This window comes from Pseudomonas monteilii NBRC 103158 = DSM 14164 (assembly GCF_000730605.1).
GTDB classification, from domain to species: domain Bacteria; phylum Pseudomonadota; class Gammaproteobacteria; order Pseudomonadales; family Pseudomonadaceae; genus Aquipseudomonas; species Aquipseudomonas monteilii.
Genome location: NZ_BBIS01000026.1, coordinates 1 through 113,728, shown reverse-complemented (window position 1 = coordinate 113,728; position 113,728 = coordinate 1). Strand labels below are relative to the sequence as shown.

General features: G+C 62.3%; 107 protein-coding genes and 2 pseudogenes (1 of these 109 cut by a window edge). 57 read left to right on the top strand and 52 right to left on the bottom strand.

Features of this window, described 5'->3' with window-relative positions; all coding sequences use genetic code 11:
* Positions 1-127, top strand: the final stretch of a protein-coding gene (locus PM2_RS15500) for a mechanosensitive ion channel family protein (RefSeq protein ID WP_028699244.1). It extends 1,301 nt beyond the left edge of the window; 127 of the gene's 1,428 nt are visible here — the last part of the coding sequence; its start codon lies off the left edge, out of view; its stop codon occupies positions 125-127.
* A 45-nt stretch (positions 128-172) separates the two neighbouring features.
* On the opposite strand, the gene amaA is transcribed toward PM2_RS15500, so the two are convergent.
* Together amaA and amaB are read right to left on the bottom strand one after the other, a co-directional pair.
* The gene (gene amaA, locus PM2_RS15495) at positions 173-1,459 is read right to left on the bottom strand and encodes an L-pipecolate oxidase (protein WP_028699245.1); all 1,287 of its coding nucleotides are present in this window, start codon (positions 1,457-1,459) and stop codon (positions 173-175) included.
* Positions 1,460-1,640: 181 nt separating this feature from the next.
* Positions 1,641-3,131: an L-piperidine-6-carboxylate dehydrogenase gene (gene amaB, locus PM2_RS15490; protein WP_028699246.1), complete on the bottom strand. Its 1,491-nt coding sequence runs from the start codon at positions 3,129-3,131 to the stop codon at positions 1,641-1,643.
* A gap of 136 nt (positions 3,132-3,267) precedes the next feature.
* Here amaB and PM2_RS15485 point away from each other — a divergent pair, with 136 nt between their 5' ends.
* Both PM2_RS15485 and hglS read left to right on the top strand, forming a co-directional pair.
* Entirely contained in the window at positions 3,268-4,158 is an 891-nt protein-coding gene (locus PM2_RS15485; protein WP_016712673.1) for a LysR family transcriptional regulator, read from the top strand.
* A gap of 140 nt (positions 4,159-4,298) precedes the next feature.
* Positions 4,299-5,693: a 2-oxoadipate dioxygenase/decarboxylase HglS gene (gene hglS / locus PM2_RS15480; protein ID WP_016712674.1), complete on the top strand. Its 1,395-nt coding sequence runs from the start codon at positions 4,299-4,301 to the stop codon at positions 5,691-5,693.
* A 51-nt stretch (positions 5,694-5,744) separates the two neighbouring features.
* Here hglS and PM2_RS15475 read toward each other — a convergent pair whose 3' ends face one another.
* Positions 5,745-6,671 carry a LysR substrate-binding domain-containing protein gene (locus PM2_RS15475; RefSeq protein ID WP_028699247.1) on the bottom strand — a complete coding sequence of 309 codons (927 nt, stop codon included), beginning with the start codon at positions 6,669-6,671 and terminating at the stop codon, positions 5,745-5,747.
* Between the two features lie 157 nt (positions 6,672-6,828).
* Here PM2_RS15475 and PM2_RS15470 point away from each other — a divergent pair, with 157 nt between their 5' ends.
* The gene (locus PM2_RS15470; RefSeq protein WP_028699248.1) at positions 6,829-8,217 is read left to right on the top strand and encodes a NorM family multidrug efflux MATE transporter; all 1,389 of its coding nucleotides are present in this window, start codon (positions 6,829-6,831) and stop codon (positions 8,215-8,217) included.
* A 42-nt stretch (positions 8,218-8,259) separates the two neighbouring features.
* Here the strand turns inward: PM2_RS15470 and PM2_RS15465 are convergent, their stop codons facing one another.
* Positions 8,260-9,924: a putative bifunctional diguanylate cyclase/phosphodiesterase gene (locus tag PM2_RS15465; protein WP_016712677.1), complete on the bottom strand. Its 1,665-nt coding sequence runs from the start codon at positions 9,922-9,924 to the stop codon at positions 8,260-8,262.
* A 296-nt stretch (positions 9,925-10,220) separates the two neighbouring features.
* Between PM2_RS15465 and rep the strand changes: the two genes are divergently transcribed.
* Positions 10,221-12,230, top strand: a complete 2,010-nt coding sequence (gene rep, locus PM2_RS15460; RefSeq protein WP_016712678.1) for a DNA helicase Rep — start codon at positions 10,221-10,223, stop codon at positions 12,228-12,230.
* A 64-nt stretch (positions 12,231-12,294) separates the two neighbouring features.
* Positions 12,295-12,867 carry a xanthine phosphoribosyltransferase gene (locus PM2_RS15455; RefSeq protein WP_003253535.1) on the top strand — a complete coding sequence of 191 codons (573 nt, stop codon included), beginning with the start codon at positions 12,295-12,297 and terminating at the stop codon, positions 12,865-12,867.
* 111 nt (positions 12,868-12,978) lie between these two features.
* On the opposite strand, the gene PM2_RS15450 is transcribed toward PM2_RS15455, so the two are convergent.
* From PM2_RS15450 to dadA, 5 genes are all read right to left on the bottom strand, one after another.
* On the bottom strand, positions 12,979-14,838 hold the full coding sequence (locus tag PM2_RS15450; RefSeq protein WP_028699249.1) for an acetyl-CoA hydrolase/transferase C-terminal domain-containing protein: 1,860 nt from the start codon (positions 14,836-14,838) through the stop codon (positions 12,979-12,981).
* 122 nt (positions 14,839-14,960) lie between these two features.
* Complete coding sequence (locus PM2_RS15445; protein ID WP_033693936.1) at positions 14,961-15,365, bottom strand: c-type cytochrome; 405 nt, start codon at positions 15,363-15,365, stop codon at positions 14,961-14,963.
* Positions 15,366-15,519: 154 nt separating this feature from the next.
* Complete coding sequence (locus tag PM2_RS15440) at positions 15,520-16,068, bottom strand: cupin domain-containing protein (protein ID WP_012274808.1); 549 nt, start codon at positions 16,066-16,068, stop codon at positions 15,520-15,522.
* Between the two features lie 109 nt (positions 16,069-16,177).
* The gene (alr, locus tag PM2_RS15435; protein WP_028699250.1) at positions 16,178-17,251 is read right to left on the bottom strand and encodes an alanine racemase; all 1,074 of its coding nucleotides are present in this window, start codon (positions 17,249-17,251) and stop codon (positions 16,178-16,180) included.
* Positions 17,252-17,398: 147 nt separating this feature from the next.
* Positions 17,399-18,703 (bottom strand): D-amino acid dehydrogenase, encoded by a 1,305-nt coding sequence (dadA, locus tag PM2_RS15430; protein ID WP_016712682.1) that lies wholly within the window; start codon positions 18,701-18,703, stop codon positions 17,399-17,401.
* Positions 18,704-18,859: 156 nt separating this feature from the next.
* On the opposite strand from dadA, the gene dadR reads away from it, so the two are divergent.
* Positions 18,860-19,348, top strand: coding sequence for a transcriptional regulator DadR (gene dadR, locus PM2_RS15425; protein ID WP_003258963.1), 489 nt, complete (start codon positions 18,860-18,862; stop codon positions 19,346-19,348).
* Between the two features lie 2 nt (positions 19,349-19,350).
* On the opposite strand, the gene PM2_RS15420 is transcribed toward dadR, so the two are convergent.
* The gene (locus tag PM2_RS15420) at positions 19,351-19,704 is read right to left on the bottom strand and encodes a YkgJ family cysteine cluster protein (RefSeq protein ID WP_003253518.1); all 354 of its coding nucleotides are present in this window, start codon (positions 19,702-19,704) and stop codon (positions 19,351-19,353) included.
* 195 nt (positions 19,705-19,899) lie between these two features.
* Between PM2_RS15420 and PM2_RS15415 the strand changes: the two genes are divergently transcribed.
* Complete coding sequence (locus PM2_RS15415) at positions 19,900-21,192, top strand: NAD(P)/FAD-dependent oxidoreductase (protein WP_028699251.1); 1,293 nt, start codon at positions 19,900-19,902, stop codon at positions 21,190-21,192.
* Positions 21,193-21,196: 4 nt separating this feature from the next.
* Here PM2_RS15415 and PM2_RS15410 read toward each other — a convergent pair whose 3' ends face one another.
* Complete coding sequence (locus PM2_RS15410; protein WP_028699252.1) at positions 21,197-21,427, bottom strand: DUF1127 domain-containing protein; 231 nt, start codon at positions 21,425-21,427, stop codon at positions 21,197-21,199.
* 178 nt (positions 21,428-21,605) lie between these two features.
* Here PM2_RS15410 and PM2_RS15405 point away from each other — a divergent pair, with 178 nt between their 5' ends.
* The gene (locus PM2_RS15405) at positions 21,606-23,036 is read left to right on the top strand and encodes an aminotransferase-like domain-containing protein (protein WP_161775521.1); all 1,431 of its coding nucleotides are present in this window, start codon (positions 21,606-21,608) and stop codon (positions 23,034-23,036) included.
* 61 nt (positions 23,037-23,097) lie between these two features.
* Entirely contained in the window at positions 23,098-24,651 is a 1,554-nt protein-coding gene (locus PM2_RS15400; RefSeq protein WP_016712687.1) for a phospholipase D family protein, read from the top strand.
* Positions 24,652-24,690: 39 nt separating this feature from the next.
* Here PM2_RS15400 and PM2_RS15395 read toward each other — a convergent pair whose 3' ends face one another.
* Positions 24,691-25,830, bottom strand: a complete 1,140-nt coding sequence (locus tag PM2_RS15395) for an MFS transporter (RefSeq protein WP_016712688.1) — start codon at positions 25,828-25,830, stop codon at positions 24,691-24,693.
* Between the two features lie 100 nt (positions 25,831-25,930).
* Positions 25,931-27,424, bottom strand: a complete 1,494-nt coding sequence (locus tag PM2_RS15390) for an aldehyde dehydrogenase (RefSeq protein WP_016712689.1) — start codon at positions 27,422-27,424, stop codon at positions 25,931-25,933.
* A 196-nt stretch (positions 27,425-27,620) separates the two neighbouring features.
* On the opposite strand from PM2_RS15390, the gene PM2_RS15385 reads away from it, so the two are divergent.
* Positions 27,621-27,980 (top strand): cupin domain-containing protein, encoded by a 360-nt coding sequence (locus PM2_RS15385; protein ID WP_012274818.1) that lies wholly within the window; start codon positions 27,621-27,623, stop codon positions 27,978-27,980.
* Between the two features lie 83 nt (positions 27,981-28,063).
* On the top strand, positions 28,064-28,267 hold the full coding sequence (locus tag PM2_RS15380; protein WP_016712690.1) for a hypothetical protein: 204 nt from the start codon (positions 28,064-28,066) through the stop codon (positions 28,265-28,267).
* 66 nt (positions 28,268-28,333) lie between these two features.
* Here PM2_RS15380 and rpmG read toward each other — a convergent pair whose 3' ends face one another.
* Positions 28,334-28,489, bottom strand: coding sequence for a 50S ribosomal protein L33 (rpmG, locus tag PM2_RS15375; RefSeq protein WP_003253507.1), 156 nt, complete (start codon positions 28,487-28,489; stop codon positions 28,334-28,336).
* Positions 28,490-28,500: 11 nt separating this feature from the next.
* Positions 28,501-28,737 (bottom strand): 50S ribosomal protein L28, encoded by a 237-nt coding sequence (rpmB, locus tag PM2_RS15370; RefSeq protein WP_003253504.1) that lies wholly within the window; start codon positions 28,735-28,737, stop codon positions 28,501-28,503.
* Positions 28,738-29,098: 361 nt separating this feature from the next.
* Here rpmB and PM2_RS15365 point away from each other — a divergent pair, with 361 nt between their 5' ends.
* The gene (locus PM2_RS15365) at positions 29,099-30,706 is read left to right on the top strand and encodes an ABC transporter substrate-binding protein (protein WP_028699254.1); all 1,608 of its coding nucleotides are present in this window, start codon (positions 29,099-29,101) and stop codon (positions 30,704-30,706) included.
* Between the two features lie 120 nt (positions 30,707-30,826).
* On the opposite strand, the gene radC is transcribed toward PM2_RS15365, so the two are convergent.
* Positions 30,827-31,507 (bottom strand): RadC family protein, encoded by a 681-nt coding sequence (gene radC / locus PM2_RS15360; RefSeq protein ID WP_028699255.1) that lies wholly within the window; start codon positions 31,505-31,507, stop codon positions 30,827-30,829.
* Positions 31,508-31,634: 127 nt separating this feature from the next.
* Here radC and coaBC point away from each other — a divergent pair, with 127 nt between their 5' ends.
* The 4 genes and pseudogenes from coaBC (at position 31,635) to argB (ending at position 35,755) form a co-directional block, all read left to right on the top strand.
* Complete coding sequence (gene coaBC, locus PM2_RS15355) at positions 31,635-32,846, top strand: bifunctional phosphopantothenoylcysteine decarboxylase/phosphopantothenate--cysteine ligase CoaBC (RefSeq protein ID WP_016712699.1); 1,212 nt, start codon at positions 31,635-31,637, stop codon at positions 32,844-32,846.
* A 5-nt stretch (positions 32,847-32,851) separates the two neighbouring features.
* The gene (gene dut / locus PM2_RS15350) at positions 32,852-33,307 is read left to right on the top strand and encodes a dUTP diphosphatase (RefSeq protein WP_016712700.1); all 456 of its coding nucleotides are present in this window, start codon (positions 32,852-32,854) and stop codon (positions 33,305-33,307) included.
* Positions 33,308-33,451: 144 nt separating this feature from the next.
* Positions 33,452-34,819, top strand: a pseudogene (locus tag PM2_RS15345) (phosphomannomutase/phosphoglucomutase); the annotation flags it as partial.
* Between the two features lie 30 nt (positions 34,820-34,849).
* The gene (argB, locus tag PM2_RS15340) at positions 34,850-35,755 is read left to right on the top strand and encodes an acetylglutamate kinase (RefSeq protein WP_004575216.1); all 906 of its coding nucleotides are present in this window, start codon (positions 34,850-34,852) and stop codon (positions 35,753-35,755) included.
* A gap of 70 nt (positions 35,756-35,825) precedes the next feature.
* Here the strand turns inward: argB and pyrE are convergent, their stop codons facing one another.
* Positions 35,826-36,467 carry an orotate phosphoribosyltransferase gene (gene pyrE / locus PM2_RS15335; RefSeq protein WP_016712702.1) on the bottom strand — a complete coding sequence of 214 codons (642 nt, stop codon included), beginning with the start codon at positions 36,465-36,467 and terminating at the stop codon, positions 35,826-35,828.
* An 80-nt stretch (positions 36,468-36,547) separates the two neighbouring features.
* On the opposite strand from pyrE, the gene crc reads away from it, so the two are divergent.
* Complete coding sequence (gene crc, locus PM2_RS15330) at positions 36,548-37,327, top strand: catabolite repression control protein Crc (RefSeq protein WP_003253401.1); 780 nt, start codon at positions 36,548-36,550, stop codon at positions 37,325-37,327.
* Positions 37,328-37,390: 63 nt separating this feature from the next.
* Here crc and rph read toward each other — a convergent pair whose 3' ends face one another.
* Positions 37,391-38,113 (bottom strand): ribonuclease PH, encoded by a 723-nt coding sequence (gene rph, locus PM2_RS15325; RefSeq protein WP_016712703.1) that lies wholly within the window; start codon positions 38,111-38,113, stop codon positions 37,391-37,393.
* 228 nt (positions 38,114-38,341) lie between these two features.
* On the opposite strand from rph, the gene PM2_RS15320 reads away from it, so the two are divergent.
* Positions 38,342-39,205: a YicC/YloC family endoribonuclease gene (locus PM2_RS15320; protein WP_028699257.1), complete on the top strand. Its 864-nt coding sequence runs from the start codon at positions 38,342-38,344 to the stop codon at positions 39,203-39,205.
* Positions 39,206-39,218: 13 nt separating this feature from the next.
* Entirely contained in the window at positions 39,219-39,839 is a 621-nt protein-coding gene (gene gmk / locus PM2_RS15315) for a guanylate kinase (protein ID WP_016712705.1), read from the top strand.
* A gap of 35 nt (positions 39,840-39,874) precedes the next feature.
* On the opposite strand, the gene PM2_RS15310 is transcribed toward gmk, so the two are convergent.
* The 3 genes from PM2_RS15310 to PM2_RS15300 all read right to left on the bottom strand — a co-directional run bounded on the left by PM2_RS15310 (position 39,875) and on the right by PM2_RS15300 (position 43,690).
* A complete protein-coding gene (locus tag PM2_RS15310; protein WP_016712706.1) occupies positions 39,875-41,416 on the bottom strand; it encodes an APC family permease in 1,542 nt (513 codons plus the stop codon).
* A gap of 119 nt (positions 41,417-41,535) precedes the next feature.
* Positions 41,536-42,303 (bottom strand): gamma-glutamyl-gamma-aminobutyrate hydrolase family protein, encoded by a 768-nt coding sequence (locus PM2_RS15305; RefSeq protein WP_028699258.1) that lies wholly within the window; start codon positions 42,301-42,303, stop codon positions 41,536-41,538.
* 4 nt (positions 42,304-42,307) lie between these two features.
* Positions 42,308-43,690, bottom strand: a complete 1,383-nt coding sequence (locus PM2_RS15300) for a glutamine synthetase family protein (RefSeq protein WP_016712708.1) — start codon at positions 43,688-43,690, stop codon at positions 42,308-42,310.
* Between the two features lie 204 nt (positions 43,691-43,894).
* Here PM2_RS15300 and PM2_RS15295 point away from each other — a divergent pair, with 204 nt between their 5' ends.
* The 5 genes from PM2_RS15295 to PM2_RS15275 all read left to right on the top strand — a co-directional run bounded on the left by PM2_RS15295 (position 43,895) and on the right by PM2_RS15275 (position 48,635).
* On the top strand, positions 43,895-44,767 hold the full coding sequence (locus PM2_RS15295) for a LysR family transcriptional regulator (protein WP_016712709.1): 873 nt from the start codon (positions 43,895-43,897) through the stop codon (positions 44,765-44,767).
* Between the two features lie 240 nt (positions 44,768-45,007).
* Positions 45,008-45,271 (top strand): DNA-directed RNA polymerase subunit omega, encoded by a 264-nt coding sequence (gene rpoZ, locus PM2_RS15290; RefSeq protein WP_003253383.1) that lies wholly within the window; start codon positions 45,008-45,010, stop codon positions 45,269-45,271.
* Positions 45,272-45,330: 59 nt separating this feature from the next.
* Positions 45,331-47,439, top strand: a complete 2,109-nt coding sequence (spoT, locus tag PM2_RS15285; RefSeq protein ID WP_016712710.1) for a bifunctional GTP diphosphokinase/guanosine-3',5'-bis pyrophosphate 3'-pyrophosphohydrolase — start codon at positions 45,331-45,333, stop codon at positions 47,437-47,439.
* Positions 47,440-47,462: 23 nt separating this feature from the next.
* Positions 47,463-47,843, top strand: a complete 381-nt coding sequence (locus PM2_RS15280) for a RidA family protein (RefSeq protein ID WP_003253379.1) — start codon at positions 47,463-47,465, stop codon at positions 47,841-47,843.
* A gap of 60 nt (positions 47,844-47,903) precedes the next feature.
* The gene (locus PM2_RS15275) at positions 47,904-48,635 is read left to right on the top strand and encodes a hypothetical protein (protein WP_016712711.1); all 732 of its coding nucleotides are present in this window, start codon (positions 47,904-47,906) and stop codon (positions 48,633-48,635) included.
* Between the two features lie 67 nt (positions 48,636-48,702).
* Here the strand turns inward: PM2_RS15275 and PM2_RS15270 are convergent, their stop codons facing one another.
* The gene (locus PM2_RS15270) at positions 48,703-49,560 is read right to left on the bottom strand and encodes an SDR family oxidoreductase (protein ID WP_028699259.1); all 858 of its coding nucleotides are present in this window, start codon (positions 49,558-49,560) and stop codon (positions 48,703-48,705) included.
* Between the two features lie 189 nt (positions 49,561-49,749).
* On the opposite strand from PM2_RS15270, the gene exbB reads away from it, so the two are divergent.
* The 6 genes from exbB to PM2_RS15240 all read left to right on the top strand — a co-directional run bounded on the left by exbB (position 49,750) and on the right by PM2_RS15240 (position 56,484).
* Complete coding sequence (gene exbB / locus PM2_RS15265) at positions 49,750-50,739, top strand: tonB-system energizer ExbB (RefSeq protein WP_016712713.1); 990 nt, start codon at positions 49,750-49,752, stop codon at positions 50,737-50,739.
* Positions 50,740-50,742: 3 nt separating this feature from the next.
* Positions 50,743-51,171 (top strand): TonB system transport protein ExbD, encoded by a 429-nt coding sequence (exbD, locus tag PM2_RS15260; RefSeq protein WP_028699260.1) that lies wholly within the window; start codon positions 50,743-50,745, stop codon positions 51,169-51,171.
* The gene (locus PM2_RS15255; protein ID WP_016489831.1) at positions 51,168-51,899 is read left to right on the top strand and encodes an energy transducer TonB; all 732 of its coding nucleotides are present in this window, start codon (positions 51,168-51,170) and stop codon (positions 51,897-51,899) included. Before exbD ends, PM2_RS15255 begins: the two co-directional genes overlap by 4 nt.
* Before the next feature lie 94 nt (positions 51,900-51,993).
* On the top strand, positions 51,994-52,920 hold the full coding sequence (locus tag PM2_RS15250; RefSeq protein WP_016712714.1) for a hydrogen peroxide-inducible genes activator: 927 nt from the start codon (positions 51,994-51,996) through the stop codon (positions 52,918-52,920).
* Between the two features lie 3 nt (positions 52,921-52,923).
* Positions 52,924-55,002 (top strand): ATP-dependent DNA helicase RecG, encoded by a 2,079-nt coding sequence (gene recG / locus PM2_RS15245; RefSeq protein WP_016712715.1) that lies wholly within the window; start codon positions 52,924-52,926, stop codon positions 55,000-55,002.
* A gap of 78 nt (positions 55,003-55,080) precedes the next feature.
* Positions 55,081-56,484, top strand: coding sequence for an aminoacyl-tRNA deacylase and HDOD domain-containing protein (locus tag PM2_RS15240; protein ID WP_016712716.1), 1,404 nt, complete (start codon positions 55,081-55,083; stop codon positions 56,482-56,484).
* A gap of 33 nt (positions 56,485-56,517) precedes the next feature.
* Here PM2_RS15240 and PM2_RS15235 read toward each other — a convergent pair whose 3' ends face one another.
* The 4 genes from PM2_RS15235 to PM2_RS15220 form a co-directional block, all read right to left on the bottom strand.
* Positions 56,518-56,892 carry an SCP2 sterol-binding domain-containing protein gene (locus tag PM2_RS15235; protein ID WP_010955807.1) on the bottom strand — a complete coding sequence of 125 codons (375 nt, stop codon included), beginning with the start codon at positions 56,890-56,892 and terminating at the stop codon, positions 56,518-56,520.
* 148 nt (positions 56,893-57,040) lie between these two features.
* Positions 57,041-57,340 (bottom strand): HU family DNA-binding protein, encoded by a 300-nt coding sequence (locus PM2_RS15230; RefSeq protein ID WP_016712717.1) that lies wholly within the window; start codon positions 57,338-57,340, stop codon positions 57,041-57,043.
* Between the two features lie 187 nt (positions 57,341-57,527).
* Positions 57,528-58,676 (bottom strand): NAD(P)/FAD-dependent oxidoreductase, encoded by a 1,149-nt coding sequence (locus tag PM2_RS15225; protein ID WP_028699261.1) that lies wholly within the window; start codon positions 58,674-58,676, stop codon positions 57,528-57,530.
* Between the two features lie 16 nt (positions 58,677-58,692).
* Positions 58,693-58,860, bottom strand: a complete 168-nt coding sequence (locus PM2_RS15220; RefSeq protein ID WP_003253349.1) for a rubredoxin — start codon at positions 58,858-58,860, stop codon at positions 58,693-58,695.
* 129 nt (positions 58,861-58,989) lie between these two features.
* Between PM2_RS15220 and PM2_RS15215 the strand changes: the two genes are divergently transcribed.
* A complete protein-coding gene (locus PM2_RS15215; protein WP_028699262.1) occupies positions 58,990-59,547 on the top strand; it encodes a chorismate--pyruvate lyase family protein in 558 nt (185 codons plus the stop codon).
* Complete coding sequence (ubiA, locus tag PM2_RS15210; RefSeq protein ID WP_016712720.1) at positions 59,547-60,437, top strand: 4-hydroxybenzoate octaprenyltransferase; 891 nt, start codon at positions 59,547-59,549, stop codon at positions 60,435-60,437. The genes PM2_RS15215 and ubiA overlap by 1 nt, the downstream gene beginning before the upstream one ends.
* A 33-nt stretch (positions 60,438-60,470) precedes the next feature.
* On the opposite strand, the gene PM2_RS15205 is transcribed toward ubiA, so the two are convergent.
* On the bottom strand, positions 60,471-60,839 hold the full coding sequence (locus PM2_RS15205) for a COG4315 family predicted lipoprotein (RefSeq protein ID WP_016712721.1): 369 nt from the start codon (positions 60,837-60,839) through the stop codon (positions 60,471-60,473).
* Between the two features lie 171 nt (positions 60,840-61,010).
* Between PM2_RS15205 and phoB the strand changes: the two genes are divergently transcribed.
* The 3 genes from phoB to PM2_RS15190 all read left to right on the top strand — a co-directional run bounded on the left by phoB (position 61,011) and on the right by PM2_RS15190 (position 64,570).
* On the top strand, positions 61,011-61,700 hold the full coding sequence (phoB, locus tag PM2_RS15200) for a phosphate regulon transcriptional regulator PhoB (RefSeq protein ID WP_003253341.1): 690 nt from the start codon (positions 61,011-61,013) through the stop codon (positions 61,698-61,700).
* A 48-nt stretch (positions 61,701-61,748) separates the two neighbouring features.
* Positions 61,749-63,056 carry a phosphate regulon sensor histidine kinase PhoR gene (gene phoR / locus PM2_RS15195; RefSeq protein WP_016712722.1) on the top strand — a complete coding sequence of 436 codons (1,308 nt, stop codon included), beginning with the start codon at positions 61,749-61,751 and terminating at the stop codon, positions 63,054-63,056.
* Between the two features lie 173 nt (positions 63,057-63,229).
* Positions 63,230-64,570, top strand: a complete 1,341-nt coding sequence (locus tag PM2_RS15190; RefSeq protein WP_016712723.1) for a hemolysin family protein — start codon at positions 63,230-63,232, stop codon at positions 64,568-64,570.
* Positions 64,571-64,582: 12 nt separating this feature from the next.
* Here PM2_RS15190 and PM2_RS15185 read toward each other — a convergent pair whose 3' ends face one another.
* From PM2_RS15185 to PM2_RS15150, 8 genes are all read right to left on the bottom strand, one after another.
* Positions 64,583-65,479: a peptidoglycan DD-metalloendopeptidase family protein gene (locus PM2_RS15185; RefSeq protein WP_016712724.1), complete on the bottom strand. Its 897-nt coding sequence runs from the start codon at positions 65,477-65,479 to the stop codon at positions 64,583-64,585.
* Positions 65,480-65,593: 114 nt separating this feature from the next.
* On the bottom strand, positions 65,594-66,490 hold the full coding sequence (locus tag PM2_RS15180) for a response regulator (protein WP_016712725.1): 897 nt from the start codon (positions 66,488-66,490) through the stop codon (positions 65,594-65,596).
* 164 nt (positions 66,491-66,654) lie between these two features.
* Entirely contained in the window at positions 66,655-67,425 is a 771-nt protein-coding gene (gene phoU / locus PM2_RS15175; protein WP_016712726.1) for a phosphate signaling complex protein PhoU, read from the bottom strand.
* A 59-nt stretch (positions 67,426-67,484) separates the two neighbouring features.
* Positions 67,485-68,318 (bottom strand): phosphate ABC transporter ATP-binding protein PstB, encoded by an 834-nt coding sequence (pstB, locus tag PM2_RS15170; protein ID WP_012274853.1) that lies wholly within the window; start codon positions 68,316-68,318, stop codon positions 67,485-67,487.
* Between the two features lie 72 nt (positions 68,319-68,390).
* Positions 68,391-70,007 (bottom strand): phosphate ABC transporter permease PstA, encoded by a 1,617-nt coding sequence (gene pstA / locus PM2_RS15165; protein WP_174442280.1) that lies wholly within the window; start codon positions 70,005-70,007, stop codon positions 68,391-68,393.
* Between the two features lie 71 nt (positions 70,008-70,078).
* Positions 70,079-72,367, bottom strand: coding sequence for an ABC transporter permease family protein (locus tag PM2_RS15160; RefSeq protein ID WP_016712728.1), 2,289 nt, complete (start codon positions 72,365-72,367; stop codon positions 70,079-70,081).
* Between the two features lie 139 nt (positions 72,368-72,506).
* A complete protein-coding gene (locus PM2_RS15155) occupies positions 72,507-73,505 on the bottom strand; it encodes a phosphate ABC transporter substrate-binding protein PstS (RefSeq protein ID WP_016712729.1) in 999 nt (332 codons plus the stop codon).
* Between the two features lie 153 nt (positions 73,506-73,658).
* Positions 73,659-74,948, bottom strand: a complete 1,290-nt coding sequence (locus PM2_RS15150; protein WP_016712730.1) for an MFS transporter — start codon at positions 74,946-74,948, stop codon at positions 73,659-73,661.
* Between the two features lie 362 nt (positions 74,949-75,310).
* On the opposite strand from PM2_RS15150, the gene PM2_RS15145 reads away from it, so the two are divergent.
* Both PM2_RS15145 and PM2_RS15140 read left to right on the top strand, forming a co-directional pair.
* Positions 75,311-75,709 (top strand): acyl-CoA thioesterase, encoded by a 399-nt coding sequence (locus tag PM2_RS15145; protein WP_016712731.1) that lies wholly within the window; start codon positions 75,311-75,313, stop codon positions 75,707-75,709.
* Between the two features lie 71 nt (positions 75,710-75,780).
* A complete protein-coding gene (locus PM2_RS15140; protein ID WP_016712732.1) occupies positions 75,781-76,677 on the top strand; it encodes a D-hexose-6-phosphate mutarotase in 897 nt (298 codons plus the stop codon).
* Between the two features lie 62 nt (positions 76,678-76,739).
* On the opposite strand, the gene PM2_RS15135 is transcribed toward PM2_RS15140, so the two are convergent.
* The 5 genes from PM2_RS15135 to PM2_RS15115 all read right to left on the bottom strand — a co-directional run bounded on the left by PM2_RS15135 (position 76,740) and on the right by PM2_RS15115 (position 80,355).
* The gene (locus tag PM2_RS15135) at positions 76,740-77,273 is read right to left on the bottom strand and encodes a DUF3299 domain-containing protein (RefSeq protein ID WP_161751323.1); all 534 of its coding nucleotides are present in this window, start codon (positions 77,271-77,273) and stop codon (positions 76,740-76,742) included.
* 48 nt (positions 77,274-77,321) lie between these two features.
* Positions 77,322-77,567: a GlsB/YeaQ/YmgE family stress response membrane protein gene (locus PM2_RS15130; protein WP_010955824.1), complete on the bottom strand. Its 246-nt coding sequence runs from the start codon at positions 77,565-77,567 to the stop codon at positions 77,322-77,324.
* A gap of 99 nt (positions 77,568-77,666) precedes the next feature.
* Positions 77,667-78,749 carry a 5-(carboxyamino)imidazole ribonucleotide synthase gene (locus PM2_RS15125; protein WP_016502259.1) on the bottom strand — a complete coding sequence of 361 codons (1,083 nt, stop codon included), beginning with the start codon at positions 78,747-78,749 and terminating at the stop codon, positions 77,667-77,669.
* Between the two features lie 10 nt (positions 78,750-78,759).
* Positions 78,760-79,251, bottom strand: a complete 492-nt coding sequence (purE, locus tag PM2_RS15120) for a 5-(carboxyamino)imidazole ribonucleotide mutase (RefSeq protein ID WP_009684500.1) — start codon at positions 79,249-79,251, stop codon at positions 78,760-78,762.
* Between the two features lie 171 nt (positions 79,252-79,422).
* Positions 79,423-80,355, bottom strand: a complete 933-nt coding sequence (locus PM2_RS15115) for a LysR substrate-binding domain-containing protein (protein ID WP_161751324.1) — start codon at positions 80,353-80,355, stop codon at positions 79,423-79,425.
* A 182-nt stretch (positions 80,356-80,537) separates the two neighbouring features.
* Between PM2_RS15115 and aspA the strand changes: the two genes are divergently transcribed.
* The 4 genes from aspA (at position 80,538) to PM2_RS15095 (ending at position 85,398) form a co-directional block, all read left to right on the top strand.
* Complete coding sequence (aspA, locus tag PM2_RS15110; protein ID WP_025754235.1) at positions 80,538-81,962, top strand: aspartate ammonia-lyase; 1,425 nt, start codon at positions 80,538-80,540, stop codon at positions 81,960-81,962.
* A gap of 180 nt (positions 81,963-82,142) precedes the next feature.
* Entirely contained in the window at positions 82,143-83,135 is a 993-nt protein-coding gene (locus PM2_RS15105) for an AraC family transcriptional regulator (RefSeq protein ID WP_016712738.1), read from the top strand.
* A gap of 116 nt (positions 83,136-83,251) precedes the next feature.
* Complete coding sequence (locus PM2_RS15100) at positions 83,252-84,295, top strand: histone deacetylase family protein (protein WP_016712739.1); 1,044 nt, start codon at positions 83,252-83,254, stop codon at positions 84,293-84,295.
* A complete protein-coding gene (locus tag PM2_RS15095; protein WP_016712740.1) occupies positions 84,295-85,398 on the top strand; it encodes a polyamine ABC transporter substrate-binding protein in 1,104 nt (367 codons plus the stop codon). Before PM2_RS15100 ends, PM2_RS15095 begins: the two co-directional genes overlap by 1 nt.
* Before the next feature lie 30 nt (positions 85,399-85,428).
* Here the strand turns inward: PM2_RS15095 and pdxR are convergent, their stop codons facing one another.
* Entirely contained in the window at positions 85,429-86,958 is a 1,530-nt protein-coding gene (gene pdxR / locus PM2_RS15090) for a MocR-like pyridoxine biosynthesis transcription factor PdxR (protein ID WP_016712741.1), read from the bottom strand.
* Positions 86,959-87,049: 91 nt separating this feature from the next.
* Between pdxR and PM2_RS15085 the strand changes: the two genes are divergently transcribed.
* From PM2_RS15085 to PM2_RS15075, 3 genes are read left to right on the top strand one after another with little or no spacing between them, the layout of a single operon-like run.
* Positions 87,050-87,679: an FMN-binding negative transcriptional regulator gene (locus tag PM2_RS15085; protein WP_016712742.1), complete on the top strand. Its 630-nt coding sequence runs from the start codon at positions 87,050-87,052 to the stop codon at positions 87,677-87,679.
* A gap of 11 nt (positions 87,680-87,690) precedes the next feature.
* On the top strand, positions 87,691-88,137 hold the full coding sequence (locus PM2_RS15080; RefSeq protein WP_016712743.1) for a GNAT family N-acetyltransferase: 447 nt from the start codon (positions 87,691-87,693) through the stop codon (positions 88,135-88,137).
* A gap of 7 nt (positions 88,138-88,144) precedes the next feature.
* A complete protein-coding gene (locus PM2_RS15075; RefSeq protein WP_016712744.1) occupies positions 88,145-88,816 on the top strand; it encodes a GNAT family N-acetyltransferase in 672 nt (223 codons plus the stop codon).
* 85 nt (positions 88,817-88,901) lie between these two features.
* Here the strand turns inward: PM2_RS15075 and oadA are convergent, their stop codons facing one another.
* Together oadA and PM2_RS15065 are read right to left on the bottom strand one after the other, a co-directional pair.
* Positions 88,902-90,710, bottom strand: coding sequence for a sodium-extruding oxaloacetate decarboxylase subunit alpha (gene oadA / locus PM2_RS15070; protein ID WP_016712745.1), 1,809 nt, complete (start codon positions 90,708-90,710; stop codon positions 88,902-88,904).
* Between the two features lie 11 nt (positions 90,711-90,721).
* Positions 90,722-92,137, bottom strand: coding sequence for an acetyl-CoA carboxylase biotin carboxylase subunit (locus tag PM2_RS15065; RefSeq protein ID WP_016712746.1), 1,416 nt, complete (start codon positions 92,135-92,137; stop codon positions 90,722-90,724).
* 204 nt (positions 92,138-92,341) lie between these two features.
* Here PM2_RS15065 and PM2_RS15060 point away from each other — a divergent pair, with 204 nt between their 5' ends.
* Positions 92,342-93,289, top strand: coding sequence for a LysR family transcriptional regulator (locus tag PM2_RS15060; protein WP_161751335.1), 948 nt, complete (start codon positions 92,342-92,344; stop codon positions 93,287-93,289).
* Here the strand turns inward: PM2_RS15060 and PM2_RS30105 are convergent.
* Positions 93,231-93,449 (bottom strand): PA3496 family putative envelope integrity protein, encoded by a 219-nt coding sequence (locus tag PM2_RS30105; protein ID WP_080578095.1) that lies wholly within the window; start codon positions 93,447-93,449, stop codon positions 93,231-93,233. The genes PM2_RS15060 and PM2_RS30105 overlap by 59 nt on opposite strands.
* 132 nt (positions 93,450-93,581) lie before the next feature.
* Positions 93,582-94,448 carry a transcriptional regulator HexR gene (gene hexR / locus PM2_RS15055; RefSeq protein ID WP_003253273.1) on the bottom strand — a complete coding sequence of 289 codons (867 nt, stop codon included), beginning with the start codon at positions 94,446-94,448 and terminating at the stop codon, positions 93,582-93,584.
* 103 nt (positions 94,449-94,551) lie between these two features.
* Here hexR and zwf point away from each other — a divergent pair, with 103 nt between their 5' ends.
* The 4 genes from zwf to PM2_RS15035 all read left to right on the top strand — a co-directional run bounded on the left by zwf (position 94,552) and on the right by PM2_RS15035 (position 99,768).
* The gene (gene zwf / locus PM2_RS15050; RefSeq protein ID WP_016712748.1) at positions 94,552-95,994 is read left to right on the top strand and encodes a glucose-6-phosphate dehydrogenase; all 1,443 of its coding nucleotides are present in this window, start codon (positions 94,552-94,554) and stop codon (positions 95,992-95,994) included.
* 96 nt (positions 95,995-96,090) lie between these two features.
* The gene (gene uvrD, locus PM2_RS15045; RefSeq protein ID WP_016712749.1) at positions 96,091-98,277 is read left to right on the top strand and encodes a DNA helicase II; all 2,187 of its coding nucleotides are present in this window, start codon (positions 96,091-96,093) and stop codon (positions 98,275-98,277) included.
* 110 nt (positions 98,278-98,387) lie between these two features.
* Positions 98,388-99,245: a Tim44 domain-containing protein gene (locus PM2_RS15040; protein ID WP_016712750.1), complete on the top strand. Its 858-nt coding sequence runs from the start codon at positions 98,388-98,390 to the stop codon at positions 99,243-99,245.
* Between the two features lie 115 nt (positions 99,246-99,360).
* Positions 99,361-99,768: an SMI1/KNR4 family protein gene (locus PM2_RS15035; protein ID WP_016712751.1), complete on the top strand. Its 408-nt coding sequence runs from the start codon at positions 99,361-99,363 to the stop codon at positions 99,766-99,768.
* A gap of 155 nt (positions 99,769-99,923) precedes the next feature.
* Here PM2_RS15035 and PM2_RS15030 read toward each other — a convergent pair whose 3' ends face one another.
* Complete coding sequence (locus PM2_RS15030) at positions 99,924-101,684, bottom strand: cation:proton antiporter (protein ID WP_028699263.1); 1,761 nt, start codon at positions 101,682-101,684, stop codon at positions 99,924-99,926.
* 342 nt (positions 101,685-102,026) lie between these two features.
* On the opposite strand from PM2_RS15030, the gene PM2_RS15025 reads away from it, so the two are divergent.
* Positions 102,027-102,512: an acyl-CoA thioesterase gene (locus PM2_RS15025; RefSeq protein ID WP_016712753.1), complete on the top strand. Its 486-nt coding sequence runs from the start codon at positions 102,027-102,029 to the stop codon at positions 102,510-102,512.
* Here PM2_RS15025 and pdxY read toward each other — a convergent pair.
* Positions 102,509-103,381, bottom strand: coding sequence for a pyridoxal kinase PdxY (pdxY, locus tag PM2_RS15020; protein WP_016712754.1), 873 nt, complete (start codon positions 103,379-103,381; stop codon positions 102,509-102,511). The two genes, PM2_RS15025 and pdxY, sit on opposite strands and share 4 nt — an antisense overlap.
* Before the next feature lie 120 nt (positions 103,382-103,501).
* Here pdxY and PM2_RS15015 point away from each other — a divergent pair, with 120 nt between their 5' ends.
* Positions 103,502-103,894 carry a DUF3301 domain-containing protein gene (locus PM2_RS15015; RefSeq protein ID WP_016712755.1) on the top strand — a complete coding sequence of 131 codons (393 nt, stop codon included), beginning with the start codon at positions 103,502-103,504 and terminating at the stop codon, positions 103,892-103,894.
* Here PM2_RS15015 and PM2_RS15010 read toward each other — a convergent pair whose 3' ends face one another.
* The 3 genes from PM2_RS15010 to zigA are packed head-to-tail and all read right to left on the bottom strand — an operon-like array spanning position 103,895 to position 106,738.
* Complete coding sequence (locus PM2_RS15010) at positions 103,895-104,866, bottom strand: CobW family GTP-binding protein (protein WP_028699264.1); 972 nt, start codon at positions 104,864-104,866, stop codon at positions 103,895-103,897.
* Between the two features lie 40 nt (positions 104,867-104,906).
* The gene (locus PM2_RS15005; RefSeq protein ID WP_028699265.1) at positions 104,907-105,533 is read right to left on the bottom strand and encodes a DUF1826 domain-containing protein; all 627 of its coding nucleotides are present in this window, start codon (positions 105,531-105,533) and stop codon (positions 104,907-104,909) included.
* Positions 105,530-106,738 (bottom strand): zinc metallochaperone GTPase ZigA, encoded by a 1,209-nt coding sequence (gene zigA, locus PM2_RS15000; protein ID WP_028699266.1) that lies wholly within the window; start codon positions 106,736-106,738, stop codon positions 105,530-105,532. The genes PM2_RS15005 and zigA overlap by 4 nt, the downstream gene beginning before the upstream one ends.
* A gap of 114 nt (positions 106,739-106,852) precedes the next feature.
* Here zigA and PM2_RS14995 point away from each other — a divergent pair, with 114 nt between their 5' ends.
* Entirely contained in the window at positions 106,853-107,233 is a 381-nt protein-coding gene (locus PM2_RS14995; protein WP_016712759.1) for a hypothetical protein, read from the top strand.
* 25 nt (positions 107,234-107,258) lie between these two features.
* Entirely contained in the window at positions 107,259-108,164 is a 906-nt protein-coding gene (gene folE2 / locus PM2_RS14990; protein WP_016712760.1) for a GTP cyclohydrolase FolE2, read from the top strand.
* On the opposite strand, the gene PM2_RS14985 is transcribed toward folE2, so the two are convergent.
* Positions 108,148-108,675 carry a DUF3617 domain-containing protein gene (locus PM2_RS14985; RefSeq protein ID WP_016712761.1) on the bottom strand — a complete coding sequence of 176 codons (528 nt, stop codon included), beginning with the start codon at positions 108,673-108,675 and terminating at the stop codon, positions 108,148-108,150. The two genes, folE2 and PM2_RS14985, sit on opposite strands and share 17 nt — an antisense overlap.
* Positions 108,676-108,807: 132 nt before the next feature.
* Here PM2_RS14985 and cls point away from each other — a divergent pair, with 132 nt between their 5' ends.
* On the top strand, positions 108,808-110,247 hold the full coding sequence (gene cls / locus PM2_RS14980; RefSeq protein ID WP_028699267.1) for a cardiolipin synthase: 1,440 nt from the start codon (positions 108,808-108,810) through the stop codon (positions 110,245-110,247).
* Positions 110,248-110,283: 36 nt separating this feature from the next.
* Here cls and cfaB read toward each other — a convergent pair whose 3' ends face one another.
* On the bottom strand, positions 110,284-111,468 hold the full coding sequence (cfaB, locus tag PM2_RS14975) for a C17 cyclopropane fatty acid synthase CfaB (RefSeq protein ID WP_016712763.1): 1,185 nt from the start codon (positions 111,466-111,468) through the stop codon (positions 110,284-110,286).
* Positions 111,469-111,675: 207 nt separating this feature from the next.
* Between cfaB and lpdA the strand changes: the two genes are divergently transcribed.
* Together lpdA and PM2_RS14965 are read left to right on the top strand one after the other, a co-directional pair.
* Positions 111,676-113,076, top strand: a complete 1,401-nt coding sequence (lpdA, locus tag PM2_RS14970) for a dihydrolipoyl dehydrogenase (RefSeq protein WP_016712764.1) — start codon at positions 111,676-111,678, stop codon at positions 113,074-113,076.
* Positions 113,077-113,262: 186 nt separating this feature from the next.
* A pseudogene (locus PM2_RS14965) lies at positions 113,263-113,545 on the top strand (IS66 family transposase); the annotation flags it as partial.
* Positions 113,546-113,728 lie beyond the last annotated feature (183 nt).

The following is a 113,728-nucleotide window of genomic DNA, read 5'->3' as shown; positions in this document are numbered from 1 at the left end:
GCGTGGCGAGGTGCAGACGGCGCTGAGCAAGTTGCAGCGGTTCCGGCGCCAGAGCCGGGAGTCGTTGTTGCTGCAGAAGCCGGCCCTGATCAAGAAAGGCGGCTTCCTTAGCTGGTTGCACAAGTAAGCCTGACCGGCCTCTTCGCGGGCTCGCCCGCGAAGAGGCCAGAACTTACAACACAACTCTCAAGCACTGCCCCGCGTGGTACAGCGAGAAGCCAGACTCATAGAACGCGGTGCGCAGCGATGGCGCGCTCACACCGGTCATCGGCGAGAACGGAATCGGCAGGCTATCCGCCTCCCCCTTCAGCAGGAACTCGGCAAACGCCCGGCCAATCACGGTGCCGGTGGTGTTACCCCGCCCGTTATAACCGGTCACCGCCACCAGCCCCGGCGCCGGCTCAAACAGGCGCATCAGGTGATCGGGGGTGAAGTCGATGCAGCCCGTCCAGTGCATTTCCCACTCGACCTTGCCCAGCTCCGGGTAGTAGTGGCTCTGGATCCGGTCTGCCCAACTGCGCACAAACCACGCCGGCTTGTTGTCGACCCGGCCCAGGCTGCCGAGCAACAGGCGGCCTTGGTCGTCACGGCGGATGCTGCTAAGCACGGTGCGGGTGTCCCACGAGCCTTGGCCGTGCGGCAGCACCTTGTCGGCTGCTGCGCCCTGCAACGGCTTGGACGCCACTTGGTAGTAGTATCCACGGAAGAACTGCTTCTGCAGGTTGCTCCAGTCGCCTTCGGTATAGGCACCGGTGGAAATCACCACCTTGTCGGCGCGCACCGAGCCGCGTGCGGTCTTCACCCGCCAGGCATCGCCGTCACGCTCCAGGCCTTCGACCGAAGACTGCTGGAACAGTTTGCCGCCCAGGCGCGCCACGGCAGCCGCCAGGCCCTGGGTGTAACCCATGGGGTTGATGGTGCCGGCGCGGCGGTCGAGCAGCGCGGCAGAAATCTTGTTGGTACCGCAGTATTCCTGGCACTGGGCGCCGGTCAACAGCTCTACGTCGGCACCGCGGCGGCGCCATTGTTCGTGACGGGCCTCAAGGTCGGCGATGCCGGTGGCGTTGTGCGCCATGTGCAGCGTGCCTTTGTGCTGGGCCTGGCAGTCGATGCCCAGGCGCTCGATCATGGCGAACACTTCAGCCGGGGCTTCGCCGAGCACTTTGTTCAGGCGGCTGCCTTGCTTCTGGCCGAGGGTGGCCTCGACGTCGTCAGGGCGGATCCAGGTGCCGGCGTTGACCAGGCCCACGTTGCGCCCGGAGCCGCCGTGACCGACCTTCCAGGCCTCCAGCAGAATCACCGACTTGCCCTGTTCGAGCAGGTGGATGGCTGCAGACAGGCCGGTAATGCCGCCACCGATCACGCAGACATCGGCCTTGTGCTCACCGGCCAGGGCCTGGGCGGCAACGGTCGGTTTGCTGACGAATTCCCACAAGCATTCTTGACGCAGTTCGGACATGGCCCGGCTCCAGCAGTGTTGTTCTTATTGCAGGTGCATCTGACTATTTGGGGCCGCTTTGCGGCCCATTCGCGGGACTAGCCCGCTCCCACAGGGACCACACAAGCCTGAAAGGCAGCGGGGATCCTGTGGGAGCGGGCTTGCCCCGCGAACCGGGGGCAACGCCCCCGGCCATGCAGCATCAGTCGAACACAATACCCTGCGCCAGCGGCAGCTCACGCGAGTAGTTCACGGTGTTGGTCTGACGACGCATGTAGCCTTTCCAGGCATCCGAACCCGACTCACGACCACCGCCGGTTTCCTTCTCGCCACCAAACGCACCGCCGATCTCGGCGCCGCTGGTGCCGATGTTGACGTTGGCGATGCCGCAGTCGCTGCCCGAAGCACTCTGGAAGCGCTCGGCCTCACGAATATCGGTGGTGAAGATGCACGACGACAGGCCTTGTGGCACTTCGTTGTTCAGGCGCAGGGCCTCTTCAAAGTCGTCGTAGGCCAGCACGTACAGGATCGGGGCGAAGGTTTCGTGGCGCACCACGTCGCTCTGCGCCGGCATTTCGGCAATGGCAGGCGACACGTAGTAGGCGTTCGGGTACTGGTCGGCCAACTGACGCTCGCCACCAAACACCTGACCACCTTCGTCGCGGGCCTTGGCCAGCGCGCCCTGCATGGCATCGAACGACAGCTTGTCGATCAGCGGGCCGACCAGGTTGCCCTTGCGTGGGTCGCCGATGCGCACTTTGCCGTAGGCGGCTTTGACACGGGCAACCACTTCGTCCTTGATCGAGCGGTGCACGATCAGGCGGCGCAGGGTAGTGCAACGCTGGCCGGCGGTGCCGACAGCCGAGAACAGGATGCCGCGCACGGCCAGGTCCAGGTCGGCGCTCGGGGCCAGGATCATGGCGTTGTTGCCACCCAGCTCGAGGATGCTGCGGCCAAAGCGGGCAGCAACACGTGGGCCCACTTCGCGGCCCATGCGGGTGCTGCCGGTGGCGCTGACCAGCGGTACGCGCGGGTCGTCGACCATGGCTTCGCCAGCTTCGCGGCCACCGATGACCAGTTGCGCCAGGCCAGCCGGGGCATCGCCGAAGGCTTTCAGGGCTTTTTCGAACAGCGCCTGGCAAGCCAGGGCGGTGAGCGGGGTCTTCTCAGACGGTTTCCACACCACCGAGTTACCGGCCACCAGGGCCAGGGCGGTGTTCCAGGCCCACACGGCGACCGGGAAGTTGAAGGCGCTGATCACGCCGACCACACCCAGCGGGTGCCAGGTTTCACGCATATGGTGGCCCGGGCGCTCGGAGGCAATGGTCAGGCCGTACAGCTGACGCGACAGGCCAACGGCGAAGTCGCAGATGTCGATCATTTCCTGTACTTCGCCCAGGCCTTCCTGGGTGATCTTGCCGGCTTCGATCGATACCAGCTCGCCCAGGTCGGCCTTGTGCTCACGCAGCACTTCGCCAAACAGGCGCACCAGTTCGCCACGGCGCGGGGCCGGCACAGTGCGCCAGGCTTCGAAGGCGCTTTGGGCCTGGTCGATGCGGGCGATGGTCTCGGCCTTGCCGAGCAGTTTCACCGAGGCGATCTGGCTGCCGTCGATCGGCGTGTGAACAGGGTAGTCGCCCTGGGTGTAAGCCTCGGCAGCAACGCCAAGGCGCTCGAGCAATCCAGCAACCATTTGTGCTTCTCCTACATCGGGTGATGGGGTGGAAAAATGATGTGGATCAGTATTAATCCGATCACATAGGTACAACAAACGACCTTTATTCCGCATATCATTCCGTCAGGTAATGATTTGAGCCGCAGAGAACGCTATGTCCAAACGCCTGGTGCCCTCCATGACCGCCCTGCAGTGCTTTGAAGCTGCAGCCCGCCATTTGAGCTTTACCCGTGCCGCCGAAGAGCTGCACCTGACCCAGAGCGCGGTCAGCAAGCAGGTGGCGCAGCTTGAAGACATGCTGCGCCACCACCTGTTTCTGCGCATTCGCAGGCGCCTGCAATTGACCCCGGCCGGCAGCCTGTACCTGGCCGAGGTCAACAAGATCCTCACCCAGGTGGACATGTCCAGCCGCTACGTACTCACCTACGGCGAGCAGACCGAGATATTGAAGGTAGCCACTCAACCGAGTTTTGGCGTGCGCTGGCTGATCCCGCACCTGAAGGGTTTTGGTAAGCGGCACAGCAATATTCACCTCGATATCCGCAACGAGATGGAGCCGTTTGCCCTGTTGCAGGGCTCGGCGGACGTGGTGTTTTTCTACGGCCAGGGCACCTGGCCGGGGGCCACCTGCGTGGAGCTGTTCCGCGAAGAGGTGGTGCCGGTGTGCGCGCCGGAGCTACTGGCCGGGCGCACACTGGGCGATGCCGCAGAGCTTGCCGACCTGGTGCTGTTGCAGAGCACGTCGCGGCCGGAGGCGTGGCATGAGTGGTTCCTGGAGCAGGACCTGCAGAGCGTCAGCGCTTACCACGGGCCACGCTTCGATACGTTCTATATGGCCTTGAGCGCGGCGCAGGCCGGGTGCGGGGTGGCGCTGGTGCCACGTTACCTGGCAGCGAAGGAGCTGGCCGAGGGGAGTCTGGTGGTGCCTTGGAACCATGCGATGCGCAGTGCCGGAGCGCATTATCTAGCGTATGCCGAGCATGCGGCGGAGGTGCCCAAGGTCAGGGCATTGGTGGAGTGGATTCGCGAGCAGCTTCAGGCTTGAGGGCCTCTTCGCGGGTTAACCCGCGAAAGGGCCCTGAAGGTCGATCAAAAAAGGAATGACACACTCACTTTTTTTCGCTTGTGAGCCAAGTGCATTCCCAGCTTTCATGTAAGCGTCCGAACCCAACCAGGAAGCTAGCGATGCCCGCCCACGATTTCGTCAGCCCAGACAGCATTCGCGCGCAGTTCTCTGCCGCCATGTCGCTCATGTACAAACAGGAAGTGCCCCTGTACGGCACGCTGCTGGAGCTGGTGAGCGAAATCAACCAGCAGGTCATGGCCCAGCAGCCCAAGGTTGCCGAGGCCCTGCGCTGGACCGGGGAAATCGAGCGACTGGACCAGGAGCGCCATGGCGCCATCCGCGTTGGCACCGCCGAAGAGCTGGCCACCATCGCCCGCCTGTTTGCCGTCATGGGCATGGAGCCGGTCGGCTACTACGACCTGAGCTCCGCTGGCGTGCCGGTGCACTCCACCGCCTTCCGTGCCGTGCATGAACAGTCGCTGCATGTCAGCCCGTTCCGTGTGTTCACCTCGCTGCTACGCCTGGAGCTGATCGACAACCCGCAACTGCGCGAGCTGGCACAGGACATCCTGGCCAAGCGCCAGATCTTCACCAACCGCGCCCTCGAACTGATCGCCCAAAGCGAGCGCGATGGCGGGCTGAACGCCGCAGATGCCGCGGCGTTCGTGCAGGAAGCGTTGCACACCTTCCGCTGGCACCATGACGCCACCGTCACCGCCGAGCAGTACCAGCAGTTGCACGACCAGCACCGCCTGATCGCCGATGTGGTGGCCTTCAAGGGCCCGCACATCAACCACCTGACCCCACGTACCCTGGACATCGATGCGATCCAGGTCGGCATGCCGGCCAAAGGCATCCCGCCGAAGGCCGTGGTCGAAGGCCCGCCTACCCGTCGCCACCCGATCCTGCTGCGCCAGACCAGCTTCAAGGCTTTGCAGGAAAAGGTCGCGTTCAGCGACCAGCAGGGTAGCGAAGGCAGCCACACCGCCCGTTTCGGCGAGATCGAACAACGCGGTGCGGCGCTGACGCCGAAGGGTCGCCAGCTGTACGACAAGCTGCTCGATGCCACCCGCGCTGCCCTGGGTGGCGCACCGGCCGAGGCGAACGCCGAGCGCTACATGTCGCTGCTGAAAGAAACCTTTGCAGCATTCCCGGACGACCTGGCGCAGATGCGGGAACAGGGCCTGGCATACTTCCGCTACTTCGCCACCGAGAAAGGCCTGGCTGCGCGTGACCAGGAAGGCCGCCCGACCACCCTGCAAGGGCTGATCGACGCAGGCCATGTGCACTTCGAGGCGCTGGTGTACGAGGACTTCCTGCCGGTGAGCGCGGCGGGCATCTTCCAGTCCAACCTGGGCGACGATGCGCAGGCCGAATATGGCAGCAACGCCAACCGCGATGCCTTTGAAGCGGCGTTGGGGTTGCAGGTGCAGGATGAGCTGGCGCTGTATGCGCAAAGTGAACGCCGGTCGCTGCAAGCCTGTGCGCAGGCGTTGAACCTGGGTTCGATGTAAGGCATTGCGGCCTCTCCCCGGGTTTACCCGCGAAGAGGCCGGTACAGGCGATCAAAGGGGCGGCAGGATTTCCACATTCGGCAAGTCCATCGCCGCCACCTCGTCTTCCAGAAAAGCACTCAGCCGCCGCAACCGCTCCCCCCCTGGCCGGGTACGCGGCCACACCAGGTAATAATCCATCCCACTGGGCACCGCCGTCGGCCAAGGCAGGCTCAAGCGCCCCTGCGCCACATCCTCGGCCACCATCAGCAAATCGCCCATGGAAATCCCATAGCCACGCGCCGCCGCAATCATGCCCAGCTCCAGGGTATCGAACACCTGCCCGCCCTTGAGCGAAACCTTGTCGCTCAACCCCATGCGCTCCAGCCACTCCCGCCAGTCGCGCTTGTCCACCGTGGGGTGCAGCAGCTCGATAGAGGCCAGCCGGCGCTCGTCCCACGGCCCTTTTTCCAGCAGGTCTGGCGCCCCCACGGGTATCAACAACTCCGGGAACAGCTTGCGCACTTCCCAGTCCGGCGGGAACACCCCGTCGCTGAGCAACACCGCGCAATCGAACGGTTCCTGGTTGAAGTCCACATGGTCAACGTCCATCCAGGCGCTGGTCAGCTGTACTTCATTGCCTGGCTGCAGGTGACGGAAACGGCTCAAGCACGCCAGCAACCAGCGCATGGTCAGGGTCGAGGGGGCCTTCATGCGCAGGATGTCGTCTTCACCGCGTAAGGTATCGCAAGCCCGCTCCAGCGCCGCGAAGCCTTCGCGAACGCCTGGCAGCAATACCCGTGCGGCCTCGGTCAGTTGCAGGTTGCGGCCACTGCGCACGAACAGGCGGCAGGCGAAGTGATCCTCCAGCGTGCGGATATGCCGGCTGACCGCGCTCTGAGTGATCGACAGTTCCTCACCGGCACGGGTGAAGGAACTTAGCCGTGCGGCGGCTTCGAATGCGCGAAGGGCATACAACGGAGGAAGCTGACGGGACATGAGGCACCTGCCATACGGGGCTGTGGAGCGGATCACCAAGAAGCATATATACATGAGTCAGACTCATGCCAATGATCGCTTTTATCCTTTTGTGCAAAGTTGACCAAAGCCTCAGAATCGCCCTTCGTTCATCACCTCAGGAAGAAGGACAGCCCTCATGCACGTCGCGCTCACCACAGAACTCAAGGCTTTGCTGCGCCTGGCCGGGCCGCTGATTGCCTCGCAGTTGGCGCACATGCTGATGGTGCTGACCGACACCCTGATGATGGCCCGCATCAGCCCGCAGGCCCTGGCCGGTGGCGGTCTAGGTGCAGCCAGCTACTCGTTCGTGTCGATCTTCTGCCTGGGTGTGATCGCCGCAGTCGGCACCCTGGTGGCGATTCGCAAGGGTGCCAACGATATCGAAGGCGCGACCCGACTGGCGCAGAGCGGCCTGTGGCTGGCCTGGGGCCTGGCACTGTTCGCCGCGCTGGTGCTGTGGAACCTGGAGCCGGTGCTGCTACTGTTCGGGCAAAAGCCCGAGAACGTGGCCTCGGCGGCCGAATTCCTCACGCTGCTGCCACTGGCACTGCCCGGCTACCTGACGTTCATGGCGTTGCGCGGTTTCACCAGTGCGCTGGGGCGCTCGACCCCGGTGATGGTCATCAGCCTGGCCGGCACGGTGCTCAACTACCTGTTCAACGTGGCGCTGATCGAGGGCATGTTCGGCCTGCCCAAGCTGGGCCTGATGGGCATCGGCCTGGTCACCGCAGTGGTGTCGATGGGCATGGCTATCGCGCTGGCGCTGTATATCCGCTGGCACTCGGCCTATGCCGCCTACCCGCTGCGCAAGGGCCTGTCGCGCCCGTCGCTACCAGCACTGCGCGAGCTGTGGCGTCTGGGGCTGCCAATTGGCGGTACCTACATGGTGGAAGTGGGCCTGTTCGCCTTCGCCGCGCTGTGCATGGGCGTGCTGGGCAGTACCGAACTGGCCGCGCACCAGATCGCCCTGCAGATCGTGTCCACGGCATTCATGGTGCCGACGGGGCTGTCGTATGCAGTGACCATGCGGGTGGGTTTGTATTACGGCGCTGGCAACCTGCTGGCGGCGCGCAGCGCCGGGCGCGTGGGCATTGGCTTCGGGGCGATGATCATGTTTGCCTTCGCCGCGCTGTTCCTGCTGCTGCCCGAGGCGCTGGTGGGACTGTTTATCGACCGTAACGACCCGGCCTTTGCCGCGATCTTCCAGGTGGCCGTGCAGTTGCTGATGGTGGCAGCGTGGTTCGAGCTGTTCGATGGCATGCAGACGATTGCCATGGGCTCGATCCGCGGGCTGAAGGATGCCAAGACCACCTTCCTGATCGGGCTGGTGTGCTACTGGCTGGTGGGGGCGCCGAGTGCGTGGCTGTTCGCGTTCAACCTGGGCGCCGGCGCGGTTGGGATCTGGTGGGGCTTGGCGCTGGGGCTGGCGTGTGCGGCGGTGGCGCTGACGTTTGGCTTTGAGTGGCGGATGAAGCGGCTGCTGGGGAAGGCCGGTTCACCTGACAGGTCTGTGGTGTCTGTTTGATTGTTGGGCCGCGAAAGGAGGGCGAAGCCCTCCCCTGCTATCTCAAACGCTAACCAGCTTCGGCCTGCTGCAATCCAGCAAAAATTCGATCAATTCCCCCACCGGCAGCGGCTTGCTGACCAGAAAGCCCTGCACCTGATCGCACCCAAACCCTCGCAACAAGGCCAGTTGCGCTTCACTCTCCACCCCCTCGGCCACCACCTCCAGGTTGAGGTTGTGCGCCAGGTTGATCATGGCATGCACCAGCTTGCGGTTTTCCTCGCGCATTTCCATTTCGGCCACAAAGCTGCGGTCTACCTTGAGCAAGGTGATCGGCAGGCTGTTGAGGTGCACGAACGAAGAGAACCCGGTGCCAAAATCGTCGAGCGAGAAGCGCACACCCAGGCGGCCAAGGGCGTCCATGGTCTGGCGCACCAGTTCGTTGCGGCGCATCACTGCCGTTTCGGTCAGCTCGAACTCCAGCCAACGGGCATCCACACCATGCTCGATGATCAGGCGGCTCAGAGTGGCCAGCAGCTGGCTGTCCTGGAACTGGCGGAAGCTGAGGTTAACCGCCATGTGCAGCGGTTCCAGGCCGCGCTCGCACAGCGCCTGCATGTCGCGCAGCGCCCGGGAAATCACCCAGTAACCCAGCGGCACGATCAGGCCACTTTGCTCGGCCAACGGCACGAACTCGCTGGGCGGCAGTAGCCCGCGCTCGGCATGGCGCCAGCGCACCAGCGCCTCCAGGCCAACGATGCGCCCGTCCGCCAGGTCAAGCCGTGGCTGATAGTGCAGCTCCAGCTCATCACGGCGCAGGGCGCGGCGTAGCTCGCTTTCCAGGTCGGCCAGGCTACGGGCGTTGCGGTTGATGCGCTCGTTGAACACATGGAAGGTGCAGCCTTGGCTACCCTTGGCCTGGCGCATGGCGATGTGGGCGTGCCACATCAAAGGGTCGGCCCCCGCTTGGGCGCGGGCATGGGCCAGGCCCAGGCTGCAGCCCAGCAGCAGGCTTTCGCCGTCGATGAAGTAGGGTTCGGCCAAGGCTTCGACGATACGCTCGGCAATCCATTCGGCGCGGTTGGCGTCGCGGCGGGTGTCGATCAGCAGGGCAAACTCGTCGCTGCCCAGGCGGGCCAGCTGGTCACCCGCCTCCAGCTGGTTTTGCAGCCGCGCCACCACCTGCAAAATCAGCCGGTCGCCGCTCTGGTGGCCGAGGGCATCGTTGACGTGGCGGAAGTTGTCTAGGTCCAGGTGGCCCAAGGCAACGCCACGGCCTTCGTTTTCGGCCAGGCGCGCAGTCAGCAAGGCCTGGAAACCTTGGCGGTTGGCGATGCCGGTCAGGGGGTCCTGCTCAGCCAGGCGCTGCAAGGTGGCCACCAGCACACCACGCTCACGTACATGACGCAGCGAGCGGCGCAAGGTATCGGCATTGAGCTGGCCGCGTACCAGCCAGTCGCTGACGGCCGTAGGCGCCACCTCGGGCTCGTGGTCGAGCAGCAGGATGGTCGGCAGGTCGCAGCGCCCGGGCACGGGCTGCAGGGCCGGCGTTGCCAGCACCACAGCCTGGCGATCATTGCTGAACAGGCTGTCGACGGATTCCCAGTTCGGGGCGGTGAGCAGCACGGCGCTGCCGCTCAGGGCAGGCATGCAAGCGTGCAACAAGGCGGCCCATTCCGGCTCATCAGCCAACAGCAGCAAACGCAAAGGTTCGACAGGCGTGGACAAGCGGACTCCTTAGGGCTTCACGGTGCAACGATAACTGGCGGGTATGCTACTGCATTTAATGAAAATGATTTTCACTTTTATACATGTTTTTACGGGCGTAGCATCCCGACGTATTTTGTCGTGCATCCTGCTCGAAACGAGCCGAACCGGCAAATATGATTTTTTCAGGTGCTAGGATTAGTCCCGCTAATAGTAGGCCGGATAAAAGTCTGACTCAGACGTCAGACGGTCGCGCCATAACGGCCCCATGCCTGTTAGAATGCGCGGCTATTTTCTGGCGACCCCCGGTTTCTAGCATGTCCCGACTCAATCCCCGGCAGCAGGAAGCCCGTGACTACGTCGGCGGCCCTCTTTTGGTGCTCGCCGGTGCAGGTTCGGGCAAGACCAGCGTGATCACGCGCAAGATTGCCCACCTGATCCAGAACTGCGGCATCCGTGCCCAGTACATCGTGGCGATGACCTTTACCAACAAGGCCGCGCGCGAGATGAAGGAACGTGTCGGCACCTTGCTGCGCCCGGGGGAAGGCCGCGGCCTTACGGTGTGTACCTTCCACAACTTGGGCCTGAACATCATCCGCAAGGAGCACGAGCGCCTGGGGTACAAGCCGGGCTTCTCGATCTTCGACGAGTCCGACATCAAGGCGTTGCTGTCGGACATCATGCAGAAGGAATACTCCGGCGACGACGGCATCGACGAGATCAAGAACATGATCGGTGCCTGGAAGAACGACCTGATCCTGCCGCCCGAAGCCCTGGAAAAGGCGCGCAACCCGCGCGAGCAGACCGCCGCCATCGTCTACACCCACTACCAGCGCACGCTCAAAGCGTTCAACGCGGTGGACTTCGACGACCTGATCCTGCAGCCGGTCAAGCTGTTCCAGGAGCATCCCGAGGTGCTGGAACGCTGGCAGAACCGCGTGCGCTACCTGCTGGTGGACGAATACCAGGACACCAACGCCAGCCAGTACCTGCTGGTGAAGATGCTGATCGGCATGCGCAACCAGTTCACCGTGGTAGGCGACGACGACCAGTCGATCTATGCCTGGCGCGGTGCCCGCCCCGAGAACCTGATGCTGCTCAAGGAGGACTACCCCTCCCTGAAGATCGTCATGCTGGAGCAGAACTACCGCTCCACCAGCCGCATCCTGCGCTGTGCCAACGTGCTGATCGCCAACAACCCGCACGCGTTCGAGAAGCAACTGTGGAGCGAGATGGGCGTGGGCGACGAGATCCGCGTGATCCGTTGCAAGAACGAGGAAGCCGAGGCCGAGCGCGTGGCCATGGAAATCCTCACCTTGCACCTGCGCACCAACCGCCCGTACAGCGACTTCGCCATCCTTTACCGTGGCAACTACCAGGCCAAGCTGATCGAGCTGAAGCTGCAGCACCACCAGGTGCCGTATCGCCTGTCGGGCGGCAACAGCTTCTTCGGTCGCCAGGAGGTCAAGGACCTGATGGCGTACCTGCGCCTGCTGGTGAACCCGGACGATGACAACGCCTACCTGCGCGTCATCAACGTACCGCGCCGGGAAATCGGCTCCACCACCCTGGAAAAGCTCGGCAACTATTCCACCGAGCGCGGCATCTCGATGTACGCTGCCAGCGAGGAGCTGGGCCTGGGCGAGCACCTGGATGCCCGCTACACCGAGCGTTTGCAGCGCTTCAAGCACTGGCTGGACGGGGTACGCCAAAAGGTTGCCCTGGAAGACCCGATTGCCGCGCTGCACGAGATGATCCGCGACATCGACTACGAGAACTGGATTCGCCAGCAGACCGCCAGTGACAAAGCTGCCGATTTCCGCATCAGCAACGTCTGGTTCCTGGTCGAAGCGCTGAAGAACACCCTCGAGAAGGATGAAGAGGGTGACATGACCATCGAGGACGCCATCGGCAAGCTGGTGCTGCGCGACATGCTCGAGCGCCAGCAGGAAGAGGAAGAGAACGCCGAAGGCGTGCAGATGATGACCCTGCACGCCTCCAAGGGCCTGGAGTTCCCCTACGTGTTCATCATGGGCATGGAAGAGGAAATCCTCCCGCACCGCTCCAGCATCGAGGCCGACACCATCGAAGAGGAACGCCGCCTGGCCTACGTGGGCATCACCCGCGCACGCCAGACGCTGGCCTTCACCTTCGCTGCCAAGCGCAAGCAGTACGGTGAAATCATCGACTGCACGCCCAGCCGGTTCCTCGACGAACTGCCACCGGACGACCTGGCCTGGGAGGGCCTGGACGATGCACCGGTCGAGGTGAAGGCCGCTCGCGGCAACAACGCCTTGGCCGATATCCGGGCAATGCTCAAACGCTGATCAACCATTACTCTTAAACTTTGCCGCTATTTGCGGCCACCTTTGCTACATCGAGGAAAACAAAGTGGAAGCACTGCATCAGAAGATTCGCGAAGAAGGCATCGTGCTTTCCGACCAGGTTCTTAAAGTCGACGCGTTTCTCAACCACCAGATCGATCCGGCGCTGATGCAGCTGATCGGTGACGAGTTCGCCCGCCTGTTCGCTGATGCGGGCGTGACCAAGATCGTCACCATCGAGGCCTCGGGCATTGCCCCGGCGGTGATGACTGGCCTGAAGCTGGGCGTGCCGGTGATTTTTGCCCGCAAGCACCAGTCGCTGACCCTGACCGAGAACCTGCTGACCGCCTCGGTGTATTCCTTCACCAAGCAGACCGAAAACACCGTGGCCATCTCGCCGCGCCACCTCAACAGCAGCGACCGTGTGCTGGTGATCGACGACTTCCTGGCCAACGGCAAGGCGTCGCAGGCGCTGATCTCGATCATCAAGCAGGCCGGCGCCACCGTGGCGGGGCTGGGTATCGTGATCGAGAAGTCGTTCCAGGGCGGCCGTGCCGAGCTGGACAGCCAGGGCTACCGCGTTGAATCGCTGGCCCGGGTGAAGTCGCTGGAAGGTGGTGTGGTGTCCTTCATCGAATAAGGCCGCTACGCGACCCCTGTGGGAGCGGGTTTACCCACGAATGCGATGGCGCATCCGAAATCGCATTCGCGGGTGAACCCGCTCCCACAGAGTGCCAGTGTTTCCCAGCGTTTATTTGGCAGCCTGCAAGCCCGCCAGCAGCAGCCGCTGATAGAGCTCTTCCTTCAGTCCTTGTGGTTGATCCAGTTGCATCCGTTTCAGGTGCCCCTCATACCCCTCCGGCCCCGGCGCATCCAGCGCTGCCTTGCCCAACTCCAGCACCTCGCTCAGCTTGAACTTGCTCTTCAACCAGGTCAGCGCCCGCAACAGCTCCCGCTCTTCGGCCGTAAAATCCGTCCCCATCGGATACTCCGGAAACAACCGCGCATGGCGCGCCCGGATTGCCTCCAGACGCTGTGGCGTATTATCGGTAAAGCGCGCATCCAGCTGAAAATCCCTGGGCAGCTTGCCGGCCTCTTTCGCCTGCTCGGTCAGCCCCTGCTGGAACCGCGAATCGCACACTGCCAGTAACCGCGCAATCACCTCGCTGTCGGTCTGCCCGCGAAGGTCGGCAATGCCGTACTCGGTCACCACGATATCGCGCAGGTGCCGGGGGATGGTGCAGTGGCCATAGGTCCAGAACAGGTTCGAGGTCACCTCCCCGCCCGATTCACGCCAGCTGCGCAGCAGCAACATCGAGCGCCCCCCCTCCAGTGCATGAGCCTGGGCGACGAAGTTGTACTGCCCACCCACGCCGCTGAGCACACGGCCATCTTCCAGCTGATCGGCCACCCCGGCACCGAGCAGCGTCATGCCGAACGCCGTGTTGATGAAGCGCGCATCGCGCCGCTGGTGCCGCTTGAGTTCTTCCTGCCCGTACAGCTCGTTGATGAAGCTGATACGGGTCATGGCAAACCGTGCGCGCTGCTCAAGCGGCATCTCCCTCAGCCGCTGGTAGAACGCTTGAGGCCCGAGGAAAAAGCCACCATGCAACACCGGCCCCTGCTCATCGGCCGAGCGCCGTAGCAAGCCCGCTTCGGCCAGCACCAACAGGCCGTTAACGAACATTTCGCTGCAGCCGTACAGGCCTTCGGCAAAAGTCTCCAGCCCCCCTTCCCGCTCAATCAGCGCCTGCCACGGGCCGATATCCAGCTCGTCGAGCAGGGCCCGGTAGCCCGCGTTGTCGCCCTGGCGCGCCAGCAACGCTGCAGCGACTGCATCGCCCATGGCACCGATACCGATCTGCAAGGTGCCGCCGTCACGCACCAGCGTGCTGGCGTGCAAACCAATACAGTGGTCCTGGGTGTTGACCGGCATGTTCGGCGTGGAGAACAACCGGCGCTGCTCGGCTTCATCGATCAGCAGGTCGAACGCATCAATGGGCAATTCCGCATCGCCGGGCATGTACGGCAGTTCGGTATGTACCTGGCCAAGCATCAGGATGGTTTCGCCGGCCGCACGGCGCTTGGCGATCATCGGCAGCAGGTCGAGGGTGATGTCGGGGTTACAGGCCAGGCTGAGGTGGACGGGCTTCTCGGGAGTGGCAGCGACCAGTTGCGCGATCAGGTTCAGGCCCTTGGCGTTGATGTCACGGGCGGCGTGGCTGTAGTTGCTGCTGATGTAGTTCTGCTGGGCCGATTCGCTGTGCAGCAGGCTGCCGGGCTGCATGAAAAACTGCTCTACGCGGATGTTTGGCGGCAGGCTGTCGTTGCGCAGGTCAGCGAGGTAGGTGAGGTCTTCGTAGTCAGCGAAGACGCGCTCGACGAAGGGTTCGAGAAAACGCCGTTGCAAGCCGTCACCCAGTGGTGGTCGGCCGAGGGTCAGCGCGGTGTAGATGGTCAACTGCCGCTCTGGCAGATCGCGCACCCGGGCATAGAGGGCGTTTACGAAAGCGTTAGGCTTTCCCAGACCCAAGGGCAGGCCCATGTGGATATGGGCTGGCAGCCGGGACAGGACCTGCTCGACAGCCTGGTCGATGGCGCAGAGGTGCATCGGGGCCTCCTGAGACATGGGTTCAGGGGTTGGACACAGGCCTACGGCAATTGGTTGCCTGCACTGGAGCCCATAAACAAAGCCCGCCATCAACGGCGGGCCTCGTGCAATTCAGCTGTGGCTCAAAGCCCAGACATTTTCTTGATCGCGCCTTTCAGGTCGTCATCCGAGCAGTCCGCGCAGGTGCCTTTCGGCGGCATGGCGTTGATGCCGGTAATGGCCTTGGCCAGGATGCCATCCAGCCCGCCCTGGTGGTCGGCGCGTTCTTTCCACGCGGCGGTGTCGCCAATTTTCGGCGCGCCGAGCAGGCCGGTGCCATGGCAGGCATTGCAGTGCTTGGCGATGATGTCATCCGGCGTTTTGGCGCCCCCGCCCCCCGCCGCTGCAGCCACTTCCATGCCTTTGCATTCCTGGCCCTGGACACACACCTGGCCGACCGGCTCCAGGCGCTTGGCAATGTCGTCGTTGGTCGCAGCGGTTGCGCTCATTGCCCAGAGGGCGAATACGGCTGCTGGTACGGCCAGCATCTTCTTGATTTGGTTCACGCGAACACCCTCATGGTGGCTAATCACGCTCGCGGCCACGAAACGGCGAGCGTTGAAAAGTATAGCGGGAACCCAGAGGCCGTGAAACGACCCTACACGGGAAAGGGGTATTGCCGAATCAATGCACTGCGCTGGATCAAAAGTTTGAAGGCGTCGCTGCGCTGATCAACCGCGCGGGCTGGTCGAAGGGGTTGCGAAAACGGTGCGGGCGGGTGCTTTCGAAGTAATAGCTGTCGCCTTCTTCGAGGATGAAGATCTCGTTGCCGACCACCAGTTCCAGGCGGCCCTCCAGCAAGATGCCGGTTTCCTCGCCGTCATGGGTGAGCATCTCGGCACCGGTGTCGGCACCCGGCGGGTACACCTCGGTGAGAAAGGCGATGGCGCGGTTGGGGTGCGACTTGCCGACCAGCTTCATGGTCACCGCACCGTCCGAGATGTCGATCAGCTCGTGGGCCTTGTAAACAATCTGCGTGGGGCTTTCAGGTTCCAGCTCGACCGAAAAGAACTCGACCATGGACATGGGGATGCCACTCAGCACCTTGCGCAGCGAGCTGATCGAGGGGCTCACACTGTTCTTCTCGATCATCGAGATGGTGCTGTTGGTCACGCCGGCACGCTTGGCGAGTTCACGCTGGGACAGGCCCTTGAGCTTGCGGATGGCTTGCAGTCGTTCGCCGACGTCCAAAGCTGGAGCCTCCTGAAACGGTGGAAAAGGGGGTGGATGTGAACGATATCATGGCAATGCCGTTCAGTATTTACAACACACCGCCCCTCAACCTGTCCGCTTCAGCATGTCATTCGCCGATGTAGTCCCGCAGTACGCGCTTCAGGTTGCAGAAGATCTGGTAAGGAATGGTGCCCGCGTGTGCGGCCACTTCACTGGCCAGCACCTGCTTGCCCCACAGCTCGACCGGGCTGCCGACAGTGGCTTGTGGCACGTCGGTCAGGTCGACGCTGAGCATGTCCATCGATACACGGCCAATCAGCTGGGTGCGCTGGCCGGCAACCAATACCGGGGTGCCGTTGGGCGCCTGGCGCGGGTAGCCGTCGGCATAGCCCATGGCAACCACGCCAACGCGGGTTGGCCGGGGGCTGACGAACTTGGCGCCATAGCCCACCGGCTCGCCGGCAGGCAGCTCGCGCACGCTGATGACCCGCGATTGCAAGGTCATGACCGGTTGCAGGCGTTGGGCCTGGGCCTGGGCCACTTCGAACGGGGTGGCGCCATACAGCATCAGGCCTGGGCGTACCCAATCGCTGGGGGCTTGTGGCCAGCCCAGCACGCCGGGGGAGTTGCGCAGGCTGCATTCGGCGGCCAGGCCCTGGCGGGCAGCCTCGAACACGGCAATCTGCTGGGCAGTGGCGTCGGCATCCAGCTCGTCGGCGCGAGCGAAGTGGCTCATCAGCACGATGCGAGAAACCTTGCCACTGGCCAGCAGGCGCCGGTAAGCCTCGTGGTAATCCTTGGGGTGCAGACCGACACGATGCATGCCACTGTCGAGCTTCAACCAGACAGTGAGCGGCTTGTGGACCTGGGTCTGCTCGATGGCTTCGAGCTGCCACAACGAATGCACCACACACCACAGGTCGTGCTCGGCGATCAGCGCCAGCTCGCTGACTTCGAAAAAGCCTTCCAGCAGCAGCACCGGGGCCTTGATACCGGCGGCGCGCAGTTCCAGCGCCTCTTCAATGCAGGCCACGGCAAAACCGTCGGCTTCGGCCTCCAGGGCCAGGGCGCAACGCACGGCGCCATGGCCATAGGCGTCGGCCTTGATCACGGCGAGGGCTTTGGCACCGGTCAGTTCACGGGCCAGACGATAGTTGTGGCGCAGGGCCTGGAGGTCGATCAGGGCGCGGGCGGGACGCATGGCGGCTGCCTTATGGTGGTTCACAGGTTGAAAACGGTGTTGGGTTCTTCGCGGCTAAAGCCGCTCCCACAGGGACCGCACAATGTCGATGCACATGCGATCTCTGTGGGAACGGCTTTAGCCGCGAAAGGACCGGTACAGGCGAACTTACTGCTGATGAGCCGGCGCAGTCTGCCCGTGCTTGGCTACTTCCGGGCTGTTGCCATAACGGGAAATGTCCAGGCCTTCGGCACTGATCTGCGGCTTCTTGCGCGCAATCAGGTCGGCCAGCAGACGACCGGAGCCGCACGCCATGGTCCAGCCCAAAGTACCGTGACCGGTGTTCAGGAACAGGTTGCGGAACGCGGTCGCACCCACAATCGGCGTACCGTCCGGGGTCGCCGGGCGCAGGCCGGTCCAGAAGCTGGCCTGGCTCAGATCACCGCCGCGAGGATAAAGGTCGTTGACGATCATCTCCAGCGTTTCGCGCCGACGCGGGTTCAGCGACAGGTCAAAACCGGCGATTTCAGCCATGCCACCAACGCGGATGCGGTTGTCGAAACGGGTGATCGCAACCTTGTAGGTTTCATCAAGAATGGTCGACGTCGGGGCCATGTCGCCGTTGGTGATCGGCACGGTCAGCGAGTAGCCTTTAAGCGGATAAACCGGGGCCTTGATGCCCAGCGGCTTGAGCATCTGCGGCGAGTAGCTGCCCAGCGCCAGCACGTAGCGGTCGGCAGTTTCCAGCTTGCCGTCGATCCACACGCCATTGATGCGGTCGCCAGCGAAGTCCAGGCGCTGGATGTCCTGGCCGAAGCGGAACTCCACGCCCAGCTTCAGCGCCATGTCGGCGAGCTTGGTGGTGAACAGCTGGCAGTCGCCAGTTTGGTCGTTAGGCAAGCGCAGGGCGCCGGCCAGGATGTCTTTCACCCCCGCCAGGGCAGGCTCCACGCGGGCAATGCCGTCGCGGTCGAGCAATTCGTAAGGCACGCCGGACTGTTCGAGCACGGCAATGTCCTTGGCCGCAGCATCTACCTGAGCCTGGGTACGGAACAGCTGGGTAGTGCCCAGGCTACGGTTTTCGTAATTGATGCCGGTTTCAGCGCGCAGCTCGTCGAGGCAGTCACGGCTGTACTCGGACAGACGCACCATGCGCTCTTTGTTCACCGCGTAACGGCTGGCGGTGCAGTTGCGCAGCATCTGTGCCATCCACAGGTACTGGTCGACGTCGCCGGTGAGCTTGATGGCCAGGGGGGCGTGGCGCTCCAGCAGCCACTTGATGGCCTTCAGCGGCACGCCAGGTGCGGCCCAGGGCGAGGCATAGCCGGGCGAGATCTGACCGGCGTTGGCAAAACTGGTTTCCATGGCCACCGCCGGCTGGCGGTCGACCACCGTCACTTCGAAACCTTGCCGGGCCAGGTAGTAGGCACTGGCGGTTCCGATTACGCCGCTACCAAGTACCAGAACTCGCATCGTTATATCCCTCACACGCGGCACGCCGCAGACTTTTATTGAAATGGCATGAATGGGCGCAGTATAGGAATTTGAGACCAGTGCAATTCACTATATAAAAGCCTATTATTGGCGAGAATTCTCGGCAAAATCGCCTTTCACGGAGGGGCATCCCCTATGAGAACCCAGCACCAGAGCAAGCGTGAACTGGACAAGATCGACCGTAACATCCTGCGCATCCTGCAGAATGACGGGCGTATTTCCTTCACCGAACTGGGCGAGAAAGTTGGGCTGTCCACCACCCCTTGCACCGAGCGGGTTCGCCGCCTGGAGCGCGAGGGCATCATCATGGGCTACAACGCCCGCCTGAACCCGCAGCACCTAAAGGGCAGCCTGCTGGTGTTCGTGGAAATCAGCCTGGACTACAAGTCGGGCGACACCTTCGAGGAGTTCCGCCGCGCGGTGTTGAAGCTGCCCCATGTGTTGGAGTGCCACCTGGTGTCGGGCGACTTCGACTACCTGGTGAAAGCGCGTATTTCGGAGATGGCGTCGTACCGCAAGCTGCTTGGCGACATCCTGCTGAAGCTGCCGCACGTGCGTGAGTCGAAGAGCTACATCGTGATGGAAGAGGTGAAGGAGAGCCTCTGCCTGCCGATTCCGGACTGAGGCTAGACCAGCACCTGGCGGGTGGTGGCAATGAACTGATGGACCAGCTGCTCGGCGGCAGGGTCGATCATCGGTTCAGGGCCACGACCACGCGGGCAGGCCATGCGCGGCGTGGTGCCGAACAGGCGGCAAATCATGGGCCGTTCTTCATACACCGTGCAGCCGTTGGGGCCGAGGTGCACACAGTCCAGGCGCTCCAGGGCGGCGTCCTGCTCGGCCTGGGACTTGCGCGGGAGGCGGGCCATTTCTTCTGCCGAGGTGGTGACCGGGCCGCAGCAGTCGTGGCAGCCGGGTTCGCACTCGAATGAGGGGATGAGTTCGCGCAGGAAGTGGATCTTGTGGCGGTTGCAGGACATGGCGATGTACAAAATTGAAGACTGAAGCTGGATTATAGGGCCAATCGCCGGCAAGCCAGCTCCCACAGGTACACCACTGGTCTCAGCTATCGCACAATCCTGTGGGAGCTGGCTTGCCGGCGATGAGGCCGGTTGCCCACCCCAAAGGCCCGGCTTATCCTCCTCCCCTAGCCTTCCAGCCTCAGGACCGAACCAATGATCCACAGCGCGCAGCATGCCGCCTCCTACTACGCCGCCAGCAGCGCACCACACCCTGACCACTCCTTCCTGCAAGGCGACCATAGCGCCGATGTGTGCATCGTCGGCGGGGGCTATTCGGGCCTGAACACTGCCATCGAACTGGCCGAACGCGGCTTCTCGGTCATCTTGCTGGAAGCACGCAAACTGGGCTGGGGCGCCAGTGGGCGCAATGGCGGGCAGCTAATCCGTGGCGTTGGTCATGGCCTGGAACAGTTCCTGCCGGTAATTGGCGAGGACGGCGTGCGCAGCATGAAGCTGATGGGCCTGGAGGCCGTGCAGATCGTGCGCGAGCGGGTGGAAAAGCATGCCATCGCCTGTGACCTGACCTGGGGTTACTGCGACCTGGCCAACAAACCCGCCGAATTGCTGGGCTTTGCCGAGGACGCCGAAGAACTGCGCAGCCTGGGCTACGCGCATGAACTTCGGCTAGTCGGCAAGGACGATATCCACAGCGTGGTCGGTGCCGACTGCTATGTGGGCGGGCTGGTCGACATGGGTTCCGGCCATCTGCACCCGCTGAACCTGGCCCTGGGCGAAGCGGACGTGGCCAGCCGCCTGGGCGTCAAGCTGTTCGAACAGTCCGAGGTTACCCGCATCGACTACGGGCCTGAAGTGCAGGTGCATACTGCCCAAGGGCGAGTGCGCGCCAAGACCTTGGTGCTGTGCTGCAATGCCTATCACAACGACCTCAACCGCGAGCTAGGCGGCAAGGTACTGCCTGCGGGCAGCTACATCATCGCTACCGAGCCGCTGGGCGAAGAACGCGCACGCACGCTGCTGCCACAAAACATGGCGGTGTGCGACCAGCGCGTGGCCCTGGACTACTACCGCCTGTCTGCCGACAACCGCCTGCTGTTCGGTGGGGCCTGCCATTACTCGGGCCGCGACCCGAAGGACATTGCCGCCTACATGCAGCCGAAGATGCTCAAGGTGTTCCCTGAGTTGGCCGACGTGCGCATCGACTACCAGTGGGGCGGCATGATCGGCATCGGCGCCAACCGCCTGCCACAGGTTGGCCGCTTGGTCAGCCAGCCGAACGTGTATTACGCCCAAGCCTATTCAGGCCATGGGCTCAACGCCACCCACCTGGCCGCGCGCCTGCTGGGCGAAGCCATCAGCGGCCAGCAGAGCGGGCGTTTCGACCTGTTCGCCAAGGTGCCACACATCACCTTCCCTGGCGGCAAGCACCTGCGCTCGCCGCTGCTGGCATTGGGGATGCTGTGGCACCGGCTTAAAGAACTGGTCTAGGGCCTCAATCTTTCCAGAAGGGCTTACGCCCTTCTGTCCGGGCCTGCTCCCAGCTCAGCCCGACATCGCGCAGCTCGTCATCCGTCAACTGCAGCAGCACCCTGCGGGTGTGCCAGCGATGCAGCATCAGCCCCCAACGCCCCAAACCCTCCGGCGCGTTGAAGACCTTGGCCTGCTGCCCGACTTCCAGCTCCCTGGCCAACAGTTGCAAGCGCACATCGCTCATGCCACCCATCGCTGCGTACTCCCGTTCGATTGATACCGTGGAGAAAGCATGCGCGTCGGCAGCACCGGCAATACAGATCCAATACAGCCTTATTATTCCCATACAGAATTGGCTGAAGATCGACTGAATGCTGTATTTTCAACCCAACTGTACCGGTCGCTATGCCAACGCAGCGCAGGAGTATGCCGTGACCCTCTACCTGAACCTCGCCGAACTGCTCGGCGCCCGCATCGAACAGGGCCTGTACCGCCCCGGCCAGCGCCTGCCATCGGTGCGCGCCCTGAGCGTGGAGCATGGCGTCAGCCTGAGCACCGTGCAGCAGGCCTACCGAATGCTCGAAGACAGCGGCATGGTCTCGCCACGGCCCAAGTCCGGCTATTTCGTCAGTGACCACCGCCTGCTGCCGGCCCTACCCGCCGTCAGCCGCCCGGCCCAACGCCCGGTGGACATCTCGCAGTGGGAACAGGTGCTGGAACTGGTGCGCAGCACCCCACGCAAGGATGTGGTCCAGCTCGGCCGCGGCATGCCCGACATCGACAGCCCCACCCTTAAGCCGCTGCTGCGCAGCCTGGCGCAGTTGAGCCGGCGGCAGGACATGCCAGGCCTGTACTACGACAACATTCACGGCAACCTGGCCCTGCGTGAACAGGTTGCCCGGCTGGTGCTCGATTCCGGTTGCCGCCTTGGCCCGGCCGACCTGGTGATCACCACCGGCTGCCACGAGGCGCTGTCGTGCAGCATCCGCGCCGTGTGCGAGCCGGGCGACATCGTTGCCGTCGACTCCCCCAGCTTCCACGGCGCCATGCAAACCCTGAAGGGCCTGGGTATGAAGGCGCTGGAAATCCCCACCGACCCGGTCACCGGCATCAGCCTGGAGGCGCTGGAGCTGGCCCTGGAGCAGTGGCCGATCAAGCTCATCCAGATCACCCCCAGCTGCAACAACCCGCTTGGCTACATCATGCCCGAGGCACGCAAGAAGGCATTGCTGAGCCTGGCCCAGCGCTACGACGTGGCAATTCTGGAGGATGATGTATACGGCGACCTGGCCTACACCTACCCGCGCCCGCGCACCCTCAAGTCGTTCGACGACGATGGCCGCGTGCTGCTGTGCAGTTCATTCTCCAAAACCCTCGCCCCTGGCCTGCGAGTAGGTTGGGTGGCCCCTGGGCGCTATCTGGAACGCGTGCTGCACATGAAGTACATCAGCACCGGCAGCACCGCCTGCCAGCCCCAACTGGCCATCGCCGACTTCATCGCCGCCGGGCACTATCAACCCCACGTCCGGCGTATGCGTAGCCAGTACCAACGCGGCCGCGACCTGATGAGCGACTGGGTGACCCGCTACTTCCCGGCAGGCACCCGGGTGAGCCGGCCCCAAGGCGGCTTCATGCTCTGGGTAGAATTGCCCGAACATTTCGATACGCTGCGCCTGAACCGGGCTTTACTGGAGCAGGGCGTGCAGGTTGCCGTCGGCAGTATCTTCTCGGCCTCGGGCAAGTTCCGCCACTGCCTGCGCATGAACTTCGCCGCGCGGCCAACGCCGCAGATCGAAGCCGCCGTGCGCAAGGTTGGTGAAACCGCCCTTCGTCTACTGGATGAAGAAAGCGCCGACGCGTAACTTTGCGCCGCCCGCCACGGTCCAACCCCCTAAAGCCCTTGCTGCACAGGACGATCCACCCTTGAGACTCCAGCGAGCCTTGCCTCTGCTGCTGGTACTGTCGCTCGGCCTTACCGGCTGCGCCAGTGTCGGTGTGCCCCGCGAAACCAGCCAGGCGTTACCCGCCAACGACTCGGCCTTCGGCCGCTCGGTGCTGCGCCAGGCCGCGCCCTACGGGGGGCGCTCGGGCTTTCGCCTGCTGCCCAACAGCAACGAGGCATTCCGCGCCCGTGCCGAACTGATCCGCAACGCCCAGGCAAGCATCGACCTGCAGTATTACATCGTCCACGACGGCCTCAGCACCCGCGCACTGGTGCATGAACTGCTACGCGCCGCCGACCGTGGCGTGCGTGTGCGCATCCTGCTGGACGACACCACCAGCGATGGCCTGGATACCATCATGGGCACCCTGGATGCCCACCCGAACATCCAGATTCGCGTGTTCAACCCGCTGCACCTGGGCCGTAGCACAGGCGTGACGCGCGCCGTGGGCCGGCTGTTCAACCTGTCGCGCCAGCACCGGCGCATGCACAACAAACTGTTCCTGGTGGACAACAGCATGGCCATCGTGGGTGGCCGCAACCTGGGTGACGAATATTTCGATGCCGAACCCAACCTCAACTTCACCGACATAGACCTGCTGGGTGTAGGCCCGGTGGCTGAACAGCTTGGCCACAGTTTCGACCAATACTGGAACAGCGCCCTGAGCCGGCCGATTACCGACTTCCTCTGGCGTGCTCCGGATGCCAATGACCTGCACGCCAGCCGCCATCGCCTGGAGGTGTCGCTGGCCGAAGCCAGAACCCGGCGCAAGGCCCTGTACGACCGCCTGATGGCCTACCAGTCGCAGCCGCGCCTGGATGTATGGCGCAACGAGCTGATCTGGGCTCATGCCCAGGCGTTGTGGGATGCACCGAACAAGGTGCTGGCCGATGACGAACCCGACCCACAGCTGTTGCTGAGCCAGCAACTGGCCCCGGACCTGGCCAACGTGCGCAGCGAGCTGATGCTGACATCGGCGTACTTCGTGCCGGGTGAACCGGGGTTGCTGTACCTGACCGGCCGCGCCGACGCCGGTGTTTCGGTGAAGCTGCTGACCAACTCGCTGGAAGCCACCGATGTACCGGCGGTGCACGGAGGCTACGCGCCCTATCGCCGGGCCTTGCTTGAGCACGGAGTGCAGCTGTACGAGCTGCGCCGCCAGCCCGGCGACCCCAGGGCGGGGCACCTGAGTTTCCGTGGCAGTTCGGATTCGAGCCTGCACACCAAGGCGATCGTGTTCGACCGGCGCAAGACCTTCATCGGCTCATTCAACTTCGACCCGCGTTCAGTGCTGTGGAACACCGAGGTAGGCGTGCTGGTGGACAGCCCGGAGCTGGCCGAATACACCCGCGAACTGGCCCAGCAGGGTATGGCGCCTGCGTTGAGTTACCAGGTGAAACTGGTGGGTGACAAATTGGTATGGGCGACCGAGGACAATGGTCAGCGGCACATGCTGACATCAGAGCCAGGTGGGATGTGGCGGCGGTTCAATGCCTGGATCAGCAAGGCCGTTGGCTTGGAGAAGATGTTGTAGCGGCAATTTCTGGGGCTGCTTTGCAGCCCCCAAATCCCATCAGGCAGACACTGCCTCGAAAGCCCCACGCCGCTGGGTCAACACCACCAGCCCGGCAGCCCCGGCTGCCATCAGGAACAGCAATGCATGTCCGCTGATCCACTGGCTGCCGGCCCCCGCCAGCAACGGCCCGAGCAGGCAGCCAATACCCCAGAGCTGCGCCACATGGGCATTGGCCCTTACCAGCTCATCATCGCGGTAGCGCTCACCGATCAGCACCAGCGACAGGGTGAACAAGCCACCAGCACTGGCCCCGAACAGCACCCACAACGGCCACACAACCGGGGTATGCAGCAGCAGGGGAATCGCCAGGCTGGACACCAGCAGCGTTACCGCACACCCCGTGAACAATGCACGTCGCGACATATGGTCGGCCAGCGCGCCGATAGGCAGCTGCAGCACTGCATCACCCACCACCACGGTACTGACCATGAACAGGGCGATTTCAGTGGTAAAGCCTTGCTGCAGGCAATACACCGGCAGCAAGGTAAGGATCATCGCCTCGAACGAGGCGAACAGGGCGATGGCCCAGGCAATCACAGGCAAGCGCCGGCAGAAGGCGAACAAGTCGCGGAAGGTAACGCTGCAGGCCTCTGTGCTCGGCGCTCCGCCACGCCCCAACAGCACCAGCGGTGCCGCCAGCAGCAGGCCGGTCGCGGCCCAGAAGCCGAAGTCGTCATCCGAGCCGAGAAAACCCAACACCAACGGCCCGGCCAGCTGGCTCAGGGCATAGCTGCTGCCGTACAAAGCCACCAGCCGGCCACGCCACTGCTCGACTACCAGCTGGTTGATCCAGCTTTCGCCGAGGATGAACACCACAGTGAGGGACATACCGATCATCAGCCGCAGCAACAGCCACAGCGGGTAGCTGGGCAGCAGCGCGACCAACCCGATCGACAGTGCCCCGCCCCACAGGCACAAGCGCATGGCCGAAGGCACGCCGACCCAGCCGGCCAGTCGGCTGGCGATACTAGCGCCAGCCAGAACACCCAGCGCTGGCATCGCAGCCATTACGCCGATGGCGAAGCTGCCGTAGCCCCAAGCCTCCAGGCGCAGGGAGACCAGCGGCATGCTTACGCCAAGGGCCAGCCCGACACTGAGTACGGATGCCAGCACGGCGAAATAGGTACCCCAACGCATTGCAGCCTCCCAGGCAGAATTCTTGAACAGCAAAAACGACAAAGCCGGGGCAGCGTGAGCCGACCCGGCTATTGTTGGGGCTGCTCTGCAGCCCCGGCGATTACAGCTTGATCCAGGTCGCCTTCAGCTCGGTGTATTTCTCCAGTGCATGCAGCGACTTGTCACGGCCGTTGCCCGACTGCTTGAAGCCACCGAACGGTGCGGTCATGTCGCCGCCGTCGTACTGGTTGACCCACACGCTACCTGCGCGCACGGCACGGGCAGTCTTGTGGGCCTTGGAAATGTCCGACGTCCAGATGCCCGCCGCCAGGCCATACGGCGTGTCGTTGGCAATGGCGATGGCTTCTTCGGCGGTGTCGAAGGCAATCACCGACAGCACTGGGCCGAAGATTTCTTCCTGGGCAATGCGCATGGCGTTGGTCACACCGTCGAAGATGGTCGGCTCCACGTAGGTGCCACCCGTCTCCTCCAGGGTACGCTTGCCGCCAGCCAGCAGCTTGGCGCCGTCCTGGTGGCCGGCCTCGATGTACGACAGCACGGTGTTCATCTGCTGGGTGTCGACCAGGGCACCGACCGTGGTCGCCGGGTCCAGCGGGTTGCCTGGCTTCCAGCCTTTCAGGGCCTCGACCACCATTGGCAGGAACTTGTCCTTGATCGAACGCTCGACCAGCAGGCGCGAACCTGCGGTGCACACTTCGCCCTGGTTGAAGGCGATAGCGCTGGCAGCCGCTTCGGCAGCTGCTTGCAGGTCTGGCGCGTCGGCGAAGACGATATTCGGGCTCTTGCCGCCGGCTTCCAGCCAGATGCGCTTCATGTTCGACTCGCCCGCGTACACCATCAGCTGCTTGGCGATCTTGGTCGAACCGGTGAACACCAGGGTGTCGACGTCCATGTGCAGGGCCAAGGCCTTGCCCACGGTGTGGCCGTAGCCTGGCAGCACGTTCAGCACACCCGCCGGGATACCGGCTTCGATCGCCAGCTGGGCGATACGGATGGCGGTCAGCGGCGACTTTTCGGACGGCTTGAGCACCACCGAGTTACCGGTGGCCAGCGCCGGGCCGAGCTTCCAGCAGGCCATCAGCAGCGGGAAGTTCCACGGTACGATGGCACCGACCACACCCACTGGCTCACGGGTCACCAGGCCAAGCTGGTCGTGCGGGGTCGGGGCGACTTCGTCGTAGACCTTGTCGATGGCTTCGGCAGTCCAGTGAATGGCTTGCGCAGCCCCCGGGATGTCGATGCTGGAGGAGTCGCCGATCGGCTTGCCCATGTCCAGGGTTTCCAGCAGCGCCAACTCTTCAACGTTCTTGCGCAGCAGGTCGGCGAAGCGGATCAGCTTGGCCTTGCGCTTGGCCGGGGCCAGCTGCGACCACACGCCCGAATTGAAGGTAGCGCGGGCGTTTTCCACTGCGCGGTTGGCGTCGGCCAGGTCGCAACTGGCAACCTTGGCCAGGAAGCGTCCGTCGACCGGGCTCAGGCACTCGAAGGTTTCACCGGATGCGGCATCGGTGTATTCGCCGTTGATGAAGGCGCGGCCTTCGATCTTCAGTTGCTGGGCACGTTGTTCCCAGTCCGCACGGGTCAGGGTGGTCATACGAAACTCCTCCTCTTGTTTAGGTGCAACGCCGCACTGAGGACTCACAGGCGTTGTCAGAATTCTGGCCGGGCGACACGCGCACACGGGCAAGCGATACCCTAAACCAGCCGGTGTAAACTATCAATATATTTGACACGCAGGGCTCAAAAGCCTACTGATGTTCATTTTATTAAACAACAACAGGAGCCGCACCATGAGAATAGACAGCATCATCGACTTCGCGCAGGTCATCACCGAGGCCGAACGCTACCGCCCGGCGGCGGAAAAAATCCTCAAGGGCGAGCCTGACCAGGCTGTCTACAACCATTATTCCAGCCCGTGCGGCCAGTTTGCCGCAGGCGTGTGGGAAGGTGAGGTGGGCCAGTGGACGGTGAACTACACCGAACACGAATACTGCGAAATCGTCCAGGGCGTTTCGGTACTGCGCGACCAGGACGGCGGGGCGAAAACCCTGCGTGCCGGCGATCGGTTCGTGATTCCGGCCGGCTTCAAAGGCACCTGGGAGGTGCTGGAACCGTGCCGCAAGATCTATGTGATGTTCGAACAGAAGTAACTATGTAGTGCAGGCAGCCTGCTGGCGTGCGTGAGGATGGCCCTGCCCATGTCGGGCCATCCAACTTCAACAGGAAGATCACCATGACCAACGAAGACGTTCTGAAAACCCTCGCCCACTTGGTCGGCACCCCCTACTCGCCGGCAATCAAGGACACCATCTGCACCCTCACCGGCCGCACCCGGGTAGTCGGCCCCGACGAGATGTGCACCCGCGAGTACGACATCGAGCGCATCCAGATCAAGGCCGGCACCGACCTTTTGATCCAGGGCTTCGACTTCAACTGACCGTAATGCAGGCATAAAAAAACCCGCGTCCTTTCGGATGCGGGTTTTTTTCAGGTCGCCGATCAATTACTTGATCTTGGCTTCCTTGTACACCACGTGCTTGCGAACAACCGGATCATATTTCTTGATCTCGATTTTGTCCGGGGTGGTGCGCTTGTTCTTGTCGGTGGTGTAGAAGTGGCCGGTACCGGCACTCGAAACCAGACGGATCAATTCACGCATGATGCTCTCCCTTAAACCTTGGCGCCAGCTTTACGGATGTCAACCAGAACGGCGTCGATGCCGCGCTTGTCGATGATACGCATGCCTTTGGCGGAAACGCGCAGACGCACGAAACGCTTCTCGGATTCAACCCAGAAACGGTGGTGCTGCAGGTTCGGCAGGAAACGACGACGGGTTTTGTTGTTTGCGTGGGAAATGTTGTTCCCGGTTACTGGACCCTTACCAGTAACTTGACAGACTCTCGACATGACTCAGCCCTCTAAAACCTCATGCCCAACCCGGCATGGGTTGGCCGCTTAATCTCTCAGTCTTTGGCGCCTGGGCGCCGTGATTCTGGAGGTCTTATCGACCGGATCCGCTTATGCGACAGGCCGAGCCCCTAGAAAAGAGCGCTGCTTTATACCAGAAAGACTTGGCTGCAACAACAGTAGATGCACATTGCCGCAAGCTAGAACACGCCGGGCCAGCATAGCGGCAGGCCCCGCCAGCCGTCGACCGCTCGTCGCCAGATTTGTAAAAAAGGGTGTGGTCATTTGCCGGCGGGCGCACTAGGGTAAGCCTTTTCCAGACTGCACAGGCAGATGGGCCACTGACTGCCAAGGAGCCACCATGCGTGTAGCCGCCCTTTCCTTATTGTTCAACTCTCTGTTCGCCGCCGGCGCTCTGTTCGCTACCGCCGTTGCCCAGGCCGCCCCGCTGAGCGTTTGCAGCGAGGCCAGCCCCGAAGGCTTCGACGTGGTGCAGTACAACTCGCTGACCACCACCAACGCCACGGCTGACGTGCTGATGAACCGTCTGGTGGAGTTCGACGCGGCGCAAGGCAAGGTGGTGCCGAGCCTGGCGGCCAGCTGGACGGTATCGGCCGACGGCCTGGTGTATGACTTCACCCTGCGCGATGACGTGAAGTTCCACAGCACGGCCTACTTCAAGCCAAGTCGCGAACTGAATGCCGACGACGTGCTGTTCAGCTTCCAACGCATGCTCTACCCGGCCCATGCCTGGCACAAGACTGCACCGGGCGGCTACCCGCATGCCCAATCGCTGCAGCTGGGCAGCCTGATCAAGGCGATCGAGGCACCGACGCCGAATACCGTGCGCTTCACCCTCAGCCACCCGGACGCCACCTTCCTGGCCACCCTGAGCATGGGCTTCGCCTCGATCTATTCCGCCGAATATGCCGACAAGCTGCTGAAGGCGGGCACGCCAGAGAAGCTCAACAGCCAGCCGATCGGCACCGGGCCTTTCGTGTTCCAGCGTTTCCAGAAGGACGCCGTGGTGCGCTACCGCGCCAACCCGGACTACTTCGCTGGCAAGCCGGCGGTCGACCCGTTGATCTTCGCCATCACCACCGACGCCAACGTGCGCCTGCAGAAGCTCAAGCGCGGCGAATGCCAGGTCGCCCTGTCACCCAAGCCACTGGACATTGCCGAAGCGGGCAAGGACGGCACCCTCAAGGTGGCCAGCACCCCGGCGTTCATGACCGCCTTCGTCGCCATCAACAGCCAGCACCCGCCGCTGGGCAAACCGGAAGTGCGCCAGGCCATCAACCTGGCTTTCGACAAGCAGGCCTATCTCAAGGCCGTGTTCGAAGATTCCGCGGTGGCCGCCAACGGACCCTACCCGCCCAATACCTGGAGCTACGCCAAGGACCTGCCCGGCTACCCGCTGGACCTGAAGAAAGCCAAGGCGTTGCTGACCAAGGCTGGCTTGGGTGAAGGCTTCAGCACCACGATCTGGACCCGCCCGTCGGGCAGCCTGCTCAACCCCAACCCCAGCCTCGGCGCGCAAATGCTGCAGGCCGACCTGGCCAAGATCGGCATCAAGGCTGAAATCCGCGTGATCGAGTGGGGCGAGCTGATCCGCCGCGCCAAGGCCGGCGAGCATGACCTGCTGTTCATGGGTTGGGCAGGCGACAACGGCGACCCGGACAACTTCCTCAGCCCGCAGTTTTCCTGTGCGGCGGTCGAGTCGGGGACCAACTTCGCGCGCTTCTGCGACAACCGCCTGGACCAGTTGATCAGCGCCGGGCGTACCACCAACGACCAGAGCGTGCGCAGCCGGCTGTACCAGCAGGCGCAGACGCTGATCCAGCAGCAGGCGTTGTGGGTGCCACTGGCGCACCCGACGGCGGCTACCCTGCTGCGCCAAGGGGTTGAGGGGTACCAGGTGAGCCCGTTCGGGCGGCTGGATTTCAGCAAGGTGTCGGTGACCAAGTAAGCCTGCACCGGCCCTTTCGCGGGACAAGCCCGCTCCCACAAGGTCTCCATTGCCCTCAAACATGGCGGGTAACCTGTGGGAGCGGGCTTGTCCCGCGAAGAGGCCGGCACATGTACACCACTAAGCAACAATCCACCCCTGCTCCACCATCGATAACGGCTCTCCATCTCCCACGATGATGTGATCCAGCACCCGCACATCGATCAACGCCAGCCCCCGCTTCAGCGACAGAGTCAAATGCACGTCATCCTGGCTCGGCTCAATGCTCCCCGAAGGATGGTTATGACACAGGATCAAAGCCGCCGCGTTATGCAGCAACGCCCGCCGCACCACCTCCCGCGGGTAAACACTCGCCCGGTCTATCGTGCCCCTGAACAGGGTCTCGAACGCCAACGGCCGGTGCTTGGTGTCCAGAAACAGGCACCCGAACACTTCACTGGCCTCATGCCGCAGCATGGCCTTGAGATAACGCCGCACCGCCGCTGGCCCATCCAGAGCCTCTGCGCGCTTGATGTTCTCACCCAGATAACGCCGGCCGATCTCCAGCAGCGCCTGCAACTGTGCATACTTCACGGCCCCAATACCCGGCTCGCGCAGCACCGTTTCGCGATCGGCCTCCAGAAACTGCCTCAGCCCGCCAAAACGCATCAGCAGCCCCCGCGCAAGGTCCAGTACATTGCGCCCGGCCACCCCTGAGCCCAGCAGCACGGCAAGCAATTCGGCATCCGTGAGTACCGCCGCACCACGCTGCAACAACTTCTCCCTCGGCCGCTCTTCAGCCGGCCACTCCCTGATATTCATCCCCGCCCCCTGCCCTTGCTGCGGCCCATTTCGACCCTGTGTTAATCTATTTCGCCTCGTACATGCGACGTTCTGCCGCAGGCATTTCGAACGTCGCCGCCCGCTCTCACTGGAAAAAGGCAAGCCTATGCAGCGGCTGTATCGCAAGCGCATCGTTCTCGGCGTGGGTGGCGGCATTGCCGCCTACAAAAGCGCCGAGCTGATTCGCCGACTCCTCGAGCACGGCGCGCAGGTGCGCGTCGTCATGACCCGTGGTGGTGCCGAGTTCATCACCCCGCTGACCCTGCAGGCGCTGTCGGGCCACCCGGTGCACATGGACCTGCTCGACCCTGCCGCCGAAGCAGCCATGGGCCATATCGAACTGGCCAAGTGGGCCGACCTGGTGCTGATCGCCCCGGCCACCGCCGACCTCATGGCGCGCATGGCCCAGGGCATGGCCGACGACCTGCTGACCACCCTGGTACTGGCCACCGACGCCACCGTCGCCGTGGCCCCGGCCATGAACCAGGCCATGTGGCGCGACCCGGCCACCCAGGCCAACCTTGAGCTGCTCAAGAGCCGTGGCATTCAGGTATTCGGCCCGGCCTCCGGTAGCCAGGCCTGTGGCGACGTGGGCCTGGGCCGCATGCTCGAAGCCACCGACCTGGCCTGGTGCGCCGCAGAAAGCTTCAAGCGCCAGGCACTCACCGGCAAACACGTATTGATCACCGCCGGGCCGACCCAGGAAAACATCGACCCGGTGCGCTACATCACCAATCATAGCTCCGGCAAGATGGGCTTCGCCCTGGCCGAAGCGGCTGCCGAAGCCGGGGCTCGGGTGACCCTCGTCACGGGCCCGGTGCACCTGCCAACCCCCGACCGGGTCAGCCGCATCGACGTGGTCAGCGCGCGGGACATGCTCGCGGCCTGTGAAGCAGCCATGCCATGCGACCTGTTCATCGCCTCGGCAGCGGTCGCGGACTACCGCCCGGAAGTGGTTGCCACACAAAAACTGAAGAAAGATCCTACGACCGGCGACGGCATGCTGCTGCAGATGGTGCGCAATCCCGATATCCTTGCCACCATTGCTGGCCGCAGCGACCGCCCGTTCAGCGTCGGCTTCGCCGCCGAAACCGAACACCTGCTCGATTACGCCACGCGCAAGCTCAAGGACAAGAACCTCGACCTGATCGTCGCCAATGATGTGGCCAACCCCAGCATCGGCTTCAACAGCGAAGAAAACGCCTTGACCGTGATCGACCGCCAGCAGCACCAGACCCTCTTCGCGCAGACCAGCAAGGGCAAGATCGCCCGGCAACTGGTCGCCTTCATCGCCGAACGGCTCAACCAGGTTCAATAAGTTACATGCACGCTCTTCAAGCCAAGATCCTCGACCCACGCCTGGGTTCCGAATTCCCCCTGCCGACCTACGCCACCCCTGGCTCCGCGGGCCTGGACCTGCGCGCCCTGCTCAAGGAGGACACTGTCCTTGAGCCAGGCCAGACCCTGCTGATCCCTACCGGCCTGTCGATCTACATCGGCGACCCGGGCCTGGCGGCGGTGATCCTGCCGCGCTCGGGCCTGGGCCATAAGCACGGCATCGTGCTGGGCAACCTGGTCGGCCTGATCGACTCGGATTACCAGGGCGAGCTGATGGTGTCGTGCTGGAACCGCGGCAACACGCCATTCACCATCGCCGTTGGCGAGCGTATCGCCCAGCTGGTGCTGGTGCCGGTGGTACAGGCCCATTTCGACATCGTCGAAGCCTTCGATGAAAGCCAGCGTGGTGCTGGCGGCTTCGGTCACTCCGGCAGCCACTGAGCCGGTAGATGACCGTTCAGGCCAAGGATGGCGAACTCTCTGGCGAAAGCACCGTCCAAGCGTTCAGTTTGCGCCTGCCCAGAATGCCTTTGACTAATGGAGCTTCCAGAGATGAACGACATGGCCCACCTGGTCCCCGCCGCATTGCCCGACAGCATTTTCCGCGCGTATGACATCCGCGGCGTGGTCGGCAAAACCCTTCACGCCGATACCGCCTACTGGATCGGCCGCGCCATCGGTGCGCAAAGCCTGGCTCAGGGCGAACCGCAGGTTTCGGTCGGCCGTGATGGCCGCCTGTCCGGCCCGATGCTGGTCGAACAGCTGATCAAGGGCCTGGTCGATGCCGGCTGCCACGTCAGCGACGTCGGCCTGGTGCCCACCCCGGCCCTGTACTACGCGGCCAACGTGCTGGCAGGTAAGTCGGGCGTGATGCTGACTGGCAGCCACAACCCGTCGGACTACAACGGCTTCAAGATCGTCATCGCTGGCGACACGCTGGCCAACGAACAGATCCAGGCCCTGCTCACCCGCCTGAAAACCAACGACCTGACCTTGGCAGAAGGCCGCGTGGAAAAGGTCGAGATCCTTGACCGCTACTTCCAGCAGATCGTCGATGACGTGAAGCTGGCGAAAAAGCTCAAGGTGGTGGTGGACTGCGGCAACGGTGCCGCTGGCGTGATCGCACCGCAACTGATCGAAGCCCTGGGCTGTGAAGTGATCCCGCTGTTCTGCGAAGTAGACGGCAACTTCCCCAACCACCACCCGGACCCGGGCAAGCCGGAAAACCTTGAAGACCTGATCGCCAAGGTCAAGGAAACCGGCGCCGATATCGGCCTGGCCTTCGACGGCGATGGCGACCGCGTCGGTGTGGTGACCAATACCGGCAGCATCGTCTACCCCGACCGCCTGCTGATGCTGTTTGCCCAGGACGTGCTGGCGCGCAACCCGGGCGCCGAAATCATCTTCGACGTCAAATGCACCCGTCGCCTGACCCCGCTGATCGAACAGCATGGCGGCCGCGCACTGATGTGGAAGACCGGTCATTCGTTGATCAAAAAGAAGATGAAACAGACAGGCTCGCTGCTGGCCGGCGAGATGAGCGGTCACATCTTCATCAAGGAACGCTGGTACGGTTTCGACGACGGCATCTACAGTGCCGCACGCCTGCTGGAGATCCTCAGCAAGGCCGGGCAAAGCGCCGAAAACCTGTTTGCCGCCTTCCCGAACGATATTTCCACGCCGGAAATCAATATTGATGTGACCGACGAGGGTAAATTCAGCATCATTGATGCACTGCAACGCGACGCCGACTGGGGCGAAGCCAACCTGACCACCATCGACGGTGTGCGGGTCGACTACGCCCACGGCTGGGGCCTGGTTCGCGCCTCCAACACCACCCCGGTGCTGGTATTGCGCTTCGAGGCCGACAGCGACGCCGAATTGCAACGTATCAAGGATGTTTTCCGTACCCAGTTGCTGCAGGTTGACCCTGAGCTGCAACTGCCGTTCTGACCGACTATCTGTTCCTTACAGGAGCCCTGCATGACCCTCGATCGCGATGCCGCTTCCCATGTAGCCGAGGTTTTGTCCGAAGCACTGCCTTACATCCGCCGCTTTGTCGGCAAGACCCTGGTGATCAAGTACGGCGGCAACGCGATGGAGAGCGAGGAGCTCAAAACCGGCTTCGCCCGTGACATCGTGCTGATGAAGGCTGTGGGCATCAACCCGGTGGTGGTCCACGGTGGTGGCCCGCAGATCGGCGACCTGCTCAAGCGTCTGTCGATCGAAAGCCACTTCATCGACGGCATGCGCGTCACCGACTCGGCGACCATGGACGTGGTGGAGATGGTGCTGGGTGGCCAGGTGAACAAGGACATCGTCAACCTGATCAACCGCCACGGCGGCAGCGCGATCGGCCTGACCGGCAAGGACGCGGAACTGATCCGCGCCCGCAAGCTGACCGTCAGCCGCCAGACGCCCGAGATGACCACCCCGGAAATCATCGACATCGGCCACGTGGGCGAAGTGGTGAGCGTGAACACCGACCTGCTGAACATGCTGGTGAAGGGCGACTTCATCCCGGTCATCGCGCCGATCGGCGTGGGTGCCAACGGTGAGTCGTACAACATCAACGCCGACCTGGTAGCAGGCAAGGTCGCGGAAGCGCTGAAAGCCGAGAAGCTGATGCTGCTGACCAACATCGCCGGTTTGATGGACAAGCAAGGTCAGGTTCTGACCGGCCTGACCACCGAACAGGTCAACGAACTGATCGCTGACGGCACCATCTACGGCGGCATGCTGCCGAAGATCAAGTGTGCATTGGATGCGGTGCAGGGCGGCGTGAACAGCTCGCACATCATCGACGGCCGCGTGCCGAATGCTGTGCTGCTGGAAATTTTCACCGACAGCGGCGTGGGTACCCTGATTACCAACCGCAAGCCGCGCTGATCGGCCGAAACGGGCGACAAAAAAAGGCGACCTTCACAAGAAGGTCGCCTTTTTCATTTCCAGGCCAGGATCAGATCCCGTACTGCGCGCGGTAAGCCTCGACAGCCGGCAGATGCTGCTTCAGCTGAGGGTCATCTGCCAGGAACTCCAGCACCTGGGTCAGCGAAACGATGCTGACCACCGGGATACCGAAGTCGCGTTCCACTTCCTGGATCGCCGACAGCTCGCCATTGCCACGCTCTTCGCGGTTCAGCGCGATCAGCACGCCGGCGGCCTTGGCCTGCTGGGCGTTGATGATCTGCATGACCTCACGGATGGCAGTACCGGCGGTGATCACGTCGTCGATGATCAGCACGTCACCGGCCAGTGGCGCACCCACCAGGCTGCCGCCTTCGCCGTGGTCCTTGGCTTCTTTGCGGTTGAAGCACCAAGGCACGTCGAGCTTATGCTGGTCTGCCAGGGCCACGGCAGTGGTCGCCGCCAACGGAATACCCTTGTAGGCCGGGCCGAACAGCACGTCGAACGGGATCTTGCTGTCGACAATGGCTGCGGCATAGCACCGCCCCAGTTCGGCCAATGCAGAACCGGTGTTGAACAGGCCGGCATTGAAGAAATACGGGCTGGTACGCCCCGATTTCAGGGTAAATTCACCGAAACGCAGTACCCCGCGATCGATGGCAAAACGGATAAAGTCGCGCTGATACGGCTGCATGAATAGTCCCGGACACCACGGATTTAGCTAAATGGGTTGAGCTCGGGTATCATACACGCACGAGATTTTTGGGGCCATTTATGCGGATCATCAGTGTGAACGTAAATGGCATTCAGGCTGCGGCCGAGCGTGGTTTGCTCAGCTGGCTGCAAGCCCAGAATGCCGACGTCATCTGCCTTCAGGATACCCGCGCCTCGGCCTTTGAACTCGATGACCCAGCTTTCCAGCTCGATGGCTATTTCCTTTATGCCTGCGACGCGGAGGTGCCTGCCCAAGGTGGTGTGGCCCTTTATTCGCGCATGCAGCCCAAGGCAGTCATCACCGGCCTGGGTTTCGAGACAGCCGACCGCTACGGGCGTTACCTGCAAGCAGATTTCGACAAAGTCAGTATTGCCAGCCTACTGCTGCCTTCGGGCATGAACGGCGACGAAGACTTGAACCAGAAGTTCAAGTTGATGGACGACTTCGCCAAGTATCTGGACAAGCAGCGTCGCAAGCGTCGCGAGTACATCTATTGCGGCTCGTTCTACGTGGCGCAGCAGAAGCTCGACATCAAGAACTGGCGTGACAGCCAGCAATCGCCGGGCTTCCTGGCGCCGGAGCGCGCCTGGATGGATGCGATCACTGGCGAGATGGGTTACGTCGATGCCCTGCGCGAAGTCAGCCGTGAAGGCGACCAGTACAGCTGGTGGCCAGACAACGAGCAGGCCGAGATGCTCAACCTGGGCTACCGGTTCGACTACCAGATCCTCACGCCAGGCCTGCGCCGTTTCGTGCGCAACGCCCGCCTGCCGCGTCAGCCGCGCTTCTCCCAGCATGCGCCGCTGATCGTGGACTATGACTGGACGTTGACCATCTAAGCGCTTTGCTCAGATACAAAAAAGCCGACAATGATGTCGGCTTTTTTGTATCTACGGAATCAGTCAGTCCGCCAGTGCAGCCTGCTGCAGCTCGAAGATTTCGGTCATGCCCTTGTGCGCCAGCGCCAGCATGGCGTTGAAGTCTTCAGGCTGGAACGGCGCACCTTCGGCAGTGCCCTGCACCTCGATAAAGCCACCTGCGCTGGTCATGACCACGTTCAGGTCGGTTTCGGCGGCGGAGTCTTCCAGGTAGTCCAGGTCGAGCACGGCTTCGCCCTGGTACATGCCCACCGACACGGCAGCGATCATGTGCTTGAGCGGGCTGCCGGCCTTCAGGCCACCACGCTTCTTGATCACCGCCAGCGCATCGCACAGGGCGACCATGGCACCGGTGATGGACGCGGTACGGGTACCGCCATCGGCCTGGATCACGTCGCAGTCGACGTACAGGGTGATGTCGCCCAGCTTGCTCATGTCCAGCGCGGCGCGCAGCGAGCGGCCGATCAGGCGCTGGATTTCCAGGGTGCGGCCACCCTGCTTGCCACGGCTGGCTTCGCGCTGGTTACGCTCACCAGTAGAACGCGGCAGCATGCCGTATTCGGCGGTCAGCCAGCCTTGGCCTTGGCCTTTCAGGAAGCGCGGTACACCGTTTTCAACGCTGACCGTGCAGATGACCTTGGTGTCACCGAACTCGACCAGTACCGACCCTTCGGCGTGCTTGGTGTAGTTGCGGGTGATGCGGATCGAGCGGAGCTGATCGGCGGCGCGACCACTTGGACGTTTCATCTGGGATACCTGTACTGGGACTTTGAATCTGCCGAGCATTATAGAGCCCGCAGCCCAGGGAAGACATGCCTATTGTCGTACCCGCCACAGCCCGTCGCCTTTTCCTACTGGCGCGCCCGCCCGTCGGTAACATAGGTGGATTGGGCGCCAAGGCCCCACTGCGCTACAATCCTGCGCCTTGCAGCCGAGAGGCTCCCACCGTTCATACATCTTAGCGAGGTACTCCCCATGGTGCACAGCATGACCGCTTTTGCTCGTGTCGAGCGCGCCGGCAGCCAAGGCACCCTGATCTGGGAGCTGCGTTCGGTCAACCACCGCTACCTGGAACCGCACCTGCGCCTGCCGGAGGCCCTGCGCGACCTCGAAGGCGCCGTGCGTGAAGGCCTGCGCCAGGGCTTGTCGCGGGGCAAGGTGGAATGCACCTTGCGCCTCAACGAAGACAGCAACGGCAAGCCCCTGAAGGTAGACCGCGAGCGCGCAGCGCAACTGGTTGCCGCCGCCGAGGAAGTGGCCGGCCTGATCAAGCAGCCAGCACCCCTGAACCCGCTGGAAGTGCTGTCGTGGCCAGGTGTGCTGGTGGCCGACACCAGCGACCCGCAGGCACTGAACGCCGAAGCCATGGCGCTGTTCGACGAAGCCCTGGCCGAACTCAAGGCCGGTCGCCTGCGCGAAGGCCAGGAACTGGCCCGGCTGATCAACGAGCGCCTGGACAACATGTCCAGCGAAGTCACCACCTTGCGCGCCTTGGTGCCGCAGATGCTGGCGGCGCAGCGGCAGAAGATTCTCGACCGTTTCGGCGACATGCAAGCCGAGCTCGACCCACAGCGCCTGGAACAAGAGATGGTGCTGCTGGCGCAGAAGAGCGACGTGGCCGAGGAGCTCGACCGCCTCAGCACCCACGTCACTGAAGTGCGCCGGGTCCTCAAGGGTGGCGGCGCCGCAGGGCGTCGCCTGGACTTCCTGATGCAGGAACTCAACCGCGAAGCCAACACCCTCGGCTCCAAGGCCTTCGACCCACGCAGCACGCAAGCGGCGGTCAACCTGAAGGTATTGATCGAACAGATGCGTGAACAAGTACAGAACATCGAGTAAGGCCACCCCGACCATGAACCACAGCAGCGGCACCCTCTACATCGTTTCGGCCCCTTCGGGCGCCGGCAAGACCAGCCTGGTAACGGCCCTGACCAAGGACGACCGGCAGATCCGCGTTTCGGTCTCGCACACCACCCGCGCCATGCGCCCGGGCGAGGAACACGGGGTGAACTACCACTTCGTCGTCCACGAAGAATTCAAGGCGCTGATCGCGCAGGGCGACTTCCTGGAGCATGCCGAAGTGTTCGGCAACTTCTACGGCACCTCGCGCAGCGCGCTGCAGCAGACGCTGGATCAGGGCTACGACCTGATCCTGGAAATCGACTGGCAAGGCGCCCAGCAGGTGCGCAAGCTGATGCCACAGGCACTGTCGGTGTTCATCCTGCCACCGAGCCAGGAAGCGCTACGCCACCGCCTGGACGGCCGCGGGCAGGACAGTGAAGAAATCATTGCCGGGCGCATGAAAGAAGCGGTCAGCGAGATGGTGCACTACGACGAGTATGACTACGTGATCATCAATGATGACTTCGACGTGGCGCTGGAGGATTTGAAGGCGGTGTTCCGCTCGAATCGCTTGCTGTTGAAGAAACAGCAACAACGTCATGCGACGCTTCTGAAGCAAATGATCGGCTGAAAAACGAGTTGGGGCCGCAGAGCGGCCCCAACTATTTATTCCTGCAGTGGCAAGGTAGCCTGCTGACGCAGAGTAGCCCCCAGGAAGTAAGCCGGCGCGCGCATGCGCGACAGCATCATCAGCCCGATGCCCAGCACCGAGATGATCGCGGCAATCACGAACACCAGCCCCAACCCGCCCACATGCGAGCCACTGCCGAAGTCCGGCGACGCGCTGTCGATGGCAGTCCGTACGAAGATCACCGACAGGATCACCCCACCCACCAGCGGGCACAGGCCGCGCATGATGAAGTGGCGCAGGCTGTCGAACAGGCTGCCACGGAAATACCAGACGCAGGCAAATGCGGTCAGCGAATAATAGAAGCAGATCATCATGCCCAGCGCGGTGATGGTATCTGCCAACACGTTCTCGCTCAGGCTACGCATGGTCACGTAGAACAGACCTGCTGCCAGGCCTGCGCAAATAGTGGCGTAGCGCGGGGTTTGCGAACGTGGGCAGACGCTGGCGAACTTCGGCGGCACTGCACCGTAGTACCCCATCGCCAAGAGGGTCCGCGCCGGCGCCACGAAGGTCGACTGCAACGACGCCGCCGTACTGGCCAGCACGGCAATGGACATCAGGATCGCCAGCGGCCCCATGACCGGGCCGGCCAGGTGGGCAAAGACGTTTTCCTGGATGCGCGGGTTGTTCAGGCCCAGGCCCGTTTCGCTGATACCGGCAAACTGCAGGGTGGCGATGGCGGTGAACAGGTACAGGCCGAGGATCAGCATCACGGTCCAGGTGGCGGCCTTGCCCGGCACCTCTTCGCTGCCCACCGACTCTTCGCTGACGGTGAGGCATGTGTCCCAGCCCCAGAAGATGAAGATCGAAAGCGACAGCCCGGCGGCAAAGGCCGAGAACGACTCGACACCGAACGGGTTGAACCAGGCGAAATCAAACGCCAGCGGTGGCGGCGCGGTGGTACCGCCGAAGGCGGCGACGGCAAAGCCGATCAACACCACCAACTGCAAGGCCACCAGGCCGTACTGCACGGTCATGGTGGTGGCGATGCCGCGACAGCAGATCCACACCGCCAGGGCGATGAACACGCAACAGGTAACGATGTTGATCAACAGGTTATCGGCCAACGCCGCCAGCTCATGCTTGCCAGTGATCTGCCCCAGGAACAGGTAGAAGAAGTCGACTGCCACTCCCGCCAGGTTCGACAGCACGATGGTGGTGGCAACCACCAACCCCCAGCCGCCAATCCAGCCGATCATCGGGCCGAAGGCACGTGCCGACCAGGTGAACGATGTACCGCTGTCCGGTTCTGCCGAGTTCAGCTCGCGGTAGCCCAGGGCCACCAGCAACATCGGCAGGAAGCCGACGATGAACACGGCTGGCAGGTGGGCACCGACCTCGCGCACGGTCGGGCCAAGGGCGCCGGTCAGGGTGTAGACCGGGGCGATGGTAGAAATGCCCAGCACCACGCTGGCCAGCAAGCCCAAACGGCCCTTGGCCAGACCTTTGCTGCGCTGAGTGTTGCCCGCGTCGGCTGCCACGTCGGGTGGGCGGCCAGCTTCTGTGTAATTGCTCATGAGTATTTGCCGTAAATTTTGGAATTGTTTTCACAGGCCTTGCGTACAAGACCCGCTTTCACTCATTGAAAGCTTGCTGTCGGGGACAAGTCATCCGAGACCTTCGGCTGACGTCAGAATCATTCCTGCCGTGCGCCCTCCCGTGCTGCAAAGGCAATGCAGGCCTCGCGAAACGCCTGAAACAGGCGCAGCGAGACCGGGTTTTCGTTGAAGCGCCACTCCGGGTGCCACTGAACACCGAGCACAAAGCCCGGCGCATCGGGCATGGACACTGCTTCGATCAGGCCATCCGGGGCCCGTGCCTCGACGCGCAAGCCTGGGGCCAGGCGGTCGATGCCCTGGCTGTGCAGCGAGTTGACCTCGAACTGCGCCGCCAGGCCCAGGCGCTCGAACAACCCGCCAGGCTCGATGCCGACCGGGTGACGAGGGCCGTATTGCACCTCCAGGGGTGCGTCCTCAGGTTCGCGATGATCAAGGTAGCCAGGCAGCTCCTGCACGCGTTGGTGCAAGCTGCCGCCAAGGGCCACGTTCAGTTCCTGATAGCCACGGCAAATGCAGAACACCGGCACACCGGCAGTAATCGCCGCCTGCAGCAGTGGCAAGGTCAGCCGATCACGCGCCTGGTCGTGCCGGGTACCCGCCACGCTGGGGGCGCCATTGTAATGATGCGGTTCGATATTTGAAGGCGAGCCTGTAAAAACAATGCCGTGCAGCCGGGCCAGCAGCGCCTGTGGGTCGCTGCCCCCGTCGCGGGCCGGCAAGATCAGCGGCATGCCGGCAAAGCCGGCCGCCTCGACATACTTGTCGCCTACCGTGTGCGACGAGTTCTTCCCCACCTGCTGGCGGCAGGCGCTGACACCGATCAAGGGGACCGCAGTTGCGCTCATGGGCTTACACCGTGTGCAGGTACCAGTTGTACTCAAGGTCGGAAATCGACACTTCGAACTCGGCCAGTTCGCTTTCCTTGCAGGCCACGAAGATATCGATGTAGTCCGGGCTGATGTATTGGTTGAGGACTTCGCTGTCGTCCAGCGCGCGCAGGGCATCGCGCAGGTTGTTCGGCAGGCTTTGCTCCAGCTGTTCGTAGGAGTTGCCTTCGATCGGCGCATCCGGCTCGACCTTGTTGGTCAGGCCGTGATGCACGCCGGCCAGGATGGCCGCCAGCATCAGGTACGGGTTGGCGTCGGCGCCAGCCACACGGTGCTCCAGGCGCACGTTGTCGCTGCTGTCGGTGGGCACGCGTACGGCAACGGTGCGGTTATCCAGGCCCCAGCTTGGCGCATTGGGCACGTAGAACTGCGCGCCGAAGCGGCGATAGGAGTTGATGTTCGGGCACAGGAACGCCATCGACGCCGGCATGGTTTCCAGCACACCACCGATGGCGTGGCGCAGCGTGTCGCTTTGCAACGGGTCATCGCTGGCAAAGATGTTCTTGCCGGTTTTCTTGTCCAGCAACGAAATGTGTACGTGCAGGCCGTTACCTGCCTGGCCCGGGTAGGGCTTGGCCATGAACGTGGTGTCCATTTCGTGGTCGTAGGCCACGTTCTTGATCAGGCGCTTGAGCAGGATCGCGTAATCACAGGCCTTCAGCGGATCGGCCACGTGGTGCAGGTTGACTTCGAACTGCGCCGGGGCGCTTTCCTTGACGATGGCGTCGGCGGGCAGGCCTTGTTCCTTGGCGGCTTCAAGCATGTCCTGCAGGCAGTCGGCGTATTCATCGAGGTCGTCGATCAGGTACACCTGGGTAGACTGCGGGCGTTTGCCGGAAATGGGCGAACGCGGCGGCTGCGGGCGACCGTTGAGGTTGTCCTGGTCGATCAGGTAGAACTCCAGCTCGAACGCCGCGCAGATATCCAGGCCCAAGTCGTCGAACTTGCTCACCACCTGGCGCAACACTTCGCGCGGGTCGGCGAAGAACGGCTGGCCATCGAGCTCGTGCATGGTCATCAGCAACTGGGCCGTGGGGCGCTTCTGCCACGGCTCATCCGACAACGTGCCCGGGATCGGGAAGCAGATGCGGTCGGCATCGCCGATGTCCAGGCCAAGGCCGGTGCTCTCGACGGTGGAGCCATTGATGTCCAGGGCGAACAGCGATGCGGGCAGGTTGATGCCCTTCTCGTACACCTTGTGCAGGCTGGCCCGCTCGATGCGCTTGCCACGTACCACGCCATTCATGTCGGAGATCAGCAGGTCGACGTACTGCGTGTCCGGATGGGCCTGGAGGAAGTCATTCATCTCGCTGGAAGAACTGGCGCACGGGGTTACCGACGTCATGGTGTACATCCTTTGATGTGCTGCGGCGATGTGGGATACGGCTGGCGCCTCACGGGCGACGATGGTTGCAGCTGTTGTTCTTTTCACTTTCCCATCGTGGGGACTGGTTACCCGACCGGGCGCATTGATTCCGGGGGGCCGTTTCACTATAAAATGGCCCTGACGCAACAGACATTGGCAATTCGGCAAGCAGAGCGTGCACCAATGCAATATCAGATCACCCACGCCGACCTCTCCCTGGTCCTGGCACTGGAGCGGGGCCGCTCGCTGGCCAAGGCCGCCGAGCTGCTGAAAGTCGATGTTTCGACAGTATTCCGCTCGATCCGCCGGCTGGAGTCGGCGCTGGGCACCGCCTTGTTCGTCAAGAGCCGCAAGGGCTACCTGCCGACCGACACCGCTCAGGCGCTGGCCGAGCAGGCCGAACGCGCAGAACAGGCACTGGAGGCGGCGCGCATTGCCATGACCAGTGGCGAGCAGGTGGTAAGCGGCACGGTGCGCCTGACCTGTACCGAGGCGGTGATGCACAGCCTGTTGCTGCCGGCGCTGGCCGAGTTCATGCCCAACTACCCGGCGCTATCGCTGGAGATGGGCACCTCCAACACGTTTGCCAACCTCAGCCGGCGCGATGCCGACATCGCCCTGCGCCTGACCAACACGCCACCGGAGCACCTGGTGGGCCGCAACCTGGGTTCTACCTCCTATGTCGTCTGCGGCCAGCCACAGTGGCGCGAGCGTCTGGCCGAGTCGCCCGCCAACGTGCCGTGGATCGCCCCCGATGACTCGATGGTGGACCACCCTACGGTGGTCTGGCGCAACCAGCAGCACCCTGGGGTAAGCCCGCGCTACCAGTGCAGCAGCATGTCGACCATCGCCCAGCTGGTCACCGCCGGCCTGGGCGTGGCGGCGTTGCCGGACTATATGGTGCATGCCTTGCCCGGCGTGGATGCGTTGAGTGGGCCGCTGCCGGGTTGTGACACCCAGCTGTGGCTGCTGACCCGGCCGGATTGCCGGGCATTGCGCTCGGTACAGACCTTGTTCGAAGAGCTGACCCCGCGGTTGCGAGACGCGATGCTCTGAGGTTATCGTCAGGATCAAGCATCGAGGGTCTCTGTTCCGGCCCTTTCGCGGGTAAACCCGCTCCTACAGGCACCGCGTACCTTGTAGGAGCGGGTTTACCCGCGAAGAAGCAAACACGGGGCTTGAAGGTATCACCCGACAAAACAGCGCTTCCCTATTGGCTGGTGAATTTTTATACTATCGAGTCCGCCTGCCCACTATTGGGCTGCACGCCCACCGCATTTGCTACTGAGGAAGACCATGGCCCGCGTAACTGTTGAAGACTGCCTGGAACACGTGGATAACCGCTTTGAGCTGGTCATGCTCTCGACCAAGCGCGCTCGCCAGCTGGCGACCGGCGGCAAAGAACCACGCGTTGCGTGGGAAAACGACAAGCCAACCGTTGTTGCCCTGCGTGAAATCGCCGAAGGCATCGTCACCAACGAGTTCATCGCCGCTGAAGAGATCGTCACCGAGGATCCGGTGTTCGCCGCGTTCGAGGACGAGAACAACGAGGCTGTCTGATTGATGCCAGGTCGACGTCGCACGGCGCAAGGCCCTCTTCCTCCGCAGGAGGTGAACCCATGCCGGGTATAGAAGCCTTGGCCGAACGGCTGTCGACCTATCTTGGCCCCGAACAGGTCAACCTGGTCCGCCGCGCCTATTTCTACGCCGAACAGGCCCACGACGGGCAGCGCCGCCGCAGCGGCGAGCCCTACGTGACCCACCCACTGGCCGTGGCCAGCATCCTCGCCGACATGCACATGGACCATCAGAGCCTGATGGCGGCCATGCTGCACGATGTGATCGAAGACACCGGCATCGCCAAGGAAGCCCTCAGCCAGCAATTTGGCGAGACCGTGGCCGAACTGGTCGATGGGGTCAGCAAACTGACCCAGATGAACTTCGAGACCAAGGCCGAGGCGCAGGCCGAAAACTTCCAGAAGATGGCCATGGCCATGGCTCGCGATATCCGCGTGATCCTGGTCAAGCTGGCCGACCGCCTGCACAACATGCGCACCCTGGAAGTGCTGTCTGGCGAAAAGCGCCGACGCATCGCCAAGGAAACCCTCGAAATCTACGCCCCCATCGCCAACCGCCTGGGCATGCACACCGTGCGCGTGGAGTTCGAGGACCTGGGCTTCAAGGCCATGCACCCGATGCGCTCGTCGCTGATTCACCGGGCGGTGAAAAGCGCACGCGGCAACCGTAAAGAGATCGTCGCCAAGATCGAGCACTCGCTGGCCAACTGCCTGGCCGCCGACGGCATCGAGGGCGAGGTCAGCGGCCGGCAGAAACACCTCTATGGCATCTACAAGAAGATGCGCGGCAAGCGCCGTGCCTTCAACGAGATCATGGACGTGTACGCCTTCCGCATCATCGTCGACAAGGTCGACACCTGCTACCGCGTGCTCGGCGCCGTGCATAACCTGTACAAACCGCTGCCCGGTCGCTTCAAGGACTACATCGCGATCCCCAAGGCCAACGGCTACCAGTCGTTGCACACCACGCTGTTCGGCATGCACGGCGTGCCCATCGAAATCCAGATCCGCACCCGCGAAATGGAAGAGATGGCCAACAACGGCATCGCCGCGCACTGGCTGTACAAGTCCAACGACGACGAGCAGCCCAAGGGTAGCCACGCCCGTGCCCGTCAGTGGGTCAAGGGCATCCTTGAACTGCAGCAACGTGCCGGCAACTCGCTGGAATTCATCGAAAGCGTGAAGATCGACCTGTTCCCGGACGAGGTCTACGTGTTCACGCCCAAAGGCCGCATCATGGAGCTGCCCAAAGGCTCCACGGCTGTCGACTTCGCCTACGCGGTGCACACCGACGTGGGCAACAGCTGCATCGCCTGCCGCATCAACCGCCGCCTGGCGCCGCTGTCCGAGCCGCTGCAAAGCGGCTCGACGGTGGAAATCGTCAGCGCACCGGGCGCACGGCCGAACCCGGCCTGGCTCAACTTCGTGGTCACCGGCAAGGCGCGCACGCACATCCGCCACGCCCTCAAGCAGCAGCGTCGGTCCGAGTCCATCAGCCTGGGCGAACGCCTGCTGAACAAGGTGCTCACCGGCTTCGACAGCAGCCTGGAGAAAATCCCCCAGGAACGCATCCAGTCGATTCTCGCCGAGTACCGCCTGGAACTCATCGAAGACCTGCTCGAAGACATCGGCCTGGGCAACCGCATGGCCTACGTGGTTGCACGTCGCCTGCTGTCGGCCGAAGGCGAGCAGTTGCCAGCGCCGGAAGGCCCGCTGGCGATCCGTGGTACCGAAGGCCTGGTGCTGAGCTACGCCAAGTGCTGTACGCCGATCCCGGGTGACCCGATCGTCGGCCACCTGTCGGCTGGCAAAGGCATGGTCGTGCACCTTGAGAACTGCCGCAACATCAGTGAAATCCGCCACAACCCGGAGAAGTGCGTGCAGCTCTCCTGGGCCAAGGACATCACGGGCGAGTTCAATGTCGAACTGCGTGTCGAACTGGAGCACCAGCGCGGCCTGATCGCCCTACTGGCCAGCAGCGTCAACGCCGCCGACGGCAACATCGAGAAGATCAGCATGGACGAACGCGACGGCCGTATCAGCGTGGTCCAACTGGTGGTCAGCGTGCACGACCGCGTGCACCTGGCGCGTGTGATCAAGAAGCTGCGTACCCTGACCGGTGTGGTCCGCATCACCCGCATGCGTACGTAGTCCGCCAACCGCAAGGAGTCATCATGAGCAAGACCGTCATCAACAGCGACAAGGCCCCAGCTGCCATCGGCACCTACTCGCAGGCGATCAAGGCCGGCAATACCGTGTACATGTCGGGCCAGATCCCGCTGGACCCGAAGACCATGGAGCTGGTCGAAGGCTTCGAAGCTCAGACCGTGCAAGTGTTCGAGAACCTCAAAGCCGTGGCTGAAGCCGCTGGTGGTTCGTTCAAGGACATCGTCAAGCTGAACATCTTCCTCACCGACCTGAGCCACTTCGCCAAGGTCAACGAGGTGATGGGCCGCTACTTCGAGCAACCATACCCGGCCCGCGCCGCCATCGGCGTTGCCGCGCTGCCGAAAGGCTCCCAGGTCGAAATGGACGCCATCCTGGTCATCGAATGATGCCCTTGGTGACGGGCACCCTGCCCGTCACCCCTCCCTCTTCTGCAAGGTTATTCCCTCATGCGTCAAGCACTGCCCCTCGCACTGGCAGCCCTGCTTCTGGGCGGCTGCGCCAGCCACAAACCCGAAGACTTCAACGGCACCTGGATCAACCAGGACGCCATCACTGCAGCCGTCAAAGGCGGCAGCCTGCGCCAGGCGCTGAACGAGCACGGCCCGGTGTTCGAGTGGAAGGTCGACGTCGCCAACCAGCAGGCCAGCTACAGCAATGGCTTCGAGGCCGCTGACGGCCAGCTGAGCGCCAATGAAAAGCAATGGCAGGCCAACTTCGAAGGCGGCCAGACCGAGCAGTTGTCGCTTGATGGTGACGAGCTGCTAACCGTCGACCAACGCGGTACCAAGCAGGCCTTCGTACGCGCCAAAACGCCTGCGGCTGCCAATGCCCCGCTGGGCAGCAACTTCGAGAAGGCGCTGTACCAGGCCTACCTGGGCGGCAACTGGAAGATCACCGAAGGCCAGGGCAAAGGTGCCAGCGTGCGCTTCAGCGACACTGGCAACGTCACCGGCCTGCCAGGGCCGGACCGTTTCGCCCTGTGCCTGGCAGGCGACTGCGCGACCATGGGCGGCAGCAATGACAGCCTGTGGCTGGAGCGTAACCAGCGTGGCGCGCCGTTCATCATCAAGCGTGATGGCGACAAGCTGGAGATTTTCCAGGCGGTGAACCGGGCACAACCGGATGAAATGCCGCAGCTGGCGGCGGGTAAGCGCCAGTGGGTGCTGGAGCAGAACTGAATGCTGCTGCATTTGCACTGAATTTACCGGCCTCTTCGCGGGTTTACCCGCGAAGAGGCCGGTACATTCAACGGCCTCCTTTCAGGATGGCTGCATACCCTTCCTTGTAACTCGGATACACCGGTACCCACCCCAACGCCCGCGCCCGGGCATTGCTGCAGCGCTTGCTGCCAGTACGCCGCACCCGCTGCTCATCAGACCACTCGGTAACCCCCATGTACGCCCGCAGCCAAGCCACCACATCGGCCAGCGGTGCCGGATCGTCATCGACGCCAATGTAATAGTCGTCCAACGCCTTGCCGTCGGCATCGGCCTGCAGCAGGTGAGCCAACAGGCTGGCAGCATCCTCGGCATGAATACGGTTGCCATACAGCGGCGGCTCCTCGGCGACGCGGTAACCCTGGCGCACCTGGCTCAACAGCCACTCGCGGCCTGGGCCATAGATGCCGGTCAGACGCACCACGCTTGCCGGAATGCCGCTGGCCAGCGCCAGCTGCTCGGCCTCCAGCATCACCCGCCCGGAATAACCTTCAGGCTCGGTGGCCGCACCTTCTTCGATCCATTCACCGTCTTTTTGGGCATACACGCTGCTGCTCGATACAAACAGCAGGCGACGCGGGCGCTGGCCTCGCTCGGCCAGCCACGCCAGCACATGGCGCAAGCCGTCGACGTAGGCCGCCTGGTAACCCGCCTCGTCGTGCTGGCTGGCCGCCACGCAGTACACCAGGTAGTCCAGCGAGCCCTGCGGCCAGGCTTGCGGAATTGCAGGTTTCGCCAGGTCGGCGGCAACCGGTGCAATACCCGCAGGCAGTTGCCCGACAGAACGGCGCAGGCCGCTTACCCGCCAGCCTTTGGCCAGCATCTGCTTGGCAAAACGCCCGCCTACATCACCACATCCCACCACCATCACGGATAGGTCTGACATCACAAAACTCCCTAGACCAATTGATCAGCCAGGCCACGCTACACGATGGGCGGCTAGACCATAGGCGAAAAAAGCAACAAGATTACTTTTGTTAACAAGAATTACTTGCAATAATGACGACCAATTTGTTCTCGGCCTATCTCGAGGCCTTGGAGAACGTCCACTTTTTCTTCATCAGGTCCGGCCAGCATGACACGTACTCAACCTTCCGCTTCGCCAACCCCGTCGCGCGCCTGGCGCGCCATCGCCGCGCTGACACTCAGCCTGGTGCTGGCCCCGGTGGCCATGGCCGATGAGCCAACCGCCAATGCCGCTACACCAGCCGCTGCTTCCGCTCCGGCTGCTCAAGCTGCCCCGGCGGCACCGGCTGTGGAAGGCCAGGCTCCCGCTGGCGAAGTACAAGCTGCCGCCCCGGCAGATTCGCAGGTTGTGGTTGATCCCGCTACCGATGCACTGGTTGAAGACACGTCCCTGGGCATGGCCCACGACCTGTCCCCGTGGGGCATGTACAAAAACGCCGACATCGTGGTGAAGATCGTCATGATCGGCCTGGCTATCGCCTCCATCATCACCTGGACAATCTGGATTGCCAAAGGCTTCGAGCTGATGGGCGCCAAACGTCGCCTGCGTGGTGAAATCGCCCAGCTGAAGAAGTCCACCACCCTGAAAGAAGCCAGCGAAGTCTCCAAAAAGGAGGGCACCCTGGCCCACACGTTGGTTCACGACGCCCTCGAAGAAATGCGCCTGTCGGCCAACGCCCGTGAAAAAGAAGGCATCAAGGAGCGCGTCAGCTTCCGTCTGGAGCGCCTGGTGCACGCCAGCGGCCGTACCATGAGCAGCGGCACCGGCGTACTGGCAACCATCGGTTCCACCGCGCCGTTCGTAGGTCTGTTCGGTACTGTATGGGGCATCATGAACAGCTTCATCGGCATCGCCAAGACCCAGACCACCAACCTGGCCGTGGTCGCTCCCGGCATCGCCGAAGCCCTGCTGGCCACCGCCCTGGGCCTGGTCGCAGCAATCCCGGCCGTGGTCATCTACAACGTCTTCGCCCGCTCCATCGCCGGCTACAAGGCCCAGGTGTCCGACGCCTCCGCCCAGGTACTGCTGCTGGTCAGCCGTGACCTGGACCACCAGGGCAGCGAGCGCGCCGCCCCGCACATGGTGAAAGTGGGGTAAGCCATGGGCCTGCATCTCAACGAAGGTGGCGACGACCTCGCCGAAAACCACGAAATCAACGTTACGCCGTTCATCGACGTGATGCTGGTGCTGCTGATCATCTTCATGGTCGCAGCCCCCTTGGCCACGGTCGACATCAAGGTCGACCTGCCGGCCTCAACCGCCAAACCGGCGCCGAGGCCCGAGAAACCGGTGTTCGTCAGCGTCAAGGCCGACCAGAAGCTGTACGTCGGCGACGATCAGGTTGCTGTACCCGACCAGCTTGGCCCGATGCTCGATGCCAAGACCAAGGGTGACAAGGAAACCACCATCTTCTTCCAGGCTGACAAAGGCGTGGATTACGGTGACTTGATGGAAGTGATGAACAACATGCGCGCGGCCGGCTACCTCAAGGTCGGTCTGGTAGGTCTCGAGACGGCAGCCAAGAAATGACAAAAACGCGCTCTAACATGGCGCGCTACGGTGGCAGCCTGGCGATCGTGCTGGGCGTGCACGTGGTCGCCGTGCTGCTGACGCTCAACTGGTCGGTGCCCCAGGCCATCGAACTGCCACCGGCAGCCATGATGGTCGAGCTGGCGCCATTGCCGGAGCCTGCGCCACCACCGCCCCCGAAAGCGGCGCCGCAGCCACCGGCACCGGTCGAGGAACCGCCGCTGCCGAAGCTGGCCGAGGCACCCAAGCCCAAGATCGCCATTCCCAAGCCGCCCAAGCCGAAGGCCAAGCCACAGCCGCCCAAGCCCGAGAAAAAGCCTGAGCCGCCGAAGGAAGCACCACCGACCGAACAAACGGTAGACGCACCGCCCAGCAACACGCCGCCGCAGAAGTCCGCGGCACCGGCGCCGAGCATTGCGTCCAACAGCAACGCCCTGCCGACCTGGCAGAGCGACCTGCTGCGTCACCTGGCCAAGTACAAGCGTTACCCGGAAGACGCGCGCCGTCGCGGTCTGCAGGGCATCAACCGCCTGCGCTTCGTGGTCGACGCCGAAGGCAAGGTGGTGTCGTACTCCATGGCTGGTGGCTCGGGTAGCGCCGCACTGGACCGGGCGACGCTGGAAATGATCCGTCGGGCCGGCACTGTACCCAAGCCGCCACCCGAGTTGCTGAACAATGGCACGATCGAAGTCGTGGCACCGTTCGTCTACTCGCTGGACCGCCGCTGAGACTTTTGTTTCTGTCACAAATCGGCAAGTCTGATAACGTGCGTCTATCGATTGCAGCCGCTATGCTGGGCCCGCAACTTCATGGACGCACGTTATGACCCTCACAGAATTACGCTACATCGTCACACTCGCCCAGGAACAGCACTTCGGCCATGCCGCCGAACGCTGCCACGTGAGCCAGCCGACCCTGTCGGTCGGTGTGAAGAAGCTCGAGGATGAGCTTGGCGTTCTGATCTTCGAACGCAGCAAGAGCGCGGTGCGCCTGACCCCGGTCGGCGAAAGCATTGTCGCCCAGGCGCAGAAGGTACTGGAGCAGGCCCAAGGCATTCGCGAGCTGGCCCAAGCCGGCAAGAACCAGCTAACCGCCCCGCTCAAGGTCGGTGCCATCTACACCGTCGGCCCCTACCTGTTCCCGCACCTGATTCCGCAACTGCACCGCGTAGCGCCGCAGATGCCGCTGTACATCGAAGAAAACTTCACCCACGTGCTGCGCGAAAAGCTGCGCAATGGCGAACTGGACGCGGTGATCATCGCCCTGCCGTTCAACGAAGCCGACGTGCTGACCCTGCCGCTGTACGATGAGCCGTTCTGCGCCCTGATGCCGGCCGACCACCCGTGGACGGCGAAAAAGACCATCGACACCGCCATGCTCAACGACAAGAGCCTGTTGCTGCTGGGTGAGGGCCACTGCTTCCGCGATCAGGTACTGGAAGCCTGCCCGACCCTGAACAAGGGCGGTGAAGGTTCCAAGCACACCACGGTCGAGTCCAGCTCGCTGGAAACCATCCGCCATATGGTGGCATCAGGCCTTGGCGTTTCGATCCTGCCGCTGTCGGCGGTGCACAGCCACCACTACGCCCCTGGCATCATCGAGGTCCGCCCGCTGACGGCGCCAGCGCCGTTCCGCACCGTGGCCATCGCATGGCGTGCCAGCTTCCCGCGGCCGAAGGCCATCGAGATCCTCGCAGATTCGATCCGCCTGTGTTCGGTTGCCAAAGCCCCTGCGGAACAACCGGCCTGAGTCATGAGTGAGCTGTCGAAGGTCCCGGTCACGGTACTCAAGGGCGTTGGCGAGGCCATGGCGGAAAAACTCGCCAAGGTCGGCCTGGAGAACCTGCAGGATGTGCTGTTCCACCTGCCCCTGCGCTACCAGGACCGCACCCGCGTGGTGCCGATTGGCCAATTGCGCCCCGGCCAGGATGCCGTGATCGAGGGCGTGGTCAGCGGCGCCGACGTGACCATGGGCAAGCGACGTAGCCTGGTGGTGCGACTGGGAGATGGCAGTGGCGTGCTGAGCCTGCGCTTCTACCACTTCAGCAACGCGCAGAAAGAAGGCCTGAAACGCGGCACCCACTTGCGCTGCTACGGCGAAGCCCGCCCCGGCGCTTCGGGCCTGGAAATCTACCACCCGGAGTACCGCGCACTGAATGGCGACGAACCACCGCCCCCGGTCGAGCAGACGCTGACACCCATCTACCCGTCCACCGAAGGCCTCACCCAGCAACGCCTGCGCCTGTTGTGCCAGCAGAGCCTGGGCCTGCTTGGCCCGCGCAGCCTGCCTGACTGGCTGCCTGACGAGCTGGCCCGGGACTACCAACTGGCGCCGCTGGACGATGCCATCCGCTACCTGCACAACCCGCCGGCCGACGCCGACCTCGACGAGCTCGCCGAAGGCCAGCACTGGGCCCAGCACCGCCTGGCCTTCGAAGAACTGCTGACCCACCAGCTGTCGCAGCAACGCCTGCGCGAAAGCCTGCGTAGCCTGCGCGCACCGGTACTGCCCAAGGCCAAGCGTCTGCAAGCGCAGTACCTGGCCAACCTGGGCTTCCAGCCGACCGGCGCGCAGCAGCGGGTGGCCAACGAAATTGCCTATGACCTCAGCCAGCACGAGCCGATGATGCGCCTGGTGCAGGGCGATGTGGGGGCAGGCAAGACCGTGGTCGCCGCCCTGGCCGCGCTACAGGCGTTGGAAGCCGGCTATCAGGTGGCCTTGATGGCACCCACCGAGATCCTCGCCGAACAGCACTACATCACCTTCAAGCGCTGGCTCGAACCACTGGGCATCGAAGTGGCCTGGCTGGCCGGCAAGCTCAAGGGCAAGGCCCGGGCAGCTTCCCTGGAACAGATCGCCAACGGCGCACCGATGGTGGTCGGCACCCACGCGCTGTTCCAGGAAGAGGTGAAGTTCAAGCACCTGGCCCTGGCGATCATCGACGAACAGCATCGATTTGGGGTGCAGCAACGCCTGGCCCTGCGCAAGAAGGGCGTGGCCGGCGAGCTGTGCCCGCACCAGTTGATCATGACCGCCACGCCTATTCCGCGCACCTTGGCGATGAGCGCCTACGCCGACCTGGACACCTCGGTACTGGACGAACTGCCACCCGGGCGTACGCCGGTAAACACGGTGCTGGTGGCCGACAGCCGTCGCTTCGAGGTAGTCGAGCGGGTGCGCGCCGCCTGCGCCGAGGGCCGTCAAGCTTACTGGGTATGCACGCTGATCGAAGAGTCCGAAGAACTCACCTGCCAGGCGGCCGAAAGCACGTATGAAGAACTTGGCAGCGCCTTGGGCGAACTGCGTGTGGGCCTGATCCACGGTCGCATGAAGCCTGCGGAGAAAGCCGAGATCATGGCGCTGTTCAAGGCCGGTGAATTGCAGTTGCTGGTTGCGACCACGGTCATCGAGGTAGGCGTGGACGTGCCCAACGCCAGCCTGATGATCATCGAGAACCCCGAGCGCCTTGGCTTGGCCCAGTTGCACCAGCTGCGCGGCCGGGTTGGCCGGGGCAGTGCCGTGAGCCATTGCGTGCTGCTGTACCACCCGCCACTGTCGCAGATCGGCCGCGAGCGCCTGGGGATCATGCGCGAGACCAACGACGGCTTCATCATCGCCGAAAAGGACCTGGAGCTGCGCGGCCCGGGCGAGATGCTGGGGACCCGCCAGACCGGCCTGCTACAGTTCAAGGTCGCCGACCTGATGCGTGACGCCGACCTGTTGCCAGCGGTGCGCGACGCCGCCCAGGCCCTGATCGCGCGCTGGCCGGAACACGTCAGCCCGTTGCTCGACCGCTGGCTGCGTCATGGCCAGCAATATGGCCAAGTGTGACGCTAGTCCCAGAATGGATCCAGATTTGCTCGCAGGCTGGTTATACTTCGCGTTTAAAAGAATCAGTGGATACGGACCATGACTGAAGTTGCCCTGGACACCGCAACCCCACACGCACCCTCTGTTATCAGGCTGCTGCTCGACAAAGTCGGCGTCGCCTACCGCGAGGTGGCCGAGCACCCGAACCTTCCTGCGGCTTCGCGGGTGCAGGCAGTGCTTCTCGACGACGAAGTCGGCGCCCTCATGGTGCTGTTCCCGCAGAGCCAACTGCTGGACCTCAACCGCCTGACCGAGCTGACCGGGCGCAAGCTGACCGCCGTGTCGGTGCCGCGCTTGAAGCAGATGCTCGACAAACACCAGCTCAAGGCCCTGCCAGGCATTCCGGCGCTGACCAGCTCACCGTGCCAGTACGAGAAGAGCCTGCTCGACGCCGAAACCGTCTATATCCAGTCGGGCGAAACCGGCCTGCTGCTGGAAATCGAAAGCGCGCACTTCAAGCGCATGCTGGCCAAAGCCAGCGCCAGCAGCTTCGGTCAGGAAATCGAGGCCATCAGCCCCAACCTCGACCGCCCCGATGACGACACCCGGGAAATCACCAATGCCGTGCAGGCCTTCACGGCCCGACGCATCCAGAAGCGCCTGGAAGAAACCATCGAGATCCCGCCGCTGGCCGATACTGCGCAAAAGATCATCAAGCTGCGGGTAGACCCCAACGCCAGCATCGATGACATCACCGGCGTGGTTGAAACCGACCCGGCGCTGGCGGCCCAGGTGGTGAGCTGGGCGGCTTCGCCGTACTACGCCTCACCCGGCAAGATCCGCTCGGTGGAAGATGCCATCGTGCGCGTGCTGGGCTTCGATCTGGTGATCAACCTGGCCTTGGGCCTGGCGCTGGGCAAGACGTTGAGCCTGCCTAAAGACCACCCGCAGCAGGCCACACCGTACTGGCAGCAGTCGATCTACACCGCCGCAATCATCGAAGGACTGACCCGTGCCATGCCGAGGGCAGAACGCCCCGAGGCAGGGCTAACCTACCTGGCCGGGCTGCTGCACAACTTCGGCTACCTGCTACTGGCGCACGTGTTCCCACCGCACTTCTCGCTGATTTGCCGCCATCTGGAGGTGAACCCGCACCTGAACCACACCTACGTGGAACAGCACCTGTTGGGCATCAGCCGCGAACAGATCGGCGCCTGGCTGATGAAGCTGTGGGACATGCCGGAAGAGCTGTCGACCGCGCTGCGTTTCCAGCACGACCCGGCCTATGACGGCGAGTACTCGGCATTCCCCAACCTGGTGTGCCTGGCCACCCGGCTGCTGCGCTCGCGAGGCATTGGTTCGGGGCCGGTGGAGGAGATCCCGGACGAGTTGCTGGAGCGCCTGGGGATTACCCGGGACAAGGCGGAAGATGTGGTGAACAAGGTGCTCGAGGCCGAGAACCTGTTGCGCGAACTGGCTTCGCAGTTTCACGCACCGCATTGATTTTTCTGGGGCTGCTTTGCAGCCCCGGCAATTTCAGCCTTTCTTCTTCGGCTTCAGGTACTTCATCAACCCCTGGAACCACATCACCAACGCCGGATTGCCCTTGATCTGGATGTGCTTGTCCTGAATCCCCTGCATGAACGCCAATTGCTTGTTACCCGCCTGCATCGTGGCAAAGCCATAGGCCGCGTCCTTGAAGGCAATGGCGAAGGCCGGCTGCGGGTGTGCGCCGCCCTTGCTGCTGATGCGTTCGTTATTGACGATGAAGTGCCGGGCGACCTTGCCGTCCAGGGTCTGCATCTGGAACACCAGGTCCTTGCCCTTGAGCTGCTGCTGGAATGCCGGGTTGTTACGGCTGGCCCTGGCCATCAACAGCCCCATGGCCCAGAGAAGAAAGCGGAACTTCATCAACGCGCCTCGAATGAAAAGTGACTAAGGCGCGCAGTTTATCCCTTTCCCGAACTATTTATGCAAGTTCGAAACATTTTGCCTGCAGAAAGCACAACGGGCGCCCTGGGGCGCCCGCTTGGCTGACACGGGGGTTGTCAGGGAGCGATCACTTGCCTTTCTTGGCTGGCTTGACCGGGGCGTTGACGCTGTCGCGCAGGTTCTTGCCAGGCTTGAAGGCCACGGTGTTGCTGGCTTTGATCTTGACCGGCTCACCGGTTTGCGGGTTCTTGCCGGTACGCGCGCCGCGATGACGTTTTTCAAAAGTGCCGAAACCGACCAGGGTCACGGTGTCCTTGTCCAGGGCGCCGGTGATGCTGTCGAGAATCGCGTTCAAAACCTGATTGGCCTTTTCCTTGGTCAGATCGGCCTTATCGGCGATGACGGCGGCGAGTTCTGGTTTGCGCATAGTGAAGCCTCTTTGACGGAATTCTTGTTGTTATGCCGTGCTGCCTTTGGGAGCAGCGCTCAAGGCACCGCAGGCTCTAATCTGCGGCAGACGGAAGTGAGAATGGCACGAGCTCCGGGGACGCGCCAGTATCTGGGCGGCCATTGTGTGGGCAACAACAGGATAAAACCGACAGAACACCCTCTATTTACGCCATTACGGCTGGCAACTGACGATTCAGCGCCAGCTTCTCCATCACGGCTTTCCCGGTCAGGGCGTAGCCCAGCAAATTGCCGTCTGCGCCGTGGCAGAGCACCTTGAGGTCACTGCCCTGACCGTCCACCTGCCAAGTGCCTTCGTGGCCCATGGGCGGCGGCGAAACCACCAGCGGGCAGGCCGGGGTTTTTACCGTGACCGGCATCGGCCCATACGCGACCGCCGTCGGCTTGCCGGCCAGGGTTTGCGCCAGCGCCCGGGCACAGCTCATCAGTGGCATCACGTAGAGCAGGTTGATGCCATCGACCTCGGCACAGTCGCCGAGGGCGAAGATGTTGGCGTGGGATGTACGTAACTCGCGGTCTACGCTGACGCCACGGTTGGTCTGCAAGCCGGCTGCGGCAGCCAGGTCGGTGCGCGGGCGAAGGCCGATGGCCGAAACCACCAGGTCGCAGGCGATCACGCCGCCATCCGACAGGTGCGCCTCCAGGCCTTGGGGCACCTGCTGCAAGCGGGTCAACACCGGGCCCAGGTGGAAGCGCACGCCCAAGCCCTCCAGCCCGGCTTGCACAGCCGCCGCAGCGGCCGGGTGCAGCAGGGTTGGCATCACTTGCTCACATGGCGCCACTACCTCCACCTGGAAGCCACCCAGGCTCATGTCGTTGGCGAACTCGCAGCCGATCAGGCCGGCACCGAGAATCAGCACGCGCTGCTTGCCGACAGCGGCAGCACGGAAGCGCGCGTAGTCTTCGAGGTCGTTGATCGGGAACACCAGATGGCTGCCGTCGCCTTCGATCGGCACCTGCACGGTCTGCGCCCCCCAGGCCAGCACCAGGTCGCGGTACTCCACGGCCTCTTCACCGATCCACAGGCGCTTGTGGCCTGGGTCGATGCCGCTGATGCGGGTATGGGTGCGGATCTCGGCATTCAGCTGTTCGGCCATTGCGCCTGGCTCGGCCATGACCAGGCCGTCGGCGTCTTTCTGCTTGGCAAAGCCCATGGAGAGCATGGGCTTGGAGTAGGAACGACCATCGTCGGCGGTGATCAGCAGCAACGGCGTCTGCGTATCGAGCTTGCGAAATTCACGCGCCAGGTTGTAACCCGCAAGGCCGGTACCGATGATTACCACAGGGGACGTCATGTCGTGCTTTCCTCGATTAGCCGATGGAGATCATTTCAAAGTCGCTTTTGCCAACCCCGCAGTCAGGGCACAGCCAGTCTTCAGGCACATCTTCCCAACGGGTGCCGGGGGCGATGCCGTCGTCGGGCCAGCCTTCGGCTTCGTCGTAGATCAGGCCACAGACAATACATTGCCACTTTTTCATCAGGTCTTTTTCCTTGGTGGAACTCAGGCTTTATCGGGCCGGTCTCTGGCCCTGTTTCATGCATTATGCAAGCAGTCAGGGCAATCATGCTAAGCTCGCCGCCTCTCTGGTTGTAACAAGCAGACCGACGTGTCGTACGAATCCCCGCAAGCAGCCGCTGTCGCGTGGCTGCCGTATTCACAGCTGGCGACCGGCATCGACCAGCCCACCCTTGACTGGCTGTTCGACGAGGGCTCGCTGACCCGCCGCCTGACCCGCCTCTCCAACGATCACTTCTCCGTCACCCCGCTGTTCGAGGGCTGGCAGCCACTGCGCGATGACGAATGCCAGGCGCTGGGCATTGCCGCTGGCGCCGAAGGCTGGGTGCGCGAGGTGTACCTGCGTGGCCATGGCCAACCTTGGGTGTTCGCCCGCAGCGTCGCCAGCCGCAGCGCCCTGGAGCGCGGCGGGCTGGACCTGGAAACCCTGGGCAGCCGCTCGCTGGGCGAATTGCTGTTCTGCGACCAGGCGTTCATCCGCCACCCGATTGAAGTGTGTAGTTATCCACAGGCCTGGCTGCCGACCGAAGCCACCCGCGCAGCACTGTGGGGCCGCCGCTCGCGCTTCGAACGGGGCGGCCTGGAACTGCTGGTGGCAGAAGTGTTCCTGCCAGCATTGTGGCAAGCGGCCAAGGAGGAAAACCGCTGATGTACCTGCAACTGCTCAAGTCGCTCAACCGCCTGCACCCGCGGGCCTGGGACTTCGTCCAGCTCAGCCGCATGGACCGGCCGATCGGTATCTACCTGCTGCTGTGGCCAACTCTGTCGGCGGTGTGGATTGCCGGCAACGGTTCACCTACCGTGGCCAATGTGCTGATCTTCGGCCTTGGCGTGGTGCTGATGCGCGCTGCGGGCTGCTGCATCAACGATTTCGCCGACCGTAAGGTGGATGGCCACGTCAAGCGCACTGCCGACCGGCCTCTGGCCAGTGGTCGAGTACGGCCACGCGAAGCGCTGGCGCTGTTCGCCATCCTGGTCGGGGTGAGCTTCCTGCTGGTGCTGTGCACCAACAGCCGCACGGTATGGCTGTCGTTCGGCGCGGTGGCGCTGGCGTTCTGTTACCCGTTCATGAAGCGCTACACCTATTACCCGCAGGTGGTGCTGGGGGCGGCGTACTCCTGGGGTATTCCCATGGCGTTCACGGCAGCGGGTGGCGAACTGCCGGCCAGCGCGTGGCTGCTGTATATCGCCAACCTGCTGTGGACGGTGGGTTATGACACCTACTACGCCATGGTCGACCGCGATGACGACCTGAAGATCGGTGTGAAGTCGACCGCGATCCTGTTTGGCGACGCCGACCGCACCATTATCCTGACCTTGCAGCTGCTGTCGCTGGGCTGCCTGTTGCTGGCAGGCAGCCGCTTCGACCTGGGGGGCTGGTTCCACCTGGGACTGCTGGGTGCGGCAGCGTGCTTTGCGTGGGAGTACTGGTCGACGCGCAAGCTGGACCGGGAGTCGTGCTTCAAGGCGTTTCTGCACAACCACTGGGCGGGGATGCTGGTGTTCATTGGCGTAGTGTTGGATTACGCGTTGCGCTGAATATGTAGGGGCCGCGAAGCGGCCCCTACAATCTCAAGGCTTGGCGACGTGCCAGACGTCCTTCACGCCATCACCGGTCATGTCACCGGCCTTCTTGTCCTTGACGAAGGTGTACAGCGGCTTGCCGTCGTAGGCCCACTGCATCGAACCGTCGTCACGCTTGATCTGCGTCCACTTGCCCTCGGCCTTTTCGCCATCCATCACCTTCAACGGCGGCCAGTTGGTGGCGCAATCGCCATTGCACATCGACTTGCCTCCCGCATCCTTGTCAAAGGTGTACAGGGTCATGCCGGCATGATCGACCCACATGCCGTCCTTCTCCATGGCATGTTGGGCCGACGCCACCCCCGGGAGCGCCAGCGCAGCGAAAAGGGCCATCCAGCTCAGCGTTTGTCGTGTCATTGGATTCACCATTATTTCGGGGGGATTGAGTTCGAGTCGCCGCAACTGCGGCCCTCTCAAGCCTAGTTCAGTCACGGAATGTCGCCAGAACGGCCAACACCCTGTCACACAGCTGCAATAATTCCGTTATCTAATGCGGGCCAAGACACCGTATCCAGGAGAGGTTTGAGCATGGTTGGCAGGAACATTCTGATCGTCGACGACGAAGCGCCCATTCGCGAGATGATCGCCGTTGCCCTGGAAATGGCCGGCTATGACTGCCTGGAAGCGGAAAACTCCCAACAGGCCCATGCAATCATCGTCGACCGCAAGCCGGACCTGATCCTGCTCGACTGGATGCTGCCAGGCACCTCCGGCATCGAGCTGGCCCGCCGCCTCAAGCGCGACGAGCTGACCGGCGACATCCCGATCATCATGCTTACCGCCAAGGGTGAAGAGGACAACAAGATCCAGGGCCTGGAAGTGGGTGCCGACGACTACATCACCAAGCCGTTCTCGCCGCGGGAGCTGGTCGCGCGCCTGAAAGCCGTGTTGCGCCGTACCGGCCCGAGCGACAGCGAGGCGCCGATCGAAGTTGGCGGCCTGCTGCTGGACCCGATCAGCCACCGCGTCACCATCGACGGCAAGCCGGCCGAGATGGGCCCGACCGAATACCGCCTGCTGCAGTTCTTCATGACCCACCAGGAGCGTGCCTACACACGTGGCCAGCTGCTGGACCAGGTATGGGGCGGCAACGTCTATGTCGAGGAACGCACGGTCGACGTGCACATCCGCCGCCTGCGCAAGGCGCTGGGTGAAGCCTATGAAAATCTGGTACAAACCGTCCGGGGCACTGGCTACCGCTTCTCGACCAAGAGCTGATCGAGTTCAAAAGCGCCACGCTGCACGTTGTTGTACAAGGACCGTCAATTGAACCAGAACTGGCACGCGACTCTTATTCGCCATTTGCTGTTGCTGATTACCGTCTGCCTGATCGGCGGGCTGGTCAGCGGCTACTATGGCTGGAGCCTGGCCATTGGCCTGGCGCTCTACCTGGGCTGGACCCTCAAGCAACTGCTGCGCCTGCACGACTGGCTGCGCAACCACCAACCCGATGAGGCACCGCCCGATGGCTACGGCCTTTGGGGCGAGGTGTTCGACAGCATCTACCACCTGCAACGCCGCGACCAGCGCGTGCGTGGCCGCCTGCAGGCCGTGATCGACCGGGTGCAGGAGTCCACCGCCGCACTACGTGACGCCGTGATCATGCTCGACAGCGACGGCAACCTGGAGTGGTGGAACCGCGCCGCCGAGACCCTGCTGGGCTTCAAAACCCCACAGGACGGCGGCCAGCAGGTAACCAACCTGGTGCGTCACCCGCGTTTCAAGGAATACTTCGAAGCGGAGAACTACCTCGAACCGCTGGAAATCCCCTCGCCCATCAACGACCGCATGCGCGTGCAACTGCACATCACCCGCTACGGCAACAACGAACACCTGATGCTGGTGCGCGATGTCACCCGCATTCACCAGCTGGAGCAGATGCGCAAGGACTTCGTCGCCAACGTGTCGCACGAGCTGCGCACGCCGCTGACGGTCATCACCGGCTACCTGGAAACCTTGCTGGACAACGTCGAGGACGTGAACCCGCGCTGGAGCCGCGCCCTGCAGCAGATGAGCCAGCAAGGCTCACGCATGCAAACGCTGCTCAACGACCTGCTGCTGCTGGCCAAGCTGGAAGCCACCGATTACCCGTCGGACAACCAGCCGGTGGCCGTCGATGCCCTGCTCGCCGCCATCAAGAATGACGCCCAGGCCCTGTCCGGGCCACGCAACCAGCGCATCAGCCTGGAAGCTGCGCCCGGCGTGAAACTGAAGGGCAGCGAGTCGGAGCTGCGCAGCGCCTTTTCCAACCTGGTATTCAACGCCGTCAAGTACACCCAGGACGAAGGCAACATCCGCATCCGCTGGTGGGTCGATGCCCAAGGTGCGCATTTGTCGGTGCAAGACTCGGGGGTGGGCATTGACGCGAAGCACTTGCCCCGCCTGACCGAACGCTTCTATCGGGTGGACTCCAGCCGCGCGTCGAATACCGGTGGCACCGGGCTGGGGCTGGCGATTGTGAAGCATGTGCTGATGCGCCATCGCGGCAAGCTGGAAATCAGCAGTGTGCCGGGGCATGGCAGCACCTTTACCTGTCACTTTGCGCCGGCACAATTGGCCAACGGCGAGGTTTGATATTGGGGCTGCGGTGCAGCCCTTCGCGGGCGCGCCCGCTCCCACAGCGACCGCAATAAATCCGCCACCCTTTGCTTTTACGGCTCCAGCCGCTACATTGGATCCCCTGTGCCAGCAAAAGCTGGCACTTTTTTTCTCTCTATCTCTAAGACGGACCCCGTAAAAACTCCATCATGGACCCTTCCCCTGGTATCAGCCTCACCTCGTTATTCGCCGATTTCGGCATGATCATCTTTGCCTTCCTGCTGGTGCTGCTCAACGGCTTCTTCGTTGCCGCCGAGTTCGCCATGGTCAAGCTGCGCGCCACCCGCGTTGAGGCCATCGCCGAGCAGCACGGCTGGCGCGGTAACATCCTGCGCAAGGTTCACAATCAGCTCGACGCCTACCTGTCAGCCTGCCAGTTGGGCATTACCCTCGCCTCGCTGGGCCTGGGCTGGGTCGGTGAACCGGCGTTTGCCCACCTGCTCGAGCCGCTGCTGGCGTACTTCGGGGTCGACTCGCCCGAGCTGATCAAAGGTGTCTCGTTCTTCGTCGCCTTCTTCGTCATCTCGTACCTGCACATCGTGGTCGGCGAGCTGGCGCCCAAGTCCTGGGCCATCCGCAAGCCAGAGCTGCTGTCGCTATGGACCGCCGTGCCGCTGTACCTGTTCTACTGGGCAATGTACCCAGCCATCTACCTGCTCAATGCCAGCGCCAACACCATTTTGCGTATTGCCGGCCAAGGCGAGCCTGGCCCGCACCACGAGCACCACTACAGCCGTGAAGAGCTGAAGCTGATCCTGCACTCCAGCCGTGGTCAGGACCCAAGCGACCAGGGTATGCGCGTACTGGCGTCGGCCGTGGAAATGGGCGAGCTGGAGGTGGTCGACTGGGCCAACTCGCGTGAGGACATGGTCAGCATCGACGCCCATGCGCCGTTGAAGCAGATCCTGGCCCTGGTGCGCCGCCACAAGTTCAGCCGCTATCCGGTGTATGACGCCGAGCGCGAAGAGTTCACCGGCCTGCTGCACATCAAGGACCTGCTGCTGGAGCTGGCCGAGCTGGAGCACTTGCCCGAAACCATCGACCTGGAAGACCTTGCCCGCCCCCTGGAGCGCGTATCGCGGCACATGCCGCTGGCCCAGTTGCTGGAGCAGTTCCGCAAGGGCGGCGCGCACTTCGTGCTAGTGGAGGAAGCCGACGGCAAGGTTATCGGCTACCTGACCATGGAAGACGTGCTGGAAGTGCTGGTAGGCGATATCCAGGACGAGCACCGCAAGACCGAACGCGGCATCCTCGCTTACCAGCCAGGCAAACTGCTGGTGCGCGGCGACACACCGCTGTTCAAGGTCGAGCGCCTGCTGGGGGTCGACCTCGACCACATTGAGGCAGAGACCCTGGCCGGGCTGGTCTACGAAACGCTCAAGCGCGTGCCTGAAGAAGAGGAAGTGCTTGAGGTCGAGGGGCTGCGCATCATCATCAAGAAGATGAAAGGGCCCAAGATCGTGCTGGCCAAGGTGCTGAAGCTGGACTGATGGCTATATCGGTCAGGGGTTGCCGGCAGTGAAATCTGGTAACCCGCTGATCGGCCTGTCGAACCGGTAAGGTATCGACTCCAGCGCCAGCCCCACATTGCGCTGCACCACGAAATGCAGGTGGGGCCCGGTGCTGTTGCCAGTATTGCCCGACTTGGCCAGTACCTGCCCCTGCCGTACCCGCTGCCCCTGCGCCACCACCACTGAACCGCGCATCAGGTGCAAGTACACGCCCATGGTGCCGTCCGGGTGCAGGATCCTGACGAAATTCCCTGAAGGGTTGGTTCCCCGCCCGCTCTGGGTGTTTTCCGTCTTCACCACCACGCCTTCGCGCGCCGCAATGATGGTGGTGCCTTCAGGCATCGCGATGTCCATGGCGTAGCGCCCCTTTGGCCCAAAGTGGCTGACACGCCCGTTAGGGCCCTGAGTGACGCGGAACGGCCCGCCAATCCAAGGGAATGCGTAACGGAAGCCCTGTGGCCGCATGCCCGGGTCCCCCATGGCCTGCAGCAGGGTCGAGCGGTAGTTCAGCAGCAGCCCAGGGCGCCCCCGGAGCACACTGAGCATTTGCGTGGTACGCGGCGGCAGCAAGCGGCGCACGATGCGCGGAGCATCGCCGCCTTGCGCGTTCACCAGATTGTCCAGTCGCAACTCGACCTCCACGGGTACATGCAGTTCGTTGCGCGCCGAAAAGCTCACGCCACCGTCGAAGGTCCTGGCGTTCAACAGCACCTGGCCCTCCAGCGTTTCGACCATGGGCTCGCGCAGCACCAAGGGCTTGGCGCCCGGGCCTGGCCGGTCGGAATAGGAGACCACACCGGAATCGTCGGTGATCTTGTAGAGGGTCACACCCAGGCTCGACGCCGAGACCATGAGCAATGCACAGAACAGCAGCAGGCGCGTGGGCATGATGGTGGCTTTTTGACAGTCTTGATGTCTCGAAGCCTAGCAGCGGGTTTTGCGGCGGGTATTGCAGTTGGTCGGATGGCGCAGGGGCAGCACTGTGCTGCCCCTGCTTTGGCGTCAAGCGCCGGGGGTGAAATGCTTCTGTGCAGTGCCACGGGCAATCAAGCGCGACAGGTAATCGAGCTTCTGGGCGTCCTGATCGACGAACTTGAAGGTCAACTGCAGCCAGTCGCTGTCGGGCTTGGGCTCCAATGCCGCGACAGCATGCAGGTAGCCGTTCAACCGCGCGACTTCAGCGCTCTCACCCTGCTCCAGGTCCAGCACCGCACCTTCCAGCACCTGCGGGAGCGCTTCGCTGCGGCGTACCACCAGCAAGGCCTCCTTCAAGCTCAGTGCCTTGATCACACAGGGCTGCATGCCGCTGGCCAGTCGCAACTGGCCCTGGCCACGCCCGGTCGGTGCGGGGGCAGGTGGTGTGGAGGCTGCGGCCAAGGGCTTGATGGCAGCCGGTGCCGGTGCGGGGGCCGACACCTTGGCCGCTTCTGGTTTGCCCCCTGTCAGGGCACTCAGCGAATCATTGGCAAACGCCGAATTCACCCGCGCCGGGCCGCTGGCCATCAGGCTGTCGAGCTTGCCGATCTTGGTCAGGGCCTTTTTTACCTTGGTCAGCAGTTGCTCGTTGGTGAACGGCTTGCCGACAAAATCGGAAACGCCCGCCTGGATCGCCTGAATGACGTTTTCCTTGTCGCCACGGCTGGTCACCATGATGAACTGCAGGTTTTTCAGCGCAGGCTGCTGGCGGCACCAGGTAAGCAGTTCCAGGCCCGACATTTCCGGCATTTCCCAGTCGCACAGGACCAGGTCGAACGCTTCCTTGTCCAGCATGGCCATGGCCTTGCGACCGTTGACCGCGTCGTCGATGGCCATGCCCGGGAAGGCACTGCGCAGGCATTTGCGGACCAGGTCACGGATAAACGGCGCGTCATCCACGACCAGCACATTCACTTTACTCATCGATACTCCTTCTGAACCCCGACTAGCCTACTGCCAAATAATGGCCATTTGCTACAACCTGGTCACGCCGGGACTTCTTCAACATCGTTCGCGGGTGCCTGCAGGCGCTCGACCGCAAACGAAAACGCCCGGCCAAGGCCGGGCGTCGATGCTCGGGAGCAACCTTACTTATCGTCAGATTCGCCCGAAACATTAGCCTTTTCGCCATCAGCGACAGCTGTGCCCTGCACTTCTGCTGTCATGCGCTTGAGGCCCATGTGACGTACGTCGGTGCCGCGCACCAGGTAGATCACCAGCTCGGAGATGTTTCGCGCATGGTCGCCAATTCGCTCCAGCGAGCGCAGAACCCAGATCACGCTCAGCACCCGCGAAATAGAGCGCGGGTCCTCCATCATGTAGGTCACCAGCTCGCGCAGCGCGGTCTTGTATTCACGATCGATGGTTTTGTCGTACTGGGCCACCGACAACGCCAGGTCGGCGTCGAAGCGGGCAAAGGCGTCCAGTGCATCACGGACCATGTTGCGCACCTGGTCACCGATATGACGAACCTCGACGTAGCCACGCGGCGATTCACCTTCTTCGCACAGCTGGATGGCGCGACGGGCGATCTTGGTCGACTCGTCACCAATGCGCTCCAGGTCGATCACCGACTTGGAGATGCTGATGATCAGGCGCAGGTCCGAGGCGGCCGGCTGGCGGCGGGCAAGGATACGCAGGCACTCCTCGTCGATGTTGCGCTCCATCTGGTTGATCTGCTCGTCAACCTCGCGCACTTGCTGGGCCAGGCCCGAATCGGCTTCGATCAGCGCGGTGACCGCGTCGTTGACCTGCTTTTCAACCAGCCCGCCCATGGCCAGCAGGTGGCTGCGCACCTCTTCGAGCTCGGCGTTGAACTGCTGGGAAATGTGGTGCGTAAGGCTTTCTTTGTTGATCATCGTTTTGTCCTTTGGTAACGCGGCCCTGTAGGAGGCCAGGTGCTCATCACGAGCGCCGCTTAACCGTAGCGACCGGTGATGTAGTCTTCGGTCTGCTTCTTCGCCGGGTTGGTGAACAGGGTGTCGGTATCCCCGAATTCGACCAGTTTGCCCATGTACATGAACGCGGTGTAGTCCGAAACACGGGCCGCCTGCTGCATGTTGTGGGTCACGATGACGATGGTGTACTTGGATTTCAATTCGTAGATCAGCTCTTCGACCTTCAGGGTCGAAATCGGGTCCAGCGCCGAGCACGGTTCGTCGAGCAGCAGCACTTCCGGCTCCACGGCGATGGTGCGGGCGATGACCAGACGCTGTTGCTGGCCACCAGACAGGCCCAACGCCGACTCATGCAGGCGGTCCTTGACCTCGTCCCACAGGGCTGCGCCCTTCAGCGCCCACTCGACGGCTTCGTCGAGCACACGCTTCTTGTTGATGCCCTGGATACGCAGGCCGTAGACCACGTTCTCGTAGATGGTCTTGGGGAACGGGTTGGGCTTCTGGAACACCATGCCCACACGGCGGCGCAGCTCGGCCACATCCTCGCCCTTGCGGTAGATGTTGTTGCCGTACAGGTTGATGGCGCCTTCCACGCGGCAGCCGTCAACCAGGTCGTTCATGCGGTTGAAGGTGCGCAGCAGGGTCGACTTGCCGCAGCCGGACGGGCCGATGAAGGCGGTCACGCGTTGCTTGGGGATGTTCATGCTGACGTCGAACAACGCCTGCTTGTCGCCGTAGAACAGGCTCAGGCCCGGTACTTCGATGGCCACGGTTTCTTCGGCCAGGCGCAGGCTCTGCTTGTTGCGGCCCAGGGCAGACATGTCGATGCCGTGGGTATGGGAATCTTGCTGCATGGTCTACTCCATACGCTATCAATTCGTTTCAAAGGGCCGCCCGGCTGATGGGAGGCACGCTTGCAATCAGGGTCAGCTGTCGAGGGCCTTGTACTTCTCGCGCAGGTGGTTACGGATCCACACGGCCGAGAGGTTGAGGGTCGCGATCACCAGCACCAGCAACAGCGCAGTGGCATACACCAGCGGCCGCGCGGCCTCGACGTTCGGGCTCTGGAAGCCGACGTCATAGATGTGGAAGCCCAGGTGCATGATCTTCTGGTCCAGGTGCAGGTACGGGTAGTTACCGTCCACCGGCAGCGACGGCGCCAGCTTCACCACACCCACCAGCATCAGCGGCGCAACTTCACCAGCGGCGCGGGCCACGGCGAGGATCATGCCGGTCATCATGGCCGGGCTGGCCATGGGCAAGACGATCTTCCACAGCGTTTCGGCCTTGGTCGCGCCCAAGGCCAGCGAGCCTTCGCGCACGGTACGCGGAATACGCGCCAGGCCTTCTTCGGTGGCCACGATCACCACCGGCACGGCCAGCAGTGCCAGGGTCAGCGATGCCCACAGCAGGCCCGGGGTACCCAGGGTCGGTGCCGGCAGCGCTTCAGGGAAGAACAGGCGGTCGATCGAGCCACCCAGCACGTAGACGAAGAAGCCCAGGCCAAACACGCCGTAGACGATCGCCGGCACGCCGGCCAGGTTGTTCACGGCAATGCGGATCAGCCGTGTCACCGGCCCCTGCCTGGCGTACTCACGCAGGTAGACCGCAGCCAGCACGCCGAACGGGGTGACGATCACGGCCATGATCAGGGTCATCATCACGGTGCCGAAAATGGCCGGGAAGATACCGCCCTCGGTGTTGGCTTCACGCGGGTCGTCGCTGAGGAACTCCCAGACCTTGGCGAAGTAGGTACCGAGCTTGGTGAAGCCGGACATGCCGTTCGGCTGGATGGCATGCACCACCTTGCTCAGGTTGATTTCCACTTCACGGCCGTTGCCATCGCGGGCCACCAGGCTGTCGCGGGCAAAGGCCTGGTGCAGGCCGGTCAGGCGGTCTTCGATGGCCTTGTAGCGGCTGTTCAGCTCGGCGCGGTCGGCATCCAGGTCGGCCTGGGCAGCGGCGTCCAGCTTGCCGTCCAGCTCCAGCTTGCGGGCCTGCAGGCGCAGGCGCTCGAGGCCATGGTTGATGGCGCCGATGTCCTTCTTCTCCAGCTGCTGCAACTCGCCGTTGAGCTGGTTGGCGCGCTTGAGGCGGGCCTGCAGTTCGTGCCAGGCGGCAGGGCCTTCGGCCACCACGCGGCCTTCTTCCTTGACGCTGACCAAGTAGCCGTAGAAGTTGCCCCACTCGCGGCGTTCCAGGGCGATCAGGTCGGCCGGGCGTTTTTCGTCAACCAGCCAGTCACCGACCACCCAGGTAAAGTCGCTGCCGTTGAGGTCGCGGTTACCAACCTTGATCAGTTCACGGGTCATGAACTCCGGGCCCTGGTCTGGTACCGGCAGGCCGGCACCCTTCAGGCGGGCGCGTGGCACTTCTTCCTTTTGTACCACTTCGCCGATGACGACGTGGTCAGCCTGGCCCGGCACCTTGTAGGTGGCCTGTACAAGATCGGCCGGCCAGAAGTGGCCCAGGCCGCGCACGGCAATCACCGCCAGCAGGCCGACGGTCATGATCACCGCCATGGCCACCGCGCCGCCGCTCATCCAGACGCCGGGGGCGCCGCTCTTGAACCAGCCTTTGAGGGAATCCTTTTTCACGGATCGCTACCTTTCTATCAAAGCGACGAGTATTTCTTGCGCAGACGCTGGCGAATCAGCTCGGCCAAGGTGTTCATCACGAACGTGAACATCAGCAGCACCAGAGCGGCCAGGAACAGCACGCGATAGTGGCTGCCGCCGACTTCCGATTCCGGCATTTCCACGGCCACGTTGGCGGCCAGGGTGCGCATGCCCTCGAACAGGTTCATCTCCATCACCGGGGTGTTGCCGGTGGCCATCAGCACGATCATGGTCTCGCCCACCGCACGGCCCATGCCGATCATCAGCGCCGAGAAGATACCCGGGCTGGCGGTGAGGATGACCACGCGGGTCAGGGTCTGCCAGGGCGTCGCGCCCAGGGCCAGCGAGCCCAGGGTCAAGCTGCGCGGCACGCTGAACACGGCGTCTTCGGCAATGGAATAGATATTCGGGATGACTGCAAAGCCCATGGCGATACCCACGACCAGGGCGTTGCGCTGGTCATAGGTGATGCCCAGATCGTTGGTGATCCACAGCCGCATGTCGCCGCCGAAGAACCAGCTTTCCAGGTGCGGGCTCATGGTCAGGGCGAACCAGCCGGTGAACAGGATGACCGGGATCAGGATCGCCGCCTCCCAGCCATCCGGTACGCGCAGGCGGATCGACTCTGGCAGGCGGGTCCAGGCGAAGCCGGCCAGCAGGATGCCAACCGGCATCAGCAGGAACAGGCTGAACACGCCCGGCAGGTGGCCTTCCAGGTACGGGGCCAGGAACAGGCCGGCGAAGAAGCCGAGGATTACCGTGGGCATCGCTTCCATCAGTTCGATCACCGGCTTGACCTTGCGGCGCATGCCCGGGGCCATGAAGTAGGCGGTGTAGATGGCGGCGGCGATGGCCAGCGGGGCGGCCAGGATCATCGCGTAGAACGCGGCCTTCAAGGTACCGAAGGTGAGCGGCGAGAGGCTCAGCTTGGGCTCGAAGTCAGTGTTCGAGGCGGTCGACTGCCAGACGTATTTCGGCTCGTCGTAGTTCTCGTACCACACCTTGCCCCACAGCGCGCTGAAGGAAATTTCCGGGTGCGGGTTGCGCAGGCTCAGGGGCAGCAGTTTGCCGCCTTCTTCGATGATGATGCGGTTGGCGCGTGGCGACAGGGCCAGGATACCTGGGCCTTCGGCAGCCGGCTCGACCAGCAGGGTGCGGTGCGCGGTGCTGTGGAACACGCCCAGCTTGCCGTCTGCGTCCAGCGCGATGAAGCCTTTGCGGCGCTCTTCCGCGTCGATCTGCACGATAGGCGCCTTGCCCATCTGGAAGGTACGAATTTGCTTGAAGCGCGACTCGCCATCCGGGTCGCGGGCCATGAACCACTGGGCCAGGCCGCCTTTGGAATCACCGATGATCAGCGAAATGCCGCCAACCAGCTGGGCCGTGGCGGTGATTTCGGTATCGCCGCTTTCAGACAGCTTGTAACGGCCGTTGAGGCTCTTGTCGCGCAGGCTGAACACGTCGGCAGTGGCGCGGCCGTTGATCACGTAAAGCCACTGCTGGCGCGGATCGATGAAGATGTTCTTCACCGCTTCGGTCATTTGCGGCAGTTCGATGCGGTTCTGCTCGGTGGTGACCTCTTCGGTCATCATGTTTTCCGTGCGGGTCAGCTCCAGCACCTGCAGATGCGCGCCGGTGGAGCCGGCCAGCAGCAAGGTGTCGCCATTGACGTTGACGCTGACGTGCTCCAGCGCACGGCCCTGTTCGTCGAGCACGAACGGCTGCTCGCCGTACGGGTAGTCGATGCCTGGGCTAATGGTTTTCTTGTTGTCCGGGTAGGTGATCTTGTAGGTGTGGTGGAACACCAGCGCCTGGCCATTGGACAAGCCCAGCACCACCAGCGGACTACCCGGCTGGTCGGCACTGATCGACGTAACCTGGGTGCCTGCCGGCACAGGCAGGTCGACACGTTTGAGCTCGTTACCGGTCTTGGTATCGAAGAACAATGCCTGGCCCTTGTCCGAAACTCGCATCCCCACCAGGTTCTGCTCTTCTAGCGCGATCATCAGCGGCTTGCCGGCATCCTGCTGCAGCCAGGTTGGCGCCAGGGCTTTCTTGCTGGTCAGCTCGGCGCCCTGGAACAGTGGCAGCACCACATAGGCCAGGTAGAAGAAGATCAGAGTGATGGCCGCCAGAACGGCAAGCCCGCCCACCAGTACATACCAGCGGGTCAGGCGGTCCTTGAGCGCACGCATGCGGCGCTTGCGTTGCAACTCGGGCGTATTGAAATCAATGCGCACGGGCTGGGAGTTTTGGGTCATGTTGGAATTGGCCAGATCATTCATGCGCACACCCTAGCGGTCCCGTGTGACAAAAACATTACAAAGTGGTGACGCGCGAAAGCCCGCCGCACAGGAAACCTGGCTTCGGACTGGAATTTCGTGGAAGAGGCCGGGCATCGGCACCGGCCTCTTCTTCAGTTACTTACTTCTTTGCAACGTTACCGGCGTGCGACAGGCCCAGGTCAGCCAGGGTCTTGTCGACGACTTTGGCCGGCAGCGGGATGTAGCCATCCTTCACCACGACCTGCTGGCCAGCTTGCGACAGCACCAGCTTGACGAACTCGGCTTCCAGCGGGGCCAGAGGCTTGTTCGGGGCCTTGTTGACGTACACGTACAGGAAGCGCGACAGCGGGTAGGTGCCGTTCAGGGCGTTGGTTTCGTTGTCTTCAACGAACTCGCCGCCTTCTTTCTTGGCCAGGCCTACGGTTTTGACGCTGGCAGTCTTGTAACCGATACCCGAGTAGCCAATGCCGTTCAGCGAAGAGCTGATCGACTGCACCACCGAAGCCGAGCCAGGCTGTTCGTTGACGTTAGGCTTGAAGTCGCCTTTGCACAGGGCTTCTTCCTTGAAGTAGCCGTAGGTGCCCGATACCGAGTTGCGGCCGAACAGCTGGATTGGCTTGTTGGCCAGGTCGCCGGTCACACCCACGTCGCCCCAGGTCTTGATTTCGGCTTTGCCACCGCACAGGCGAGTGGAAGAGAAGATGGCGTCGACCTGAGCCATGGTCAGGCCCTTGATCGGGTTGTCCTTGTGCACGAACACGGCCAGGGCGTCGACAGCAACCGGGATGGCAGTCGGCTTGTAACCGTACTTCTGCTCGAAGGCCTGCAGCTCGACGTCCTTCATCTTGCGGCTCATCGGGCCGAGGTTGGCGGTGCCTTCGGTCAGCGCGGGTGGCGCGGTGGAGGAGCCGGCCGCCTGGATCTGGATGTTTACGTTCGGATATTCCTTCTTGTAGGCCTCGGCCCACAGCGTCATCAGGTTCGCCAGGGTGTCGGAGCCAACGCTGGAGAGGTTGCCCGAAACACCGGTGGTCTTGGTGTAGGTCGGGATCGCAGGATCGACAGCGGCTACCGCGTTGGCGGTTGCAACGCCAGCGGCGGCAAAGGTGAGGGCCGCCATCAAACGCTTCAGTTTCATGCCTTGCTCCTAGCAGGAATATTGGGGTGTTGGATGGAACGGGCCCAAGTATCGGCAGGCCGCATGAACACGATATGACTTCATTGTGACAATTGGATGAAAGGCCATCACTGTAAGCAGGTCTGGCCTTTTCGCGGGTAGCCTCGAAGCAGATCAGCGCTTATTGGCGAGCAAGTACAGGCCCACGGCCAGACCAACGGCACACAGCCCCGCCACGTAGTAGGCCGGCGCCATCGGGCTCACCTTCAGCAGCGCCGTCACCACCATCGGTGTCAGCCCGCCGAAAATCGCGTAGGCCACGTTGTACGAGAACGACAGCCCGCTGAAGCGCACCGCCGCCGGGAACGCCTTGACCATCACATAGGGCACAGCGCCAATCACGCCCACGCACAGGCCAGTCACCGCGTACAGCGGGAACAACAGCTCAGGCCGGGTCGGCAGGCTGTGGTAGAAGGCCCAGGAACTGGCCAGCAGCAACAGGCTGCCAATCACGAACACGCGGCCCGCACCAAAGCGGTCGGCCAGGCTGCCGGCGCCGATGCAGCCAAGGCTGAGCAGCACGATCGCCAGGCTGTTGGCCTTGAGCGAGTCGGTCGGGCTGATGTGGTAGAAGCTCTGCAACAGCGCCGGGGTCATCAGGATGACCACCACGATGCCGGCCGACAGCATCCAGGTCAGCAGCATCGACAGGATGATCGGGCCACGGTGGTCACGCAGCACGGCGCGCAACGGCAGCTCTTCGGCCAGCGCCTTGCGCTGCTGCATCTCGGCGAACACCGGGGTTTCGTGCAGCCAGCGGCGCAGGTACACCGAGAACAGGCCGAACACACCGCCCAGCAGGAACGGAATACGCCAGGCGTAATCGGCCACTTCTTCGGCGCTGTACACGCTGTTGATCAGGGTCGCCACCAGCGAGCCCAGCAGAATGCCCGCCGTCAGGCCCGCAGTCAGGGTGCCGCAGGCGTAGCCGGTATTGCGCGCAGGCACGTGTTCGGACACGAACACCCAGGCGCCCGGCACCTCGCCACCGATGGCCGCGCCCTGGATCACGCGCATCATCAGCAGCAGGATCGGCGCCCACATGCCAATTTGGGCATAGGTTGGCAGCAGGCCCATGATCAGGGTCGGCAGGGCCATCATGAAGATGCTCAGGGTGAACATCTTCTTGCGCCCGAGCAGGTCGCCAAAGTGCGCCATGATGATGCCGCCCAGCGGCCGCGCCAGATAGCCGGCGGCGAAGATGCCGAAGGTTTGCATCAGGCGCAGCCACTCGGGCATGTCGGCCGGGAAGAACAGCTTGCCGACCACTGTGGCGAAGAACACGAAGATGATGAAGTCGTAGAACTCCAGCGCACCGCCCAGGGCGGACAGTGAAAGGGTCTTGTAGTCACTGCGGGTCAGCGGCCGCGCGGGCTGCTCGATACTGCTGGGCACGGAAGTCATCGCTCGTTGTTCTCTTTGTAGGGCATGCAGGCCGCTTGGCACGCGGCTTCTGGATTAGGGGACACGCGAAGATAGCAAATAGCCGAGCTGCGCTGAAAGCGATACAAAATCCCTACACATATTCATGAATGCGCGGTCGTCGCTGGCCGTTATGCTCTATATACTGGCAGTTCGTAGGAAAAGGTTGCCCCTAACGTGGGATGTTGTGCGAAAACGCCGGTCAGTATTGTCAGACGGTTTCGCAGAGTTTCCCTACGGCCGCCCAGTGAAACGAAATCGGCGTAGTATGTTTCAAGCTGAATCGTTTACCCGGCCTTTGCGCCACACCAACGAAAAGCGTCACGGGTCAGAGGCCCCATCGCATGATTGAGCTCGAACAAGAAGATCCAATCCCACAAGGCGATCTGGCCTTGCAGATCACCGCATTGCCGCGCGAGACCAACGGCTTCGGCGACATCTTCGGCGGCTGGCTGGTTGCCCAGATGGACCTGGCCGGCACCGCCATGGCCAGCCGCGTCGCCGGTGGCCGCGTGGCTACCGTGGCCATCGACCGCATGGCCTTCCTGGTACCGGTCGCGGTCGGCGCGCAGCTGTCGTTCTATACCCAGACCCTGGAGATCGGCCGCAGCTCGATCCGGATGATGGTCGAAGTGTGGAGCGACGACCCGCTGTCCAGCGAATGGCGCAAGGTTACCGAAGCGGTATTCGTCTTCGTCGCCATCGACGGCAGTGGCCGTACCCGGTCTGTGCCTCGTCGCTAAGCCTCGCCGGCGGTAAACTCATTGCATGTGCCCGGGTCCAAGGCCCACTGGCAACCAATGAGATGAATGCAATGGCTACCTACCAGGTCGTAACCGAGCAACATGGCGAACTGAACTGCTGGCGTATCAGCAGCGACCGCGCCGAACTCCTGATCGCCCAGCAAGGCGCACAGATCCTCAGCTACCAGCGGGTCGGCGAGCCGCCGCTGCTGTGGCTGAGCGACCAGGCCATCTTCCGCCAGGGCAAGTCGGTTCGCGCCGGGGTGCCGGTGTGCTGGCCGTGGTTTGGCAACTTGCAGCGCAACCCCCAGGCCGTGCAGGCCATGTACCACGGCGAGCAGGCACCAGCTCACGGTCTGGCGCGCTCACGTGACTGGCAGTTGCTGGGTATAGAGGAAGCGGGCGACGGCCTGCGTATCGAGTTCGAGCTGCCTGAGGCGCAGGGCGACCTGCCCGGGTGGCCCCATGACGTCGAGCTGAAGCTGGTGGTGGAGCTGGGTGACGAGCTGAAGCTGAGCCTGACCAGCCGCAACATGGGCAATACCCCGGTTACCATCAGCCAGGCGCTGCATAGTTACTTTGCAGTTAGCGATGTGCGTCAGGCGCGGGTCGAAGGGGTCGAGGGGCTGGGCTATATCGAGACCCTGGCTGACTGGGAACAGCGCCAGCAGCAAGGGCCGCTGGCGTTTGCCGGGGAGACGGACCGGATCTACCTCGATACCCCGCAGACGCTGAGCATTGTCGACCCGCATTGGAGCCGGCGGATTACCTTGACCAGCAGCGGGTCGCGCTCGGCGGTGATCTGGAACCCATGGACCGAGCGGGCCAAGGAGCTGGCAGACATGGCTGATGACGGCTGGCAGCGGATGCTGTGCATCGAGACGGCGAATGTGTGGGATGACCTGGTGGAGCTGAGGCCAGGGGCGAGTCACTCGCTAGGCGTCGTGATCGGCTGTGAAATGATCTGAGTTTTACAGTGGTTTTGCCGGCCTCTTTACGGGCTTGCCCGCGAAGAGGCCGGTGCAGGCAATCAGAGGTCTGCATCCTCCACCACCCTCACCTTCCCCGCATCCAGCGCATAGGCCGCGTCGGCCAGGTCATTGCTGACCTTTTCCACCTTAAGCGTGCCGCTGACCCACAGCGGTGTGTAGATGTCATCGATCTTCAGTCCTTTCGGGTAGCGCACCAGCACCAGCTGGTTCGGCGGCGGTGGCGGCACATGGATGCACGCCCCAGGGTACGGCACCAGGAAGAACAGCGTGCTGTTGCCCTTGGCGTCGCTTTCCAACGGCACGGGGTAGCCGCCCAGGCGAATGTCCTTGCCGTTCATGGCTGCCACGGTCTTGGTCGAGTACATCACCGCCGGCAGGCCCTTGCTCTGTTTCAGGCCACCCTTGTCGGTAAAAGTGCCCATGGCTTCCGGTGAGTTGTGGTCGATTTCGGGCATTTGCTCGAGCGCCTTCTGGTCCGACTTGGGCATCAACTCCAGCCAGTCGGTTTCAGGCAGTTCGGCATGGGCCAGGGCGCTGGCCAACAGCAGGGGGACAAGGAAAAAGGCACGCATGGAAATGCTCGGCAACTCGGATGAATTGCCGGGCATTCTAACCAGTATTCAGCGTTTCTTGATGAATCCGTAGATCACCAGAAGGACCACGGCACCGACCAGCGCGCCAAAGAAGCCCGCTGCCTGTCCGGCCTGATAGATGCCCAACGCCTGGCCGCCATAGGTGGCCAACAGGGAGCCGGCAATACCCAGCAGGATGGTCATGATCCAGCCCATGCTGTCGTCGCCCGGCTTGATGAAGCGGGCCAGCAGGCCGACGATGAGGCCGATGAAGATGGTTCCAATGATGCCCATGGCAATCCCTCTGCAGTTCGAAGATGGAACAAGCCAAAGCCTAGGCAGCGTTTTGGCTTGTTGCCATCTTCAGAGGGCAAGCCGGTGGTAGAAGTTCGATCAGTTGCTGATCAGGGCTTCTACTTCGGCAATCTTGCGCTCGAGGGTAGCCATGTCGTGGCAGCGCAGGGTGGCGTGGCCAACTTTGCGGCCGACCTTGAAGGCCTTGCCGTAGTGATGCAGGTGGCAGTCACCGATGGCGACCACTTTATCTACAGCTGGCACTTCACCGATGAAGTTGAGCATCGCACTCTCGCCCACCTTGGCAGTCGAGCCCAGCGGCAGGCCGGCAACGGCGCGCAGGTGGTTCTCGAACTGGCTGCATTCGGCGCCTTCGATGGTCCAGTGCCCGGAGTTGTGCACGCGCGGGGCGATTTCGTTGGCCTTGAGGCCACCGTCGACTTCGAAGAACTCAAAGGCCATCACACCTACATAGTCCAGTTTTTGCAGCACGCGGCCCACGTAGTCTTCGGCCAGGGCCTGCAGCGGGTGCGCCTGGCTGGCCACCGAAAGGCGCAGGATGCCGCTTTCGTGGGTGTTGTGCACCAGCGGGTAGAAGCGGGTTTCGCCATCGCGGGCACGCACGGCCACCAGCGACACTTCGCCGGTGAACGGCACGAAGCCTTCCAGCAGGCACGGCACGCTGCCCAGCTCGGCGAAGGTGCCTACCACGTCTTCAGGCGTACGCAGTACCTTCTGGCCCTTGCCGTCGTAACCCAGGGTGCGGGTTTTCAGCACGGCCGGCAGGCCGATGCTGGCCACTGCGGCGTCCAGGTCTGCCTGCGAGAGAATGTCGGCGAAGGCCGGGGTCGGGATACCCAGGTCGCGGAACATGCTTTTTTCGAACAGGCGGTCGCGGGCGATGCGCAGCGCTTCGGCGCTGGGGTAGACCGGCACGAACTGCGAGAGGAAGGCCACGGTCTCGGCCGGGACACTTTCGAACTCGAAGGTGACCAGGTCGACTTCGTCGGCCAGCTGGCGCAGGTGATCCTGGTCGCCATAGTCGGCACGCAGGTGCTCGCCCAGGGGCGCGGCGCAAGCGTCCGGCGCCGGGTCGAGGAAGGCGAAGTTCATGCCCAGCGGGGTGCCCGCCAGAGCCAGCATGCGGCCCAGCTGGCCGCCACCGATTACACCGATCTTCATGGGTTGAGCCTCAAGCCTGGCGCGGGTCTGGGTTGTCCAGCACGGTGTCGGTCTGCTCCGTGCGGAACTGCTTCAACGCCGCGTGGAACTGTGGGTACTTGGCGCCCAGGATGCTGGCCGACAGCAGCGCAGCGTTGACGGCACCGGCACGGCCGATGGCCAGGGTGGCAACCGGCACGCCGGCTGGCATCTGCACGATCGACAGCAGCGAATCGACGCCCGACAACATCGACGACTGGACGGGTACGCCCAGCACTGGCAGGTGGGTCTTGGCGGCGCACATGCCTGGCAGGTGAGCTGCGCCACCGGCACCGGCGATGATCACCTCGATGCCACGGCCTTCGGCCTCCTCGGCATACTGGAACAGCAGATCCGGGGTGCGGTGGGCGGAAACCACCTTCACTTCGTAGGGAATGCCGAGTTTTTCCAGCATATCGGCGGTGTGGCTAAGGGTGGACCAATCGGACTTGGAGCCCATGATCACGCCAACCAGTGCACTCATCGTCGAGCCTCTTCGCTTGTGCGCCCTTGGGCGCGTCAAAAAACAACAAGCCACGCGGGACGACCGGCGTGGCTTGTTTGCTGATCAGGACCGGACGCATCCGGTCGAAAGGCCGCGCAGTATACCGTAAGGTGTTGCGTTTAAGGCACCCCGGCGACCAACTGTCGCCCCTTATTTTTCGGGGCTTTGGCTGACTTTTGGGTCAACCGCCGCCGCACCTTCCAGCTTGCGCCACAACAGCCGTACGTTGGCCTTGCGTACCAGGGCGCAGCGGTACAGGCGGATCTCCAGCGGCACATGCCACTGACTGCCGCCGCAGATGGCCAGTTCGCCCCGCTCCAGCTCGCCGCGCATCGACAGGCGCGGCACCCAGGCGATGCCCATGCCTTCCAGCGCCATGCTCTTGAGACTGTCGGCCATGGCGGTTTCGTAGACGGTGGTATACCGCAGGTTACGCTGGCGCAGCAGCAAATTGACCGAACGCCCCAGGAACGCGCCTGCGGTATAGGCCAGCAGCGGCACGCTGCCCTCGCCTTCCAGATCGAACAACGGTTTGCCTTCGGCGTCCACGGCGCACACCGGCAACATTTCGGTGGTGCCCATGTGCAGCGACGGGAAGATCTCGGCATCCATCTGCAAGGCCGCGTCCGGGTCATAGAACGCCAGCATCAGGTCGCAGCCACCTTCGCGTAATGCATGCACGGCATCCCCGACGTTAGTCGCAACCAGGCGGGTGGCGATGTTCAAACCGTCGTTGCGCAACTGGGCCACCCAGCGGGGGAAAAAGCCCGATGCAAGGGAGTGCGCCGCCGCCACCTGAACGACCTCGCCCTGCCCACCTTCAAGGTGATGCAAATGGCGGAGAATCTCGCTCAACTGGTCGACAACCGTACGCGCCGTGACAAGAAAAAGCTGCCCGGCCTCAGTCAGTTCGATCGGTGTGCGGGAACGATTCACCAACTGCAGGCCCAACGCCGCCTCCAGGCTGCGAATGCGCCGGCTGAAGGCCGGTTGGGTGACGAAACGCCGCTCTGCAGCCTGGGAAAAACTGCGGGTGGCAGCCAGCGCGCTGAAATCTTCCAGCCATTTGCTTTCAAGGTTCACGAAGCACATCTCCCGGCATGCACCAAAATGGAACACGCTCGAATGTCAATTGGCGTCACATGAAACACTATGCCGTTTGTGCATAGGTTAGCGTGCAACAGCATTGGCCGCAAAATCACCTTCAGGCCTAGGATTGGCGCCATTCCGGCATGTGCCGGGTCAAAATCGAGATGATATACATCATGTCCTCTGCTGCATCGTTCCGCGTCGAAAAAGATCTGTTGGGTACCCTTGAAGTTCCTGCTGATGCCTACTACGGCATCCAGACCCTGCGCGCTGCCAACAACTTCCACCTCTCCGGCGTTCCGCTGTCGCACTACCCGAAACTGGTAGTCGGCCTGGCGATGGTCAAGCAGGCAGCTGCTGACGCCAACCGTGAGCTGGGGCACCTGAGCGATGCCAAGCACGCCGCGATCAGCGCAGCCTGCGCACGACTGATCAAGGGCGACTACCACGAGCAGTTCGTGGTGGACATGATTCAAGGCGGTGCTGGTACTTCCACCAACATGAACGCCAACGAAGTCATCGCCAACATCGCGCTGGAGGCCATGGGCCACCAGAAGGGTGAGTACCAGTACCTGCACCCGAACAACGATGTGAACATGGCGCAGTCGACCAACGACGCCTACCCGACCGCTATCCGTCTGGGCCTGCTGCTGGGTCACGACGCGCTGCTGGCCAGCCTCGACAGCCTGATCCAGGCCTTCGCTGCCAAGGGTAAGGAATTCGACCACGTACTGAAGATGGGCCGTACCCAGCTGCAGGACGCCGTGCCGATGACCCTGGGCCAGGAATTCCGCGCCTTCGCCACCACCATGACCGAAGACCTGCAGCGCCTGCGCTCGCTGGCTCCGGAGCTGCTGACCGAAATCAACCTGGGTGGTACTGCCATCGGTACCGGCATCAACGCCGACCCTGGCTATCAGGCCCTGGCCGTGCAGCGCCTGGCAATCATCAGCGGCCAGCCGCTGGTACCGGCTGCCGACCTGATCGAAGCCACTTCCGACATGGGCGCCTTCGTGCTGTTCTCCGGCATGCTCAAGCGTACCGCCGTCAAGCTGTCGAAGATCTGCAACGACCTGCGCCTGCTGTCCAGCGGCCCGCGCACCGGCATCAACGAGATCAACCTGCCAGCACGTCAGCCAGGCAGCTCGATCATGCCAGGCAAGGTCAACCCGGTTATCCCGGAAGCCGTCAACCAGGTGGCCTTCGCCATCATGGGCAACGACCTGGCCCTGACCGTCGCCGCCGAAGGTGGCCAGCTGCAGCTGAACGTAATGGAGCCGCTGATCGCCTACAAGATCTTCGACTCGATCCGCCTGCTGCAACGCGCCATGGACATGCTGCGCGAACACTGCATCGTCGGCATCACCGCCAACGAACAGCGCTGCCGTGAACTGGTCGAGCACTCGATCGGCCTGGTCACCGCCCTGAACCCGTACATCGGCTACGAAAACGCCACCCGTATCGCCCGCGTTGCCCTGGAAACAGGCCGTGGCGTACTGGAACTGGTGCGCGAAGAGAAGCTGCTGGACGAAGAGATGCTCAACGACATCCTGCGTCCGGAAAACATGATCGCTCCCCGTCTGGTTCCGCTGAAGGCGTAACCCGGCTGCTGCAAACAGTCTCACCAGGTTAAGGGACTAGACACCTCTCAACCTTTCAAGGCCCGAGCCTATGCTTCGGGCCTTTTTTTTGCCCGCAAAACAAGCGGCGCGAAGACCGCTTGCCGATATCGGCATACTACTTGCTCGATAATGCGTCCCAGCCCAACGGGATTACCCAGCATGCTGCACAGCCACCTCACCACCCTCAACGCGGTTTCGCTGATCCTCAACGTCTTTCAGGCAGACGGTTGCGAGGCATCAGCGCTGCTGGCCGGCAGCGGCATTGGCCCGTCAGACCTGGGGCACGCCGATGCGCGCATCACCACCCAGCAGGAACTGCAGGTGTGCGCCAACGCTGTGGCCCGGCGCGCGGACATCGGCCTTGAACTGGGCCGGCGCATGCACGTGTCGTGCTACGGCATGCTAGGTTACGCATTGCTCTCCAGTGCCACTTTGGGTGACGCCTTGCGCCTGGCGCTGGCATATCCGGCACTGCTGGGAACAGTGTTCAAGCTACGTTTGATCGAGGACGGCCAGCGGGTCTGGCTAAGTGCCAGCGACTGCCACGACAGCCCGGCGCTGAGCGCATTCAACGCGGAGTTCTGCCTGGTGTCGCTGAAAGTCATCTGCGACGACTTGCTTGGGCGCCCACTGCCTCTGCTAGGCGCCCGTTTCGAACACTCGCGGCCCGGTTACCACGCGCTCTATGCCGGTGCATTCCAGTGCCCGGTGGGTTTCGACGCTCAGGACAATGCCTTGGCGTTTGAACGGCGCTGGCTGGACAGGCCACTGCCGCTGGCCGATTCGATTACCCACAAGGCCATGAGCGAACGCTGCCGGCGCCTGAACCTTGAGTTCACGGGCCGGCAGGCCTGGCTGGGGCGGATTCGCCAACTGCTGGCACAGCAACTGGACGCCGCGCCTGGGCTGGAAGGGTTGGCGCGGCAGATGAATTGCTCGTCGCGCACCCTGCGCCGGCATTTGCAGGCGCTGGGCAGCAGTTATCAACAGCTGCTAGACGAGTTGAGGTTCGAGCGGGCCAAGCAGTTGTTGGCTGATGAACAGATGCCGATCTATCGCATTGCTGAGACCTTGGGGTTCAGCGAGACCGCCAGTTTTCGCCATGCGTTCCAGCGTTGGAGTGGTGTAGCGCCCAGCCACTTCCGTGGTTGACCAGCTACGGCCAAAGAGCTTGGCCACATCGATCCCCTTTTGGCCGTTTGCGTCGTTCTCCGCTACTGACCTGCCCATGACAATGGACCCACGCCAGTATCCAACGGAGAACAACAATGCTGACGATCTATTCCGATGATCACCGCCTGCACCACGGCCGCTGCGAGCTGATCGACGGCAAGCTGATGCCCTGCTTCGAAATGCCTTCGCGCGCTGACCATGTGCTCGACCAGGTAAAAAAACGCAACCTTGGCGACATCCAGGGGCCTACCGACTTCGGCCGCGCGCCGTTGCTGCGCATCCACAGCGCCGACTATCTCGACTTCTTCGAAGGCGCCTGGGCGCGCTGGGCCGCACTGGGCCAGGAAGGCGACCTGCTGCCGTTCACCTGGCCTGCTCGCACCTTGCGCCAGGTAAAACCCACCGGCCTGCATGGCGAGTTGGGCTATTACAGCTTCGATGCCGGCGCCCCGATCACCGCCGGTACCTGGCAGGCCGCCTACAGCGCCGCCCAGGTCGCCCTCACGGCCCAGGCGGCAATCCAGCAGGGCGCCCATTCGGCCTTTGCCCTGTGCCGCCCACCGGGGCACCACGCCGCCGGCGAAGTCATGGGCGGTTATTGCTACCTGAACAACGCCGCCATCGCCGCCCAGGCCTTCCTGGACCAAGGCAAGCGCAAGGTCGCCATCCTCGACGTCGACTACCACCACGGCAACGGCACCCAGGACATCTTCTACAGCCGCGACGACGTATTCTTCGCTTCGATCCATGGCGACCCGCAGGACGAATTCCCGTTCTTCCTGGGCTATGCCGACGAAACCGGCGAAGGTGCCGGTGAGGGCTGCAACATCAACTACCCGCTTCCGGCTGGCAGCGACTGGGCGGCCTGGAGCGCAGCCCTGGAGGATGCCTGCCAGCGCATTGCCCGCTATGACGCCGACGTACTGGTGATCTCGCTGGGTGTGGACACCTTCAAGGACGACCCAATCTCGCAGTTCAAGCTGGACAGCCCGGACTACCTGGAAATGGGCAAACGTATCGGCCAGCTCGGCAAGCCGACCCTGTTCGTGATGGAGGGCGGCTACGCTGTGGAAGAAATCGGTATCAACGCGGTCAATGTGCTGGAAGGCTTCCAGCACGCCCAGCCAGGAGCCCGGTAATGGTCCGACTCAAGCGTCTACTCGCCCCGTTCATCGCTGCCACCTTGTTCACCGGTGCCCTGCATGCTCAAGCCGAGCAGCGCACACTGCGTGTGTATAACTGGTTCGACTACATCACCCCGCAGACCTTGACCGATTTCAAGCAGGACAGCGGGGTCAAGCTGATCTACGACATCTTCGACACCAACGAGGCGCTGGAGGCCAAGCTGCTCACCGGCAACTCCGGCTATGACGTGGTGGTGCCGTCCAACGTGTTCCTCGCCAAGCAGATCGAAGCCGGGGTGTTTCAGCCGCTCGACCGCAGCAAACTGCCGAACTGGCAACACCTGGACCCGGCGCTGATGAAGCTGATCGAGGCCAACGACCCGGGTAACAAGTACGCGGTGCCCTACATGTACGGCACCGTGCTGATCGGCTTCAACCCGGCCAAGGTCAAGGCAGCGCTCGGCGACAACGCCCCGGTGGACAGCTGGGACCTGATCTTCAAGGAAGAGAACATCGCCAAGCTCAAGCAGTGCGGCGTGGCGCTGCTCGACTCGCCTTCGGAGATTCTGCCGCTGGCCCTGCAGTACTTGGGTTTACCGCCGAACAGCGACAAACCGGCCGACTACAAGAAGGCCGAAGCGTTGATGCTGAAGATCCGCCCACACATCACCTACTTCCATTCTTCGAAGTACATGGCAGACATCGCCAATGGCGATATCTGTGTGGCGGTGGGTTACAGCGGCAGTTTCTCGCAGGCCGCCAACCGCGCGCGCGATGCCAAGAACGGCGTGGTGGTGGACATGCGCCTGCCCAAGGAGGGTGCGCCGATCTGGTTCGACATGCTGGCGATTCCAAAGAATGCGGCCAACCCGGAAGATGCCCACACATTCATCAATTACTTGCTACGGCCTGAGGTGATTGCGCCGATCAGCGACTTTGTCGGTTATCCGAACCCGAACAAGGATGCGACTGAAAAGGTCAGTCCGGCGATTCGCAACAATCCCAACCTGTACCCGACGGCGGAAGCGATGGCCAAGCTTTATACCCTCAAGCCCTTGGCGCGGGACGCAGAGCGGGCCAGAACCCGGGCCTGGACACGGATCAAATCCGGCACCTGATAGAGTCGGGGGCTGCTTTGCAGCCCCAATTCACTTTCTCCAGACCTTGCGCAATTTCATCAAGGCTTCGGCGATCTCCCCCTCCGGCACCGCCGCAAACCCCAACACCAGCCCTGCCCGCTTATCCACAGGCACGTCGCTGTCCGACAGCCAGAAATTGCTCAGCGGCGTCACCTCTACCCCCGCAGCTTCAGCCTTGGCCACCAGCTCCTGCTCTCGCGCAAAGTTATCCACATCCACCTTCACATGCAGCCCGGCCGCCACTTCCGGCATCTCGCCCAACCCGGGAATATCCACAGGCCAGCCAGCCTTGAGTACGTTACGTCGACTCAAAGCGGCCTTGCGCATACGGCGGATATGCCGCTGGAAATGCCCGCGTGCCATGAATTCGGCCATCACGCACTGGCTGCTGACTTCCGAATGCCGCACGGCCAACGCCTTGCCCTGACTGAATCCCTGCACCAGTTGCGGCGGCAGCACCAGGTAACCCAGGCGCAACGCGGGGAACGCAATCTTGCCGAAGGTACCGACGTACAGCACCCGACCGTGCCGGTCGAGCGCCGCCAACGGGGCCAAGGGCGCACCGCTGTAGCGGTACTCGCCGTCATAGTCGTCCTCGATGATCCAGCCATCGTTGCGTTCGGCCCACGCCAGCAGCGCCAGGCGCCGTGCCAGGCTCATGGTGACCCCGGTCGGGTATTGATGCGCCGGTGTGACATACGCCAGCCGGCAGTCCGCCTGCTGACCGAGCAAGCGGCAGTCCATGCCCTCTTCGTCCACAGGCACGCCATGCAACGTGGCGCCAGCCAGCGCAAAGGCATGCCCGGCCGCGCGGTAGCCGGGGTTTTCCACAGCCACACCGTCACCCGGCTGCAACAACAGCTGTGCACAAAGGCTGATGGCTTGCTGTGCACCACTGGTGATCACAATTTGTTCAGCCATACAACTTAGCCCACGCGAACGGCGCAGGTAGGCCGCGATCAACTCACGCAAAGCCGGCTCGCCTGCCGGGTCACCGTAACCCAGCTGCGCAGGGGATGGTTTACGCCAAAAACCCGCCTGCAGCTTGGCCCAGACGTCAAATGGGAACAAGTCGAATGCCGGAATGCCGACCCGAAAGGCACGGGGCGCACCACTTCTTGGGGAAGGTAAGTGGTTACTTTTTAGGCGCAATAAAGGCGCTGATAAACGCCGTTCGCTGGATAAATCCTCAGTATTTTCTTCGGAAAATGTGGATAACCCTGTTGATAAACCCCGGGATAACCCTGTGGATATTTGTGTGGATATTTTTGGCAGCCGACTTACGTAAGTACCATCTCCAACTCGGCTTTCGATGTAGCCCTCGGCATACAGTTGGTCATAGGCGCGCACCACACTGTTGCGTGACAGCGCCAGCATGACGGCCAGGTCGCGAGTGGCTGGTAGCCGTGTACCACTGCTCAGGCGCCCATCCAGCACCCGCGCACGCAAGGCCTGGTACAGCTGCTGACTCAGCCCACGGCGTCGATCAAGGGCGATCCCGGCAGGGTCGAATGGCAGTGTGAAGGGGCGCTCGCTCATGGTATTGGACCTATCAAATCAGGCAGTAATGGCTCTTACCCAGAACCAATAGCCTGCCTAGGATGGAACCATTCGACAAGGACCAAGCCCTATGTACAACAGCAAGCCGCATCAGGAGCACGACCTCGGCCGCCTGCACCAGCACATGCTCGACACCCGCCTGGCTGTCCTGGTCAGCCACGGCGATCAGGGGCTGCTGGCCACGCACCTGCCAGTGCTGGTCGATACCACCGAAGGCGAATTCGGTACGGTCTATGCCCACCTGGCCCGGGCCAACCGCCAATGGCAGGACCTGGCACAGGGTGTCGAAGCCTTGCTGGTATTCCCCGGCGCCGATGCCTATGTCAGTCCCGGCTACTACCCGAGCAAGGCTGATAACCCCAAAGTCGTACCTACCTGGAACTATCTGGCCGTGCACGCCTATGGCACAGCCGAGGTGATCCACGATACCGAGCCGCTGCTGGCGATCGTCAGCCGCCTGACCGACCGCCATGAACAGGGCCGCAGCGAACCGTGGAAAGTCACTGACGCCCCTGCCGACTACCTCGATGGCATGCTCCGCGCCATCGTCGGCATCCGCCTGCCCGTCGCCCGTCTGCAAGGGGCACGCAAGCTCAGCCAGAACCGTTCCGATCAAGACATCGCGGGCGTGCGCGAAGGCCTGAGCGCCAGCGCCGATCAGCTGGACAACCAACTCGCGGCGCACATGCGCCAACTCTGAAGGAATAGCCCATGTCTAGCGTTACCCTACGCCCTGTCACTGCCCAAGATCACGCGGCCTGGCTCGCCCTGTGGCAGGCCTACCTGCACTTCTACGAAAGCGAACTGGCCGATGAAGTCAGCCTGAGCACCTGGCAACGCCTGCTCGATCCGAAGGAGCCCACCCATTCGACCCTGGCCTGGGTCGATGGCAAGGCGGTGGGCATGGTCAACTTCATCTACCATCGTTCCAACTGGAGCATCGAGAATTCCTGCTACCTGCAGGACCTGTACGTGGACAGTACGCAGCGGGGCCTGGGCATTGGCCGCCAGCTGATCGAGCACGTCTACGCCACAGCCAAGGCCGACGGCTGCATCAAGGTGCACTGGCTGACCCACGAAACCAATGCCACCGCCATCAGCCTGTATCAGCAGGTTGCCGAGCGCTCGGGCTTCATCCAATTCCGCAAAGGTTTGTAGGCCGAACATGACAGACGTATTGAACTGGAAACCCGCCGCAACGCCCCAGGCCGACCCCATTGAAGGCCGCTTCATCCGCCTGGAAAAGCTCGACCCGGCGCGCCATGGCGACGATCTTTGGAACGTGCTGCAAGGCCCGGCATCCGACCCGGTGCTATGGGACTACCTGCCTTATGGGCCGTTCACCGAGCGTGCCGCCTTCGACCGTTGGCTGGAGAGCAACGCCGCAGGCCGCGATCCGCTGTTCTACACCGTCATCGACCGCCCCAGCGGCCAGGCACAGGGCATTCTGAGCCTGATGTCCATCGTACCCGACCACGGGCGTATCGAAATCGGCCATATCGCCTTCGGCGCCGCCATGCAGCGCACGCCCAAAGGAACCGAGGCGGTGTACCTGCTGGGCAAACTGGGCTTCGAACTGGGCAACCGCCGTCTGGAGTGGAAGTGCAACAACGCCAACGCCCGCTCCAAGCGGGCGGCGGAGCGGTTTGGCTTCACTTATGAAGGCGTGTTCCGCAAGCACTTGGTGGTGAAGGACCATAACCGCGATACAGCCTGGTATTCGATTACCGATGAAGAGTGGCCGGCGGTGGCTGCCGGGTTCGAGCGGTGGCTGGGAGAGGAAAACCAGCAGCCGAGTGGACAGCTGCAGACACTTGAGGCATGCCGCAAAGGCTGAATCTTGCATGGGCCATCAGGTTCAGCACAAAAAAAGGGGAGCATTCGCTCCCCAGAGGTAAACCGCTTGTAGATGAGGGCTTAAATCAGCCCTCGATCTCGATCAGGATTTCACCCGGCGTTACACGGTCGCCCTTGGCCACATGAATGGCGACGACCTTGCCGGCGATGGCCGCCTGCACTTCGGTTTCCATCTTCATGGCTTCGGTGATCAGCACGGCCTGGCCGGCCTTGACCAAGTCGCCTTCCTTGACCAGCACATCGACGATGTTGCCTGGCATGGTGGTGCTGACGTGGCCTGGGTCGGTGGCTTGCTTGCGCTTGCTGCCGCCGCCGCCAACGAACTCGTTGAGTGGCTCGAACACCACTTCTTCCGGCATGCCGTCGATCGACAGGTAGAAGTGACGCTTGCCTTCGGCCTTAACGCCCACGCCGGTGATATCGACGCGGTAGGTTTCGCCGTGCACGTCGATGACGAACTCGGTCGGCACGCCTTCACCGCCCGGAGCGGCTACGGCGCCGGCTTCCGGAATCGGCAGCAGGGCTTCTGGCGTCAAGGTGCCGGCTTCGCGCTCTTCGAGGAACTTGCGGCCAATATCAGGGAACATGGCGAACGTCAGCACGTCTTCTTCACAACGAGCCAGGGCGCCGATATCGGCACGCAGCTTGGCCATTTCCGGCTTGAGCAGGTCGGCCGGGCGTACGTCGATCACTTCTTCGCTGCCGATTGCCTGGCGGCGCAGCTGCTCGTTGACCACGCCCGGCGCCTTGCCGTAACCGCCTTGCAGGTACAGTTTCACCTCGTTGGTGATGGTCTTGTAGCGCTCGCCAGCCAACACGTTGAAGAATGCCTGGGTGCCAACGATCTGCGAGGTCGGGGTTACCAGCGGCGGGAAGCCAAGGTCTTCACGTACACGCGGGATCTCGGCCAGCACTTCGTTCATGCGGTTAAGCGCGCCCTGCTCTTTCAGCTGGTTGGCTAGGTTGGAGATCATGCCACCCGGCACCTGGTTGACCTGCACACGGGTGTCCACGGCGGTGAACTCGCTTTCGAACTGGTGGTACTTCTTGCGCACGGCGTAGAAGTACAGGCCGATTTCCTGCAGCAGCTCCAGGTCCAGGCCGGTGTCGAATTCGCTGCCCTTGAGCGCAGCCACCATCGACTCGGTGCCTGGGTGGCTGGTGCCCCAGGCGAAGCTGGAGATGGCGGTGTCGATGTGGTCGGCGCCGTTCTCAACCGCTTTCAGCTGGCACATGGCAGCCAGGCCGGCGGTGTCGTGGGAGTGGATGAACACCGGCAGGGATTGTTCGGCCTTCAGCGCCCTGACCAGCTCGCCAGTGGCGAACGGCGTCAGCAGACCGGCCATGTCCTTGATCGCGATCGAATCGCAACCCATGGCTTCCATCTGTTTGGCCTGGGCTACAAAGGCGTCGATGGTGTGCACGGGGCTGACGGTGTAGGCGATGGTGCCCTGGGCGTGCTTGCCAGCGGCCTTGACCGCTTCAATGGCCACGCGCAGGTTACGCACGTCGTTCATGGCGTCGAAGATGCGGAACACGTCGATGCCGTTGACCGCTGCCTTGGCGACGAAGGCCTTGACCACGTCGTCGCTGTAATGGCGGTAGCCCAGCAGGTTCTGGCCGCGCAGCAGCATTTGCAGGCGGGTGTTGGGCAGGGCTGCGCGCAGCTTGCGCAGGCGCTCCCACGGGTCTTCTTTCAGGAAGCGCACGCAGGCGTCGAAGGTGGCGCCGCCCCAGACTTCCAGCGACCAGTAGCCGACTTTGTCGAGCTTGTCGCAGATCGGCAGCATGTCTTCGGTGCGCATGCGGGTGGCCAGCAAGGACTGGTGGGCGTCGCGCAGGATCGTGTCGGTAACGTGGATTTTCTTGGACATTATGGGGTTCCTCACAGGCCTGCGTGGGCGGCGATGGCGGCGGCGATGGCCAGGGCCAGCTCTTCGGGTTTGCGCTTGATCGAGTAGTTGGTCAGTTCAGGGTGGCTTTCGACGAAGCTGGTATTGAACTGGCCGCTACGGAATTCCGGGTTGCGCAGGATTTCCTGGTAGTACGCGGCAGTGGTCTTCACCCCTTGCACGCGCATGTCGTCCAGGGCCCGCAGGCCGCGGTCCATGGCTTCTTCCCAGGTCAACGCCCACACCACCAGCTTCAGGCACATGGAGTCGTAGAACGGCGGAATGGTGTAGCCGGTATAGATTGCCGTGTCGGTACGCACGCCCGGGCCGCCGGGGGCGTAGTAACGGGTGATCTTGCCGAAGCTGGGCAGGAAGTTGTTTTTCGGGTCTTCGGCGTTGATGCGGAACTGCAGCGCGTATCCGCGGTGCTGGATATCTTCCTGCTTGACCGACAGCGGCAGGCCCGAAGCAATGCGGATCTGCTCACGGACGATGTCGATACCGGTGATCTCCTCGGTGATGGTGTGCTCCACCTGCACCCGGGTGTTCATTTCCATGAAATACACCTCGCCATCGGCGAGCAGGAACTCCACGGTACCGGCGTTCTCGTAGTTCACGGCCTTGGCCGCACGCACCGCCAGGTCGCCGATGTAGGCGCGCTGCTCGGGGGTGAGCTGCGGGCTTGGGGCAATTTCGATGAGCTTCTGGTTACGGCGCTGGATCGAGCAGTCGCGCTCGAACAGGTGCACCACGTTGCCAAAGCTGTCACCGAGGATCTGCGCCTCGATGTGCTTGGGGTTGACGATGCACTTTTCCAGGAACACCTCGGCCGAACCAAAGGCCTTGGTGGCCTCGGAAATGACCCGTGGGAAGTTCTGTTCCAGTTCTTCACGGCTGTTGCAACGGCGGATACCACGGCCGCCACCACCGGAAGTGGCCTTGAGCATCACCGGGTAACCGATGCGGTCACCTTCGCTCAGGGCTTCATGAATATCGGCAACGTTGCCTTCGGTACCCGGGGTTACCGGCACACCGGCGGCGATCATGGTGCGGCGCGCTTCGGTCTTGTCGCCCATGCGGCGAATCACGTCGGCAGCCGGGCCGATGAACTTGATCCCGCGCTCTGCGCAGATCTCCGCCAGTTCGGCGTTTTCCGACAGGAAACCATAGCCTGGGTGCAGGGCATCGCAGCCGGTTTCCACAGCCAGGTTCACCAGCTTGCGCGGGTTCAGGTAGCCAGCCAGCGGCTCGGCACCAATGCTGTGTGCCTCATCGGCGCGCTTGACGTGCAAGGCGTGACGGTCGGCGTCGGAATAGATCGCTACCGAGCGAATGCCCATCTCGGCGCAGGCACGCACGATCCGAACTGCGATTTCACCTCGGTTGGCGATCAGGATTTTTTTTATCACTGGAGTCTTCCCAAAGCCGTAGGAACAGTCGAGCCGGTTCTACCGGTCGGCGCGTGACCAGACGTTGCTGGCCAGTCGCGTATTCACCCTAGCGCTGTAGGTCGATAAACAAAAATCAATATTTGTTAGGGGCTGTATTAGCAAAAGCTTATAGTGCGGTTACAAGGTGTTGCCAACGAGCCGATAAAAATGCGTAAGTCCTTGATGCGTATGACTTTGCGTCAATTGCAGATCTTCAACGAGGTGTGCGATTTGCGCTCGTACAGCCGCGCGGCGGAGGAGATGGCACTGACGCAACCCGCCGTTAGTCTACAGATCCGCCAGCTCGAAGAGCTGATTGGCCAGCCACTGTTCGAGTACGTAGGCAAGAAGCTGTACCTGACCGAGGCGGCCGAAGCCTTGCAACGCGCCAGCCGCGACATCTTCGGGCGGCTGGAGAGCCTGGACATGCAGCTGTCGGACATGCAGGGCTCACTGCAGGGGCAGCTGAAACTGGCGATCGAGTCCAGTGCCAAGTACTTCGTGCCACACCTGTTCGCCGCCTTCAAGCAGCGTCACCCGGAGGTCAACCTGACCCTGACGGTGGTCAACCGCGCCCAGGCCATTCGCCGCCTTTCGGATAACCGCGACGACCTGATCATCATGTCGATGGTGCCGCAGGACATGGGCCTGGAATTTCTGCCATTCCTCAACAACCCAATCGTGGCGGTGGCACCGCCCGAACATCCGCTGTGCAAACTGGAGCAGTTGCGCCTGCAGGACCTGGAGCCTCATACCCTGCTGGTCCGCGAGCAAGGTTCGGGCACACGCAAGGCGTGCGAGGAGTACTTCAAGGACAAGCGCGTACACTTTACGCAGACGCTGGAAGTGGCCTCTGCCGATGCCCAGCGCGAATGCGTGATCGCCGGCCTGGGTGTCGCGTTGCTGACCCGCCATGCAGTCAACCTGGAGCTGGCCACTGGTGTGTTGAGGGAGCTACCCGTAGAAGAACTGCCGCTATACCGCAGCTGGTGCGTGGTGCAGGCCAAGGCCAAGCGGCAGTCGCCAGTGGCCTTGGCGTTTTTGGCGTTCATCCGCAGCGAACGTGCGTTGATCAGCGCGCTTGTTGAACGTTTTTCGGGGAAGCTGCCGACGACGTCTGCCATACCGTGAGCGCTTGCAGCTCGGGGTAGTCTGCCAGGTCGCGGAGCAATTGGCGTTGGTCGCAATAGACCTCGATCGCGCGGCGGTACTCCATGCGGCGCTGATCCTTTTCCTGCTGTTTGCGAGCCTTGGCGTTGGGTTGGTAAGTACCTTCGTGGTCGCGTGCCATTGCCTGTCTCCCAGATAGGATGCGGGAGTTTCAGACTGGCCTGGATGGTTTACGGTTTGGCGGTGGAATGGTGACAAAACAATGAATTTTTACTGCCTGTGCCGGCGATAGGGCCAGTACAGGCAATGCAGATCAGTCGTCTGTAGCCTTGATCGACTTGGGCGACAAACGCAGGCTGCGCAAGCTGCGTTTAACGCTTTTCAGGTGGTTGACCAGGCTCGGCCCACGCGCCATCGCCACGCCCATGGCCAACACGTCGATCACCACCAGGTGAGCGATACGCGAGGTCAGCGGCGTGTAGATTTCGGTGTCTTCATGCACGTCGATCGCCAGGTTGACCGTCGACAGCTCGGCAAGAGGTGTCTGGCTGGGGCACAGGGTAATCAGGTTGGCACCGCTCTCACGCACCAGGTTGGCGGTGATCAGCAAGTCCTTGGAGCGGCCCGACTGGGAAATGCACACCGCCACATCACCCGGCTTCAGGGTAACCGCCGACATCGCCTGCATGTGCGGGTCGGAATACGCGGCGGCGCTGAGCAACAGGCGGAAGAACTTGTGCTGGGCATCGGCCGCCACCGCACCGGACGCGCCAAAGCCATAGAACTCCACGCGTTGCGCCTGGGCCATGGCACTCACCGCCTGCTGCAGCGCCTGCGGGTCGAGGTGCTCACGCACTTCCATCAGGGTATGCAGGGTGGTGTCGAAGATCTTCAGGCTGTAGTCGGCAACCGAGTCGTCTTCATGAATGGCGAACTGCCCGAAACTGGCCCCCGCTGCCAGGCTCTGCGCCAGCTTCAGCTTGAGGTCCTGAAAGCCCGAGCAACCGATAGCCCGGCAGAACCGCACGATGGTAGGTTCGCTGATACCCACGCTGTGTGCCAGGTCGGCCATGGAACTGTGCATGACGGCAGCCGGGTCGAGCAGCACGTGGTCGGCCACTTTGAGTTCCGATTTGCGCAGCAGGTGGCGCGATTGGGCGATATGTTGCAACAGATTCACAGGCTGGACTCGGTTATGATCGGCTGGCCGGGTTGTAGCTTTCTTGTAGTTATACTACATGGACGCCAACCCGCCCAGTTAAACGAACGTGGAGAGTGGCGGTTTGACTATTCCTTGCGACATTCTGGTCTTCGGCGGCACCGGCGATCTGGCCCTGCACAAGTTGCTTCCGGCGCTCTACCACCTGTTTCGCGAGGCCCGTCTTGACCCTGCCGTGCGGATCATCGCGCTGGCGCGCCGCAACTTGCCACGCAACGATTATCTCAAGCTCGCCGAACGCCATTGCCGGGCACAGATCGCCCGCAACGACTTCGAAGAAGAGGTCTGGCAGCGGTTTTCCGCGCGGATCGACTATTTCGCCATGGATGCTTCGCAAAGCGCCGACTTCGGCCGCCTGGCGCGCTACCTGGGCGAACCTGGCGGCTTGACGCGTATCTTCTACCTGGCCACCGCCCCCAACCTGTTCGTACCGATTGCCAAGCACCTGCATAACGCCGGCCTGGCCGACGCCGAAGCGCGCATCGTGCTGGAAAAGCCGATCGGCCATTCGCTGGAATCGGCTACCGCCATCAACGAAGCGATTGGCGCAGTGCTGGAGGAAAACCAGGTATTCCGCATCGACCACTACCTGGGCAAGGAAACCGTGCAGAACCTGATGGCCCTGCGCTTCGCCAATGCCCTGCTGGAGCCGGTGTGGCGCAACAATCAGGTCGACCACGTACAGATCAGTGTTTGCGAGACGCTGGGTGTAGAGAACCGCGGCGCCTACTACGACCGCGCCGGGGCAATCCGCGACATGCTGCAGAACCACCTGCTGCAGCTGCTGTGCCTGGTGGCCATGGAGCCCCCCGCCCAGTTCGAAGCCGAAGCGGTACGCGACGAAAAAGTGAAGATCCTGCGCGCCCTCAAGCCGATCACCGGCCAGGATGTGCAGGACAAGACCGTGCGCGGCCAGTATGGCGCCGGGCACATTGGCGGCCAGGAAGTGCCGGCCTACTACTTCGAAAAGGATGTCGACAACGACAGCGATACCGAAACCTTCATCGCCATCGAAGCGCACATCGACAATTGGCGCTGGGCGGGCGTGCCATTCTATCTGCGCACCGGCAAGCGCATGGCACGGCGCTCGTCGCAGATCGTCATTCAGTTCAAACCGGTACCCCACGAGCTATTCAACGGCGGCCAGGTCAATCAGTTGCTGATCCAGCTGCAACCGGAGGAACGCATCAGCCTGCGCATGATGACCAAAAGCCCGGGCAAGGGCATGCGCCTGGAACCGGTGGACCTGGACCTGAACCTGGCCCAGGTGTTCAGCCAGACCCGCCGCTGGGAAGCCTACGAACGCCTGCTGCTGGATGTACTGGAGGGCGACTCGACGCTGTTCATGCGCCGCGATGAAGTGGAAGCAGCCTGGGCCTGGACCGACCCGATCATCAAGGGTTGCGAGGAGCACTTTCAGGCGCCACGCCCTTACCCGGCGGGTAGTAGCGGGCCAGAGCAAGCCAACAGCCTGCTGGCGCGTCATGGCAGGCACTGGCATGGCTGACCCACTGTCATCGGGTCGAGGAACGGCCATGCGCCAAGGTGAATATTTATACAGTGGAGGTTTGCCCCATTTCCTGCCGCGCCCTAGAATGGCCCGATGCACACAGACGACCTCTCCCTCCTGCTGAATTCCCTCAACGATGCCCAACGCCAGGCCGTAGCGGCCACGCTTGGGCGTCAACTGGTGCTTGCCGGCGCCGGTTCCGGTAAAACCCGCGTGCTGGTGCACCGCATCGCCTGGCTGATCCAGGTGGAGCAGGCATCGCCGCACTCGATCCTGTCGGTGACGTTCACCAACAAGGCTGCAGCCGAAATGCGCCAGCGGATCGAGCAACTGCTGGGGATCAACCCGGCAGGCATGTGGGTCGGCACCTTCCACGGCCTGGCCCATCGCTTGCTGCGGGCCCACTGGCAGGAAGCGCGGCTGGTGCAGAACTTCCAGATTCTCGACAGCGACGACCAGCAGCGCCTGATCAAGCGGGTGATGCGCGAGCTGGGCCTGGACGAACAGAAATGGCCGGCACGCCAGGCACAGTGGTTCATCAACGGGCAGAAGGACGAAGGCCTGCGCCCGCAGCATATCCAGGCCGGTGGCGACCTGTTCCTGGCGACCATGCGTGACGTCTATACCGCCTACGAGCAGGCGTGTGAGCGTGCTGGGGTCATCGATTTCTCCGAACTGTTACTGCGTGCTCTGGACCTGTGGCGCGACCACCCGGGCCTGCTTGAGCACTACCAGCGGCGCTTCCAGCATGTGCTGGTAGACGAGTTCCAGGACACCAACGCCGTGCAGTACGCCTGGCTGCGCCTGCTGGCGCGCGGGGGTGCAAGCCTGATGGCGGTGGGTGATGACGACCAGTCGATCTACGGCTGGCGCGGTGCCAAGATCGAAAACATTCACCAGTACACCGCCGACTTCCCCGACGCCGAAATGATCCGCCTGGAGCAGAACTACCGCTCTACCGGCGGCATCCTCAAGGCCGCCAACGCCCTGATCGCCAACAACAGCGGGCGCCTGGGTAAGGAGCTGTGGACCGACATGGGCGAAGGCGAACCGCTGACCCTGTACGCGGCCTACAACGAGCACGACGAAGCGCGCTACGTGGTGGAAACCATCGAGAGCCTGGTCAAACAGGGCAATGCGCGCAACGAAATCGCCATCCTGTACCGCTCCAACGCCCAGTCGCGCGTGCTGGAAGAAGCCCTGCTGCGCGAGCGCATTCCCTACCGTATCTATGGCGGCCAGCGCTTCTTCGAACGCGCTGAAATCAAGAACGCCATGGCTTACCTGCGGCTGATCGAAGGACGCGGCAACGATGCTGCCCTGGAGCGGGTAATCAACGTACCGCCACGCGGCATTGGCGAAAAAACCGTCGAAGCCATCCGCGAGCATGCCCGCCACAGCCAGGCATCGATGTGGGACGCCATGTGCCAGCTGCTCGCCGCCAAGGCCCTCAAAGGCCGCGCCGCCAGTGCGCTGGGGGCTTTCATCGAGCTAATCGAGGGGTTGGCCGCCAAGGTCGTGGACATGCCGCTGCATACCATGACCCAGACCACCATCGAGCAATCCGGGCTGATCATCTATCACCAGGAAGAAAAAGGTGAAAAGGGCCAGGCACGGGTAGAAAACCTTGAGGAACTGGTCAGCGCGGCGCGCAACTTCGAATCCACCGACGAAGACGCCGACCTTTCGCCCTTATCGGCCTTCCTCGGCCATGCCTCGCTCGAAGCCGGCGATGCCCAGGCTGACGAGCACGAAGACAGCATCCAGCTGATGACCCTGCACAGCGCCAAGGGCCTGGAGTTCCCCTACGTGTTCCTGGTGGGCATGGAAGAAGGCCTGTTCCCGCACAAGATGAGCCTGGAAGAACCCGGCCGTCTCGAAGAGGAACGCCGCCTGGCCTATGTGGGAATTACCCGCGCCATGCGCCAGCTGGTCATGACCTACGCTGAAACACGTCGCCTGTATGGCAGCGAGACCTACAACAAGGTGTCGCGTTTCGTACGTGAAATTCCGGCGGGCCTGGTCCAGGAGGTGCGGCTGTCCAACAGCGTCAGCCGGCCGTTCGGTGGGGTCAAGACGGCCACCAACAGCAACTTGTTCGCCAATGCCAGCATTCCGCAGACCGCGTTCAACCTGGGCCAGCGTGTGCAACATGCGGTTTTCGGGGAAGGCGTGATCCTCAACTTCGAGGGATCCGGCGCGCAGGCGCGGGTACAGGTGAACTTTGCCGAAGGCAGTAAGTGGCTGATGCTGGGGTATGCCAAGCTCGAAGCCCTGTAGCAGCCTTGTAACATTCAGGCAAAAGCTCGAAACACTCTGTCGCTGGTCATGTGCACGGGAACCTGTGCAACATGACGCGCGTGCAATCCACAACAGGGGATATCCCACTTATGCAACGTTTTCTTAGCATCGCTCTGGCGCTCTGCGTCGGCCTGACGCTGAGCCTGGACGCCAACGCCAAGCGTTTCGGCGGCGGCAAGAGCTCGGGCTCCGCGCCTATCCACCAGACCCGTCAGGCTACGCCAACCACGCCTGCCGCCGCGCCGGCCGCCGCACCTGGTCGTGCGGCCCCGGCCGCCAGCGGTGCTTCGCGCTGGTTGGGCCCACTGGCAGGCCTGGCCGCCGGTGGTCTGCTGGCATCCATGTTCATGGGTGACGGTTTCGAAGGCTTCCAGATCATGGACTTCCTGATCGTGGCGCTTATCGCCTTCCTGGTGTTCCGTTTCATCGCCGCTCGCCGCCGCCAGCAGCAGCCGCAAATGGCCATGCCAGGCCATGCGCCAATGCAGCGTGAGGCTCACGCTCAGCCTGCCCAGCCTTCGATCTTCGGTGGTTCGGCCGCACCTGCTGCCGCTGCCGCCCCGGTGATCAATGCCCCGGCCTGGTTCAACGAACAAAGCTTCCTGGCTGCTGCCCGTAACCACTTCCAGTCGCTGCAGCAGCACTGGGATGCCAACGAGATGGACAAGATCGCCGAATTCGTCACCCCGCAAATGCTCGAGTTCCTCAAGCGTGAACGCGCTGAACTGGGTGATGGCTTCCAGTCCACCTACATCGATAACCTCGAAGTGCAGCTGGACGGTGTAGACGATCGCAGCGATCGCACCGATGCCACCCTGACCTTCCGTGGCGTGTCGAAGAACTCGCGCTTCGACCAGGGCGAAGTGTTCAGCGAAAGCTGGCACATGGTTCGCGCCCAGGGCGAAAACCAGCCTTGGCTGGTTGCCGGTATCCGTCAAAACGGCTAACCGCTGCATGCTGCACAAAAAACCCCAGGCGCTGTCCTGGGGTTTTTGCTTTTGCCAGAGTGGCCTACTAGGGTATAACGCGCAGCGTTGTCATCTAGGTCAGAGGAAGTGAACCGTGGAAGAAGTGATCGAACAACTCCGTGAAGCCAATGAGCCGGTACCGGTGCCCTTGGAGCTTCCAGACGAGGACCAGCTGGTAGAGATCGAAGAGCAGCTGTTCATCAACATTCCGTTCGTGTTCAAAGAGTTCCTGCTGACCGTCAGTGACGTGGTGTATGGCTCACTGGAGCCGGTGACCGTAACCGACCCACAGTCTCATACCTACCTGCCCGACGTCGCCGCCAATGCCTGGGACGCCGGCGTGCCGCGTGATCTGATTCCGCTGTGCCAGGACGGTGACAACTACTACTGCGTCGAAGAAGACGGCACCGTGGTGCTGTGGGATGCCGATGAGGAAATCGTCGGCGAAGACAGCTGGGAATCGGTGTGGCACTGGGCGCGGGATGTCTGGCTGGAGAGCTGATTCCAGCCGTTGCTTGAATACCACCTGCACAGGAAAAATAATGGCCTAGCGCCATCAATACAGCTAAAATCGCCAGGCTTTCTGCGCCTGGCGACATCGCTACCGCTCCATCCCCTCGGACGACGGTGAAATCTTGCGCAGGGAGCATTGCCCCCTCAGTGTGAATTCTCGCGGCTGTTCTCCAGTGTCTCCAGCAAGGCAATCTGCATGCGCGTGTGCACGCGGATGAACCAGCGCCACAGCAAGGCCACCACCACCGCAGCCACCACGGCAATCACCAGCAGCAACTCGCTGGTTGGCAGAATGCTTGCCGAAAGCGCCGACAGCAGCAGGAAAATCACCAACAGCGACAATAGCGGGATCACCTCGGCTATCACTCGCCGCACCCGCTGGGTATGCCGACCGGCCATTTCCGGCTTAACGCCCATCTCTGCCAGCAGCATCGACAGTGCCTTGAGCTTGCGATAGGCCGCGATCAGGAAGGGCAGCGACAGCAACAACGCCGCCCCCCAGATAAGCGCCTTCTGTTGGCTGGCATCGCTGACCCACTCACTGAGCCAGTTGCCAATACGCCCTGCAAAGTAACCACCGCTGAAGAAAATGGCGATCACCAGCGCCAGGTTCACCCCCACCTGCAACAGGATGCGCCGAATCATCGCCGCCAGCATGGCACCCTCGCCCTGCGGCTCAATGTTGCGTAACCACTCGCCATACAAGGAAAGTACCCGCGCCAGGCGGCCAGGCACCACATTGCCCAGCTTCTGCGACAAGGGGTCGGCCGCGCGAATCAGGTACGGTGTCAGCAGCGTGGTGATTGCCGATACCGCAACCGCTACCGGGTACAGGAAATCGCTGGTCACCTGCAGGGTCATGCCCAGCGCGGCGATGATGAACGAGAACTCGCCAATCTGCGAAAGCCCCATGCCCACCCGCAATGACGTGCGCCCGTCATTGCCGGCAATGAACGCCCCCATGCCACAGGACAGCATCTTGCCCAATACCACCGCCAAGGTAATGACCACGATCGGCCAGGCGTAGTCGATCAGCACCTGCGGGTCGATCATCAGGCCAATCGCTACGAAGAAGATGGCGCTGAACAGGTCGCGTACCGGCTCGATCAAGCGTTCGATCTTCAGCAACTGGCGCGATTCAGCCATGATTGCGCCAATCAGGAAGGCACCCAGCACCATGCTGTATTCCAGCTTTACCACCAGCAGGCAGAAGCCAAAGCACAGGCCCAGCACGGTAATCAGCAACATCTCGTTGCTTTCGAACTTGGCCACATAGGCCAGCAGCCGTGGCACCAGCAGGATGCCGATGACCAAGGCAACGATCATGAACAGCGACAGCTTGCCGACGGTGGAGAACACTTCACCGGAGCTGACCGTGCCACTGACAGCGATGCCCGACAGCAGGGCGATGATGCCGATACCGAGGATGTCTTCCACAATCAGCACACCGAAGATCAGCTGGGCGAAACGCTCGTTCTTCATCTTCAGGTCGTTGAGCGCCTTGACGATGATGGTGGTCGACGAAATGGCCAGGATAGCGCCAAGGAATAGCGAATCCATGGTGCTCCAGCCGAACCAGCGGCCGATTTCGAAGCCGATCCAGATCATCAGCACGATTTCCAGAAACGCCGCAATAAACGCCGTCGCGCCCACCTTGAACAGCTTGCGCAGGCTGAACTCAAGGCCCAGGCAGAACATCAGGAAGATCACCCCCAGCTCGGCGAGGGTCTTGATGGTGTCTTCATCATGGATCAGGCCGAACGGCGGGGTGTGGGGGCCAATGATGAAGCCGGCGACGATGTAGCCCAGCACCACCGGCTGCTTGAGACGATGAAAAAGAATGGTGACCACGCCAGCGACCAGCATGATGACTGCCAGGTCCTGGATGAAGCTGATGGCATGCATGGCGTGATACTCCTTTTCTCGTCGTTTTCTGGATGCCTGGGCAGACCGCTCCTCTGCCAAGGCAAACCTGAGCGAGCAGCAAGTACATACTGTATTGAATGCAGGAACGCCCATATTGCATGGGCGTACTCAGGTTAACATCGCACCCCGCCGCAAAAAGCCGGTGCAATATGCAGAAACAGATCGGCTGGAAAAGCGCCGCTGATGGCATGATCAGCGTGACGGCGGGGCGTCAGCCAACGTCCCGTATCAGCAAGGCAAATTCAAAAGAGGGGAACAGAAGTGTCAGCAGATAACGCCCCGCATTCGCCCGATTCAGCGCAACCTCACCGTGAGCACACTATGGAACCTGGAAACGCCCAGCTGAGCATGACCGTCCTGATGACCCCGGACATGGCCAACTTTTCTGGCAACGTACATGGCGGCACCCTGCTCAAGTACCTCGACGAAGTGGCCTATGCGTGCGCCAGCCGCTATGCCGGCAGCTATGTGGTGACGCTGTCGGTCGACCAGGTAATCTTCCGTGAACCCGTACACGTGGGTGAACTGGTGACCTTCCTGGCATCGGTCAACTACACCGGTAACACGTCGATGGAAGTTGGCATCAAAGTGGTGACCGAGAACATCCGTGAGCGCTCGGTACGCCATTCCAACAGTTGCTTCTTCACCATGGTCGCGGTCGACGACAACCGTCGCCCGGTGGCGGTGCCGCCGCGCCAGCCGCAAAGCAGTGAAGAAAAGCGCCGCTTCCTGCAGGGCCAGCAGCGCCGGCAGATCCGCCAGGAGCTGGAAAAGCGCTACCAGGACCTGAAGACCGACGCCATTTAAAGCGCCAGCAATTGCGCCTCGAAGCGCACACGCGGGTGGGCAATGCGGTCCTGGGCCCGCACCAGCTGCAGTTCGTAGCTGGCGCAGGCCTGGGTTTCCAGCAGCACTTCATGCACCGCCGCCGCGGTGAACTCGAATGCCTGTACCCAGCTGTCGCCGAGCAGCACGCGGGCCAGGAACAAGCCCGAGGTCAGGTCGCCCACCCCCACCGGCTGACGTGGAAACGCCAGCAGCGGGCGGCGCAGGAGCCAGCTGTGCTCGGCAGTCACCAGCAGCATCTCGAACTGGTCCTCGGCACGCCCGGGATAAGCCAAGTGCTTGACCACCACCACCTGCGGCCCCCGCTGCAGCAGGCTGCGCGCCATATTCACGCAGTCTTCCAGCGACTGCGCACGGCGCCCACAGAAGCTGTCCAGCTCCAGCTGGTTCGGGCACAGGATATCCGCGCGGGCGGCCGCCTCCTCAAGCAGGAACTCGCTGACTTCCGGCGGCACGATGCAGCCCTTCTCCGGGTGCCCCATGACCGGGTCGCACACGTACAACGCTTTCGGATTTACTGCCTTGATCCGCTCGACGCCGGCCAGTATCGCACGCCCTTGTTCGGCACTGCCCAAGTAGCCGGAAAGCACCGCATCGCAGTGACCCAGTTCGCCGATGTTGGAAATGCCTTCCACCAGCGCAGGAATTTGCGCCGGAGCAAGCACTTCGCCGGCCCACTGGCCATACTGAGTGTGATTGGAGAACTGCACGGTATTGAGCGGCCAGACATTGACCCCGATACGCTGCATGGGAAATACCGCGGCACTGTTGCCGGCGTGGCCGAACACCACATGGGACTGAATGGCGAGCAGGTGCGGGGTACGTTTCATGCGGGAGGTTTCCAAAGCTGTTTCAAGGATTGTGCGCAGCGCAGTATGAACTCGATTGCCACCTGTACGACAGGCCAGGGACGCAGTTAAGCTGGATCTACCTGTTTGGAGCATATGCAAATGTTGACCCTGGAGAACCTCTTCGTCCTGATGCTGGTAGCCACGGCAGGCGCCTGGTTGTGGCACAACCATGGGTTGCGCGAAAAAGCCCTGGAACGGGTGAAACAGCATTGCGCCAAGCTTGACCTCGAATTGCTCGACGACGCCGTCGCGCTCAAGCGTATCGCCTTTGTGCGCGATGCCAACGGCCGCAAGCGCCTGGCGCGCATCTACGCCTTCGAGTTCACCGTTACCGGCGAGCAGCGCCATCCCGGCACGGTGACCCAGTTCGGCGCCCACAGTGTGCAGATCGAACTCGCACCCTATCCGTTCGAAATCAAGACACCACCGCGCACCGACAACGTCATCGAAATGCAGCAGTGGCGCCAGGAGCACAACCGCTGGCGCAATTGATCAACTGACGCGGCACTCGCTCAACCCGGCTTGCAGTGCGGGTTGCGATTGCGGCTGGTCGAAAATCAGCTCAATACGGGAGTCCCTACGCCAGTCGCTAGGCTGCCAGGCGGGCATGTCTCCCCTCAGCCCATTGAATGATTGCCAGCCATCCACGCTGTGGATAACCCCCTTGGCGCGACGCCAGGGCCATGCGCGCAAGAACGCCTGCACCCGCTGTGGATAAAACTGTTGGCCCGGGTGCCAGCGCCAGCCAATACTCCAACCTCCCTCCCCCTGCTGGGCAAGACAGATAGGCTGACCTGGGTCTGTCCACAATATTCCTGGGCTACCCTCAAGATTGTCGACAATCCGGTCTTCCTCAAATGGGCTGTCGACAATCTGCTCAGGGCTGCCGGGAAGGCTTGAGAATGGCACCTGCCCCTGCACGGCCCAGATGATTTTCTTGTCTTTAAACTTATTAGTTATCAACAGCTTACATACTTCATCCACAGCTTCTGATTTGTTGAAAACCACGCTTCCAGACACATCGAAAGCCTGCTGTTGAGCCTCTGGAAGCGGCTCGTCACGCGCCATGGACTGCGCATCCACCACCATCAGGAAGGGCTTGATTGTCAGCACTCCGGCCCAAGGAGCCTGTTGCAGCTGAGCAAGCAACTGCAATGGGTGACCCAGCCCGGAAGGTTCGATAAACAGCCGATCAGGCCGGGATTTGCGCAGTAACCGACCCAAGCCCACCTGGAACGGCATGCCATTGACACAGCACAGGCAGCCGCCAGCGACTTCCCCGATGGCAATGCCATCTTCGTCACGGCTGAGCAAGGCGGCATCCAGCCCTACCAGGCCAAACTCATTGATTAATACAGCCCAACGCTCATGGGGTGGGCGCTGAGCCAGCAGATGACGGATTAGGGTGGTTTTGCCGGCCCCCAGCGGGCCGGCTATCACGTGGGTGGGTATGTTCTGCAGCATGGCATGGCTTCAAGCGGTGGCGATGCCTCACTATGCGCTGTCAGGCAAGCCAGTCAAGGCTGAGCAACAGACGCCCCTGCTGGCCCGAAGGCGAACGATGCACCAGCCCTGCGCCTTCGTTACCTTGCCACTTCTCCCCTTTAAGTATGGCCACTTCGCCAGCGTGCAGATGCTGAATGTTATCCACAGGAACTTGAGCTGTGTGTAACTCCCCACGCGGGCTTTCCTGCTCTCGCAACCACTCGCTGCCTGGGCCTACGTAAGTGGTGAGTAACCGCAACGGAACGTTATCCACATGGAAACGCGGGCACATGGGGCCAGCCAGTACCCGCAGACGCAAGCCAACCCGTCGAGCGCCAACCAGGCAGGTGTAAGCCGCCACCAGCCAGGTCACATCAGCAACGAACGCCTCATAGCCGTGTAAATCTGCCGCTTCACGCATCAGATCGGGCAATACCGGTGTTTGCTGCTCATCCACATCGATTACCCGTTGATCAGCCAAGGGCTGACCAAGACTTATCAACAGGTGCGCAAAGTCTTCCAGCTGCGCCGGCAACCGTCGGCGCCAAACGGCCAGGTTCACACCATCCTGCAGTACTTCAGTCAGCACTTGCGGGGTTTCGCCGAACACCTGAAAGATATCCACAGGCCGGTGTGCCAAGTTCATGCTGCCACCTCTTCGTGCCATGGGCCGAACGGGTCGGGCAAACGCAACCAGCCCATGTGGCCCAAATCCATTTCCTGGTCCGTCAACAGGCAGGCATCAAGGGCTGTGGTTAATTTTTCGAAGTCGATGTTCTGCCCGATGAACACCAACTCTTGGCGGCAATCACCGGTCTCAGCCGTCCAGTGTTTCAAGATCGCGCCAGTGTTATCCACATCCTGCGGCCATTGCTCGCGAGGCACGAAACGCCACCAGCGACCAGCCAGGCCGTGGCGCATCATTCCGCCCGCCTGCGACCAGCTACCGGCTTCCTGGTACTTGCTGGCCAGCCAGAAAAAACCTTTGGAACGCAAAAGCCGCCCATTGCTCCATTGCGTGTGGATAAAGTCGAAAAAGCGCTGTGGATGAAGCGGACGTCGGGCCTGCCAGGTCATGGCCGCGATTCCATACTCTTCGGTTTCCGGCACATGCTCACCACGCAGCTCCTGCAGCCAGCCCGGCGCTTGGGCTGCCTGGTCAAAGTCGAACAGGCCAGTGTCGAGGATACGCGCCAGCGGTATCTGGCCCATGACCATGGGCACGATCTGCGCCCGTGCATTGAGGCTGCGCAAGATGGCGATGAGTTCTTCACGCTCATGCTGGCTGATCAAGTCGATCTTGCTCAGCAACAGCACATCGGCGAACTCGACCTGTTCGATCAGCAGGTCACTGATCGACCGCTCGTCTTCTTCACCCAACGTTTCGCCACGGCTGGCCAGGCTGTCTGCTGCCTGGTAATCGCGCAAGAAGTTCAAGCCATCGACCACCGTAACCATGGTGTCCAGGCGCGCCATATCGGACAGGCTACGGCCCTGTTCGTCACGGAAGGTGAATGTCTCTGCCACCGGCAGTGGCTCCGAGATGCCAGTAGACTCGATCAGCAAATAATCGAAACGCCCTTCTTCGGCCAGCCGCGCCACCTCCTCAAGCAAGTCTTCACGCAATGTGCAGCAGATGCAGCCGTTGCTCATTTCGACCAGTTTCTCCTCAGCGCGGTTGAGGCTCACATTGCGCTGCACCTCGCTGGCATCAATGTTGATTTCACTCATGTCGTTGACGATAACCGCGACCCGCAGGTTCTCGCGGTTACGCAATACATGGTTGAGCAAAGTGCTCTTGCCGGCGCCAAGAAAGCCGGACAGCACGGTGACGGGGAGACGATTGGGCATGGCGAACCTCTTCAGGCGGGCGCATTCGAAACGATGCATTGCACAATGTTATAAAGTAACAATACAATTTCGCCAAGCCGTTCTCGACGGACGAGTGCTTACCGGGGATAAAACATGTATCTGCCACGCGCCATGGCGTTGCTGCTGCTCGCTGTGCCCAACGTGCTGTTGGCCATGCCACACGCCAGTACGCTGGCGCTTTGTACGCGAAGCGCCACACTGCTCGCCTGCCAGGACAGCAAAGGTAGTTACTACAGCGTGCGCACCGACGGCAGTACGTTCTACCTGCGCGGCTACGACCACGCCACCCGGCGACTATGGGCACAAACCAACAGCCGCTACGGCACGTTGACCTTTTTCACCGGCCTGGCCAGCGATGGTGAGGCCTGGGTGGGCTACAGCCGCCGTGTTGGCTGGACCACTTTGAACCGCGTATCCAGCTCCAGCGGGCAGCGCTTCAACCTGCATTGCAGCTTGATTGGCGGTTGCCGTTGATGCCTCTTTTTATCTGGAAAGCCAAATGACCCAGCTCAAGCTCCCCGATATCGCCGCACAAACCCAGAAGTACACCTTGCCGTTGAGCTGGGTTGGCATGTGCGGAATTGCCCTGCCTGTGCAATTCGAAGGGCGTACCGCAGCTGCCAAAGTCGATGCAGGGGTAAGCCTGGTGGATGGCAGTTCACGCGGCATCCATATGTCGCGGCTTTACCTTGCACTGGAGTCCTTGGAACACCAGCCACTCACACCGCTGGCAATGAGGCAGCTCCTGGCAGATTTTCTGTCCAGCCATGACGGCCTGTCTTCCGCTGCCTACTTGCGAATCAGCTTCGAGCATCTGCTGAAAAGACCTGCGTTGGTCAGCCCCTTGGCAGGCTGGAAAAGCTATGCCGTAACCGTCGATGCGCGAATCGAAAATGAAATGTTCCACGTGGAACTATCGGTTTCCGTGCCTTACTCCTCGACCTGCCCTTGCTCGGCAGCACTTGCAAGGCAGCTGATTCAACAACAGTTTCAGGCGAGCTTCAGCGAGCAGCAGGTTGATAAATCTGCCGTTCTGCAATGGCTTGGCAGTGCCGAAGGAGTTGTGGCTACACCTCATAGCCAGCGAAGCAATGCTCAGATTCAGGTGCGCCTGCACAGCAGTCAGCAGGTGCTGCCAATTACCGAACTGATCGATCGTATAGAGTCGAGCTTGGGTACAGCGGTGCAGACAGCAGTGAAGCGCGCAGATGAACAAGCCTTCGCCTTGGCCAACGGGCAAAACTTGATGTTCTGTGAGGATGCCGCCCGACGCCTGCACAAGGCACTACGGCAAGTTGAATGGAGTACCGCTTTCAAGCTGCGTGTGGAACATGCAGAAAGCCTGCATGCCCACGACGCGGTTGCCACCAGCCAGTGGCAATGGAATATCAGCTGCGCGGTTTAACCGCGCCGCAGTCATTGCCTAACCACACCGCACGGGTGTTCATGCTGCCTTGCTGCTGCACCCCTGAAGCGTTGAACGTACCACTGACCTGGGTGGTGAATTCACGATCACTGAGGAAAGTAGCCTGGCCACTGCCCTGAGCCTTCGGGCAGCTGAACTGGAACTTCCACACATTACCGGTTCGGTCGGTGATCTTCTGAGTGCAGCCGGATTTCGGGTCTTGCAGCGGGATGTCATTGGTTGCCACCTGCTCTGGCGTCAGGCACGAACGCACGCCATTTCCTCCAACGGTCACCCCCTGTTTGGCCAGCACCCCTTCCATCATGGCACGCTGCTCGGGCGGCAGGTTTTTCAGCTGGCCGAGCATGAACGCCATGTCAGGTAACGGCTTGCCATCGACCTGCATGTTGCTGGTGGTCAGCTCCCACAAACCGGGCTGCAGCATCTGTGCATGCACCAGCGGGCTGCTCATACCTAGGGCCAACGCCAACAGTGGCAGACGAATCTTCATGGATGAACGCTCCTGAGAAAAGCCGGCCAAGCGGGCCGGGCTGAGCCTTAGACGCCAAATCCACCTGCGGGTTGCAAGGCGGGCCGGGAACGTGTTCTGTTACCCCAAGTGTACTCGGCAAGCAGGATGCATATGGATTACCACAGCCCCTACTTTTTTGGTTACCTACTCGGCCTTATCCACCTGTTGGGTATCGTCGCCGCGCTCCACGCACTGTTCACTGTACGCACCGCTCAAGGCGCAATTGCCTGGGCCATGCCCCTGTTCTTCATCCCTTACCTCACCTTGATCCCCTACCTGATCTTCGGCGCCCGCTCGTTCTATGCCTACATCAAGGCCCGGCGCCAGGCCAACCAGGAAATGCACGTGGCCATGGCCAACCTCAACTGGCGGCCTTGGGTGGAAGAAGCCCTCACCGCCCGCGAGTCGGAAAGCTACGCAGCCTTGCGCGCCATGCCCAAGCTGGGGCGTATGCCTTGCCTTGCGAACAACCAGGTGAAGCTACTGGTCAATGGCAAAGCCACATTCGATGCCATCTTCGCTGCTATCGAAAAGGCACGCGATGTGGTGTTGGTGCAGTTCTTCATCATTCATGACGACACCCTCGGCAAGGCACTGCAGCAATTGCTGTTGCGCAAAGCTGCCGAGGGGGTGCAGGTGTTCGTACTGTATGACCGCGTCGGCAGCCATGCCTTGCCGGCCAGCTACAGCCAGCAACTGCGCGACGGTGGAGTGCAGATCCATGCCTTCGCCACCCGCCGCGGCTGGTTCAACCGCTTCCAGGTGAACTTCCGTAACCATCGCAAGATTGTGGTGGTGGATGGTCTGCTCGGTTTTATCGGCGGCCACAACGTGGGGGACGAATACCTCGGAGAGCATCCTCAGCTGTCGCCCTGGCGCGACACCCATGTGCAGATCAGCGGGCCGGTGCTGGCCTGCCTGCAGGAGTCGTTCGCCGAGGATTGGTATTGGGCCACGCGCCAGCTACCGCCGCTGATCCTGCCGGATGCCTACCCGGATAACGGCGTGCTGTGCCAGGCGTTGGCCAGCGGCCCCGCCGACCCGCAGGAAACCTGCTCGTTGTTCTTCCTCGAGGCGATCCATTCCGCTACCCGGCGGGTATGGATCACCAGCCCTTACTTCATCCCGGACGAAGCGGTCTTTGCTGCACTGCGCCTGGCGGTACTACGGGGTGTCGATGTACGGGTACTGATCCCGTCACGGCCAGACCACCGCATCGTCTATGCCGCCTCCAGCCTGTTCGCCTTCGAAGCCGTGCGCGCGGGTGTGCGCATGTTCCGCTACCAGCCGGGCTTCCTGCATCAGAAGGTGGTGCTGGTAGATGATGAGGTAAGCGCAATCGGCAGTGCCAACCTGGACAACCGTTCGTTCCGGCTGAACTTCGAGATCACCCTGCTAACGGTCGACCGCAACTTCGCCGACCTGGTTGAACACATGCTGATCAATGACTTTGAACAGGCGCGGGAGATTACTGCGGAGGACAGCAGCGATACACATCGGCTACAGCAATTGGGGATGCGGATTGCGCGGCTGATTTCACCCATTCTGTGAGAAAGGCCGCCTCCCTTGCAGAGGCGGCAATGGGGTTCAGCGATACATGTCCTCACGCGTCCATGGCAAATCGTGGTGGCCATCCGCATAAGGCTTCACTGCCAAAATCTGGTGCAGGTTGATCCAGCCTTTCTCAAACGCATAGGCACAGCCTGCAAGGTAGAGGCGCCAGATACGCAGGGTTTTTTCTGGCACCAGCGCCGCGGCTTTGTGCAACTGGTTCTCCAGGTTTTCGCTCCAGTGGTGCAAGGTCTTGGCGTAGTGCAGACGCAGGCTTTCCACGTCTACCACCTCCAGCCCCGCTTCACAGATACTGGCGCTAATCATCGACAAATGAGGGAGCTCACCGTGGGGGAATACATAACGGTCGATGAACTCACCTGCACCCCGCCCTACCGGACGGCCATCGACGTGTTTGGCGGTGATACCGTGGTTCATCACCAGCCCGCCTTCCCTGACAGCACCGAACAGTTTCTGGCAATACAGCGCCAGGTTGGCATGCCCGACATGCTCGAACATGCCCACGCTGACCACTTTGTCGAAGCGACCATCTTGGGGCAAATCGCGATAATCGAGAATCTGCAGCTCCACTTTGTCGGCCAAGCCCTCGGCTTTGACACGCTGCCGGCCGAGCTTGAGCTGCTCCTTGCTCAGGGTAATACCGAACACCTTGGCGTCATATTCGCGTGCTGCAAAACGCGCAAGCCCACCCCAACCACACCCAACGTCTAGCAGGTAGTCACCAGCATTCAGCCGCAGCTTGCGGCACAGGTGATCGAATTTATCCTGCTGCGCCTGGTCGAGCGTGTTGTCCGGTTCACGGAAGTAGGCACAGGAATAGGCCATATCCTGATCCAGCCACAACTGGTAGAAGGCGTTGGATACGTCATAGTGGTAAGAGATGGCTTCGGCGTCAGTGCGCTTGTCATGAGACCGGCGTTCCGGCCGCTGTTCATCTTCGTCCGTGAACAGCGCTTCGCTCAGCTCATCGCACACACGAATGGCTTCACCGATATCGCCTTCCAGTTCCAGCTTGCCTTCAACGAATGCTGTGCCCAGCTGTTCCATGCTTGGGTGGGTCAACTGGCCAATAAGCTGAGGCTCCTTGACCAGGATCGTGACCTGCGGGCTCGGCCCCAGATCGAACTGGTTTCCGTCCCACAGTTTCAGCCGCAGCGGCAGATGCAAGCTCTGCAGTGCCGGTGGAAGTTGAGCAAGCATGAACGACCCTCCTGTCCGTATATGGCCACGACGCCTGATATTTCGAACGTCGCCGGATCAGAGTAGTTCATTCGTGGGAGGTTTCCTCTATACGAGACCATGGCCTAGAACCAACTGATCTTATCCACACATAGGATTGTATACAATTTTAACGTCTCAGCTTAACCTTGTGCCCCTCTCGCACTTCTTCATCCTGGAGTTGAACCCATGAAATCCTATGACGTGGTGATCATCGGCGGTGGCCCTGGTGGCTACAACGCCGCCATCCGCGCCGGCCAGCTGGGCCTGACCGTTGCCTGTGTGGAAGGCCGCTCGACCTTGGGCGGCACCTGCCTGAACGTGGGCTGCATGCCGTCCAAGGCGTTGCTGCACGCTTCCGAACTGTACGAGGCTGCCAGTGGCGACGAGTTCGCCCACCTAGGTATCGAAGTGAAACCCACCCTCAACCTCGCACAGATGATGAAACAGAAGGACGAGAGCGTAACCGGGCTGACCAAAGGCATTGAGTATCTGTTCCGCAAAAACAAAGTGGACTGGATCAAGGGCTGGGGCCGCCTGGATGGCGTTGGCAAGGTTGTGGTCAAGGCCGAAGACGGCAGCGAAACTGCGCTGCAGGCCAAGGACATTGTCATTGCCACCGGCTCCGAACCCACCCCGCTGCCGGGCGTGACCATCGACAACCAGCGCATCATCGACTCGACCGGTGCGCTGTCGCTGCCGCAAGTGCCGAAGCACCTGGTCGTCATCGGTGCCGGTGTGATCGGCCTTGAACTGGGTTCGGTCTGGCGCCGCCTGGGAAGCCAGGTCACGGTCATTGAATACCTCGACCGTATTTGCCCGGGCACCGACACGGAAACCGCCAAGACCCTGCAGAAGGCACTGGCCAAGCAAGGCATGGTGTTCAAGTTGGGTAGCAAAGTGACCCAGGCCACCGCCAGTGCCGACGGCGTGAGCCTGGTGCTGGAACCTGCCGCCGGTGGCACGGCAGAATCACTGCAGGCCGACTATGTGCTGGTGGCTATCGGCCGCCGCCCTTATACCAAAGGGCTGAACCTGGAAAGCGTAGGCCTGGAAACCGACAAGCGCGGCATGCTCGCCAACGAACACCACCGCACATCCGTGCCGGGTGTCTGGGTGATTGGCGACGTCACCTCCGGCCCGATGCTGGCACATAAAGCCGAAGACGAAGCGGTGGCCTGTATTGAGCGCATCGCCGGCAAGCCACACGAGGTCAACTACAACCTCATCCCGGGCGTGATCTACACCCGCCCGGAGCTGGCCACCGTGGGCAAGACCGAAGAGCAGCTCAAGGCTGAAGGCCGTGCCTACAAGGTCGGCAAGTTCCCCTTCACCGCCAACAGCCGCGCCAAGATCAACCACGAAACCGAAGGCTTCGCCAAGGTTATCGCCGATGCCGAAACCGATGAGGTGCTGGGTGTGCACCTGGTAGGCCCAAGTGTCAGCGAAATGATCGGCGAATTCTGCGTGGCCATGGAGTTCTCGGCCTCGGCGGAAGATATCGCCCTCACCTGCCACCCGCACCCGACCCGCTCCGAGGCATTGCGCCAGGCGGCGATGAATGTGGACGGTATGGCAATGCAGATCTGACAGGAACAAAAAGCCCTCCGTGTGGAGGGCTCTTGTGAAATTAGAGAATTAAAACTGTCGCAGTCAGAAACCACGCGGCTTTCACACAGCCGGCGGCTCGGCCAGAGCCCCAGGCAAGATAAGGCCAGCCTGCAGAAGATCCGTAGGCGATCCAAAACCCCCACCTACCATCAGATGGGGCAGCAGGTTAGTCGGCATGGCATCGAAATCCCCCGAAAAACGCTGCCGTTGGGTAATCCAGTGCAGTGAGCATTTTCAGCCGTTGTTGAACTTGATGCGTGACCGGTTGGTGAAAAGTCCGGTGACCCACTGCGACGAAACGCGAGGGCAGGTTTTGAAAGAGCCAGACCGCGATCCGACCAGCCAGTCCTGGATGTGGGTACAGGCCAGTGGGCCGCCCGATCGACAGGTTGTGCTGTTTGACTACACCACCAGCCGTGCGCAGGAGGTGCCGTTGCACCTGCTGGAGCCAACATGATCAGCATTCGAGACAAGAAGGTTTTCGAAACCGTGTTCGACCTTAAATAAACTCTATTGATTTACAAAAAACTCAATAAAATCAATACATCAAACGCATGACCACACAACCGCACTCCACACGACTTGGGGGTTCTAGTCCCCCAAAATTCCCCCAAGATCCAGGCATCCCCTT

Bases quoted from the DNA above. Each gene is read 5' to 3' on its own strand.
- amaA (WP_028699245.1), bottom strand. From the start codon at position 1,459: ATGTCCGAACTGCGTCAAGAATGCTTGTGGGAATTCGTCAGCAAACCG.
- amaB (WP_028699246.1), bottom strand. From the start codon at position 3,131: ATGGTTGCTGGATTGCTCGAGCGCCTTGGCGTTGCTGCCGAGGCTTAC.
- PM2_RS15485 (WP_016712673.1), top strand. From the start codon at position 3,268: ATGTCCAAACGCCTGGTGCCCTCCATGACCGCCCTGCAGTGCTTTGAA.
- hglS (WP_016712674.1), top strand. From the start codon at position 4,299: ATGCCCGCCCACGATTTCGTCAGCCCAGACAGCATTCGCGCGCAGTTC.
- PM2_RS15475 (WP_028699247.1), bottom strand. From the start codon at position 6,671: ATGTCCCGTCAGCTTCCTCCGTTGTATGCCCTTCGCGCATTCGAAGCC.
- PM2_RS15470 (WP_028699248.1), top strand. From the start codon at position 6,829: ATGCACGTCGCGCTCACCACAGAACTCAAGGCTTTGCTGCGCCTGGCC.
- rep (WP_016712678.1), top strand. From the start codon at position 10,221: ATGTCCCGACTCAATCCCCGGCAGCAGGAAGCCCGTGACTACGTCGGC.
- PM2_RS15450 (WP_028699249.1), bottom strand. From the start codon at position 14,838: ATGCACCTCTGCGCCATCGACCAGGCTGTCGAGCAGGTCCTGTCCCGG.
- PM2_RS15445 (WP_033693936.1), bottom strand. From the start codon at position 15,365: ATGCTGGCCGTACCAGCAGCCGTATTCGCCCTCTGGGCAATGAGCGCA.
- alr (WP_028699250.1), bottom strand. From the start codon at position 17,251: ATGCGTCCCGCCCGCGCCCTGATCGACCTCCAGGCCCTGCGCCACAAC.
- dadA (WP_016712682.1), bottom strand. From the start codon at position 18,703: ATGCGAGTTCTGGTACTTGGTAGCGGCGTAATCGGAACCGCCAGTGCC.
- dadR (WP_003258963.1), top strand. From the start codon at position 18,860: ATGAGAACCCAGCACCAGAGCAAGCGTGAACTGGACAAGATCGACCGT.
- PM2_RS15420 (WP_003253518.1), bottom strand. From the start codon at position 19,704: ATGTCCTGCAACCGCCACAAGATCCACTTCCTGCGCGAACTCATCCCC.
- PM2_RS15415 (WP_028699251.1), top strand. From the start codon at position 19,900: ATGATCCACAGCGCGCAGCATGCCGCCTCCTACTACGCCGCCAGCAGC.
- PM2_RS15410 (WP_028699252.1), bottom strand. From the start codon at position 21,427: ATGGGTGGCATGAGCGATGTGCGCTTGCAACTGTTGGCCAGGGAGCTG.
- PM2_RS15395 (WP_016712688.1), bottom strand. From the start codon at position 25,830: ATGCGTTGGGGTACCTATTTCGCCGTGCTGGCATCCGTACTCAGTGTC.
- PM2_RS15390 (WP_016712689.1), bottom strand. From the start codon at position 27,424: ATGACCACCCTGACCCGTGCGGACTGGGAACAACGTGCCCAGCAACTG.
- PM2_RS15385 (WP_012274818.1), top strand. From the start codon at position 27,621: ATGAGAATAGACAGCATCATCGACTTCGCGCAGGTCATCACCGAGGCC.
- PM2_RS15380 (WP_016712690.1), top strand. From the start codon at position 28,064: ATGACCAACGAAGACGTTCTGAAAACCCTCGCCCACTTGGTCGGCACC.
- rpmG (WP_003253507.1), bottom strand. From the start codon at position 28,489: ATGCGTGAATTGATCCGTCTGGTTTCGAGTGCCGGTACCGGCCACTTC.
- rpmB (WP_003253504.1), bottom strand. From the start codon at position 28,737: ATGTCGAGAGTCTGTCAAGTTACTGGTAAGGGTCCAGTAACCGGGAAC.
- PM2_RS15365 (WP_028699254.1), top strand. From the start codon at position 29,099: ATGCGTGTAGCCGCCCTTTCCTTATTGTTCAACTCTCTGTTCGCCGCC.
- radC (WP_028699255.1), bottom strand. From the start codon at position 31,507: ATGAATATCAGGGAGTGGCCGGCTGAAGAGCGGCCGAGGGAGAAGTTG.
- coaBC (WP_016712699.1), top strand. From the start codon at position 31,635: ATGCAGCGGCTGTATCGCAAGCGCATCGTTCTCGGCGTGGGTGGCGGC.
- dut (WP_016712700.1), top strand. From the start codon at position 32,852: ATGCACGCTCTTCAAGCCAAGATCCTCGACCCACGCCTGGGTTCCGAA.
- argB (WP_004575216.1), top strand. From the start codon at position 34,850: ATGACCCTCGATCGCGATGCCGCTTCCCATGTAGCCGAGGTTTTGTCC.
- pyrE (WP_016712702.1), bottom strand. From the start codon at position 36,467: ATGCAGCCGTATCAGCGCGACTTTATCCGTTTTGCCATCGATCGCGGG.
- crc (WP_003253401.1), top strand. From the start codon at position 36,548: ATGCGGATCATCAGTGTGAACGTAAATGGCATTCAGGCTGCGGCCGAG.
- rph (WP_016712703.1), bottom strand. From the start codon at position 38,113: ATGAAACGTCCAAGTGGTCGCGCCGCCGATCAGCTCCGCTCGATCCGC.
- PM2_RS15320 (WP_028699257.1), top strand. From the start codon at position 38,342: ATGGTGCACAGCATGACCGCTTTTGCTCGTGTCGAGCGCGCCGGCAGC.
- gmk (WP_016712705.1), top strand. From the start codon at position 39,219: ATGAACCACAGCAGCGGCACCCTCTACATCGTTTCGGCCCCTTCGGGC.
- PM2_RS15310 (WP_016712706.1), bottom strand. From the start codon at position 41,416: ATGAGCAATTACACAGAAGCTGGCCGCCCACCCGACGTGGCAGCCGAC.
- PM2_RS15305 (WP_028699258.1), bottom strand. From the start codon at position 42,303: ATGAGCGCAACTGCGGTCCCCTTGATCGGTGTCAGCGCCTGCCGCCAG.
- PM2_RS15300 (WP_016712708.1), bottom strand. From the start codon at position 43,690: ATGACGTCGGTAACCCCGTGCGCCAGTTCTTCCAGCGAGATGAATGAC.
- PM2_RS15295 (WP_016712709.1), top strand. From the start codon at position 43,895: ATGCAATATCAGATCACCCACGCCGACCTCTCCCTGGTCCTGGCACTG.
- rpoZ (WP_003253383.1), top strand. From the start codon at position 45,008: ATGGCCCGCGTAACTGTTGAAGACTGCCTGGAACACGTGGATAACCGC.
- spoT (WP_016712710.1), top strand. From the start codon at position 45,331: ATGCCGGGTATAGAAGCCTTGGCCGAACGGCTGTCGACCTATCTTGGC.
- PM2_RS15280 (WP_003253379.1), top strand. From the start codon at position 47,463: ATGAGCAAGACCGTCATCAACAGCGACAAGGCCCCAGCTGCCATCGGC.
- PM2_RS15275 (WP_016712711.1), top strand. From the start codon at position 47,904: ATGCGTCAAGCACTGCCCCTCGCACTGGCAGCCCTGCTTCTGGGCGGC.
- PM2_RS15270 (WP_028699259.1), bottom strand. From the start codon at position 49,560: ATGTCAGACCTATCCGTGATGGTGGTGGGATGTGGTGATGTAGGCGGG.
- exbB (WP_016712713.1), top strand. From the start codon at position 49,750: ATGACACGTACTCAACCTTCCGCTTCGCCAACCCCGTCGCGCGCCTGG.
- exbD (WP_028699260.1), top strand. From the start codon at position 50,743: ATGGGCCTGCATCTCAACGAAGGTGGCGACGACCTCGCCGAAAACCAC.
- PM2_RS15255 (WP_016489831.1), top strand. From the start codon at position 51,168: ATGACAAAAACGCGCTCTAACATGGCGCGCTACGGTGGCAGCCTGGCG.
- PM2_RS15250 (WP_016712714.1), top strand. From the start codon at position 51,994: ATGACCCTCACAGAATTACGCTACATCGTCACACTCGCCCAGGAACAG.
- recG (WP_016712715.1), top strand. From the start codon at position 52,924: ATGAGTGAGCTGTCGAAGGTCCCGGTCACGGTACTCAAGGGCGTTGGC.
- PM2_RS15240 (WP_016712716.1), top strand. From the start codon at position 55,081: ATGACTGAAGTTGCCCTGGACACCGCAACCCCACACGCACCCTCTGTT.
- PM2_RS15235 (WP_010955807.1), bottom strand. From the start codon at position 56,892: ATGAAGTTCCGCTTTCTTCTCTGGGCCATGGGGCTGTTGATGGCCAGG.
- PM2_RS15230 (WP_016712717.1), bottom strand. From the start codon at position 57,340: ATGCGCAAACCAGAACTCGCCGCCGTCATCGCCGATAAGGCCGATCTG.
- PM2_RS15225 (WP_028699261.1), bottom strand. From the start codon at position 58,676: ATGACGTCCCCTGTGGTAATCATCGGTACCGGCCTTGCGGGTTACAAC.
- PM2_RS15220 (WP_003253349.1), bottom strand. From the start codon at position 58,860: ATGAAAAAGTGGCAATGTATTGTCTGTGGCCTGATCTACGACGAAGCC.
- ubiA (WP_016712720.1), top strand. From the start codon at position 59,547: ATGTACCTGCAACTGCTCAAGTCGCTCAACCGCCTGCACCCGCGGGCC.
- PM2_RS15205 (WP_016712721.1), bottom strand. From the start codon at position 60,839: ATGACACGACAAACGCTGAGCTGGATGGCCCTTTTCGCTGCGCTGGCG.
- phoB (WP_003253341.1), top strand. From the start codon at position 61,011: ATGGTTGGCAGGAACATTCTGATCGTCGACGACGAAGCGCCCATTCGC.
- PM2_RS15190 (WP_016712723.1), top strand. From the start codon at position 63,230: ATGGACCCTTCCCCTGGTATCAGCCTCACCTCGTTATTCGCCGATTTC.
- PM2_RS15185 (WP_016712724.1), bottom strand. From the start codon at position 65,479: ATGCCCACGCGCCTGCTGCTGTTCTGTGCATTGCTCATGGTCTCGGCG.
- PM2_RS15180 (WP_016712725.1), bottom strand. From the start codon at position 66,490: ATGAGTAAAGTGAATGTGCTGGTCGTGGATGACGCGCCGTTTATCCGT.
- phoU (WP_016712726.1), bottom strand. From the start codon at position 67,425: ATGATCAACAAAGAAAGCCTTACGCACCACATTTCCCAGCAGTTCAAC.
- pstB (WP_012274853.1), bottom strand. From the start codon at position 68,318: ATGCAGCAAGATTCCCATACCCACGGCATCGACATGTCTGCCCTGGGC.
- pstA (WP_174442280.1), bottom strand. From the start codon at position 70,007: ATGAGCGGCGGCGCGGTGGCCATGGCGGTGATCATGACCGTCGGCCTG.
- PM2_RS15160 (WP_016712728.1), bottom strand. From the start codon at position 72,367: ATGAATGATCTGGCCAATTCCAACATGACCCAAAACTCCCAGCCCGTG.
- PM2_RS15155 (WP_016712729.1), bottom strand. From the start codon at position 73,505: ATGAAACTGAAGCGTTTGATGGCGGCCCTCACCTTTGCCGCCGCTGGC.
- PM2_RS15150 (WP_016712730.1), bottom strand. From the start codon at position 74,948: ATGACTTCCGTGCCCAGCAGTATCGAGCAGCCCGCGCGGCCGCTGACC.
- PM2_RS15145 (WP_016712731.1), top strand. From the start codon at position 75,311: ATGATTGAGCTCGAACAAGAAGATCCAATCCCACAAGGCGATCTGGCC.
- PM2_RS15140 (WP_016712732.1), top strand. From the start codon at position 75,781: ATGGCTACCTACCAGGTCGTAACCGAGCAACATGGCGAACTGAACTGC.
- PM2_RS15135 (WP_161751323.1), bottom strand. From the start codon at position 77,273: ATGCGTGCCTTTTTCCTTGTCCCCCTGCTGTTGGCCAGCGCCCTGGCC.
- PM2_RS15130 (WP_010955824.1), bottom strand. From the start codon at position 77,567: ATGGGCATCATTGGAACCATCTTCATCGGCCTCATCGTCGGCCTGCTG.
- PM2_RS15125 (WP_016502259.1), bottom strand. From the start codon at position 78,749: ATGAAGATCGGTGTAATCGGTGGCGGCCAGCTGGGCCGCATGCTGGCT.
- purE (WP_009684500.1), bottom strand. From the start codon at position 79,251: ATGAGTGCACTGGTTGGCGTGATCATGGGCTCCAAGTCCGATTGGTCC.
- aspA (WP_025754235.1), top strand. From the start codon at position 80,538: ATGTCCTCTGCTGCATCGTTCCGCGTCGAAAAAGATCTGTTGGGTACC.
- PM2_RS15105 (WP_016712738.1), top strand. From the start codon at position 82,143: ATGCTGCACAGCCACCTCACCACCCTCAACGCGGTTTCGCTGATCCTC.
- PM2_RS15100 (WP_016712739.1), top strand. From the start codon at position 83,252: ATGCTGACGATCTATTCCGATGATCACCGCCTGCACCACGGCCGCTGC.
- PM2_RS15095 (WP_016712740.1), top strand. From the start codon at position 84,295: ATGGTCCGACTCAAGCGTCTACTCGCCCCGTTCATCGCTGCCACCTTG.
- pdxR (WP_016712741.1), bottom strand. From the start codon at position 86,958: ATGAGCGAGCGCCCCTTCACACTGCCATTCGACCCTGCCGGGATCGCC.
- PM2_RS15085 (WP_016712742.1), top strand. From the start codon at position 87,050: ATGTACAACAGCAAGCCGCATCAGGAGCACGACCTCGGCCGCCTGCAC.
- PM2_RS15080 (WP_016712743.1), top strand. From the start codon at position 87,691: ATGTCTAGCGTTACCCTACGCCCTGTCACTGCCCAAGATCACGCGGCC.
- PM2_RS15075 (WP_016712744.1), top strand. From the start codon at position 88,145: ATGACAGACGTATTGAACTGGAAACCCGCCGCAACGCCCCAGGCCGAC.
- oadA (WP_016712745.1), bottom strand. From the start codon at position 90,710: ATGTCCAAGAAAATCCACGTTACCGACACGATCCTGCGCGACGCCCAC.
- PM2_RS15060 (WP_161751335.1), top strand. From the start codon at position 92,342: ATGCGTATGACTTTGCGTCAATTGCAGATCTTCAACGAGGTGTGCGAT.
- PM2_RS30105 (WP_080578095.1), bottom strand. From the start codon at position 93,449: ATGGCACGCGACCACGAAGGTACTTACCAACCCAACGCCAAGGCTCGC.
- uvrD (WP_016712749.1), top strand. From the start codon at position 96,091: ATGCACACAGACGACCTCTCCCTCCTGCTGAATTCCCTCAACGATGCC.
- PM2_RS15040 (WP_016712750.1), top strand. From the start codon at position 98,388: ATGCAACGTTTTCTTAGCATCGCTCTGGCGCTCTGCGTCGGCCTGACG.
- PM2_RS15030 (WP_028699263.1), bottom strand. From the start codon at position 101,684: ATGCATGCCATCAGCTTCATCCAGGACCTGGCAGTCATCATGCTGGTC.
- PM2_RS15025 (WP_016712753.1), top strand. From the start codon at position 102,027: ATGGAACCTGGAAACGCCCAGCTGAGCATGACCGTCCTGATGACCCCG.
- pdxY (WP_016712754.1), bottom strand. From the start codon at position 103,381: ATGAAACGTACCCCGCACCTGCTCGCCATTCAGTCCCATGTGGTGTTC.
- PM2_RS15015 (WP_016712755.1), top strand. From the start codon at position 103,502: ATGTTGACCCTGGAGAACCTCTTCGTCCTGATGCTGGTAGCCACGGCA.
- PM2_RS15010 (WP_028699264.1), bottom strand. From the start codon at position 104,866: ATGCTGCAGAACATACCCACCCACGTGATAGCCGGCCCGCTGGGGGCC.
- PM2_RS15005 (WP_028699265.1), bottom strand. From the start codon at position 105,533: ATGAACTTGGCACACCGGCCTGTGGATATCTTTCAGGTGTTCGGCGAA.
- zigA (WP_028699266.1), bottom strand. From the start codon at position 106,738: ATGCCCAATCGTCTCCCCGTCACCGTGCTGTCCGGCTTTCTTGGCGCC.
- PM2_RS14995 (WP_016712759.1), top strand. From the start codon at position 106,853: ATGTATCTGCCACGCGCCATGGCGTTGCTGCTGCTCGCTGTGCCCAAC.
- folE2 (WP_016712760.1), top strand. From the start codon at position 107,259: ATGACCCAGCTCAAGCTCCCCGATATCGCCGCACAAACCCAGAAGTAC.
- PM2_RS14985 (WP_016712761.1), bottom strand. From the start codon at position 108,675: ATGAAGATTCGTCTGCCACTGTTGGCGTTGGCCCTAGGTATGAGCAGC.
- cls (WP_028699267.1), top strand. From the start codon at position 108,808: ATGGATTACCACAGCCCCTACTTTTTTGGTTACCTACTCGGCCTTATC.
- cfaB (WP_016712763.1), bottom strand. From the start codon at position 111,468: ATGCTTGCTCAACTTCCACCGGCACTGCAGAGCTTGCATCTGCCGCTG.
- lpdA (WP_016712764.1), top strand. From the start codon at position 111,676: ATGAAATCCTATGACGTGGTGATCATCGGCGGTGGCCCTGGTGGCTAC.